The following is a 115343-nucleotide window of genomic DNA, read 5'->3' as shown; positions in this document are numbered from 1 at the left end:
CTGCATTCCTTGCTTTAAACCTTGAGAAATAGCATCAATTAACCTTAAATTTTTCTTTTTATCACTTGGCTTAATGTATTCTATTTCAGATTCTTTATAAACATCGTTTAGTTCTTTTTCAATCGTAGATTCCACGACGCTTTCATCAAAGGCAATTTTTAAATGATCATCAATCTCCTTCTTTATTTCGCTCTTGAACGCTTCATTAGTTTCTTCTGAAATAAGATTTTCTTTCAATAAAAAATTGAAATAATTATCTATTGGGTCTTTTTTAGCCCACTCCTCTTGCAATTCTTTTGGAACATATTTAGTACCGCTCGCCTCTTCGTGTCCTCTCATTCTAAAGGTTTTAAACTCTAAAAGAATTGGCCGTGGGTTTTCTCTTAGGTCTGAAATAAGATCATTCATCAAATTATAAACTTCTAAAACATTATTCCCATCAACGATATGGCTTTCCATTCCATATCCTATACCCTTATCTGCTACATCAGGATTCTTGAATTGTTCTATTGAAGGCGTTGAAAGTCCATATCCGTTATTTTCTACGCAAAAAAGAACAGGTAAATTCCAAACAGATGCAATATTCAATGCTTCATGAAAATCGCCTTCACTCGTTCCTCCCTCTCCAGAGAAAACAGCTGTGATTTTCTTATTGTTCTTTAAAAGATTTCCTAATGCTATTCCATCGGCAACTCCCAATTGTGGTCCCAAATGAGAAATCATACCAATTATATGATATTCTTGAGTGCCAAAATGAAAAGACCGATCTCTTCCTTTTGTAAAGCCACTCAATTTTCCCTGCCATTGTGCAAACAACTTCTTTAACGGAATTTTACGCGTTGTAAATACTCCCAAGTTTCGGTGCATTGGCAAAATATATTCGTCATCATTTAAGGCCGAAGTTACACCTACAGCAATCGCCTCTTGTCCAATACCAGAAAACCATTTAGAGATTTTTCCTTGACGAAGCAACAACAGCATTTTTTCTTCAATAAGACGGGGTTTTAAAAGTAATCGATACAGCTCTACTAGTTGAGCATCAGAAATTCCTTCTCTTTTATAATTCATTTAATGCAATTCTATTTGAATGCTTAAATATAGTACAATAAAAAAATCCTCATCAAATAAATGATGAGGATTTAATTTAAACTTTTGAATTTTAGTATTCTCTGAAAACAGAATGCATCAATCTCTTCTTGTCATTAATACTCTCTTCCAATGAAATCATAGTTTCTGTTCTCGCTACACCTTCTATGTCATCTACTTGAAAAATAATTTCCTTAGCATGATTTGTATCCTTTGCTCTAATTTTACAAAAAATATTGTACTTGCCTGCTGTAATATATGCAACAGTAATATTTGGTATTCTTCTCAAATCCTCAATAACTTGTTTAGATTTCGAGGTTTTTTCAAGAAATATTCCTGTATGAGCAATAAAGGAATAATTCATCTTTTCATAGTCAATTGTTAATGTAGATCCTTTGATTATGCCTTCCTCTTCCATTTTCTTTACGCGCACGTGAATTGTACCAGCGGAAACAACTAATTGCTTTGCAATATCTGTAAATGGTGTTCGAGCATTTTCAATTAAAACATCTAAAATTTGATGATCAATTTCATCTAAAACAAATTTTTTCATAATTGATAGTAGTTAGTAAACAATAAATATAATGCAATATTACTAAAAATATTTTAATAAAACCTTCATTTAATTATTATATACATAAATTACATTTGATTAAATGGTTTATTCTCTAAATCGATTTCGACATGGCCGTAGTGCACTTCTCCATGCCTAATTACCTCTGAAAAATTGTATTTAACCAACTTATTATCAATAACTTTGTATTTGAAAAGCACTCCGAAATCTACAATGGATTCCATGCGATTCTCTACTAATTTCGCGTTTCTATAGACTATGTCATAGAACTTTTTATCGTTATTAGGTATTTCGAAATAAGATTTATAGTGGTTATAATCATCATTGTTTGATAAGAATACAAGACCATCTATTAAAGCAAAGAAATTATACTTTCTCGTTATTTCACGTTCGTAATCCTCTTGGAAATGTCCTGCTTCTATTAAAATTGTATTATATCCTAATTTTTGGAAATTATCTCCTGTTGCAGTTGGGTAATATTCATCTGTATAACGTCCTATGTGATTTGGAATACAGGATTGAAGAAAATTATTCATCGATACAATTACACTCATAGTTTCTGTTCTGCCCTTAGTAATCTTTCTTGTAATTTCTTCAGATGGGGCTAAAAATGAAATAGTAGCCGGATTCTTTGTTCCTTTTACATTAAAAATAGTACGTTGATCGTGTAGGTTAAAGCAAAATTGAGGGTCAAAATCTTCCAATTCCTTCCTTAGTAACCTACTTTCAATTGCATTTAAATCAACCGCATCTCTATTTAAATCAATTTCATTTTCGTTTTCGCGAGTATACTTAATGGCGCCATCTGGATTAAGCATTGGAATAAAAACAATAGTGCACTCTTTAAGTATTGTACTTTTTAAATTATCAAATTCTTCTGGGTTTCCGAAAAAATTGAATAAATCAAAAACAGCCTTAGTTCCTGTACTTTCATTTCCGTGCATTTGAGACCAAATTAGAATTCTCTTTTTACCAGAACCAATCTTGATTTTATATATCGGAATTCCACGAACCGAATCACCCAGTTTTTCAACTTTAAAAGTATTTGACAAATCATTTATTAGAGGCTCAATATCCTTAAATAAAATTCGTAATCCCTTTAATTTATTCTGAAAATTTGAAGCATACCATTGCTCAATTTTCGATTTATCAAGTGCTTGCATGCGACAAAAATAATCATTCACAAGTTTACATTTGTAACAGAAAGAAAAAAATTATAAGATTGAAGATATAGGTTTGTAAAATTGAATTATTTATTAAATAACTATCTAAAAATAAGCGATAAGTGTTATTTATAATGAATTGTTAAAATGCTTTATTTTAGAGAGTTGTACATGTAATATAAACTAATTGTTTAATGAAAATTTAATCTAGTAAAATTATTGCTTTTAGTCAATTGAAATGCTAAATTTGCATTATATTACAATTGTAACACTGCTTGTGATCCATGGTTAACAACTTAGAATTTTCTGATAGACTTAAAATCGTAATGGAATATTACGATTTAACTTCTACAGCATTGGCAGATTCTATTTCGGTGCAACGATCTAGTATTTCACATCTACTTTCGGGCCGGAATAAACCAAGTTTAGATTTTGTTTTAAAAGTATTACAGAAATACCCAGAAGTAGAATTATATTGGTTAATGAACGGGAAAGGAGATTTTCCAAAAAAGGAAATTTTAAGATCTGAGCCTACTCCACTCCTTTCAAATGTAATTGAAAGTATTTCAAAACCAATCAAGTCAATAGAGAAGATTGAAGAGAAAAAAACGGAAGAAATTGAAAAAATAGTGATTTTTTACAAAAATGGCACTTTCAAAAGTTACCTTCCTTAATTAACCAATTTAGACATTCCTATTCTAATAATATTTTCTAATTCTTTTCTGTTAGAATGATTCTCTTCTTTTTGCAAATACTGCATTTGTCTTAAGAAGTTAATCGAGGCTTGGTCACCACCCTCTTCTTTGTATTGTCTACCTATTGCAACAAACCCATCAACGACATTGGTAATAGCCTCTAAATTATTACTTCTAGCAATCCATTCGAATGCTTCCTTATAGGTGTCTGCAATTTTCGCATCTTGAATGAAAAAGATTCCGCGCATTAAGTGTTTAGCAATAAAAGGCATGTGTTTTTCTTCCTTTTTTTCTAAATAATAACCTGTTAACAATGCTGACATATTATCTTTTACTTTTTCTGGCAACTCATCAGCCTTCTCTATTGCCAACTCTTTGTTTAAATGATAAACACCAACAATACCACTTTCAATAATTGCATAAGATTCGCTTTCCATCATTTCTAAAAAATAATTCAGATATGAAGGTTCCACTAATTTCGCCAACGTAGTAATTGCAGCCGCTTGTACAAGTGTATTAGAATCATTCTTCGCAATCTGTTGCACTTTCTCAATCTCTCCTCCCTTAAGATGTTTATTAATGAAATTTATATTTTCTAACGCCAATATTCTTAAATGATGAGAATCATCGTTTAAAGCCTTGGTCACAGTTTTAAATGCCACTTTCTCTTCTTGCTGCTTAATAACTATTTCTAAAGCCTCTTTTCTGGCTACATAATCCTTAGAGTTATTAAATTGAAAAACCGCTTCTTCCAAAGATTTAGCATGTGCAATTTCCGCCAGTAGTGCCCCCTTTGGATTCACCAAAACTAAACTAGGCTTATCACTAGTAGAAAATGAAAAACTACTGTATTTATTATTTACCCACACATCATATGAAGATTTTTGACCATTACTTTCATATACTTCTATAGTTAATGGAAATTCAAAAACTTTTCCAGCTTGACTAATATTAACAGTTACTTTATTATTAAATCCGCCAACCTCATGCATTACTAGCAATTCTGGGTGACCATTACCTAAAAACCATTGATTAAAAAACCAATTCAAATCTTTACCACTAATCTCTTCAAAAACCAATCTTAAATCATGTATTTCTGCTGTTCTAAATTTGAAATCAGATAAATATTTAGTTAGACCGGCAAAAAATTGATCATCGCCCAAATAGTTTCTTAGCATATGCAGTATCATTCCTCCCTTTTCATAACTTACAGCATCAAACATATCATCTCTGTCTGCGTATTGAAAACGAACTAAATCCTTATCCTTATGATTCTTTTCTTTATCAAAGTAAACCTCTCTATTTCTAAGCAACATTTCATTAGCATAATCCTTACCATAAGCATGCTCAAACCACAAATATTCTCCATAATTAGCAAAGGCCTCATTTAAGGCTAAATTACTCCAACTTTCCGCTGTAACTATGTTTCCAAACCAATGATGAAAAATCTCATGCGCAATTGTTGCTTCCCAAATATTCTCATCAATAAGTTCTCCTTTTTCTTGATAGGCACTCTTGTCGTGGGTCACTGCTGTAGTATTTTCCATTGCTCCACTAATATACTCCCTCACGACTATTTGGCTGTATTTATCCCATGGGTACTCAACGTCTAATAGTTCTTCATAGAAACTCAACATTTCCGGGGTTTGCCCAAAAATTTCCTTCGCCACATCTTCATATTCTTTTTCTACATAATACTCAATAGGTTTACCTTTCCATTTCTCTTTTACAATGGCAAACTCACCTATACCCATAAAAACTAAATATGGAGCATGTTTTTGATCTTGTTTCCAATAATCTGTTCTCGTACCATCACTGTTTTCAACTTGATTAATTAAAGTTCCATTTGATAATGAAACATACTTGTTAGGAATGGTTATATTAATCTCTTGTGACGTTTTTTGATTTGGAGCATCTATAGTTGGAAACCATACACTATTACTTTCAGTTTCTCCCTCAGTCCATATTTGCGTTGGAGTATTCGGATCTTGCCCTTTAGGATCTATAAAATAGATTCCTTTTCGAATGTCATTTTTATCTTTATCTTCATTTGCAAATTTTTCAGGTCTTGCAGTATAGTTAATATAAATTGTAAACTCCTCATCTTTTGCATATTCTCTGTCGAGTTCAACAATAAGTTCTCTACTCTCAAAATAATTATACTCAAGATCCTTCCCATTCATTTGCACACTATGAATATGCATACTTTTTGCATCTAAAGTTAATTTTGAAGTTGGATTAAAGTGCGGCTTAGCCGAAATCCAAGCCTCTCCCATAAGAAGGCTCTTCGGAATGTCAAAACTTATGTTTAATTTGGTATGAACAAGATTGTTTATTTTTTGCCTTTCCGCTCTATACCTGTTAGTTTGAGAATAAGAACATAATGAAAAACTTAAAAAAAGTAGAATTACGAGGTTTTTAATGCGCATAGTGTTGTGTTCTAAAAACAAAGAAACGCAAAAATATAAGAATTGACGATATCATGGGTTAATGTATCGTTAAAAAGAAAAGAGTACAAAACTTATGTTATGTACTCTTTTCTATAAAATTTGATTAATTCTAAATTTATTATTCACTCACATTTTTCATGAATGATGTTATTTGCTGAATAGATGCTGAATCATCATCAATATTTACCTGTTGTGCCAACTCCATCATTTTAGAAGGCTCCATACCATCACCCAAAACTCTAACCAAGGCAAATCCTAATTCCTTATCCGCTCCATAAAAAATCACTTCATCAATAGCATCTTCTTCTCCTAAAAATTTAACAACTAATGATTTGCCACCACTTCCAACTCTAATTAAATCCTGGTATTTTGGATTCTTCAAGATCTCCTTAACTTTTTGTTGCTCCGCTTTATATTCCTCTGTGTTATCCTCTGTAATTTGATATCCTAAGAAATTAATTTTCTTAATAGATTTTAGCGTCTCTCTGGTTTCTTCTGAAGCGTCTTCCTCTTTTAAACTTACTATACTAGCAGGAATGTCTAAGGCAATAAATTCAGTACTTGCCTGACTATCTACATAATATTTTTGTAATGAAGGATACTGATCACAAGAAACGAAAATTAAAGCCGTTAAAGCGATGCATATATATTTAAAACTTTTAGTCATAATCGTTTAATTTAAAAGAAACCCACTAATAAGTGGGTTTCGATATGTTGTTTTATTTGTTTTCTTTCTTCACATCTTTTAAATGCTCCGATCCAGAAATATTCATGCCTTCTGTTAATTCTGCAATTTTATTTAAGTCAATATCTCCTGTTAAAGATACGATCACTGCTTCTGCACTTCGACCATTCATTCCTTCGACATGTTTTTCTATTCCGTTAACGAACATTAATAATTCTTTTACGTGATCATCATCTCTTCCTTCTTTGATGTAAATTCTCACATTTGCATCTTTATCATTAATTCTCATTAATTCAGATAACTTAGAAGATTTCAAATATTTGTCTACAGTAGATTGCATATCGCTAGCGATGTCCGAATTTTCAGTAGTAAATACTTTCAATCCATCTAAACCACCAACCATATCTATATATTCTGCAGCCTCATCACTTCCGCCACCAAATTTGCCCATTAATTCGAACATTTTCTTGCTTACAACTACTGTTGTTACATCCTCTTCACCATCATACTTATCAAATACAGATGACTGTGCGTTACTAAATAATGGTGTTAATGCTATTGCTATTATTAAAATTACTTTTTTCATGATTCTCTAATTTTACTAAGGTTGTTTAAAAATTTTGTTTGCTGTTGTTTCGTACTCTCCCAAATAGGTTACTGCTGTTGTTCCTTTATTTATGTTTTTAGACAATAACTGGAACGCCATTTGAGTTTGTGCCAAGGCCTCATTAGCCTGATTTGCTTGATACTGATTGTATCCCGTGTAAACGCTGAATAATAATACTACAGATGCTGCCACCGATAACCATTTCCAATTCGTCTTTTCAGTTTTTAATTGAATAGTTTTAGTATAACGTTCTGATTTATTCTCAGCAAAATATCCGAACAATGCTTTGTAACCTTCTAGGTGTGCTGGTATTTTTCGATCACTTGTAAAGTAATCACTTAAAACCGTCTCTTCCTTTATTGTTGTCTCAGCATTTAGATACTTTTCTAACAATTGTTCAATTTTGTTTGATTCCATAATTGTGTTGTTTTATCAATTGTTCTCTTATTGTTTTTCTCGCCCTAGATAAAGCCACCCTAACCGCAGTTGGCTTTAACTCAAGCATTTTTCCTATTTCTTCAAATTCGTATTGTTCTACATCTCTAAGTTGAATAATCATTCGTTGTTGATCTGGCAAATTTTCTATTAGTTTATGTACAATAGAAACACTGTCTATCAATTCCGTTTTACGGTCTAGAGAAGTATCTTTTTCTCTATAATTGCTATGTACCAATGATAAATTTGTTGCTTGTTTCGATTTTAATCGATCAAAACAATAATTTTTTGTCATGGTCATGGCAAACGCTTCAACATTTTTATAAGAACCTATTTTTTCTTTATTCCTCCATAGCTTCAAAAACAACTCTTGTGTTGCGTCCTCAGCCTCTTCACTAGAAACAAGCAATCTTTTTGCTAGTCTAAAAACCTTATCTTTAAAAGGCATTACAGTGTTTAAAAACTCCGCTTGTTTCATTATTCGTTTAGTCTTGTTAGTAGTTTTATTTGCTTTCTTATTATTACGACGACCTATTATCTATTTTGTTACAAAGCAAATTAATTTTGTAATCTTTTTGCTTAACTTGCGACTCTAAAATATTAAAAACCCTAGCTATATGAAAAATATTCAATTTTACGCCTCTTTAATTATACTTTCAATCTTTCTTATAAACTGTAGTAGTGACGACGACGATGTTGTCACCCCTCTTGCTACTCCAGAACCGGATCCTGTAGCAACTGTTGATTTAGAAATTGAGAATTTTATTTGGAAAGGACTTAATTTATATTATTTATGGCAGCAAGATGTTCCCGATTTGTCGGACACAAAGTTTACTACACAAATTGAATTAGATGCTTACTTAGCACCGTATGATGGAAAGCATGAAGAATTATTTGAAAACTTATTGCACAATGAAGATGAGTTTTCTTGGATAGTAGATGACTATAACGTACTAGACCAACAACTTAGAGGTGGAGTAAGTTCTACAACTGGAATGGATATCCGATTATCATATATTGATTCGAATAGCCCAAATCTTGTGGCTTTTGTTCGATATATATTACCAAATTCGGCAGCCGATGATAAAAATATTAAAAGAGGAGACTTTTTTCAAAAAGTAGACGGTCAGCAGTTAACAATAAACAATTATTTTGCATTATTATTTGAATCTGAATCTTACACTATTGAATTGACAGATTACAATAATGGTGTTTTTACCAATACTGGAACAGAAATTCTCCTAATTAAAGAAGAATTAGCGGAAAACCCTGTGCATATAGTAAAAACTATTGATAATGGTAGCGATAAGGTAGGTTATATTATGTACAATCAATTTTTAAGTACATATGATAGTGATTTAAACACTGCATTTGGCACTTTAAAAGCCGAAGGCGTATCAGACTTAGTATTAGACTTAAGATACAACTCAGGAGGGCAAGTTTCTTCTGCAATTAATTTGTCAAGTATGATTACTGGACAATTTGAAAATGAAGTATTTTCAGTTCAGAGATGGAATGATAAAGTGAACGATTACTTCACAGCTGAGTACGGTTCTGATTATTTCACTTACTTTTTTAGCAACAGCATGGAGTCTGGTGAAGCTATTAATAATTTAAACATGAATAAAGTTATTATTCTTACTTCATCGAGCACCGCATCATCAAGTGAATTAGTTATTAATGGTTTAGACCCGTATATCGAAGTTATTCTTATCGGTGACACAACAGTTGGAAAAACTTGGGGGTCTTTAACACTTTATGATTCACCAGATTACACAAACAAGGACGATATTAATCCAAATCATACTTGGGCAATGCAACCTTTAGTAGTGGAGACTCAAAATAGTGTGGGATATAACAATAAAACTGGATTTATACCAGATTATGAATTATTAGAATATGCAAGTAACTTAGGAGTATTGGGTGATCCAAACGAACCTTTACTTTCAAAGGCATTAGAAATATTAGATCCAAGCACAAAATATGGATTAGATAAGCTTGATGAAGAATTAATCGGACATGAATATTTCACAGATTCGAAAAAAGAATCCGCTATTGGAAATAATATGTTTATCGAATTAAAAGACGGATTTATAAAATAGTTATTCTAAATCCATCTTTAACTCATTCATAATTTCATTATGTTGGTTTTTAGCATATTTGAATCCTTGAGACCACCACAAACTCATTAGTTTTTTATCAAAAACTAATGAGTTTGTGGTTAATACAGTAGGCGTATAATATAAATTCAATTTAACATCGTGTTGTTTGGCATATAATTTACCGATGGTAATATTATGTTTTTCTACATGATCCATCATAAAATCATGCGTATTCATTAGAACAGAAAAAGGGCTTTTAGCAGGTATTCTATTCACTTGAGTCAATTCTGTTTCTAAAATAATTACATCAACTTCTTTCGCTCCTCTTTTAATAGCTTCTCTTATCGGAACTAAACATCCAAAACCACCATCTGCGTAATGACATCCATTTTTACGCATTAAACTCATAAAAGGCACATAATTACAAGAAGCCCAAATCCAATCTCTAAAATCGTCATAAGTGCAATCATCTACCGATTTATATTCAATTGAGTTCGAGGAAATATTAGAAACCGTTACCACTGCGTCTTTAGTTGAAGTTTTTACTTCATTAAAATAGTTCTCCGTAATCTTTTGGCGAATTAACCTTCGTAAGTTCTTACTCTCTCCGAAAGTTTTTCTTCCCCGCAAAAAATTCCAAATAACATTCAAATGATTAATTCCAACAACAGTATTTCCATTCACTTTTTTTACAGTAATAGGACAATTACTAAAAATAGTGCGCTGAGAAACATTGGTATATATTTCTTTTAATTCATCTAATTTTCCTAAGGCCAAATGAATAACCATCAGGCTACCTGTAGATGTTCCTAAAAACAAATCGTATTTCTTTTTCTCGTTCTGGATTAAATACTGGGCTACACCGCCTGCAAAGGCGCCCTTACTTCCTCCGCCGGAAATAACCAATGCTTTTTTTTCTTTCATAAATACACGCTATATTTCTATCTTAAATTTATAAAACAAATTCATCATTAACAAAACTAAACGATTAAATTAGTGGCTTAATTTTGAACTATGCATAAACTAACTACTTTATTAATTTGTTTCACAATTCTTATTTCTTGTACAAAAGAATATACACCTCGTGAAATTAATAACATTTCTATTAATGAAATTAAAATGGACAGCACTAGCATACGAGCCATTCATGCCATAAGTAAACACGAAGTTGTTTTTGCTGGCTCTAAAGGCGATATAGGGTTCACAGAGGATGGCGGAGCAGCATGGAAATTCATAAATATACAATATCAAGACACCATAATTCCGCATTTCAGGAGCATTACAAAAACAAAAACAAGCCTTTTTGTACTTTCTGTTGCAAATCCTGCTTTACTTTATAAAATCGAAAATGGAGCAACTTCTTTAGTCTATAAGGAAAATCATCCAAAAGTGTTTTATGACGCTATGACTTTTGTAAATGACAATGTAGGAATTGCCATTGGGGACCCCATTGATGGTTGTACTTCTATCATCATGACCACAGACGGAGGTAATAATTGGAATAAAATTGACTGCTCTGACTTACCACAAGTTAACGAAGGCGAAGCCTCTTTTGCAGCAAGTAATACTAATATTTCTTTTTTTAAAAATTCGATATGGGTAGTAACAGGTGGTGAAAAAGCAAGAGTTCTAAAATCAGAGGATTTAGGAAAGACTTGGAGTATTTTTGACACACCAATAGTACAAGGCAGTGGACCTCAAGGAATCTATTCCGTTGATTTTTATGATGAAAATAATGGAATTGTTATAGGTGGAGACTATTCCAAACCAGAAGAGAACAAGGCAAATGTTGCCATAACAAAAGATGGTGGTAAAACATGGACGCTTGTCGCTGATGGCATAAATCCTAATTATAAAAGTTGTGTACAATATATACCTGGTACAAAAGGAAATGAAGTCATTGCTGTTGGAAAAACAGGAGTTTCTTTTTCTAATGATGGTGGCCAAACTTGGAAAGACGTAAGTTCTGATAGTTATTATGCCATTCAATTTGTAGATGAAAATACGGCTTGGTTATCTGGGCATGAAAAAATTGGTAAATTAGAATTGAAGTAATAGAAATGAAAAATTTCCTTTTACTTATTATTTTGGTTTCAGTTTTTTCAACAAGCTGCACAGAACGTCTTTCGTTGGCGAATGAATTGGCATGTAAAACAATTCCTAGCCTACAAGGTACAATTGAAAAGAAAGATTTCAAGAATAAATTTTCGATAGACATTCCTAAAACTTGGAAACACAAAGGATATTATGACGATTATCAATCTTCCATTTTTGCCGCAGACACGATTAGGGAATTGTCAAAATCATTTATTTTAGATATTGCATATAAGTACAGTGTTATTAACATTGATAAAGAATTTTCAAAAGAAATCAATAAGGAAAATTCTTTAAATGTTCTTAAATCTAATATGGAAATATTCAAAGAAAAACCAAGTTATTGGCAAGTATCCAAAGGAATTAAAAACGGCTACGTTTTACATGAATTTCAGCATTTTATTCAAGATAAAACTTTTGGATACATTGAAGTTAAAGTAGAATTTTACGGTGAAAAAATGGTTGACGAGCGTTTATGTGAAGCGTTGGAAATAATTAATTCCATTGAATTCAATTAAGAGACCTGCAATAACTACTTTTACAAACAAAATTTATCATTCCAATGCAACACATCATAGATCGTTTTATCAGTTATGTAACAATAGATACCCAATCTGATCCCAATAATCCAGCATTTCCTAGTACTGAAAAGCAATGGGATTTAGCACATTTGCTGGTAGATGAATTAAAACAGATTGGATTAAGTGATATAACCTTAGATGATAACTGTTATATCATGGCCACATTACCAAGTAATGTAAACCATCAAGTACCTACTATTGGTTTTGTTGCACATATAGATACGAGTCCAGATTATACTGGAACCAATGTAAAGCCACAAATCCATCCGAATTATGATGGAATGGATATTATTTTAAATACTGAAGAAAACATTGTGTTATCACCAAGTTATTTTGAGGACTTACTTTTATATAAGGGGCAGACTTTAATAACTACCGATGGTACTACCCTCTTGGGTGCAGATGACAAAGCAGGTGTTACTGAAATTGTTTCTGCTATGGAATATTTGATTCAGCATCCTGAAATAAGACATGGAGAAATTAGAATTTGTTTCACTCCTGATGAAGAAGTTGGAAAAGGAGCACATAAATTTGATGTCGCCAAATTTGGAGCTGAATGGGCGTATACTATGGATGGTAGCCAAGTTGGTGAATTGGAATATGAAAATTTCAATGCTGCTGGCGCTGTAGTGACCATAAACGGAAAAATTGTACACCCAGGTTATGCCAAGGGCAAAATGATCAATTCAATGCTTATAGCAAAAGATTTCATTGCTGCTTTGCCTCAGAATGAAATACCACAGGAGACAACAGGTTACGAAGGTTTTTTTCATTTATGTGATATGCAAGGTGAAGTTGAAAAAACCACTTTAGAATACATCATTCGAGACCATGATATGGAATTGTTTGAAAACAAAAAGAATCAATTTAAACAAGTTGCTAAAGATTTGAACAAACATTTAGGTCAAGAATTGGTTCAAATAGAAATCAAAGACCAATATTATAACATGCGAGAAAAGGTAGAGCCTGTTATACATATTGTAAATATTGCAGAAGAAGCAATGAAAGAACTAGACATTAAGCCATTGATTAAAGCAATTCGCGGAGGAACAGATGGTTCACAATTATCTTATATGGGATTACCATGCCCTAATATTTTTGCAGGCGGGCATAATTTTCATGGACGCTATGAATATGTGCCTGCAGAGTCTATTGTAAAAGCGATGAATGTTATCGTTAAAATTGCGGAGTTAACTGCAGAAAAGTATCGATAGTTAATTACTATTTTTTGGCCGAGACAAATATTTAAAAGTATTCCACTGTTACTTGCAGTCAGTTTTAATTATTGATTTTGTTAAATAATTAACAACTTGAATAAATTTGAATAATTTTTAAGATTCCTCTTGCCATCAACATAAATAATTGAATATTTGCCCTTTAAATTTTAGTACAGGAATGGAACAACAACATCTTTTAAATTTAGTCGAAGAACACGGCAGTCCTTTATATGTTTATGACGCCAATGTTATTGAAGCACAATACAAGCGTATGGCGAATGCTTTTTCGTCTGTTGACAATCTTAGAATCAACTACGCCGTAAAAGCAAACACCAATTTGGCTATTTTAAAAGTATTGAAATCATTAGGATCTGGAGTAGATGCCGTATCAATTCAAGAGGTGCAATTGTGTTTAAAAGCAGGTTTTACAACAGAGCAAATTTTCTATACACCCAGCGGAATATCATTTGAAGAGGTTGAAAAAGCCGTTGACTTAGGTGTACAAATCACATTAGATAATCTTTCTATTTTAGAACGATTTGGAAATACATACCCAGATATTCCAGTATGTCTACGTATCAATCCACACGTAATGGCGGGTGGGAATCATAAAATTTCTGTTGGCCATATAGATTCTAAATTTGGAATCTCTATTTATCAAATCAAAAATATAAAAGAGGTTATTGCCAAAACTGGAACTATTATCAATGGAATTCATATGCATACGGGTTCTGACATTTATAATATTGATGCTTTTGTACAAGCGACAGAGATTTTATTAGATGTTGTTAAAGAATTTGAGCATATAGAATTTGTTGACTTCGGAAGTGGATTCAAAGTACCATATAAAGAAGGTGACAACGAAACCAACATCGAACGTATGGGAGAACAAATCTCTGAAAGGTTTAATCAGTTCTGTGTTGAGTACGGAAAAGATTTAACACTCATCTTCGAACCTGGAAAATTCTTGGTAAGTGCTTCAGGAAATCTATTAACTCAGGTAAATGTAGTTAAGCCAACTCCAAACATTGTTTTTGTTGGGGTAGATAGTGGTCTTAATCATTTAATAAGACCGATGATGTATGACGCTTATCATCATATTACCAATGTAACAAATAGTAATGATAGCGAGCAAAAAGTTTATTCAGTTGTAGGTTATATTTGTGAAAATGACACCTTTGGTCACAACAGAAAAATGAACAAGGTATCGGAAGGTGATATTTTACGTATTCACAATGCTGGCGCTTATAGTTTTTCAATGTCTTCTAATTATAATTCGCGCTATAGAACGGCAGAAGTTATGACCTACAAAGGCAAAGACTATTTAATTAGAGAGCGAGAAACTTTTGAAGATTTATTGAAAAATCAAGTAGAAATCACCTTATAATTTCTACATGCATATAACACAGAAAGTTTATCTTTATGGTAAACTTTTTTGCTATGGCTTTTTATCAATTCATAAGAACGCAACAAATTAATGCATCTGTAGAAGACGTCTGGAATTTTATTTCAAATCCTGCGAACCTTAAAAAAATAACACCTGACTATATGGGCTTTGATATAACATCATCTGAGTTGCCTGAAAAAATGTATGAAGGCATGATTATAAGTTATAAAGTATCTCCACTTCTTGGAATAAAAACAACTTGGGTAACAGAGATTACTAAAGTAAAAGATAACGACTATTTTATAGATGAACAACGTGTTGGCCCTTATAAATTATGGCATCACCAACATAAAATCATTCAAAATTCAGATGGAGTGCTGATGGAGGATATTGTTAGTTATGCCCCTCCTTTTGGAGTTTTAGGCAAAATCGCAAATCATCTTATAATTCAGAAAAAACTACAAGAAATTTTTAATTATAGAGAAAAAGCAATGATTAAGGAGTTCGGATAATTCTTACAATTCCGTTTTATTAATTTAGCACTTGTTTTTAGTTTAAATCAACAATTGGAAAGCAACAAATTAACAATTCCACAAAAATTTTGTATTCCTATTAGATTACTAGAATTTATGCTACATTTGTTGCCGATGTCAAACAACAATACAAATACAACTTCTTTTATGACCCGTTCTATGGGGCGTATTGCTATGACAACTATCACAACGATGACCCTTTAGGGTTATATTCATTTACATATCATCGCATACCGATTTTCCGTTTTTAAGGATTAAAACGAAGCAATCAACAAAACATCATCGTTGAAAAACATTAAAAGAAACATCATGAAAATATTGAAATTTGGAGGTACTTCCGTAGCAACTGCAGAAAGCATACAACAAGTTATTGCGATCTCCAAGAACAGTGCACAAAACGAAAAAGTAGCAGTCGTAGTTTCTGCGCTTGGTGGTACCACTGATATTTTATTAAAAGCAGGAATAAAAGCAGAAAATAAAGATCAAAGTTATTTAGAAGACCTCAATGCTCTAGAACTTAGACATATTAATACTGTAAAGGAATTAATTGTAGACAGTCATCAAGAAGAAGTTATTGATGAAGTTCAATCTCAATTTAGTCAATTGGCAAGTATTTTAGAAGGAATTTATTTAATCAATGAATTCTCTAATAAAACAAAGGACAAGATAGCTTCATTTGGCGAATTGCTTTCATCTTACATCATTGCGGAAACTATGAAGAGTCAAGGTTTGGATGCTACAAGAAAGAACGCGCAAGAATTAATAACTACAGATGCAACATTTACAAATGCAAAAGTAAATTATAATATTACTGAGAAGAAAATTGCAGATTATTTCAATGCAAGCAGTACTGCTATAACTGTATTACCTGGATTCGTTGCGAATACATTGAATGGAGAAACGACTACGCTAGGTCGTGGTGGTTCTGATTTTACAGCATCCATTTTAGCGAAAGCATTAGAAGCAGAAGAATTAGAAATCTGGACAGATGTTAGTGGAATGTACACAGCTAATCCAAAGTTGGTAAAACATGCAAAACCGATTGAGCATATTTCATATCACGAAGCAATGGAATTATCTCATTTTGGCGCTAAAGTTCTCTTCTCTCCTACTATTCAACCAGTTTTAGAAAAACAAATTCCAATTAGAATTAAAAATACTTTTGAACCAGAAGCAAAAGGAACATTCATTACTCAAAACACCAATGGCGTTGCTGCTCCGGCAAAAGGAATAAGTCATGTTGAAAATGTCGCTTTAATTACTATTGAAGGCTCCGGTATGATTGGAATTCCTGGGTTTACTAAAAGGATTTTGGAAGTATTATCAAGCGCGGGAATTAATGTTTCATTAGTAACACAAGCCTCTTCTGAACACTTTCTTTGCATGGGAATTGATAGCAAAGATGTTACTGAGGCCAAAGAATTGTTTGAAGAAGCCTTTGCCTATGATTTAGCACAAGGTATTGTTGATCCGTTAATTATTGAAGACGGTTTAGCTATTATTGCCTTAGTTGGTGATAATATGAAATCGCATCAAGGTATTAGTGGAAAAATGTTCTCTACATTGGGTAGAAACAATGTAAATATTCGTGCCATTGCTCAAGGTGCTTCCGAAAAAAATATAACCGCTGTAATAGAGCAAAAAGATGTTAAAAAAGCATTGAACACTTTGCACAATGTATTTTTTGAAGGAGACACGAAACAATTAAATTTGTTTGTAGTTGGAGTTGGAAATGTCGGTGGAAAACTATTAGAACAAATTCAACAACAACAAAAATTCTTAGCAGAAGAGCAACACTTAGAAGTAAGAGTAATTGCAGTTGCAAATTCAAAGAAAATGCATTTTAACCCAGAAGGGATTGATTTAGATTCTTGGAAGGACACGCTTGTAAATACTGGTGAAGTCTTAGATATGGATGCTTTTTTAAATAAGGTAAACGAATTGAATTATCGAAACTCAATTTTTGTTGATAATACGGCAAATGAATCTGTATCATTGCGTTATGCGGATTATTTAAAGAATAGTATTGCAGTTGTTGCATGTAACAAAATTGCATGTTCTTCGGATTATAACAATTATCAGAACTTAAAGTTTTTAGCAAAAAAATATAGTGCCCCTTTCCTTTTTGAAACAAACGTAGGTGCAGGATTACCAATTATAGACACCTTGAAAAACTTGGTAATGTCTGGTGACAGAGTAACGAAGATTCAAGCCGTATTATCCGGTAGTTTAAACTTTATATTCAACAACTTTGTAGGTGATGCTAAATTTGAAGATATTGTTGATGAGGCTGGAAAGCAAGGTTACACCGAACCAGATCCAAGAATTGATTTAAGTGGAGTTGATGTAATGCGTAAAATTTTGATTTTAGCGAGAGAAAGTGGTAATGTTTTGGAATTAAAGGATATTAAAAACGATTCATTTTTACCTGCTTCTAGTTTGGCAGCGGATTCTGTTCAAGACTTTTTAGATACGTTACCAAAAGAATCTGCTCATTTTAATGCTATAAGAGATGCAGCAGCAGTTAAAGGTGCCCGTTTAAAATATGTAGCAGAATTTGACAATGGAAAAGGAAAAGTGGGATTACAGCACATTCCTTCTGATCATCCTTTTTATAATTTAGATGGTTCTGATAACATTGTGTTATTCTTTACAGAACGATACAGTGAGCAACCTTTAATTATTAAAGGAGCAGGTGCTGGAGCAGCGGTAACAGCTTCTGGCTTGTTTGCAGATATTATTAGAATTGGAAATAAATAGCATTCTAAAATAAGGTTATGAAAGAAATAAAAATATTCTCACCAGCAACCGTTGCTAATGTATCCTGTGGTTTTGATGTTTTAGGGTTTTGTTTAGATACAGTCGGTGATGTAATGACGGTGCGTAAAACAAAAGCCAAAGGAATTGCAATCACTAAGATTGAAGGTGCATCATTACCTTATGAGCCTGAAAATAACGTAGCCGGTGTTGCCGCTAAAGCAATACTAGATGCAGCCGATAATCCGTTTGGTGTAGAAATTGAAATATACAAAAACATAAAACCTGGAAGTGGTGTTGGTAGTTCATCGGCAAGCGCATCGGGTACCGTTTGGGCCATTAATGAATTACTTGGTAGACCATTTAACAAACAAGAATTAACTGCGTTTGGAATGAAAGGTGAAGCCCTAGCAAGTGGCGCTGAACACGCAGATAATGTAGCACCCGGTATTTTTGGAGGATTTACACTTGTAAAACAATTAAATCCTTTAAAAGTAGTGCAATTACCTACACCTTCAGAAATGTGGGCAACCATTATTCATCCCCAAATTGAAGTTAAAACGGCCGAGGCGCGCGCTATTTTACCCAAAGAGGTTTCTTTACAAAAAGCCATTAAACAATGGGCCAATGTTGGAAGTTTTATAAGTGGCTTGTATGATGAAGATTATGAATTAATATCAGATTCACTAATAGACAATATTGTTGAACCACATCGCTCGCAATTAATCCCATATTTTGATGAAGTCAAAAAAGCAATGTTAGATAATGGTGCACTTGGTGCAGGAATATCAGGGTCTGGCCCCTCTATTTTCTCTTTATGTAAAGGTGAAGCCACAGCAATGAAGGTTGCAGAGGTAATTAATAAAGTATACGAAAGCACTGAAATTGAGTTTGATATTTATGTTTCTAAAATAAATACAAGCGGAGTTAAAGTTTTGAATTTAAAATAAATAGATTCTTCGTTTCACTCAGAATGACATTTAAACTGTCATTCTGAACTGATATATTGAGCGCAGTCGAAATGAAAGTGAAGAATCTCAACATGCAAAAATGGATTCCCGTCTACACGGTAATAACAATAACAACATATTGCTTCTTCGTTAAAAACGAATCGCAATGACGAATAAAAAGAAAAATGAACTATTATAGTCTAAATAACAACGCACCAAAAACATCTTTTAAAGATGCTGTAATTAAAGGGTTGGCTCCAGATAAAGGATTGTATTTTCCTGATCAAATTTCAGCACTTCCAAAAAATTTCTTTGAGAATATTGAATCTTATACCAATAATGAAATTGCTTTTGAACTTATAAAACAATTTGTTGGGAACGAAATTCCTGAAGATGATTTAAAAGCAATTATTGCAGATGTATTACAATTTGACTTTCCTATTGTTGAGGTAGAAAAGGATGTATATTCACTTGAGTTATTTCATGGGCCTACCATGGCTTTTAAAGATGTTGGCGCTCGCTTTATGGCGCGGTGCTTATCTTATTTTAATAAAGAAAACATAAATCATGTAACTGTATTAGTTGCGACTTCTGGAGATACTGGAGGCGCGGTCGCTAGTGGATTTTTAGGTGTAAACGGTGTAGATGTTGTCATTTTATATCCGAGTGGAAAGGTAAGTGATATTCAAGAAAACCAATTAACCACATTAGGGCAAAATATAAGAGCCTTAGAAGTTCATGGTGTTTTTGATGATTGCCAAGCCATGGTAAAGAAAGCATTTTTAGATGAATCCATTACATCAAAAATGCAGTTGACTTCGGCTAACTCTATAAATATTGCGCGATGGTTACCACAAATGTTTTATTTCGGTTTTGCGTACAAACAATTAAAGTTAAAAAATAAAGATTGTCATTCTGAGCCTGTCGAAGAATCTCAAAATAAGAAATTAGTATTTTCCATCCCATCCGGAAACTATGGAAATATTTGTGCAGGAATGATGGCTCAAAAATTAGGACTCCCTATAGATTTATTTGTTGCAAGTACCAATGCCAATAAAGTGGTAACAGATTACTTAGAAACGGGTAACTATGAACCGAAACCATCTGTACAAACAATTTCTAACGCCATGGATGTTGGAGACCCTAGTAATTTTATCAGAATTGAAAAATTGCACAATAATGATTTTGAAGTATTAAAGAGGAACCTACACTCCTACTCGTATTCCGATGGTGAAACACACGCGGCAATGCTTCATTTATTTAACAATTGTAATTATGCCGCTGATCCACATGGGGCAGTTGGTTATTTAGGCTTAAAGAAAGAAATGGAGCAATTAGAAAATGCACAAGGAATATTTTTAGAAACTGCGCATCCAATTAAATTCTTACCTGTTTTAGATGAAGATATTGCAAACTCAATCGAAATACCTGAACAAATTAAATCTGTTTTAGGAAAAGAAAAAGTTGCAACTGAAATTTCTACTTATGATGAGTTGAAAAACTTTCTATTAGAAGAATAATTCTAAAATCTATCAAATACTTCAATTTTAGAAAATGACATTTTTTTTGATTATATTTATGCTAACCAATGCTTAAATACCAATCAACTAAATGATCAAACTCTTTAATAAACCCCGAAGAAAGGCGCTTGCCGAAAGTCGTTTGGGTAAATACCTTGTTTATGCCATTGGTGAAATTTTATTGGTAGTAGTAGGCATTCTAATTGCATTGCAAATAAATACATCAAGACAAGAATATAACCAAAATCAAAAAACACGAACATACTTAATCTCTTTAAATACTGAGATTCAGTTAAACATTTCAAGACTAAATAGTAAATTAGAGGCTATACAAGAAGACATTGAAAATTCTGCCAAAGATTTAGAAGCATTAAATTCACCTGAGGCCTTTAAATTTGACGAATTAAAAATTCGTTCAATTATGGATGGTACAAGACCCATTTATGGTGTAGTCTTATCAACGTCAACCTTTGAAGATTTAATTAATTCCGGAGTTTTAGAATATTTGCACGACGAAAAGTTAAAACACGATATTCTTAAAATTGGTTCACATGTTAATTTTATTGATGAAAACTCTATAGATGCCCAACATGTTTGGGATGAATACCAACAGCCCTATTTAATGAAATACTCAGCTGTTGCAACCAATTGGGATTCTTTAAATGGTGTTAAAATTTCAAAAACAAAATTTACACGAGATAAGGAGGCTTTTATTCAAAACAGGGACTATTCAAATATTTTGGCCCTAAGAATGCGCATGCAAACTAATTATTTTGAAACCTGTGATGACATAAAAAAGATTTTAGAGAAATATTCTGTAGCAATTAACGCTTACTTAAATCAATAATTATGGGAGGGTTAACGACATTTGCATCATTAATGAACAAAGTTAAGAATCATCAAGACAGAGTTTATTATAAAAGAAAATATAGAACCATTTCGACTTCTTCACAAAGAAAAATTAAATTCCCAAAAGTATCTGATGAAGAATTGGAGATTATTAAAACAAAAATAAGAGCAAGAGCAAAAAAACAACAAATGATAAATAACGTTGCCATTTTCATAATGTGTCTTATCGTTTTTTACTTACTATTTGAATTCTTATAAGTTATGGGCGAATCTTTGAAAATTGGTCTAACAGGAGCTACAGGTCATTTAGGGAATAATGTATTGCTTCATCTTATTGAACTAGGTTATACTGTAAAATCTTTATACCGATCCTCATTAAATGTAACGCAGCACCCTAATCTCACCTGGATAAAAGGAGATTTAAAAAATGAGGACTCGTTAGAACTTTTAATAGAAAACACTTCTGTTGTAATTCATTGTGCCGGCGTAATTTCTATTGGTAATATCGCTTCTGAAAAAGTTCTTGACATCAACGTAAATGGAACTAAAAACATCATTGAAAAATGCCTTAAACATAATGTCAAACTCATTTATATAAGTTCTACCAACGCCGTAGCCGAAAGTTCTGAGAATGAAGTTTTCAATGAAGAAAGACCCTATAAAACGAATGCAGATTTTGTTTACGGTCATTCAAAAGCATTGGCAGAAGAAGCAGTTGTAACGGCTATTAAAAAAGAAGGATTAGATGCTATAATCTTAAGACCTTCAGCCATTGTAGGGCCACCTGACCATATACCGTCTCACTTTGGAAATGCCATTTTAGATTTTGCAAACGGAAAGTTTCCCTTTCTAACCTCTGGAGGCTATAATGTTGTTGATGTTAGAGATGTTACCAGAACTATTATTAATAGCATTACACTTGGAAAATCTGGTGAGATATATCTAGTAACTGGAGCATACATGAGTATTTTTGATATTGCTCAACTAGCGAATCCAACTAAAAAATTTAAAAGAATCTCATTAGATTTATTAATTGTACTGTTACCAATAATAGCACTTATAAAAAGGGCTTTTAAATTTGATTGGCCTATTAGTAAAGAGAGTTTAATAACTTTAAATTATGGCCCAAAGGTAATGGACAACAGTAAAGCAGTCCGTCTTTTAAAACATGAAATTAGACCTACTCAAGAAACCATAAATGATTTGATCAATTGGTTTAAAACAACAAATAAATTATGACTTTAGAGCATTTTTACTTGGCCTGTATCTTATGGGGACTAACCGGAATAGGTTCATTTATAGTACTTCAATTTGTGGCTGCTCCTTACGGACGTCATATAAAAAAAGGCTGGGGTCCAGAACTATCTAATAAACTGGGTTGGGTTTTAATGGAGTTACCCTCTTTTGCCATTATTTTTTATTTTTTTATTGTTTCCAACCAGAGCCCTTATGCCACAATGTTAAGCATACTTTGGTTGATTCATTATTTCAATCGCACATTTATTTACCCATTTAGAATAAGAACTAAAGGAAAAAAGATGCCAGTTTTCATCGCGCTATCCGCTGTATTTTTCAATTTAGTAAATGCAGGAACTAATGGTTATTATCTCGCTGAATTGGAGCAGTACACGGCTGTTAATTTTTCTACTTGGAATTTCTACCTTGGTATGTTACTATTTATTTTTGGCTTTATATCGAACCAAATAAGTGACCATATATTAATTCATCTTAGAAAACCTGGAGAAACAGGATATAAAATTCCAAGGGGCTATTTATTCAGGTATATCTCCTGCCCTAACCATTTTACAGAGCTTATACAATGGGCTGGTTTTGCGTTAATGGCTTGGAATATTCCTGCTACTTGTTTTTTAATTTGGACGGCCGCAAATCTAATTCCGCGTGCATTAAGGCATCATAAATGGTATCAAGAACATTTTAAAGATTATCCAATGAACAGAAAAGCATTTATACCTATGATTTGGTAGAATTCCTTTTAAAACCTTATTTTCATCCTATAATTTTCAATTATTTTGAATCAATTTTCTAAAAATATTGTTCGCTTTCGATGGTTTGTTATCGCAATAGTTACTGGATTGACCCTATTTTTTGGCAGTCAACTATCCAATTTACAAATAGATGCTGATATTTTAAGGTCTTTGCCAAAAAATGACAAGGATGCTGTTTTATTAAAGGAAATAGGTGAGAAATTTGGAGGGAACAGAATGGGTGTTATCATTTTAGAAACTGATAATATATATCAGACTTCGGTAATAGAATACGTTAAAACACTAACTGATTCTTTGAGTAAGATAAATGGTATTGGCTCAGTATCAAGTCTTACAAATATCATCAATATAAAAGGTGAAGGTTTTGGAATTGAAATTGGGAATTTGGTTGATGAATACGATATGCCAAAAACTACAGAAGATTTAGAAATCTTACGACAAAATGTTCTTAACAACAAAATGTATAAAGGCAGTATTGTGTCGGAAGACGAAACTGCTACCCTAATAATATTTACACTTACAGATGATGCTGATGTTAATACTGTTGCCAAAGAAGTTATCGAGAAATCCGAATCATTAAACCTACCAGAACATATTTATTATATAGGTTCTCCAATGTTAGTGACATACATTTCTGAATTGATGCGAAATGATTTAACCACGCTCCTACCCATTGCGTTTTTAGTTATTGCTATTGTTCTTTTAATAAGTTTCAGATCGATAAAAGGTGTCTTACTTCCATTATTAACAGCAGTAATCGCTATTATTTGGAGTTTAGGATTGATGGCTGTTTTGGGGTATAACATGTCTATGATTTCCAATAACATGCCAATTATCTTATTGGCTGTAGGAAGCGCCTACGCTATTCACGTTATCAACAGAATAGAACAAACTACTGACACGAATCACGCTGTAAGTATAGGACTTTCTTTTGTGCTTATTCCTGTGTTGCTAGCAGCAATAACTACTTCAATAGGGTTTATATCCTTTGTGTTTGGAGCTTATTTGCAAATGATTATAGACTTTGGAATCTTTACTGCGGCCGGAACTATTTTTGCTTGTTTGTTAGCGGTTTTCTTTGTTCCATCAGTGTTAGAAATTTTTAACTCAAAAAAGCTCAAGACAAATACGCTAGTTAAGAAATCAGTATTAACACCTTTTTTAAAATGGATACAAGCGTTGGTTATAAAATATCCTAAAAGAATAATTGGGTTTTGGAGTTTGATAATTGGATTTTCTATCACTGGGATTTTCTTTATTGAGCGCAGTGTCGACATTCAAGAGTATTTTAAACCGGAAAACCCCACGCGACAAGCAGAAGCCATTATGGTTGATAAATTTGGTGGAACAAAGCCAGTGTTTGTTCGTTTTAAAGGCGATATGCAAAGTCCAGAAGTATTGCAAAAAATGTGGGAAACCGCTAGTTACATGGAACAAAACGAAAACATTTATACAACCATGTCCATTGCGCATTTAATCTCAGAATTGAATTACGTAATTTCCGGAGAGCGCGCAATACCAACCGATGCTGATCAAATTGCACAATTATGGTTTTTAATTGATGGGAATGAAACCTTAAATAGATTTGTAAATGAAGATTTATCTGAAGGTATTATCATATCTAAATTTAAATCGCCCGAAAATGATGAGAAAATTGCTTTTAAAAACAAAATGAATGCATATATAGATGCTAATGCTGCTGAAGGCGTAAAAATAGATATAACAGGTATGCCTTTTGTTGATACAACCATGGACCGAAGTTTAATTAATAGTCAATTAGGAAGTATCAGTATTGCAATTGTATTTGTAATTTTAATTGTGGGCCTTATGCTAAAGTCTATTAAAAGCGGTTTACTAGCCAGTATTCCAATTGTAGCTGCTATAGTATTGCTTTTCGGAATAATGGGCTTATTTGGCATCTCATTAAATATTGCCACGGTTTTGGTGGCTAGTGTTGCTTTAGGAATTGGTATTGATTATTCAATTCATATCATTTCGCATTTTAACCACGAAATAAAAGCGAATAGCAATTCAATAATGGCTATAGAAAAATCTATTCTTATAAGTGGTAATGCTATTATTATCAATGTTATATCCGTATCTGCAGGTTTCTTAGTGCTAATTTTTTCTGACATGGTTCCGCTGCAATACTTCGGTATATTAATTGCAACCAGTATGGTAAGTTCTAGTTTAGGAGCCTTAACTTTATTACCAGCAATTTTAGTCGTTTTACATAAAAAATAATCTATGCGTTTTAACAACATTTCAACTCTATTGGTTTTATTAATTCTATTTTGCCCTCTTGAAGGTATCGCTCAAAATGGAGTGCAGTTATTAAAAGAAATGGATGCTATTATTGGAGCGGGTAAAGATAGAACAGCAACTGTTGAAATTGTTACAACAGATAAATCTGGAAAGCAAAAAATTAGAGAAGCCTCAATGAAACAATTAGGGCGTTATAAAAAATTATTTCGCTATACCAAACCAGAAAAACAAGCAGGTATTGCTACCCTTACCCTACCAGATGATATTATTTGGATGTATATGCCCGCTTTTGGAAAACCTATTAAAATCACCTTACTTAGTAAAAGTCAAGCCTTTACTGGTACTGATTTTTCTCATGAAGACATGAGCGGAACTCCTTTTGGCGATCGTTACAACCCACAACTTTTAGATAGTGAAGATGTAAATACCTACCTTATTTCCTTGAGGCCAAAAACGGATAAATCAAAATACACTAAAATTATAGTGACACTCGACAAGACGAATAAGTTCCCTCTAGAAATGAAATATTTCAATAAAAATGATGATTATTTTAAGACGGCAACGTACAATTATAAAAAATTTGGTAAGTATTGGTATGCAGAAAACGTATTGATGACAGATCATAAGAAACAACACAGTACAGCAATAACTTTAAAAGATCTTAAGTTTGATACAGGATTAAAGGATGATGAATTTTTGGTTGAAAAACTGAAAAATTAAAGACTCAACCAAGTCAGGTTTAATTTAAGAAATTGAAGTGCAGGTCCTTTTCAATTGGTTTTTCAACTAACTTCTTTAAATTAATCAACGTACTATACGGCGAATCTGTTATGAAAATATTTGATAGCCAAGCCGGAATTCCTCCACCAGGATCAATGCTCATTTGAAAAATAACTTGTAATTTGTTTTCTGCTAATTTCGTAACCTCCCAGTAACCTATTCCTTTAACTCTAACATTATTTTCCTTTTCTGGTAAGTACTCATGTAGAACAGCTATTGGAATTGATAATATTTCTAATTCAGAATTCCATCTAAAGGTGTTTTTGTAAATCCCATCTCTATTTTTAAACGGAAATGGCGCTTTTGATTCTGCATAATAAATCTGAACGGTATCGCCTTGGCGTTCTAGCAAATTAACCTCCTTTATTTTGTACCCCCAATCTTTAAAACCTTCTAGATTCTGAATTTCATATACAAACCGATGTATGGAAGTATTCATTTCTAACTGCGCTTTAAAAGCCTTAAAAGAAGTGTTCTCTTCATTTCTTGTATAAATAAATATTTCATCCTTATCCTGTATTAATTCCCAATTTTCTTGAGAATACCCAAAGGAATTAATCGCAATAAATACAAACAATAAATATTTCTGAAAACTAAGCATTATTCAAAATTTCAATATGAGCAGGAACGGAATAATTATATGTACTTGTCATAAACGCCCATTGTTCTGAAACAAGATCCAATTCCTTCTGATCTACGGACAATTTATTTTTTTTATAACTTTTCATTGCATCTATATATTTCTCAAATTTAATAGAAGCTTCATCAAACCCATTTATTTGCAATTTCTTGTAAATTTCTTTCAAGCAGTTCATCGAAGAAGATTCTAAATCATCAAAAGATAATTCGTATAAATTATCCTTTGGAATTAAGTCTTTATTTTTGAAATAATCCTGCATTAGTCTGTTATAACCTTCTATTACCAATTCATTTACCTCCTCTTTATTGATGTTTTCTAATTGTAAATGAGGCATCATTTTTCTAAAAAAATTCTGTGTAGATAAATATACATCAAACGGATTTCTATGAATATGAATAAATTTAGCATTTGGAAACATTTCTAGTAGCACATCAATCCTTGCGGTATTAGGTGGGTTTTTTGATAAAAAAATATCTCCGTTCGTGTTTTTTAGCGCTTTGCTAATTATTAATTTGTACTCTTCTATCCATTTGTTTTTATTCTCTTTATGTATTCCGTTTAATTTTATACACCTTTTAAAAATGATTGCACTTTTCTTCGGGAAAAACCAAAAAAGATAATAACTCAATGGGACACGATGTCCTATGGTAAACTCTTCCTCTTGCGGCAACTTAGGATTTAAAACAACATTGTCGCCTTCACGTTTTTCAGGAATAAGAAACTTCATAAAACCTCTAAAAAGTAAGCGACCTAACTTATTAAACAAAGTATCCGGAAATACACTTTGGTAGGTAGTTACATATCCCATTTGAGCATCTTGACTTAATAAATTATGCAAATGGGTTGTTCCACTCCTCCAATGCCCTATTATAAAAATTGGAGCGTTTTTAATAGGCTTGCCTCTAAACCTTGGATTGACAAAAACTTGTTCGTACAATCTAAAAGGGAGGTTTATTAAGTTTATGAGTAAAATAAATAAAACCTTTAAATAGTATTGTGGTGAAATATGATGAACCCTTAATACTCTGATTAAAGAAGGAAAAGAATATCCAACCAATGGAGGGAACAAAACGCCTTTATTTCTTTCTTTTTTTTTCATGAAATTTTATGCTAGCTAAATACACGCATGGCCTTATTATATGCACTTTCAAATGCTAATGGGTTCAAATTGGTGTTTGCTTTTTGCTGTGTAAAATAGGACACCAATTTCTCAGTAGGCATATTACCGGTTAAATCATCTTTTGCCATGGGACAACCACCATACCCTTTAATTGCTCCATCAAACCGCAAACAGCCGCCTTTGTAAGCCGCATCTACCTTTTCATGCCAAGAATCTGGAGTTGTATGTAAATGAGCTCCAAATTCTATTTTCGAATACTTTGGAATTAAATTAGTAAAAAGATATTCAATTGTTTCACCATCAGCAACTCCAATGGTATCAGACAATGAAAGCGTTTTAACTCCCATTTCGGACAATTTCTCTGTCCATTCAGATACAATATCAACATTCCAAGGGTCTCCATATGGATTTCCGAAACCCATAGAAAGATAAGCAACTACCTCTTTTTTAGTTTTGCTTGCCAAGTTTAACAACTCATCTAAAATAATTAAGGATTCTGCAATCGTTTTACCAGTATTCCGCATTTGAAATATTTCTGATATAGAAAATGGATACCCCAAATAATCAATTTCTTCAAAAGCACATGCGTCATTCGCCCCTCGTACATTTGCAACAATTGCCAAAAGTTTACTTGAAGTTTTGGATAGATCTAAACGCCTTAACACGTCGGCTGTATCTCTCATTTGAGGAATTGCCTTAGGAGACACAAAACTGCCAAAATCTATGGTATCAAAGCCAACATTCAACAGCATATTAATATATTGTGACTTTAATTCAGTAGAAATAAAATGAGATTTAATGCCTTGCATGGCATCTCTAGGACATTCTATAATTTTTACCTTTTCCATACGTTCAAATATACGAAAGTAATACAGCTATTACTTACTAATGAAATAACAATTCTTATATTTATACTTTTTAATTTTTACTTATGAAAAAACAGTTTTTCCTTATATCCGCTCTTGTATTGCTTTGTATTGTTTCATGTAAAAAAGAAAATAAAGTAGGCGGGCCATGTACTTATGTAGATTTAGAAATGGAAGTTAAAATAACTTTATTAGATGGAGATTTGAATGAAGATTTTATGATTTCTATGCAACCCAACGTTGAAGACCCAGGAAACGAAGTCTATAGATTGTCTAAAAAACAATTAAATAACATGGAAATTAATTTTGAATTTGAAGCTTTGAAAAGCAAGGAGAATGTTTATGTTTTAACAGAGAAGAAAATTACGGAAGGAACATGTACTCCAATAATTATATCAAAAATGCATCTTAAAAAATGAAAAAGGTTCTAATAGTATTAGCGACAGTCATTCTTCTATTTATTTGTTATTTATTTTTTAATCTTTTCACTACAAACTCAAAGCAAATAGTTGTTGCTCCTATTGATAAAATCAAAATTGATGAAGATGTTATTAAACATCTCGCCCAGGCTATTCAAATTAAAACGATCTCAACCGAAAATACAGAAGCAATTGATTTTTCGGAATTCGATAAATTCAATATCTTTTTAAAAGAAACCTATCCACTTACAGATTCTTTGTTAGATAAAAAATTATTCAATTCTTATAGTCATTTATATTTATGGAAAGGAAGTAACACTTCTTTAAAACCAATTGTTTTAATGGGACATATAGATGTTGTTCCTGTAATTGAAAAAAATAGAAAAGAATGGAAAGAGGCGCCATTTAAAGGAATTATAAAAGATGATGTTATTTGGGGCCGAGGCACTATGGACGATAAGGTAAATGTTATCGGTATTTTGGAAGCTACCGAGGCCTTGCTAAAATCAGGTTTTCAACCAGAACGAAGCATTTATTATGCATTCGGTCATGATGAAGAAATTGGTGGTAATAATGGAGCCGCTGTAATGGCAAAATATTTAGAAGACAACGATATTGAAGCGGAATTTATTTTAGACGAAGGAAGTGTAATTACACAAGGGTTAATTCCTGGTATTGACAAAGACGTGGCTTTAATTGGAATCGCAGAAAAAGGCTCTGTATCTATTCAATTATCGACAAAAATTGAAGGCGGGCACTCTTCTATGCCATCTAAAGAAACAGCCATTGATGTTTTATCTAGTGCTATTTCAAAACTCAAAACAAATCCATTCCCAGCAAAATTATCTCAACCTTTGGATGGTTTTATAGCATATCTTGGCCCAGAAATGGGTTTTCCAAATAATTTAGTTTTTGCCAATGCCGGAATATTTGAAAGTGTTATTACAGGTATTTACGAAAAAACGGCTTCTGGTAATGCCATGGTAAGAACCACTACCTCACCTACAATTTTTAATGCGGGTGTTAAAGATAATGTCATTCCACAGTCTGCTTCTGCTATGCTGAATTTTAGAATTTTACCAGGTGAAACAGTGGCATTGGTAAAAGAACGAATTGAAACTTTGATTAATGACGATAGAATTACTATCTCTGAAGGTGGCTTTAACTCAGATCCTTCTGTGGTTTCAGAAACGGAGACGGAATCTTTTAGAACTATTCATAAAACCATTAAAGAAATTTATGGTAATGATGTTTTAGTGGCTCCTACGCTGGTAGTTGCTGCTACCGATTCAAAGCATTATAAAAATGTTTCAGATAACATATACCGCTTTATTCCAGTACATATAAATCAAGATAACATTAAGGCCATTCACGGAATTAATGAACGAATTTCGGTGGATGATTTTAAAGATGTGATTCGATTTTATACCAGAATAATTGAAAATTTGGAAAAATAATGCTTATTGTTTTTTTCCATTCACATAATTTTCTTCTTTAAGTAATTTACCTTCATCATCAAAATATTTCCAGATTCCTATTTCCTTTAAACTGGAATTCTTTCTCCCTTGCATAATACGAATGTCTTTATCATTGTACCAAGTATGAAGGGAACCCGAGTCTGCTATCCTTGCAACTTGATAACCATGTCTTATAGCTTTACTATCATATTCTATAACATATTTTTGCCATTTACCCTTTACCTTGTTAAAATATATTGAACTAGAATATCCTGGCATTTGAATTTTCTTAACTCTTCCGTCTTCAAAATATTCTTTACTTTCTAATATGTACTTGTAATCATCAAAACGCTTGTTTTTATATCTTTTCAGATCTCTTCTTTCTGACCTCAATTTTCCACTTTGATAATAAGTCTTAATCATTTTTACATCGCCATCTAAAACTGACTCATATGATAACTTGCCATTAGGAAAATAGGTCTTTCTTTTAACTTCCCATCCATTTTCAAAAGTGGCTTGTCCAGAATTTATATTTTCAGAATTATAGCGCTTCCAAACTCCCGAACCTCTGTTTACTTTTATCTCATCAAAACTAGGTATAATATCATAATTACCGTCTTCAAGAACTTTATATCCTTCTATTTTAACATTTCCTTTCCAGTAATACATAACATGAGTTTCATCATCATCATAGGAATCTGGTTCATATATTATAAATATCGCATTTGTCTCATCTTCATTTACAATTAACTCAAATTCTACCTTTTTTCTTAAGTCAACATCTTCAAACCAACCTTCCCAGTCAAAATTTTGCTTATGTACAATAAGTTTTCCATTTTTATATTGCTCTCGACTAAATAATTTACCATCATCAAAATAAATGGTTTGACCATGATAAAGGCCATCTTTAAAGTTCTTAATTCTAAAAATTAAACCTGAATGTTCATATATTTTTTCTTCCCCGTCTTTTAATCCATTTTTATAAAAACGTGTTTCAGCAATTACACCATCATCAAAATATTTCTTTGAAACACCTTCAAGCTTCCCCAATTCATAATTTGAAACTTGAAAAAGAGTACCATTTTCCCAATAGACGCTATGTGTGCCATGAAATTTTCCATTAAGATAATTTACTTCTGCAAATAAGGATTTATCGTTTCTATAATATGACCATTCACCAGTCTTTTGCTTTTCTTTATTGTAAAGTCCAGCAGTTTTACTTTTGTCAAGATTCGTACTAGGAATTTTGCTTAATAACTGAGCATTAGAAAAAGAGATAAAACTAATACTTATTACAAGGTTTAATAAAAAATATTTTTGTTTGGATTTCATACGATAATTTTAATATTTATTAATTTAACTATTCTTTAGAGCCATATACATAATTTTCTTCTCTCAGAAAATTACCTTTACTATCATAAACCTTAAAAACACCATTTTTCTCACCATACTCATATGTTCCTTCTAATCTAATCTTTCCATTTTCATAAAACTCACGAACATAACCATGCATACTTCCATTGATGTCTTCATATTTTGCTTTTAAAACACCATTTGAATGATACATTGATATCATATTCTCACGAATTCCTTCATTATAGTTTACTTCCGTAAATAGTACTCCATTTTTATAGCATTTTGTTAGTCCATGTCTTATACCATCATTGTTATGAGAATATTCAAAAGTCATATTTTTTTTGTATTCATAACTTTTCATGGTATCTCCTGAAGTGCCATATTCAAAATTTGCCTTTTTTATTATTCTCCCTTCTTTATCAAACTCTTCGTACAAACTGTCTGGACTCTCTTTTATACCATGTTTATAAGTGGCTTTTAACCTTAGTTTACCATTTGGATGAAAGTACTCCCAGTAGCCGTAATCTCTACCACTGAATCTAAATCCAATTCCCGTTAAAATTCCATCCTTGTTATAATGTTTCATCCTTCCGTCATTCTTAACAGTGGCATAATCTATTTCAGTCAATAGCATCAAGTTCGACATTAATCTCTGAGCAAAACCTTCTTTACCTTTAGAGTCAAAATATTGCTCAGTTGGCTTAAGCTTTAATATCTTATTATATGAATGTGCCAACATTTCTTCTCTAAAATCAAAATTTCTATCCAAATTTTCTAGCATTTTAAACTCTGTCATTTCAGCAACCAAAAACTCCTTAGAATAAGAATCATAAGGAATTGAAGATAACATTAAGACTTCATCTCCATGAGTTTTTTTATAGAATCCTGCCTCGAAATCATATTCATCTCCTCCTTCTTTAAAATTAATATTTATTGAATTTACATATTTGTATTCATTCATACTTGCAGCTACTCCCATAGTACGCTTAAGAACTTTTAACTTAACTTTTAATCCTATATCACTTATCTCCTCAGAAGGAATTGCTTTAAGTTTATCATAATATTCTTTTAATTCTTTATTTTCTACAAAATCAATATCATAAGTATAATCATAAGTTCCTATTTCAATTCTTGGATTCCAAAAATAATTCTCATTGCCACTTATTCTGCCAGAATCTTTTATTAGTTGCTCACCCAATAGCAATGAATAAACTTTGTTTGATATTGTGGGTTCATTCATTCGTGCTAATAATAAATCTTCATTATTTTCACCTCCAATAAAATCTAAATCTCCTTCTAAATTTCTTCTAAATAAATGTGAACCATCATCATAATTTAAAATAACTTCAGGCTCACTTTTTATTCTATTTGAAATAGTTCGCCCTTCTTCATTAAGCATCATGTTAAATAATTCTCGTTTTGGGAAAGAATAAATCATATATTTCTTTTGCCTGAGTAGAAATAGTAGATTCACCTCATTTGGATTAGAACTCTTAAAAGATTTATCGTTTAATACATAAACTTTTGCTTTATTAAAAAAACTCCTATTATATTCATATTGACTTTTTGTTTCTTCCAATAATTTCTTAAGAAAGACATGGTTACTGGCCAAATTTTTATTTTTCTCTTTTATTAACCCAATCCTTAACTCTTCTAAATTGATATTTAATAATTGATTCAAATTTGGTTGCAGTCCACTAAATTTACCATTTTTATAGGTTATTTTCGTTGGCTGAATCAACCTTATATCATTTATGTAGTCTAATTGTTTATTAAAACTCGCATTATCCATAAAACCAGAAACTGGTAATGCCGTATTATTATTCCATGAGCTTTTTCTTTCAATTATTGCCTCCTTCTTTAAAACATCAACTCTGAGAAAAGTTCTAGTTGTATATTTATAAGGTAAAAAGGGTCCGGTTTTGCTATATCTAGAAACCGTGTTCTGATCCGCGGAAGTCTCCTTTAACGATTCAGTTATATCCATATATAAGATGTTATTCTTAAAATAAACATCATTAATTTTAAGATGTGTATATCCCGAATAACTTACCCTATAGTTTGGGGAAGAATTAGTTAATCCTGCAGCAACACTAGTTGCATTTAATCTGTTATTTAGTTCTCCTTTAAACTTTCTAGAATAAATAAAGTCTTGATATCCAGAAATCGATGCTAAAACTCTTTTTTTCAATTTATCCGGATTCGAGTCAGACGGATATACAGCGTCAATTTTTTTTCTTAAATCAATTGAAAACTTGCTATTTGCCGAGTTTATTTGCTTTATAGATTCAGAAAATGCAATTTTGTAAGCCTTTAACTCACGTCTTCTTTCCGTTTCTTCTGCTTGTTTACGAAGACTTCTATTTTCGAAACCAGAAACTATCAACATCCCTAGATCGGTCATCGACTTTTCCATTTGCTGCCCAAAGGCCTCCCATTGCCAATCATTTTGAACCATTTGGAATGCCTGTTGATCGCTAAATCCACCTGTTCTGTATGAATAAAAATCACTGTTTTTTAGAGCTTCACCAACAGCCATTTGGTACTCAATATCAGTTAGAACTAATTTTTCGGACTCTTCCCTAGCCTTTTCATCTTCAATTTCTAATCTTCTTTTTGTATCTGCGGCCTTTCTCTTCTGCTCTGCCTCCCATTTCTCAAATTCAGAATTATACTTAGAATTGCTTGATGAGGAATTAATTTTCTTATTAATAGATGATTTAAATTCGGCTAATCTTTCAAAATAAGTATTCTTTAATTCATCAATTTCAAATCTAAAATTCAATTTATAAAAATCTGAACTTGTTTTAAGGTCAAATCTATTGACCATTGATTTTACTTCATCGTCATCTAGATATACAATATCTAGAGATCCTTGACCTACACCCCTAATGGTTTTATTAAAATATTCAGAAAAATGAATATCATATGTAAAAATAAACGTAGCTTTTAAATCACTACTTACTTTATCTATTACGATTGGAAAACCTTCTTCTGATCTAGAATATGTTTCACCATTAATTTCGAACATTGTAATTTCATAACTCGTAATACTACATTGCACACGAACATCTCCCAATCCAGGTGCATCTGCTCTACATTTCACTGTTGCTTTATACCAATAGACACCCCCATTAGCTTCTCCTTTTCCTTCAATTTCTGAAGTACTAGTAATATAATCTTGCTGGGCAATTAATTGAATAGGTAAAAGAAATAAAAAAGAACAGTATAAGAATTGTCTGAAAAACTTTAAATGCATATGTGAGGACAAAAGAAGGTTTCGTTATTGAATATTTCAATTATATAAACGGCAAGATACCTAATTTTCTCATTTCAAAAAATACTCAAATTGAGTATTTTGAACTTAGGCAAAAAAGGGGTTCGGTAAATATTAAGATATAAACTAACGAATTAATGCTTTGTTAATTTTCTTTACCAAACCAGGCCCTTCATAAATAAACCCGGTATAAACCTGAACTAAATCGGCCCCTGCTTCAATCTTTTCAAGAGCATCTTTAGAAGAATGTATACCTCCAATTCCTATAATTGGAAATGCTTTGTTCGATTTATCTGCTAAGAATTTAATCGTTTTGGTACTTCTATCTTTCACTGGTTGGCCAGAAAGTCCTCCATTTCCAATTTCCTCCAATCGTTCATTACTCACTTTTAAACCTTCTCTATTGGTTGAAGTATTTGAAGCAATTACCCCGTCAATCCTAGTTTCAGCAACCAAATCAATTATTTCTTGTAATTGTACATCGTTCAAATCTGGAGCAATTTTTAATAATATTGGTCTTTGCAATTCAAATTTAGAATTGGCATTTTGAACGGCAGTAATCAATTCTACCAAATAATCTTTGTCTTGTAATTTTGCCATAGACCCAACATTTGGACAACTTACGTTTAAAACAAAATAATCAACATTTGGATGCAATTCATTAAAACACTCCAAGTAATCTTGGGTGTATTGATCTGATGAACTACTTGTCATCTTTCCAATATTTCCACCTATAATAACATTTGTCTTTAACTCCTTCAAACGCTTTGAAATCTCCTCAACTCCTGCATTATTAAATCCCATTCGGTTAATGATTCCTTTATCGGCTTTTAAACGAAATAATCGCTTTTTAGGATTACCCTCTTGTGCACGTGGTGTAACTGTTCCAATTTCTATAAAACCAAATCCAAAATTCTCTAACTCATTAATGAGCACAGCATTCTTATCGAAACCTGCACCTAACCCCACAGGGTTCTTAAATTTAAGTCCAAACAATTCACGTTCTAAACTGACATGATTCACTGTATACATACTTTTTACAATTCCTTTTACAAATGGAATCTTAAAACTAGATTTCAAAAAAGAAAATGTGAAATGGTGCACCTTTTCAGGGTCAAATAGGAATAGAATTGGTCTAATTAATAATTTATACATATTCAATTACAATAATCTATTTATAAAAATTCCCGCCAATAGGCAGGAATTTATTTATCTTAAAACAGCATTTAAATTCTTTTCTAAAGACTGCTGCATTTTTTGCATTACCTTTTCAATTTGCTTATCGTTTAAGGTCTTTTGTTCGTCTTGCAATACAAAACTTACCGCATAAGACTTTTTACCTTCTGGCAATTTATCTCCTTCATAAACATCGAATAAATCAACTTCTTTCAAAAGCTTTCTTTCAGATTGGAACGCCGCATTATATATTTCTGAGAACTTAACACCCTTATCAATTAACAAAGCTAAATCCCTTTTAACTGAAGGAAATTTTGGTAAATCTGTGACCTTAAATCCTTTTCTGTTGGCTACTTTTAAAATATTCTCCCAGTTAAAATCAGCAAATAAAACCTCTTGCTTTATTCCAAAAGATTTTAAAATTGAAGGCTTCACAACCCCAAAGTCAACCAATTTAATTTTTCCAAAACCTAAATTGATGCCTTCAGAAAACAAATCACTTTTTGTTGGACTTGTTTTCATTTTCTGAATTCCTAAACGGTTCAATAAGGTTTCAACTACTCCTTTAAAATAAAAGTAATCGGATTTTCGAGCATCTACAGCCCAACTATCTTTAGATCTATTTCCTGTTACAAATAACGTCAAATGTTTTTGCTCGCTATAACCACTTTCATATTTGTGGTACGTTTTTCCAAATTCGAAAAACTTTAAAGAGCTATTCTTTCTGTTAATATTATAAATAACGGACTCTAAGCCACTAAATAGCATCGATTGTCTCAACACACCTAAATCGCTACTTAATGGGTTTAACATAGCCACATCTTGCTCACTATTAAGGTTTTCTGTTTGCTCTAGATAAGAAGCTTTTGTTAAAGAATTGGCCATCGTTTCATTAAAACCTATACCTGTAAGTAAATTTCCGGCAATGTTTTCAATCTTAACCCCATCAAAATCATCTGTAGAAATAGAAGTATTTAACTTATGTGAAAATTGAATATTGTTATATCCATAAACTCTTAAAATCTCTTCAATAACATCTGCTTCACGTTGTACATCAACTCTATATGATGGAATAGTTAATCCAAGACCACCGTCTGTTTCGCTATTTAATTTTATATCTAAAGAAGCTAAAATATTTTTGATGCGTTCTTTTGGGATTTCATCACCAATTAAACGATTCATTCTTTCATAAGAAATAAAAACCTCAAAGTCTTCAATTTTCTCCGGATAAAAATCCGAAGGGTCGGATGCTTTCTTACCTCCAGCAATTTCCACTATTAACAAAGCTGCACGCTTCATAGCATACATTACAAAGTTTGGATCAATTCCTCTTTCAAACCTAAACGATGCATCGGTATTTAATGCATGACGTTTTGCTGTTTTTCTAACAGAAACCGCATTAAAGTAAGCACTTTCTAAAAAGATACTTGTCGTACTTTCTGTAACTCCAGAATCTATTCCACCAAAAACACCTGCAATACATAATGGGTTAGAATCTGCATCACAAATCATAATATCATCTTGATGTAAAGATCTCTCAACACCATCTAGCGTTGTAAACTTTGTTCCTGCTTCTAATGTTTTAACTAAGATCTTATTCCCTTTTACTTTTGACGCATCAAAAGCGTGTAAGGGTTGTCCTAGTTCATGTAAAACATAATTTGTAGCATCTACAATATTGTTAATTGGACTTAAACCAATGGCTTTTAATTTATTCTGCAACCATTTGGGAGATTCTCCAACATTAACATCTGTAATCGTAATTCCACAATATCTAGGTGCTAATTCTTTATCTTCAACTTCTACGTCAATACGTAACTTTCTTTCATCAACATGAAAATCCATAACAGATGGAGAAATTAACTCTAACATCATATCATTCTGAATTAAACCAGCACGCAAATCACGGGCCACACCATAATGACTCATGGCATCTGCCCTATTAGGTGTTAAACCTATTTCAAAAACTTCATCACTCTCAATTTCGAACACTTCAGCACAAGGAGTTCCAACTTTTAAGCCTGCATCTAAAACCATAATACCATCATGGCTTTCTCCAAGACCTAATTCATCCTCTGCGCAAATCATACCATGACTCTCTTCCCCTCTAATCTTTCCTTTTTTAATTTTGAAAGATTCTCCTTTGTCATCATACAAAAACGTTCCTATAGTTGCTACAGGAACTTTTTGTCCAGCAGCCACATTCGGTGCTCCACAAACAATTTTTAACGCTTCTTTTCCGCCAACATCGACGGTTGTAACCTTTAATCTATCTGCATTTGGGTGTTGCTCACAGGTAAGCACTTCACCTACAACAATTCCTTTCAAACTTCCTTTTACAGATTCTACGGTTTCAATTCCTTCAACTTCAAGTCCTAAATCGGTTAATAATTCTCCAGTTTTCTCAGCGTTCCAATCAACTTTAATAAACTGCTTTAACCAATTGTATGATATTTTCATCTAGTAGTACATTTTTTCAAGATGCAAAGATACTCTAAATTAAGCCATTTTAAAAATTGTCATAATTGAAATAACAGTACTTTTCAACATCAAATTAAAAGGTTGATTTTAATCTGTATTTTAGTACCGAAAAATTCAAGCATTAATGTATAAAAAACACATAATTCTAGTATTTACATTACTACTTTTTATAAATTGTAATGTTGATAAAGATCAAGATTTCAAAAATAAAATTCAAAACGATTTAAAGAACATTAAAGGAAATACGGCTCTGGTTCTCTTTGATTTAAATCAAAACAAAACACTACTTAACATAAATAGCAAAGCCGAGTATCATGCTGCAAGTACTATGAAAGTACCGGTAATGATCGAGGCTTTTAAACAAGCGAGAGAAGGTAAGTTCAGTATCAAAGATTCAATTTTAGTAAAGAATGAATTTAAGAGTATAGTAGATGGTAGTGCTTACCAAATGGATATTACAGATGACGGTGGAGATGAACTATACAAAATGGTCGGTAAAAAAGTTACCATAGAAAAGTTAATTTACGATATGATAACAGTAAGTAGCAATTTGGCAACAAATATTTTGATTGATATGGTAGATGCTAAAAAAGTTACAGAGACAATGAGAAGCCTAGGTGCAGAAAAGATTGAGGTTTTACGTGGCGTTGAAGATCAGAAAGCCTATGACAAGGGGTTAAGCAATTCAACTACCGCTAATGATTTAGTTCAAATATTTAAAGGAATTGCTTCGAACGCTGCAGGATCTGAAGGTGATTGTAACAATATGCTATCCATTTTAAAAGATCAAAAATTCAATGATTTAATACCGAAATATTATCCTAAAAATGTGACTGTTGCACATAAGACTGGCTCAATAACTGGGGTTCATCATGATGCTGGAATTATATATTTGCCCAATGGAAATTCATATGTTTTGGTAATTCTATCTAAAAATTTGGAAGATTTTGAAAAAGGTACAGATGCATTGGCAAAAATCTCAAAAAAAATTCTAGACCAATTAATGAAACCATAATAAATTACCATTGAAAAAAAGCACACACATAAAAGAAGTTTTTTTCCTTTTTCTAAAATTAGGAACGGTGGCATTTGGCGGACCTGCTGCGCATATTTCCATGATGGAAAGTGAAGTGGTTACCAAACGTAAATGGATGACACGTGAACATTTTTTAGATATGGTAGGTGCTACAAATTTGGTGCCCGGTCCAAACTCCACACAAATGACCATGCATTGCGGTCATGTCAGAGCGGGGTGGCTTGGCTTATGGGTCGCCGGCCTTTCATTTATTTTTCCTGCAGTAGTTTTCACTTTAATTCTGGCCATGTTTTATGGTAAATATGGTGAAGTTCCGGGAATTGCTCCAATTTTTTATGGTATAAAACCTGCAGTTATCGGAATCATTTTTACTGCAACTCAAAAACTAGGAAAAAAAGCCTTTAAAAATTGGCAATTAATAGCCATTGGAATATTGGTTACAGCACTTTCTTTATTTGGAATCGATGAGTTTTTATTAATTATTGGAAGTGGAGTTATTGGAATGATTTGGCTTAATTTTGGTCAGCAAAATTCTCTTAAAACTGTTATTGCCCCGTTACTTTTAATCGCAAAACCTGTTGGAATTAATATAAGCAATACTGCAATTTTCACATCTTTTTTAAAAATAGCAATTTTACTATTCGGTAGTGGATATGTATTAATTGCATATGTTGATGCGGAATTAGTTGAAAAATTAGGTTGGCTTACAAAAGAACAGTTGCTAGATGCCATTGCTTTTGGACAGTTTACACCTGGACCTGTTTTAACGACAGCAACATTTATTGGGTATCAATTAAATGGTATTTCAGGAGCACTATGGGCTTCATTAGGTATGTTTTTACCTTCATTTTTCTTGGTAGGTTTATTGGTTAAATTAATTCCAATTCTTAGAAAGTCTAAACTACTTTCAAAATTCTTAGATGCTGTAAATGCTGGTGCCGTAGGTATTATGATTGCAATTTCTTTAAAATTGGGATATGAACTTGCCTTTGAATGGCAATCCTTATTAATTATGGTTGTAAGTATACTTGTTGCTTTTCGATTTAAAAAAGTGAGTTCTTTTTACATTATTATAGGTGGAGCCACGCTCGGTTTTTTACTTTCCTTTTTGTAAAAATTTATTTTTTCAACAATTCACTTATATTCGTGCCTTATAAAAAAATCCTAATTAAACATTTTTTACAATGCATTTAAGAAAAATCACCATATTAATCATCTCTCTATTTATTTGTGCAAGCGTTTATTCTCAAGAAGATAAACTATTAGCAGATATGGATAAAGATTTTAAATCGATTCAGAAAGCACTAGTTGAGGCGTTTGGTTATTTCTTTAAAGTTTCAGACATCGCTATTGCAGAATCAAAATTAAAAGAAGGAGAAGTTTTAATAACTGAAAAACTAAATCATTATAAAAACAACAAATCAGCATACGGAGAAATTAACGATTATGATTATTATACCGATCTTTTTGAAAAGGAAACTTCTGCTGCAATAGAACCCTACAAAAAAAGCCTTACACTTTCAGTTGAAATATGTTCAAATACTGGGACAGGAAAAACATTTCAGAATGAGGAAGAAATGAGACTTGCCATTGGTTTATATTATAAATATGAAGAGTTTTCTAATCGCCATTTTGAATTAAGAGAAAATATTGACGGCATAAATGAATTGCTTGTAAATTTTTCTACTATTGAAGCCACTCTAGATTGCAATGACATTAAAACCTATGAAGGTTTTTTGAATAACGTAAAGGAACTTAGACCCCAATACAAAGAATTTAATATAGAACTTGGATCACTGGTAAATGAATTACCAGAAAAACAAAGGACTTTACATTTGGAATCGATAAACGATACTTTATTTGGTAGTTTTAACACTATTATGAATCAATATGACAGAACAGGATTTGATAGTGGCCTGGATACCGAAAACACTTTTTTCTTTTTAAATAGCGCAAAGCAAAAGTTAAATTGTAATTAGAAAAAAATACTACAAAAACAAGAACATTAACTAATGTTACTCCAAACAGCCGTATTTTTTTGAATGCCAACATAGGTTTTTCTAATAGGCAGGTTATCGGCTAATTCCAAACTTGGATCTACCTGCAATACATTAAATGCTGTGGCTCTGGCTTTTGACAATAACAAGGAATCTTTAGTAATATCAGCAATTTTAAGATTTAGCACACCGCTTTGTTGCTTGCCCATTATGTTTCCAGGCCCACGCAATTTTAAATCAACGTCGGCAACTTCAAATCCATCTGTAGTTTTTACCATGGTTTCTAAACGAGTTTTTGCTTCTGAAGATAGTTTATGGCTTGTCATTAAAATACAATAACTCTGTTCCGCACCGCGTCCTACTCGGCCTCGCAATTGATGCAATTGCGAAAGTCCAAAACGCTCAGCACTTTCTATAATCATAACACTTGCATTGGGTACATTTACGCCAACTTCTATTACCGTCGTAGCCACCATAATCTGTGTTTCTCCCTTTATAAAACGTTGCATTTCATATTCCTTGTCTTCAGGTTTCATTTTACCGTGTACAATAGAAATTTGAAATTTGGGTAATGGAAACTCTCTTGCAATACTTTCATACCCATCCATTAAGTCTTTGTAATCCATTTTTTCAGATTCCTGAATTAGAGGATACACCACATAAACCTGACGCCCTTTAGCAATTTCATCTTTCATAAATTTAAATACTGAAAGACGATTGGAATCGAATCGATGTGCTGTAGCAATTTCTTTTCTTCCAGGCGGTAACTCATCAATTACAGAAATATCTAAATCGCCGTACACACTCATAGCCAAAGTTCTAGGTATAGGTGTCGCAGTCATTACCAATACATGTGGAGGCAACTCGTTTTTCTGCCATAATTTGGAACGCTGCTCAACACCAAATCTATGTTGCTCATCAATTATTGCAATACCTAAATTTTGAAACTTAACCTTATCCTCTATCAATGCATGTGTGCCAATCAAAATTTTCAACTCTCCAGATTCTAATGCGGCATGAATCTCTCTTCGTTTTTTTGCCTTTACAGAACCTGTCAACAATTCAACATGCACGTCCATTTCTTCTAGTAATGAATTTATGGCATTGTAATGTTGTGTGGCTAAAATTTCGGTTGGCGCCATAATAGCGGCTTGATACCCATTATCTAAGCCTATTAACATTGTTAACAAGGCTACAATTGTTTTTCCCGAGCCTACATCTCCTTGAAGCAATCGATTCATCTGAGCATTAGATGCAACATCTGCACGAATTTCTTTTAAAACGCGTTTCTGAGCATTGGTTAAATCAAAAGGTAAATAATCGTTATAAAATGTATTAAAATACTTTCCAATCTGTTCAAATGGATACCCTTTAATCTTTGATTTATGAATCATTTTTTTTCGAATCAATTGCAATTGAATATAAAACAACTCTTCAAACTTTAAGCGCTGCTCTGCCTTTGTCAATAATTCTTGACTCTTTGGAAAATGTATATTAAAATAGGCTTCACTTTTAGATATAAATCCTTCGTCTTTTAAAATGGAACTCGAAAGTGTTTCTTGAAATTTTCCTTTATATTCTTCAAACAAACTTTGCATCATTTTTTGGATCACGCGATTTGTTACCCCTTTATTTGTTAAAAGTTCAGTTGAAGGATAAACAGGTTGCATTACAGATCTTAAATTCCGTTTATACTCGCTCACCAACTCCATTTCTGGATGCGCAATATTAAATGCTCTATTAAAAGAAGTTGCCTTTCCAAATACAACATAAGGCACATTTACCTTTAAATTTTCTTTTATCCATTTTACCCCTCTAAACCATACTAATTCCATTGTTCCAGTACCGTCAACAAATGTCGCTACTAACCTACTTCCTCTTTTCTGCTTTACTGTTTTGATATTGCTAATTTTTCCAACTACTTGAATTTCTGAGGTGTTGGGCTGCAATTCATTAATCTTATAGAATTGCGTTCTATCAATATATCTATTCGGAAAAAAGTTAATTAAATCTCCAAAAGTTCTAATTCCTAATTCTTTCTTTAGCAAATCGGCTCTAGAAGGTCCAACGCCTTTTAAATAAGAAATAGATGTGTTAGAGTTGTACGGAGGCATTAAATGAATTTAGCAGTGCTAAAATAAGAAATAGTCAGTATTCATTCGTACATTTGCAAACCAAAATTTTAAGGCAAATGAGATTACATAGAAACTTGTGTTTTACGGTTATAGATTCACTTAATGCTATCTTTAATGATGAAGAATATGCAGGCAAAGTAGTTGAAAAAGCCTTAAAGAGAGATAAGCGATGGGGAGCGAGAGATCGTAAGTTCGTAGCTGAAACGATTTATGACATTGTTCGTTGGAAACGTTTGTATAATGAAATTGCTGGAACCAAGGACCACTTTACAAGAGATAACTTATGGAAATTATTCGCTGTTTGGGCGGTACTTAAAGGAATTGAATTACCAGATTGGAAATATTTCGAAGGTACGCCAGTAAGACGAATTAAAGGGAAGTTTGATGAAGCACAATCTACGCGCGCCATTAAGGAATCGATTCCTGATTGGATGGATGAAGTTGGTGTGAAAGAATTGGGTGAAGCAGTGTGGTCTAGAGAATTAACGGCATTAAACCTGAAAGCGGAAGTTATTTTAAGGGTTAATACTTTAAAAATTGATATTGCAACGCTTCAAAAATTCTTGCGCAAAGAAGAAATTGAAACTGAAAAAGTGAGAGATAATCCAACTGCATTAAGGTTAACCGAACGTAAAAATGTGTTTCTTACAGACGCCTTTAAACGCGGATATTTTGAAGTGCAAGATGCTTCCTCTCAATTGGTTGCTCCATTTTTACAAGTACAACCAGGAATGCGTGTTGTAGACACTTGTGCTGGTGCTGGAGGTAAAACATTACACCTAGCCTCTATTATGCAAAATAAAGGGCAAATAATTGCAATGGATATTTATGCCGGTAAATTGGCGCAATTAAAGAAAAGAGCAAAAAGAGCTGGAGTTCATAATGTTGATATGCGTGTTATAGAAAACACCAAGGTTATTAAAAAATTGAAAGATTCGGCAGATGCAGTTTTAATAGACGCTCCTTGTAGTGGAATTGGGGTTTTAAAACGTAACCCAGACTCTAAATGGAAATTACAACCTGAATTTTTAGATACAATTAGGGCTACGCAAGCGGAAATTTTGTCAAGTTATTCTAGGATGGTGAAGAAAGGTGGAAAACTAGTATATGCAACTTGCTCTATTTTACCTTCTGAAAATCAAGATCAAGTAACATCATTTTTAAAATCTCATCCAGAATTTAAATTTGTAGAAGATCGAAAAATATTGCCTTCAAAATCTGGTTTCGACGGATTTTACATGGCTTTGCTTGAACGAGAAAATTAGAACAAATATGAGAATAGAAGCGGTCAAGAATTTGGTCGCTTTTTTTATTCAATATTATTAACAAAATTTATAAAAATGGGTGCAGAATAGGTACTTTTGCACTTTGTTAAACAATACAAACACACAATCAATGATTCTTTTCTTCGGAAACCCATCTAAGAAAGTATTTGCAGTGCAAGTTGCAAATGAACTTTCGGCTGAAAACACGAAAAAATTAAACTGGTTATTTGGAAATCAACCTCAAATACAACAGACGTCTATTGACGTCTTTTTTGTTGGTCCACGTGCTGCTATGATTACTCCTTGGAGTACCAATGCTGTAGAGATTACTCAAAATATGGCTATTGAAGGCATTATCAGAATTGAAGAATTCTATGCAGTTTCTGAATCGAGTACCGATTTTGATCCAATGATTTCTGAAAAATACAATGGACTTAATCAGGATATTTATACTATAAATGTTCAACCAGAACCTGTTTTAGAAATAGATGATATTGCGGCTTACAATCAGCAAGAAGGTTTGGCATTAAATGATGAAGAAATTGAATATTTGAATAATCTTTCTGTAAAACTAGAAAGAAAACTCACAGATTCTGAAGTGTTTGGGTTTTCTCAGGTAAATTCAGAACACTGTCGTCATAAAATATTTAATGGAACTTTTATTATTGATGGAGAAGAAAAACCAACTTCTTTGTTCAAAATGATTAAAGAAACTTCAAAGCAATTTCCAAACGGAATTGTATCTGCGTATAAAGATAATGTTGCTTTTGTAAAGGGACCAAAAGTTGAGCAATACGCCCCTAAAACTGGTGACAAACCAGATTACTACGTAAAAAAAGAAATTGATTCTGTAATATCTTTAAAAGCAGAAACACATAACTTTCCAACTACTGTAGAGCCATTTAATGGTGCTGCAACAGGATCTGGAGGAGAAATTAGAGATAGACTTGCAGGAGGAATTGGATCATTGCCATTGGCAGGGACTGCTGTGTATATGACCTCGTATTCTAGATTAAAAAAGAATAGACCTTGGGAACAAGCCATGGAAGAGCGCGATTGGTTATACCAAACACCAATGGATATTTTAATAAAAGCGTCTAATGGAGCATCTGATTTCGGTAACAAATTTGGACAACCGTTAATTTCAGGTTCTGTATTAACTTTTGAACACGAAGAACACGCACGTAAACTAGGTTTTGATAAAGTAATTATGCAAGCCGGAGGAATTGGATTCGGTAAAGCAGAACAAAGTATAAAGAAGGAACCTAAGGAAGGAGATAAAATTGTAATCCTTGGTGGAGACAATTATAGAATTGGAATGGGTGGCGCTGCAGTATCATCCGCAGATACTGGAGAATTTAGTTCAGGTATTGAATTAAACGCGGTACAACGTTCTAATCCAGAAATGCAAAAACGTGCTGCCAATGCTATTAGAGCGATGGTTGAATTAGATGAAAATCCAATTGTTTCTATTCACGATCACGGGGCTGGAGGTCATTTAAATTGTCTTTCAGAATTGGTAGAAGAAACTGGAGGGAAAATAGACTTGGACAAGTTACCAGTTGGAGATCCTACTCTATCTGCTAAAGAACTATGTGGAAATGAATCTCAAGAAAGAATGGGATTGGTAATTAATGAAAAAGATATTGATTACTTAAATAGAATTGCAGATCGTGAGCGTTCGCCAATGTATACTGTTGGAGATGTAACAGGTGATGATAGATTTACATTCGAATCTAAAACTACGGGTGAAAAGCCGATGGATTTGGCCTTGGAAGATATGTTTGGGAGTTCTCCTAAGACCATCATGACAGACAAAACTATAGATCGAAAATTTACGGATTTAGAATACTCTGAAGATAAAATACACGATTATATTGCTCAAGTATTGCAATTAGAAGCGGTGGCATGTAAAGATTGGTTAACTAATAAAGTTGATAGATGTGTAACGGGCCGCGTTGCAAAACAACAAACTTGTGGGCCTTTACAACTGCCATTGAACAACGTTGGAGTTATGGCCTTAGACTACAATGGTAAAGAAGGTGTAGCCACTTCAATTGGACATGCACCTATAAGTGCTTTAATTGATGAAAAAGCAGGTTCTAGAAATGCAATTGCAGAATCTTTAACAAATCTTATTTGGGCACCTCTTGAAGATAATTTAGAATCCGTTTCATTATCTGCAAACTGGATGTGGCCTTGTAAAAATGAAGGTGAAGATGCACGTTTATACAATGCTGTAGAAGCAGTTTCTCATTTTGCTATTGAATTAGGCATCAACATACCAACAGGAAAGGATTCTCTTTCTATGAAACAGAAATACCCAAATGAAGAAGTGATTTCTCCAGGTACGGTAATTATTTCTGCCGCTGGACATTGTAATGAAATTTCAAAAGTTGTAGAGCCTGTTTTACAGAAAAATGCTAAAGGAATTTATTACATAAATTTATCAGAAGATACTTATAAATTAGGCGGTAGTTCTTTTGCTCAGATAAAGAATAAAATAGGTATTGAAACACCTAACATTCAAAATGCTGCTAATTTTAAAACAGCATTTAATACAATTCAAAATGCTATTAAAGCAGGACTAATTGTAGCCGGTCATGATATTTCTGCTGGTGGAATGCTAACTACTTTATTAGAATTATGCTTTTCTGATGTAAATTTAGGAGCAACAATTGATTTATCCTCTATTGGCGAATCTGACATTGTGAAATTATTATTTGCTGAAAATAGCGGAATTATAATTCAGACTAATGATAACAAAGCATTAGAAGCATTACTTTCAGAAAGTAACGTGAATTTCCATGTTATTGGAACTTCTTCACAAGATGGTACTCTAAATATTCAAATAGAAGATAGAAACCTTTCCTTTGATGTGGCAAAACATAGAGATATTTGGTACAAGACCTCTCACCTATTAGACCAAAAACAGTCGGGCAAAAAATTGGCAACGGAGCGTTTTAACAATTACAAAGAACAAGCATTAGATTTTGTCTTTCCAAAAAACTTCACGGGTAATCTACCAGAATTGAAAGAAGGGCAGAAAAAACTAAAGGCGGCTGTAATTCGTGAAAAAGGTTCTAATTCCGAACGAGAAATGGCCTATATGATGGAAATGGCTGGGTTCCAAGTGAAAGATGTTCACATGACAGATTTAATCTCTGGTCGTGAAAATTTAGAAGATATTCAGTTAATTGTTGCAGTTGGAGGATTCTCTAATTCAGATGTATTAGGTTCAGCTAAAGGTTGGGCTGGTGCATTTTTATATAATGAAAAAGCAAGAACAGCATTAGATAACTTCTTTGCAAGAGAAGACACCTTATCATTAGGTGTTTGTAACGGCTGCCAATTGTTTATCGAACTTGGTTTAATCAATGTAAATCATGAAGAAAAACCAAAAATGCTACACAATGAATCTGGAAAATTCGAATGTAACTTTACATCCATTGAAATTCAAGATAACAAAAGTGTATTACTAGATTCATTGGCGGGGTCGAAACTTGGTGTATGGGCTGCACATGGCGAAGGAAAATTCTCTTTCCCATATGAAGAAAGTCAGTATAATATTGTTGGTAAATATGGGTATAAAGGCTATCCTGCAAATCCTAATGGGTCTGATTTTAACACTGCTATTTTAACTTCTGATTGCGGTAGACATACGGTAATGATGCCACACTTAGAACGTTCTATTTTCCCATGGAATTGGGGGCATTATACTAAAGATCGAAATGATGAAGTTTCTCCATGGATACTAGCATTCGAAAATGCTCACAACTGGTTAAATAAATAATTTATAATCAAAACCCCTAACAACTATGTTAGGGGTTTTTTATGCTTTCAACTATGCGAAAACTATTCATACTTTCAGTATTCCTTCCTTTTTTCTCAATTGCTCAAGAATATGCAGATATATTAAAAGTTGGTTACAGTTATGCACCAAATGTGAAATTTAAAAACTATGATGAACAAACAGATGTAAACAGTTTTGAAGCAAATTTAACTTTACCGATTGTATTAAATGATAAACATGCTTTAATTACTGGAATTGATTTTAATAGCAGTCGTTTATTACTTTCGCCGGAATACAACCAATCAACAACTTTATACAACACCTTATTAAAAATAGGATTGGCGACTACACATTCTGAAAAATGGAGTACAACATTTGTCTTACTTCCAAAAATTGCCTCAGATTATAAGCGTATTTCTAGTGATGATTTTTACTTTGGTGGTTATGCTACAGCAAAATTCAAAAAGAGTGAGAACTTAAGTTATCGTTTTGGATTTTATACATCAACAGAAGCTTTTGGGTTATTTGCGACACCAATATTCGGTGCGTATTACAAGAGCCCTAATACCAAGTTTGAAGTAGATGCTTCCCTCCCAATTAAGGCGGACGTAAATTATAGTATAGGTAAAACAAAAATTGGGTTCGACTATTTTGGAATAGGAAGAAGTTATAACATCAGTCAAGAAACAAGCGCTCCAGTTTATATTGAACAAAGTCCTTTAGAATTCTCTACATATTTTGAATATGGCATACTTGACAACAGTATTCTTTTACGTACAAAATTAGGATATTCGAATAACAATTACGAGGTTTACGAACAGGGTGATGAACTAGATTTTAGATTGTCAGCTTTCAGTTTTGGAGACGATAGAGCCCAATTAAATCCAGATATACTAGGAAGCGTATTCTTTAAATTACAAGTTGTATATAGGGTTTATTTTAAAATAAATAACTAAGAAATTACTAAAGTATTTTCTCTTACTTTTTCAACTTCGGTCATAATTTCATCTCTCAATAAAATGAGTTCTACTTTCTTTTCTCCTTTCACAAAAAAGTAATAGTGAATCACCTTAAGGAAACGTTTAAATTCTAAATAAAAATACATTGCTATATAACCGGAAACAATAAACAATAGAGGTAATGCAAAATACATCCATGTCTTTATTTCAAACAAACTTCCTAATAGCCATATTTCTAAAACATAAAATAAAGGAAAAGTGAATAACCCTGTGACCATTTGAACTGAAGTTTTGTATTCTAAATCAATTTTAAGAGATTTAAATATGCGGTATGGTAACATATAGGGAATGTAGTTTGCAACTAGACCTAAAAAATAAAACGGAAAAAGTAAACTAAATTGGAGTACATAGCTAAAAAGTACTAAACCCTTATTCAATTCTAGAAAACCATCGGATAAAAATCCAGTAGACAATTTCTCTTCTTTAAGTTTATCAAAAAAAGTAAATATTTTATCCTTTGTACAGTTATATTGCCCTTTGTCAACCATTTTAACCTCATTAAGAATCTTCGACATGTTATTTCTGATCCATAATGATTCACCAGAATTTTTTGAAATATGTTTTATGGGATTAAAATAGGAAGCATAAAACTTATGGAGTTTAATTAAGAATTCTTCGTGGTTTTTATCCTCAGTATGTGGGATATTCTTAGCCATTTCAACTCGTATTCTTTCAGTTAAAGTTTTTACTCCTTTGAAATTATCTTCATAATATATATCCTTAAAATCGGAAACATCGATTGGAGGATTTACCGTTATAGACACCGTACTTCTAAATTGTATTGAGTCAGAATAATCTAGCGTTATAGGAACAATTTTTAAATTACCATTAAATTCCTTTACTTCTTCATAACTCAATGCAATTCTGGCAGTGCCTGTTTTAATGTCTCTTAATTTTAATTCATAATAACTGCTTCCCTCAGGAAAAATTAAGAAAGTTCCATCTTCCTCTAAATATTGATGGCATCGTATAAATGTACTTGCATTGTCCGGTTTTTCTCCTTTAGAAACATCCTTTTTCCTGTAAATTGGAATAATATGCAGATAGGTTAAAATCTTTGCTAGTAGTTTATTTTTAAAAATTCCAGCGTTTGCAATAAATCCAATTCTTTGTTTGACAATTGACGCTACAAGTAAAGGATCTGTCATTGTACTAGGGTGATTCGAAACAATAATCAAAGGCCCGTTTTTTGGAATATTCGATTTTCCAAAAACTTCAGTTTTCTTATAAAAAAAGAAAAGCGTAATTTTTACAATAACCCTTAAAAAATTATATATCATTTCATGTTTTTCTTAAGGTTTGCTAATTGAAGAAATACAAATCCTCCAATAAAGAAAACGGACATAAACACCATGCTATAGCGCATACTTCCAGTAACCTGATCTATATAGCCATAACATAAAGAACCTATTACAATAGCTAGTTTTTCGGTAATATCATAAAAACTAAAGTAAGAAGCCGTATCTCTTGTTTCGGAAGGAATTAATTTAGAATACGTAGACCTCGATATAGATTGAATACCACCCATAACAAATCCTAATGCGGCAGACAATATATAAAATGACATTTTTCCATCAGAAAAATAACCTCCAAAACAAATTAAAACCCAAACAATAAGTGTAACACTAATTGCAAATCCATTTCCTTTTAATTTTGAAAGCCATGCGAAAAAATACGCTCCACCTATCGCCAAAACTTGTAATATCAAAACGATATAGATCATTTCATCTGCGGCCATCCCAATTACCTTATCTGCGAACAATGGCGCTAATAGCATTACAGTTTGTACACCCATACTAAAAAGAAAGAAAGATGTTAAAAAACGCTTCATAACTAGTTTAGCTTGAACTGAAACAAACACTTTCTTCAGTTCGTTTAATCCATTTCCTAGTATTTTTAGACTAATTGGTTTTCCGGTGCTTTTATCCTTTAAGTAGTAGAAGGCAATTTGAGAAAAACCTAACCACCATATTCCGACCAAAATAAATCCAAATCTGGTAGCCTCTCCTCCACTTGAAAAACCAAATACCTCAAACTTTTGATACAACACTAAATTGAATATCAATAATATTACACTTCCTATATATCCAAGAGAAAACCCTTTAGCGCTAACTTTATCCATTATATCATTAGATGCTACTTCAGGCAAAAAACCATTATAAAAAACCAATGATCCTGCATAGCCAATACTTGCCAAAACCGAACAAGCAATTCCATACTCTATATTTTCTCCAGTAAAAAAATAGAGTCCAATACAAGATATAGAACCTAAATAGGTAAATATTTGCATAAACCTTTTTTTCTTTCCACTATAATCTGCAATACCTGAAAGAATGGGTGAAATAAACACAATAACTAAGAATGAAAACGATATTGCATAAGAAAACAATACAGAGTTTTTTATTGTCATTCCAAAAAATTCAACCATTTCGCCTCCAAACGCTTCTTCTGTCTTGCTTAAATAATAGATTGGGAAAATTGCGGTTGTAACAATTAAATTATAGACCGAGTTGGACCAATCGAATGACGCCCAAGCGTTAATTAGTCTTTTATTGTTTTTTTCTAACATGTTGGTTGAACTTTGGTTAGTTTATGATTTTAAAGATGCAACTTATAATTAAACTAAGCTGCATCTCATAATTAATTTATTTGCTGTCAATAAAATTTTTATCTCTCGTATTTTTTTGAACAGCTATGGAAGCATAAATACTTAGCAGGTATGACAAAGCGTAAAATCCTTTTTCGCTGTACAATAATTCTGCATTCCAAAGACCTATGATCAGTAATAAAATTGCGCATATAACAGAAAACCAACTAATTCCATAATACATATCAGATACAGGTAAACCTTCTAGTTTATCTCTAACGCTTTTTTGAATTGAAACTGCAGCGAACAAACCGAACAAAAGAATCGTAAAATAATATCCTTTTTCATTTAATTGCATCGTTGCATTCCACAGTCCAATACAATAACTTGTGACACCAGTCAAAAGAGCAATCCAGGAAGCACCAATAAAGGCGGGAGTTGGTTTTTGATTAAAAAGACCATTAGAATCTTTTAAATCTTCTTTTGTTTTCTGTTTACTTTCTTCAATTTTCACATTTAAATCCATCATAAAATATTTAAGTTAATAATTTAATAGCACAAACTTGAGGAATTCAGTTTCTGTTTAATAATCTAATATTTAAAAATACTTACGATATATATTTATTTTAATTGTTGATTTTTACTTAATTTAAAGTAAATTTACCCATATATAATTACTAATGAATTCTATCTCTTCATTAATTTCTATTTTGTCAGAAACTGATAAACGAAATTATTTACACTCTCTTAGTTTTAAAAATAAAAGGTCAGATGTTAAGAATATTCAGTTATTCAAAATTTTAGATCGTGATAAAAATGCAACCAACATAGATGTAATTATTTATGGAAAACCATCAAAGGGAGCATATCATGCTTTATGCAAACGGCTGCATGATAGTTTAATCGACTTTATTGCCTCGAGAAGTTTTGAGAACGAATCATCTATAGAAATGAATTCGTTAAAATTAGTTTTAGCAAGTAGAATTCTTTGCAAACACCAACAATATAAGGCTGCCTACAAAACATTAAATAAAGCGGAAATAATTTCGAAAAAACATTCGTTATTCAATATTTTAAACGAAGTATATCAAACTAAAATAATGCATTCGCATAACCTTGAACAAGTGGATCTTGTTCAGGTAATAGATAATTTCAAGTCTAACAAACAATATCTATATGAAGAAGAAAATTTAAATCTGTTCTACGCTTCATTATTAAAAGAATTACAAGAGGATAAAGTCATTTTTAATGATATTCTTGACAAAAACCTGACAAAATTTAATATTTCCATAACAAGTAATCTAAGTTATCAATCATTATTTAAAATCATTGAAATCAGCAATAAAGTTGCTAATTTGACGAGAGATTATCATACCATCTTAGAATTTGTAGAAGAGGCATGTCTAAAAATTGAAACTTCAGAAAGAATAGTTGACAAATACCTTAATGAGCATATTCAAATACTATATTATTTAGGAAACACCTATTTCAGAATTAAAAATTTTAAAAAATCTAAAGAATATTTTCACCAAATGCATCGGTTCATGCTATTGAACAACAGTAAGCATTTTGATGCCTTTTATCCACAATACTATTTAGTAGTGAATCTCATACAACTTTTTGAAGGCGACGTTTCAAAAGTATCTGATGCTTTAAGCAAGTTTGATTATCATAAATATAAGAAAAATGACGAGTATTGTCACGATTTGAAATTAACCTGGGCCACTTCTCTATTTTTAGAAGATAAATTTAAAGAGTCTCTGAGTATTTACAGAAATTTTTACAGAAACGATAAATGGTATGCTGAGCAATTTGGAAATATTTGGGTAATTAAGAAAAACGTTCTAGAGTTATTATTACTCGTTGAATTAAATCATCTTGATTTATTTGAATCTCGATTTACAAGTTTTAGAAAAAAACACACAAAACATTTAATTAACAGAAATGAAAAAAGAGTATTGGATTTTATAAAATTTATATCAGATTATTATTACAAAACTAAAAACCATAAATCTGAAGAATATATTTCAAAAGTTCAGGAATCACTTCAAGTTAAAGATGAATCTGAAGATATTTTTATTCTTTGTTTTTATGCTTGGTTAATGTCTAAAATAAACAATACATCTACATACCAAACATGCTTAAATTATATTCATAGTAACTAATAAAATTTTTGTACTTTGCCTCAATACATTTAATGAATTATTTATGCAAGTAACACGTCTGTTCGACTTTCCATATTATCAATTAGAAAACAACCCTTTACCAGATGCTTTAGTTTCTAAAGTTGATGGAGAGTGGACTCCCACTTCTACTATAGAATATATTAATCAGGCAAATGCTATAAGTAGAGCATTATTAAAAATGGGGGTTAAACCAGGTGATAAAATTGCGATTATATCTTCTTCAAATAGAACTGAATGGAATATTATGGATATTGGTGTGTTACAAATAGGGGCGCAAACTATTCCTATTTACCCAACGAGTTCAAAAGAAAATTACGAATATATATTTAATCATTCTGAGTCGACTTATTGTTTTTTATCGGATCAAGAATTGTATGATAAAGCAAATGCTGTTATTGGAAATTGCGATACTTTAAAGGAGATTTATTCTTTTGAAGAAATAGAAGGATGTAAAAACTGGAAAGAGGTTTTAGAAGATGGTGCCGATGAATCGAACCAAAACGAAGTTGAAAAAAGAAAAGAAGCCGTAAAAGAAACAGATTTAGCAACAATTATATATACTTCAGGAACTACAGGAACTCCAAAAGGCGTAATGCTTTCTCATAAAAATATTGTTAGCAACACTTTAGACAGCACGCCTCGCCTACCTTTAAAAGGAGACGATACTAAAGTACTAAGTTTCTTACCGCTATGCCATGTTTTTGAACGTGTACTAATCTATATATACCAATACAATAGTCTATCTATTTATTATGCTGAGAGTATTGAAAAGATGCCTGAAAACATTAAAGAGGTAAAACCTAACTTTATGAGTGTTGTTCCAAGGTTATTGGAAAAAATATATGATAAAATTATAGCGAAAGGAGCCGACTTAACAGGAATTAAAAAAATGCTGTTTTTTTGGGCGGTTAATGTTGGTGAACAATACAAGCCATACAATGCAAATGGCTGGTGGTATGAAAAGAAATTAGCAATAGCCAAGAAGTTGATTTTCGTAAAATGGCGCGAAGCTCTTGGTGGTGAAATAAATACAATGGTATCAGGTAGTGCAGCTTTACAGCCGCGCTTAACTAGGATTTTTACTGCAGCAGGTATGCATATTATGGAAGGCTATGGATTAACAGAAACATCTCCTGTAATTTCTGTAAACCAATATGAAGGAGGCCTTTTTAAAATTGGAACCGTTGGTAAGGCTATTGATAATGTTGAAGTTAAAATTGCCGAGGATGGAGAAATTTTAATAAAAGGCCCTAACGTAATGATGGGCTATTATAAAAATGATGAAATGACAGCCAGTGTTATGACTGGAGATTATTTTCATACCGGAGATAAGGGAGAACTTTGCGAAGATGGTTTCTTAAAAATTACAGGCCGTAAAAAGGAAATCTTTAAAACTTCTGGTGGTAAATACATTTCACCAGTACTTATAGAAAATGTTGTAAAACAATCTCGTTTTATAGAGCAAATAATGGTTGTTGGCGAAGGAGAGAAAATGGCGGCTGCAATTGTACAACCAAACTTTGAATTTTGTCAAGAATGGGCAAAACGACATGAGATTGAAATAGGTGAAACTACAGAAGAAATTTCTGTTCATGTAAAAGTGATAGAACGAATTAACGAAGAAATTGAAGAAGCCAACAAAGGCTTTGGAAAATGGGAAACTATTAAGAAGTTTGAATTAACACCAGATGTTTGGACAATTGATAATAACTGCCTCACTCCTACGCTAAAACCGAAGCGTGCAGTTATCAAAGAAAAATACATGGATTTATACAACAAAATCTATTCTAATTCTTAAATTTGTTTTACTGTTTTTATTAGGATAATTCATGGAACATTTTATTGTATCGGCTCGAAAATATAGACCTCAAACTTTCAAAGAAGTGGTTGGGCAACAAGCCATTACGAATACGCTAGAAAATGCTATTAAAAACAATCATTTAGCACAAGCATTATTATTTACGGGGCCAAGAGGAGTCGGTAAAACTACGTGTGCGAGAATTTTGGCTAAAAGAATCAATCAAGATGGGTTAGACAAAGTTAACCCTGATGAAGACTTTGCTTTTAATATTTTTGAATTGGATGCCGCTTCTAACAACTCGGTAGATGATATTAGAAATTTAACTGATCAAGTTCGGATTCCTCCGCAAGTTGGAAAATATAAAGTCTATATTATTGATGAGGTTCATATGCTATCACAAGCGGCTTTTAATGCTTTCTTAAAAACACTAGAAGAACCACCTGCACATGCCATTTTCATATTAGCAACTACTGAAAAGCATAAAATAATTCCTACCATTCTTTCGAGATGTCAAATTTTCGACTTTAAAAGAATAACTGTATTTGACGCGAAAAACTATTTAAAGGAAATTGCAACGCAAGAAAATGTGAATGCAGAAGATGATGCACTTCACATAATTGCTCAAAAAGCAGATGGTGCCATGCGTGATGCGCTTTCAATTTTTGACAGAGTTGTAAGTTTTTCCGGAGCTGAATTAACTAGACAAGCAGTTACCGAAAACCTTAATGTCTTAGATTATGAGGTGTATTTCGATATGACACAATTACTATTGGAAAATAAAATTCCAGAAGTATTGCTTCAATTCAATACGATCTTAACTAAAGGTTTTGATGCACACCATTTCATTGCTGGATTGGCTTCACATTTTAGAGATTTATTAGTAGCAAAAGATAAAGTCACTATAGAATTGCTAGAAGTTGGAGACAACGCCAAAAAAAGATATTTAGAACAATCCCAAGCAGCGACAATGCAGTTTCTGTTAAAGGCAATTGACAAAGCAAATGATTGCGACTTTAAGTATAAGACTAGTAAAAATCAACGCTTACTAGTTGAATTGACTCTTATGCAATTAGCCTCTATCACTTTTGATGGAGAAAAAAAAAATGACAAAAACTTCATAATACCTTCCAATTTCTTCAAGGCAACCATTATTAAAGAAAGAATTGATGTTGCTCAAGAAACAATTGCTAAAAGTGATACAATCACTAAAAATTATGAGCAGCCTTCAAAACCAAAAATACAACCAGTAGTATTAGAAGCTGCAGCGAAAATAAAAACCAAAAGAAAAACCAGTTCTACCCTTTCTTTAAAAAGTATTGCTCGAAAAAAAATTGAAGACACTGAAGTAGTGTTTGAAGATTTTACAAACATGCCAAGGGGAGAGTTTACTGAGATAGAATTCATTAAACTTTGGAAACGACATTACAACGACTTATTAAAGGATGGAAAGAAAATAATTGCATCCATCATTAATGCAGACAAACCAGTTTTATCAGGAACAATAATTAAACTGACCCTGCCTAATGAAAACATGAAGTCTCAGTTAATGACGCATAAACCAAAACTACTCAAGTTTTTGCGTCAAGGGCTGAATAATTATGGTCTTGAACTTGAAATTGAAGTGAATGAAGTTGCAGATAAAAAATATGCCTATACTCCTCAGGAAAAATATGCGAAACTCGCTGAAAAGAATCCGTTTTTAAGTGAATTTAGAAAAAAACTAGATTTAGACGTTTAATTATATTAATGCTACCATGTTAGGTCTACAGTTCGAAACAGAAACTTCTTGGGCAGAAATTGCGAAAGATGATTTGCAACAAATACTAACTGATCATGCATTTGCCGAGCAAAAGGCTTCTGCAAATGCTATTTCCATAACGATTAATTATTCCGAAGAAACTGAATTGGTTAAATCTATGTTGGAGATTGCAATTGAAGAATTGGAACATTTTCAGATGGTGCATGAAATTATGATTAAGCGCGGATTGATTTTAGGACAGGCTCAACAAAATGATTATGCAATTCGTTTGCAAAAATTCTTTCCAAAAACCAACGATAGAACAGATGCCTTAATTCAGCGTTTACTTGTTGCTGCTTTAATTGAAGCACGGAGTTGTGAACGATTTAAGGTTTTTTCAGAAAACTTGGAAGATCCTGAATTGAAAAAGTTCTACAATGATTTAATGATTTCTGAAGCGAATCATTACACTATTTTTTTAAGATTTGCACGTAAGTATCAAGACAGAAACATTGTGGATACCAAATGGAATGAATTGTTAAAATATGAAGCCGATTTTATGAAGACAAGAGGTGGAATAGCTAGAGTTCACGGCTAATGTTTAGTAAAGAAGAAGCGGCACATTTAAGAAAAGAATTTTGGACTTCGTTTGGGAAGTCTTTCCCTAGAAAATGGTTATTGTACAACACTACAATAAAAGGATATTCATTTAAATTTCAAGCGGATAGAAAAGAAGCAATGGTTTGCCTAGATATTGACCACCCTGATGAGATTGCAAATGAATTATTATACGATCAAATGTTATCCTTAAAATCTTTATTAACTAATGAATTGCCTTCCGTAATCTATAGTGATAATTATACATTAGACAACGGAAAAACAATTCATAGAATTTATATTCCTTTAGAAAAAAAGTTTAGTATCTACAATAAAAACACCTGGCGTTCTTGCTACGAATTCTATTTTGCTACCATGTCAAAACTAGAACTATTTTACTACGAGTATGAAGACATTATTAGACAAGCTATTTAACAATTCAAACTTTCAAATTTATATGCGCCTAGTCCGTATATTTGCACCATGATTCAAACCGATACCATTATTGCATTGGCAACTCCATCTGGAATGGGTGCTATTTCTGTGATTCGACTTTCTGGGCCTAAGGCTATTGACCTTGTTAATGCTCATTTTAAATCAAGAATTAAAGAGAAAGATTTAACAAAAGTAAAGTCGCATACCATACATTTAGGTAATATAATAGACGGAAACAGAATTATTGATGAAGTATTGGTTTCCGTATTTAAGAACCCACATTCATACACGGGGGAAAACGTGGTTGAAATAAATTGCCATGGCTCTATTTATATTCAACAAGAAATAATTCAATTGTTTCTCCAAAATGGGTGTAGAACTGCTGATAATGGTGAATTTACTTTAAGAGCCTTTACCAATGGCAAAATGGATTTAACGCAAGCAGAAGCTGTTGCAGACTTAATTGCTTCAGATTCAAAGGCATCACATCAAATTGCATTGCAACAAATGCGAGGTGGGTTTTCCTCTGAAATCGCAAACCTTCGAGAGCAATTACTCAATTTTGCATCTTTAATTGAATTAGAACTTGATTTTTCTGAGGAAGATGTGGAGTTTGCCGATAGAACACAATTTAGGGAGTTGGTAAATAAATTATCAAATATTTTAAAACGATTAATTGATTCCTTCGCTCTTGGGAATGTGTTTAAAAACGGGATTCCGGTTGCCATTGTTGGTGAACCAAATGTAGGTAAGTCTACCCTACTCAATTCCTTATTAAACGAAGAGCGCGCCATTGTATCTGACATTGCTGGTACTACAAGAGATGCCATTGAAGACGAAATTGCTATAAATGGTGTTAGTTTTAGATTTATAGATACAGCAGGTATTAGAGAAACAGAAGATGTTGTAGAAAGTATTGGTATTCAAAAAACATTTGAAAAAATTGAACAGGCTCAATTGGTCATTCAGTTGTTAAATGCATCTAACCTTGTCGATAATGATAAGATGTTGAAACAAGTTCAGCACGACGTTAAGGAGTTACAGGAGAAGTATCCGAATAAAAGAATTCTAACCTTACTGAATAAGTACGATACTATATCTGATGATGAGAAGAAACAATTAAATGTTATTCTGAGTGAAGGCGAAGAATCTTTTATCCCAATCTCAGCAAAAACTAGAGTAGGTATTGACACATTAATTGATGAACTAACTAAATTGGTAAACATCGGTGCTCTTAGTAATAACCAAACCATTGTCAGTAACAATCGACATTTCGAAGCGTTGACTAATGCTTTAAAGGCTATTAAAGAAGTAGAAAACGGGATGGAAATGGACATCAGTTCTGACTTGTTAGCAATTGACATTCGTCAAGCCTTATTCCATTTAGGTGAAATAACAGGGAGTGTTACAACAGATGATTTGTTGGGTAACATCTTTGCTAACTTCTGTATTGGAAAGTAACTTTACCAAAAACTAAGTACCACATTTTTTCTAAAAATTGCTTTATGGTAATTTATGTTTTAAAATTGTTAACTATTAATATTTAGACTTTATGCGCATCAATTAAATTTGATGCTATATTTTTAAAGCATGAATGCAGAATATTTTATCAGTGTAGATTGGGGAACTACAAATTTGCGTATTAGAGCCATAGAAACGGCTACATTGAAAATTATAGATGCAGTTCATTCTAATAATGGCGTAAAACAAATATTTATGCTATGGAAAAAATCTGAACAATCTAGGACAGATTTTTTTTTCAATATTTTAAGAACAGAAATTGATAAACTTAAAGGGAATGAAGTAAACTCCTTCCCTATTTTGATTTCGGGTATGGCTTCTTCAAGCATTGGATTAAAGGAATTATCTTACGCTCCGATTCCATTTAACACTAACGGTCAATCTTTACATATAGAAAAAATTGAAGATCAAATCTTCTTAATATCTGGTGTACAGTCAGAAACTGATGTAATTAGAGGTGAAGAAGTTCAACTTTTAGGCTTATCACATTTATGCGTTCCTAATAAAACCAACATTTTTATTTTACCTGGAACGCATAGTAAACATTTGACCATACAAAATAACCATGTAACTCAATTTAAAACTTACATTACAGGAGAACTCTTTGATGTTTTATCGAAACATAGTATCCTAAGTAGTTCTATTAATCAAGGGAATTTCGATAGGCAAACAATAAATGGGTTTACAAAAGGAATTCAGGATTCTCAAAATGGAAATTCAATTTTAAATTCTATTTTTAAAACTAGAACAAACTCTTTGTTTGAAACTTTAAACCCTCAAGAAAATTATTATTATTTAAGTGGCTTGCTAATTGGTGAGGAATTAAAAGAACTTATTAATCTTAAGGATGCTAGTTCTATACATTTATGTGCAAGTGGAACCCTTTTTGAATTGTATAAAATGGCAATTGATATTCTAAAATTAAATACAATAACTTCAATTGTATCAAAACAAACAGTTGATACAGCAGTGGTAAAAGGTCACTCCAAATTATTAAAAACCTTATAAAAATTATGACGGCTGTATTTAATCAAAACTTATTTGACCAGATGCCTGTAATAGGGATTCTAAGAAATGCATCACTAGAATCAATCGAAAAAATTCTACCATATTATAAAAAAGCAGGGTTTACAAATTTAGAAATTACAATGAATTCTAAAAATGTAGAAACGATCATTCAAAAACTGAGTAGTGAAAATTCAGATATGAACATTGGCGCTGGTACTGTTTGCAGTTTGGATGATTTAAAGCGTGCTTTAAATGCGGGTGCCACTTTTATCGTTACTCCTATTTTAAATACTGAAGTTATTAACTATTGTAGAACGCATCAAATTCCAGTTTTTCCAGGAGCCTTTTCTCCTACCGAAATTTATAACGCCACTAATTTAGGAGCAACCGCAGTTAAAGTATTCCCTGCAACACAGTTAGGCGTTTCTTATATTAAAGACATTCTTGCACCACTAAACAATGCAAAATTACTACCAACAGGAGGTGTTTCAAAACAGAATATAGCCGCTTTTTTAAATGCTGGTGCCATTGGTGTTGGCATGGGTGGATCACTATTCGATAAAAAATTAATTGAATCAGAGAATTTTGATCAATTGTTTCAACATTTTAAAGAAATTGCAACCATTGTATTAAAAAATATTAAATGAGATCTTTCTTTGTCAGATTTATAACGCTTTTTATTGGACTAACCATTTATAGTCAACAAACCGAAAAATCATCTACAAAACCAAATATTTTAATGATAATGGTAGATGATTTAAACGATTATCAAGGTGCTTTCGGAGGCCATACTCAAGCCAAAACCCCCAACATTGATAAATTAGCAGAATCGGGTACGAAATTTACGAATGCACATACCAATGTTCCTGTCTGTTCACCTTCTAGAAATAGTTTGTTTACTGGGATTTACCCTCATAACTCAAGAGATTTTGGATGGACTCCACACTTTAAGCAAGCTGTATTAAAGAATCATAAAACCTTTATCGAATATTTTAAAGAAAATGGATATCAAACTTTAGGAACAGGAAAGTTACTTCATAAAAACGTTAAGTCTTATTGGGATGATTGGGGTGTGCCTGAAGGGATAAACTATGGTCCTCATGCATACAGTGGTATTGATAAAAAAGGAAAACGGATTATGGGGCACTCTTCGGTGCCCGAACCATTTAGAAGCATAAACGTGGTCGATGGTTCTTTTGCTTCTTTAGCAGATACTCCTATAACTAAAAATGAAAATGGCACCATTATAGAAACCGGTTGGACCTATGGCCAAAAACGTTTCAGATATGAAAATGATAATGATCGAGATTTAATGCCTGATGAACAGCACGCGCTCTGGGTAAAACATAAAATTAAAGAACTCGAATTAAACGTTTCGAACAAACCGTTTTTTATGGGCGTAGGTTTCGTGAATCCTCATACACCTTTATATGCTCCGCAAAAATACTTTGACATGTTTCCTTTAAATGAGATTCAATTACCTCTTATAAAAGAAAATGATAATGAAGATATTCATTATTCAAGTGTTTATGATGATACAGAAATGGGTCTTGCTTATTACAAAAAGTTAAGAAAATCTTATCCCAATGAAGATGAAGGCTTACGGAAGTTTTTACAAGCATATTTAGCCTGCATTGCATTTATGGATGATCAAGTCGGTATTGTAATGGATGCGATTGACAACAGTAAATTTAAGGACAACACCATTGTAGTTTTTGTTAGCGATCATGGTTGGCAAATGGGCGAAAAAGAGTATTTATATAAAAATTCACCATGGGATGAAAGCACACGAATTCCTTTTATTATAAGGGCTCCTAAATTTTCAAAGCCCAAAAGCGAGGTACATCATGCCGTTTCATTAATTGATATTTTTCCTACCCTAAAAGATTTATGTAATTTAAAGGGTCGTACTTTAAATTCATCTGATAGTGAAAAACTAGATGGATATAGTTTGAAACCTTTCTTAGAAAACCAGAATTCCAAAAACTGGAAAGGTCCTAATGGTGCTTTAACCGTTTTAGGCGCAGCTATTAACAAACCAATTGAAGGCATAGGTTTTAGCAGCAACCCTGGCGCACTTTGGCACATCCAAATTACCAAGGATTTGAAAGAATCTTATGTTAAACAGCAAAACTATAGTTATAGAACTGAGCATTGGCGGTATATCCTCTATCACAATGGAAAAGAAGAACTTTACAACATTAAAAAAGATGCTAAAGAATGGAACAATTTAGCAGATGATACTTCACTAAAACAAATTAAAACTCAGTTAAAATCTGAGATGATGGAACTCATAAATTAAACCTTTTTCGGGTTCAAAAATCTAAACAGATAATTTTTGATAGAGCAAGGGTAAGTTTAATTAACCATTCACTTTTTTCAATTCCTATTTTTGATAACGTAAAATAATCTTTGCATTAAATCAAAAAAAATAACCAATGGTAATAAGTAAGGTAGAATCCTTTATTCTCAAGGATCAATTATCAAAAAGTTTTTACTTTTCTCAATGGGAATACTCAGAACGTTGTATTTGTGTGGTAAAAATAACAACTAGATCCGGAGAAGTTGGTTGGGGAGAGGGATATGGCCCAGCCCATGTTTTAAATGAAGGAATTAATCTTTTAAGACCTATCGTAATTGGTGAAAACCCTCTAGAAAACGAACTTGTTTGGAGTAAAATGTATCGTAAAACACTGGATTACGCGAGAAGAGGTGTTTTAGTTGCTTCAATAAGTGCAATAGATATTGCACTATGGGATTTAAAGGGTAAAATTCTCGGACTTCCTGTATCTACCCTACTCGGTGGAAAACAAAGAGATCATGTACGTCCCTACGCAACAGGGCTGTATTTTTCAGACATCAACAATCCTTCAAGAGATTATGAGGAAGAAATTGAAGACTATATAGCTCGTGGATTCAAGTCTATTAAAATGAAAGTTGGACTAGGTGTTGAAACAGACTATCAAAATGTAAAAAAAGTACGAGAACTTATTGGTGATAAAATACAACTGATGGTTGACTCCAACCACGCTTATAATCTCAGGGAAGCCGTTTCATTAGCTAAAAAATTAGAGCCTCTCAATATTCATTGGTTCGAAGAACCTTTATCTCCAGAGTATTATGAACAATATAATGAACTCAGAAATAGAACTACAATACCAATTGCAGCTGGTGAATGTGAGTATTTGCGATTTGGATTTCATCAATTACTAAAGAACAAATCCATAGATATTTTACAGCCAGACATTTGTTCGAGCGGTGGAATAACCGAAGGCAAAAGAATTGCTGCTTTGGCAAGCACTTATGGAATTGAAATAGTTCCTCATACTTGGGGCACAGGAATTGGAATTCATGTTGCACTCAATTTTATTGCCAATTTAGAATGCATACCAGGTAGAATGATGCAACCTGATTTTCTGATGGAATATGACCAGACGGAGAATGGCATAAGAGAACGCTTAACATACCCTAAAATTGAATTGAAAGATGGATTAATTGCCATACCAAAGGCACCAGGATTGGGTATAGAAGTTGACGAAGCCGTTTTAATGGAGTATGCCATTCCGAATGAAACTATTAAAAATATTACTATTTAATTAAACTGAAATAAATTGAATACGGAAAAATTTGGTTATAAAAAATTATACATCAACGGTGCATTGGTTGACGCCAAAAGCGGAAAAAGGACAGTTGTTGAGTGTCCCGCTACCGGAGAAATAATAGCAGAAGTAGCCCAAGCAGGTAAAGAAGATGCCGATTATGCTCTAAAAGCGGCTCAAAAAGGATTTAAATATTGGTCTAAACTTTCCTTAACGGAACGTACAGAATGGATGTCTAAACTAAGATTGGCTGTACTCGAAAAAGAACATGAGCTAAGAACTGCAATGGTTCATGAAATGGGTAAAAATTACGAAGGTGCTTATGAAGATATAGAAGCTGTTGTAAATGCTTTGGAATGGTACCCAAATGCAATGAAGAATTTAAAGGAAGAACAACTACCAGATTATGAAAACACGCATACACATAAAATGATTTCAAGACCTGCAGGTGTTGCAGTAGCCTACTTGGCCTGGAATTTTCCATTATTAAATGTTGGTTTTAAATTGGGTCCAGCTTTGGCGGCGGGTTGTTCCATTATTATAAAGCCTTCTACCCTTTCTCCATTGTCTACTTATATGCTCGGTGAAATTTTGCATGAAATTGATTTTCCAGCAGGTGTTGTGAACATTATATCTGGTCCAAGCAGTGAAGTTGCGACCACATTAACCACAAGTAAAATACCGGCAGTACTTACCATGATTGGATCAACTGAAACTGGAAAAAAAGTGATTTCTGACAGTACCACTTCAATTAAAAAGTTAGGAATGGAACTAGGGGGCAATGCACCTTTCATTGTCTTTGACGATGCCGATATTGACAAGGCACTAGACCTAGCAGTAGTATTAAGTTTTTGGAATTCAGGGCAAATATGTGTTGCAGCCAATAGAATTTTTGTTCATAAAAACATTTATGACAAGTTCTTAAAAGCATTTGTGAAAAGAACGTCTGAATTAAAACTTGGTTTTGGAATAAAAGAAACCCCGGATGTTTTTATGGGACCCGTTGTTAACAGAAGTGATAGAGATCGGATGTTCGATTTAATTAATGATGCGGTTAGCAAAGGAGCTAAACTTGAATACGGTGGAAGAATCCCTAGTAACTTACCCGAGGCTGGAAATTGGATTGAACCAACCGTATTATCAGGAGTTACATCAGAAATGCGTGTATTTAATGAAGAAATTTTTGGTCCTGTTGCTCCTATCCTAAGTTTTGATTTGGACGATGAAGTATTGGAATTAGCCAATCAAACCGAATACGGTTTAGCCTCCTATATTTTTACAAACGATCATAACAGAATTCACCGATTTTCCGAAGAACTAGAATTTGGTGAAATACAAGTAAACGGTGTTAAATATGCCATCTACTTACCTCACGGTGGTATTAAGAACAGTGGTATTGGTCACGATTGTTCTCATTTAGCACTAGATGATTATCTCGTAAAGAAACGTATATCAATCGCAATAAAATTATAATTTAATAATAATAACAACGCATATGGAATTTTCATTTTTCCCTTTTTTACTAATCATAATTGCTAGTGTTTTTCAAGGCTCATTTGGACTTGGAATGAAATATATGGCTCCACTTAAATGGGAGTCTTGGTGGTTGATACATGTTACCATAGCCATGATTATTTTACCAATGGCATGGGCATTTATAGCGGTTCCAAATTTAACTGAAGTTTTAAGTCAAACTTTTTCAGACCCCGTAATTCAAAAAGTTGCATACATCGCTATGCTGTTTGGTTTCCTTTGGGGAATTGGAGGAATTTTATTTGGTGTTAGTGTACCCTATATCGGACTTTCTTTGACAATGGGTATTGTTATGGGTCTGGCAGGTTCTGTTGGCGCATTGATTCCTTTACTAAGGATGGAAAATGCAACTTCTACTCCTCAATTTCCTTATGTAATTGCAGGTCTTTTTATTACACTTATAGGGGTAGCAATTACTGCAAAGGCTGGAATAAACAAGGATAAATTAAGTGCTAAAAACACCGGTGAAAAATCTAATATTGTCAAGGGAATTTTAATCGCTGTTGCATGCGGTCTTTTATCTGCATTGTTAAATGTCGGATTTGTTGAAGCTGCTCCAATTGCAAAATTGGCCGAAAGTATGGGGGCACTCGATAGAAATGCAAGTTTAGCCGCTTGGGTTGTTGTTTTAATTGGTGCATTTATTATGAATGCTGGATATGCAATTTATCTATTATTTAAAAACAAAACATGGGGTTCATTCAAGGTTATAAACTCAGCAAAGGCTTACAGATGGGCTATATTAGCCAGCATATTTTGGTTTGGAGCGCTCGGTATATACGGTCAGGGCGCTGCATTAATTGGGCCTATTGGTGGTGTTATTGGCTGGCCAATGCTGCTTGGACTCTCTTTAATAATAAGTAACTTTTGGGCTTATAGAGCCGGAGAATGGAATGGAGCTAAAAAACCGTTTAATCTATTGCTTATAGGATTGATCGTTCTAATTGGAGCGAGTGTTATACTTGGGTACTCAAATAGTGTGGTGTAAATTATTTAAATAATTGGGCTGTCAAAAAGGTGAAAAAATATTGAATTGTCATTCTGAATGGAATGAAGAATCTCCGTTCAATTTGAGATATTTCGACTTCGCTCAATATGACAATTTAAAACCCTTTTTAGAAAGCCTCTTTTATGCGTTCAAATTCATATACTTCCCTTTATATTCACTTGCAGATATTTTTTTCAAATTTTTAAAAATTCTATTAAAGCTAGAAAGAGAATTAAATCCTGTGTCATAGCAAATTTCAGCAATGCTTTTATTACCATTGATAAGTAATTGACACGCCTTATTTACCCGATACTCTCGTATAAATTGAAATGCTGTTTTACCTGTTCTGCTTTTAAAATAGCGACAAAAAGAATTGGTTGTCATAAAGGCTACACCTGCTAAATCTTCTAGAGAGATATCTTTTACATAGTTAGAACTTATATAATTTATAACATTTTGGATCCTATCTTCTCCTTTAGAATTATTCTTTAAATGAAACCCTTCTGTTGCTAAAAACTGATACTCCTTTTCTTCAGATAAGGTGTGCAATACATTAATGAAGTTTACAATTCTATTCACTCCGCTGCTTTCAGACAATTTCATCAAAGGATTTCGGATTTTATCAATAGTGCTTTTAGAAAATACGAGTCCTCTTTTTGAGATATCAATTAGCTTTTTTATTTCTGAAAGCTCTGGCAATGCGAAAATTGAAGACTCCTCTAATAAATCCTTAAATTTTAAAACTATAAAATCTGCTGAGGAATTGACATCCTTTTCTTCATTTTTAAATAAATGAGGTAAGCCTCCTCCAATTAAGACTAACTCTTCTCCAGAAAAATGATCTATATTATCACCAACAATTCTCACTCCTTCCCCCCTTATAGAAAACATTAATTCATGAGATTCATGATAATGCCAGTTATTTCCATAGTAAGGAATCTTCTTTCGTTCTACGTAGAAAGATTCATTTTCAGAGATCTCAGAAGGCTTATATTTCAATTCCATATCAGTTAAATTTATGATCCTTGGATGGGCATTCTACATTACAATTCAATTTTAATTATTCAAAAAATTGATTCCAATAACCTCGTCAATCTAAATACCCACGTTAATTTTAGATCTGTTGTTTTTCCTGATGTAATTTTATTGATTATAGCAACCATATCCTATTGAACAATTTAATTTCAATAGCACATAATAAACATTTACTAACATAAATATTACCATTGTTTTGTCACTAATAGGCTAATCTTCAACAATCGATTGTTCCTTATGAGGTAATTATACAGTTCACAATCAACAAACTAAATCATCTAAAACAATGGCCAGAACATTTGGTTTGACCATAGAAAAAATTAAACTACAAATAATAAGCAGGCAAGCAAAAAAGTTCTTCTCAGTTCTATTTTGAAATACGTGTTAAATATTCAAATCTATTAACCAAAGGAACAGCAGTTTTAATTTCTTCAGAAACTTGATCAAAATTCATAGTTGCTCTATACTTGTTTGGACCATCTGTCATTAGAACCATTGTGTTTGTAATAAGTAAAGATTCTGCAACACTTTCAGATTCCACTAAAATACTTGCCATTTCCTCTAACGGATTTTGAGCACCTGTTAAACCAATAAATTCTAAAGCTCTAATTTTATTGATTCGTTCCGAATCATTATTAGCTATATCTTTAATTATTTGATTAAACTTCTTGGCTTGTTTGCCAAATGTACTGCATACAATAAGTGCCCAATAACGCTCCCAAGGATCATTCGAATTTAAAGCCTTTTCCAGTTTCTTTTTAGAATTTTCAAAAGAGCCTAAACTCAAATCGGCAATTTTAATGTATTTCAAAATGTCCTTTTTATGTTTTTGTCCAAATAGTTCTGGGTTCTGAAATGCATTTTTTATTAAATAATGTTCCGGATAAAAAGAAAGATCTGGCATTGACATTTCATATGCATTTAATCCCTTCCTCATCTTCTGTAAAATAGATTTATACTCTGGATTCTTGGCTAAATTATTAGTTTCATAAGGATCGTTTTCCACATCAAATAACATTTCTGGAGATCTCGACTCATAAAAACTTGCCTGAACTTCATTCAGTTCACCTTTTGCATATAAATCTGCCCATTCTTGAAAAGCCAATTGCTTATAGCGATATTGGTTTAACAATCCATCAAAATTAAATGGCTGGTAATTTCTAATGTATTTGTATTTGCCTTTTCTAAGGGCTCGTACCATATCATATTTTTCATCAAAGCGATCTGCATAACTAAAAGTTTCATCTCTACTATTCACCTCTTTTTCAGAAACATTCATTCCTAAAAATGGTTCACCATCCATATTTTCTGGAATTTCTACACCAGCCAAACTCAAGACTGTTGCCCCAAAATCAACAAAACTCACAAATCCACCTACTTTACCTCCTAGTTTATGAGGAGCCAAATGTTTATACATTTCTGGAATATGCACAACTAAAGGCACATGCAAACCAGTCTCATATAAGTATCCCTTACTTCCTGGAAGTACTCCTCCATGATCCCCGTAATAAAAAATAATGGTATTATCATATAATCCATCATCCTTTAATTGTTGAATTATCGTACCCATTTGGGTATCCATTTGCACTATTTTATCTCTATAGTAAGCGTTGGTATATTTAAACAATTCTGTATCTGGATGATTCGGTTGAACGGTAAATGATTCTAAACTTGTTTGAGTTTTTTTGTTTTTTACGATACCTTTTTTAAAATGAAGTTTACCTTCATGTGTTATACCTGTATTGTATACATGAAAAAAGGGCTGCCCTTTTTTTCTGTTTTTATAAGAAGCCTTGTTTGAAGATTCATCCCAAACATTTTCCTTCTTTTTAAAATTGTAATCTTCCTTATTATTGTTGGTCGTGTAATAACCTGCTTTTCTCAAATATGCTGGAAACATTTCCAAATCTGTAGGCATTGGTACCTTTTGTAATTTTCTATGATAATGTGACGCCAATCTTGGACCATATGTTCCGGAAATAAGCGTTGATCTTGCAGAACTACAAACCGCTGCATTAGAGAATGCTCTTGTATAGGTTAAACCTTGTTCAGCCAAACCCTCAATATTCGGTGTAGCGACTCCGTTATCATTAAACATTTTTAAATAGTGCATAGAATTATCTTCAGACACCAACCAAACTATATTTGGAGGAGGCAATTCCTTCTCTTGTGAATTAACCACAACACTTAATAGTATTCCAATTCCAACAAAAACTCTTCTTAACGCTATACTTTTAACCATCTAAATATTTACTTTAAATTTCTTATTTTTTCCCTTTCTTACTCCACCAATTATCGCTTCCCAAGGTTGGAAAAACTCGATCTTTTAATTCCGAATTCCATTGTTCCCATTCCTTTTGCAACTCTTTCGAGGTTTGCTTAACCTTCACTTTTGAATTGTTCGATTCCGAAACGTCTAAAGACAAATCAAACAATTCCAAATCCTTATGATTATCTTTAATATTCTTTACCAATTTTAGGTTTCCTTTTCGAATAGCCATTGCATTCTGTTCCCATTTTCTCCAAAACAATACATCATGCGGATTACCCTTTTTATTTCCAGTTAAAAAAGGAACTAAATCCACTCCATCTAAAGGACGCTCCTTATTTATCTTAATGTTATTTCGCGCTACTATTGTTGCCATTATATCTAATGAAGACACAGCATTCTTGTACGTTTTTCCCTCAGGAATGTTACCTTTCCATCGCATTGCAAAAGGTACGCGTACACCACCTTCAAATAAATCTCCTTTTAAGCCACGAAGCGGACCATTGTCTGAAGCATTATTATGTGCCCCACCATTATCCGATAAAAAAACAATAATAGTTTCTTCATCTAAACCTTGTTCTTTTAATGCATTTAAAACTCGTCCAACACCATCATCTACAGCGCTTACCATAGCGGCATAAGTTTTTCTTTTTTTGTCCTTAATATTTGGAAATCGAGCTAAATATTTTTCTGTTGCTTGCAGTGGTGTATGTGGTGCATTGTATGCCAGGTACAACATAAAGTGCTGATCGTTTCTTGCTTGCTTGTTAATATAGCTAACCGCGGCATCACTCAATTCATCTGTTAAATAATCATCCGTTTCAACAACAGAATGATTCTCTTTAATTTTGGTTTTATACCAGCCCCATTTGGATGTTACATCTGATAAATCATTGTAAATTAATTGATCGTGGTAGTAATTATGACCTCCTGAAAGAAAGCCGTAGAAATAATCAAAGCCTCTTTCTAAAGGATGAAAAACTGCATTGGTACCCATATGCCATTTACCTACAATTGCACTATTATATTCGGCTTTTCGTAAAACTTGGGCTATAGTCTCTTCTTCAACCGGTAAACCCGCAATCGGGTTGTTTGGATCTATAGATGGATTGGTGGTAAAACCAAATCGATCTTGATAGCGCCCGGTTAACAAACCAGCTCTACTAGGTCCACATACTGGAAACGAGACATATCCTTCATCGAATCTCACTCCTTCGTTAGCGATGATATCAATATTAGGTGTTGGAATATCTTTACAACCATTAAATCCAACATCTGCCCAACCCATATCATCTGTCATAATTATGATTAAGTTTGGTTTTTTTTGAGCAATTCCTAGATAGGATATTAACAGAATTACGTATAGACTTTTTTTCATTTCATATGTGTTTTTTTCATATTCAAAGTAATTTCATTCTTAAATTACTATTTACCGAAAAACTCTAATTAATTTCGTTAAGCACTTCGTCAAGATTTAGTTCTTGATTCGGTTTTAATCTAAATGATTTTATATTGTTTCCATATTTAATCGAAACATCACTTTCATTAACAGTATGAACTTTTGCTGAGACTAACTTTCCATCTCTCCATTCAACACTTACTTCAAAACCGCCTCTGGCTTTTAATCCTTTTACACTTCCATTTTTCCATGCTGCTGGTAAAGCAGGAAGCAATTCAATACTTCCAGTATGTGACTGCAATAACATTTCTGCCATTCCTGCTGCTCCTCCCATATTTCCATCTAACTGAAATGGCGGGTGTCCGCATAGTAAATTGGTATACGTTCCACCTATCATTCCACCTTTTTTAGTATCTATGGGTTGCAATAATCTACGGTATAATTTATAGGCGCGCTCTCCATCTTTAAGTCTCGACCAAAAATTAACTTTCCAAGCCAATGACCATCCAGTTCCGTCATCGCCACGAGCATTCAAACTAACTTTTGCTGCCTCAGCGAAATCAGGAGTCTTTTCTACCGATATTTGTTTACCAGGGTGAAATGCATATAAATGAGAAACGTGGCGGTGCTTGCTTTTCGGATCATCTACATCTTCTTTCCATTCTTGTAATTGTCCCCAACTTCCAATGGTTGGTGGTGCAATTTTTTCTTGAATTGATTTTGCTTCTTTTCTAAACTCCTCATCAACACCCAAAATCTCGCTTGCAGCGATGCTATTATTTAATAAATCCCACGCAATTTGGTGATCCATAGAAGCTCCTCTTGAAATGCCACCATGTTCTGGAGAATACGAAGGCGAAGAAACTAAATAGCCGTTTTCATCTTCTATTAAATAATCAATCCAAAATAACGCCGCCTCTTTCATCATAGGATATGCTGTTTCCTTTAAGAATTTTTTGTCTTGGGTAAATTCGTATTGCTCCCAAAGGTGTTGACATAACCATCCTGCGCCACCTGGATAGAATCCCCATGGAAAATTCCACCCCGGAGAGGTATACCCAAAAGGATTATTCATGGTGTTAACAATCCACCCACGTGTATTAAAGAATTCCTTTGCAGATATCCTTCCTGGCTCGACTAAAGTTTCCATATAATCGAACAATGGTACATGGCACTCACTCAAGTTTGCAACTTCGGCTGGCCAGTATAGCATTTGCTGATTGATATTCATATGATAGTCATTAGCCCAAGCCGGATTTGTACTATTATTCCACTTTCCTTGTAAATTCAATGGCATACTTCCTGGACGAGATGCAGAGATCATTAAATAACGACTGTATTGAAAATACAATTCTTCCAATCCGGCATCTGTTAACCCTTTTGAATATTCAAATAAACGTTTGCCCGTTGTAATGCTATCTCTTTTGTTATCACCCAAATCAAGTTCAACACGATCAAAAAGGTTACTAAAATCATGTTGATGCTCCGTTCGTAAGGCATCAAATGATTTTCCTTCAATATTCTCTAATGTTTTTATATTCGCAGCCACATAATCATTACCCTTATAAGTTGGGTAATTTGTTGTATAGTCCGTTGCTGCTGCGTGATACATATTCACATACTTTGCGCTAGAAACTATTAGTTCCCCGTCTTTAAATTCAATAGTACCGTCGGTTTCAAATTTTATACGTGTTTCAAACTCCATTCCATTGTCTTCAACATGACCTTGAAATGAATAGGTTGCATTTGAGAATGATTCAGTATTCTTAATATGCGGAGTTTTGTATGTCAAAGAATAGTCAGTAGCAGTATTACTTTCGAATCTGTATATCATGGTTTTAGACGGGTAACTTGCGAAATAAGTCCGCGAATATTGAGTATCTCCAATAGTGTAACTCACACGACCTTCTGCATTTTCAATATCCAGTTCACGAATGTAATCAGAAACCTCTCCTTCATGTTTTACTTCTATAAATAGATCGCCCATGGTTTGCTGAGCGCCATAATTACCAAAAGATGATTTTGAATCTGGATCTTTATACATAGAACCCGTTAATTCTCGGTTTGCCAATTCATGGGCTTCGTCCATTTTACCTTCATCGAGCAAACGGCGAACTTCTGCTAGGTGTTTCCAAGCATCTTTCTTTATACCATAGTTATATTCATCGCCACTTCCTGGTCCACCGCTCCAAAGCGTTCCTTCAGCAAACTGAATTTGCTCTTTTTCAATACCACCAAAAAACATGGTTCCCATAAAACCATTACCAATAGGCAAGGCTTCAGACTGCCAATCTGTAGCTGGTTGGTTATACCATAACTTTAGGTGATCGGTTTGATCTTGAGTTCCTTTTTGACTGCAAGATGTCAAACTTAAAATAAATAATATGGCAACTAATTTGATAGTATAATTCATGTTTTTGACTTTGTATTATTGTTTGTTATTTTTTTTGAAACTCTAATTAATTTTTAATTTAAATATTGGGTGTTTCTAAAATACCAGATTGATAAGAAAACCATCCGTTTTTTATATCACCGTTACATGCTTTTATTAGTTCTATTTTTAATCGTTCAAGTTTTTCTGGGTGATTTTCAGACAACTCCATATCTTCTCTATAATCATCTGGTAAGTAATAAAGTTGATAGATGTCTTTTGGACCATAGTATCGTAGTTTCCATCCATCCTGTGTAACCAATGCTGGTCCTTGAAATGAAGAATACACAATAAAATCATGAACTTTCCCTGATTTTTCTCCTAATAATTCGGGTAAATACGAAAGTCCATCTTTTTCGTTTGATAAATCAACGTTTAATAAATCTGCAAAAGTGTTCATCATATCATAATTGGCTACTTTGGTATGTATTGTTTTCCCTTCTTCAAGTTTACCCGGCCAATTATAGATAAGAGGTACTCTAACAGCGCCCTCCCAATTATCTCGTTTCATACCGGCCATACCATCGTTTCCATTAAACACATCACCAACTAACTCACTATAATATTTAGTGTGTACATTGTCGAAATTTTTACCGGTTTGCATGTTTAACATCGGTTTGTTGATTTTATCTTCTGACGGATAATAAATTTCATGCCCATTATCACCAGAGAAAACAATGATGGTGTTCTCATATAAGCCAAGTGTTTTTAATTCTTCAACAAGTATACCTACATGATCATCTAGCATTTTAACCATGGATGCGTAGGTTTTTTCTATTTCAGTCAGTTCGTTATTAGATTTAAAGTCAGGATGAATTTCTGGTATTGATGAAGGCCCATGTGGTAATTGGGTAGGATGGTACAAGAAAAAACTGCTGTCTTTATTTTTTCTGAGGAAGCCAATCATTTTATCCAAAAACAAATTCTGAGAATATTGTTTCTTTCCTTCCATATTCCATCGATCTTCATAACCTCCGTTTTTGTCCCATTCAGCAGTTTTTCCACAATCCGCTCTTGTGTTTCCTTCAATCATGACCATTTCACCATTTTCGAATAAAAACGGAGGATAGAAACCATGGCAACGTTGATGGTCGTAATAACCATAATAGTAATCCCAGCCATGCCTTTTCAACTGTTTGTGTGTTGTGGCAAAACCCCAATCCAATTTTCCCACTTGAGCAGTTACATACCCTGCCTGTTTAAATACTTCAGGAAGGAAAACTTCATTTTCTGGAACAGGAGTTGCCTGTTTATCGTATGCATTCTCTACCTGTTCTCGCGTGTATTTATCTCGCGTAATATCTGAATATAAACCTGCTCTGGAAATTTCCCATTTGTCAGTGTGCAAATCGTGATAACCCGTTAATAAACTAGCACGTGCTGGCGAACAAAACATACCTCCATAAGCACTTTCAAAACGAACACCTGTTTCTGCCAATTTATCTATGTTGGGTGTTTGTATTATTTTTTGACCTTCGTGAGATAGCAATCCTCGTCCTAAATCATCCGCATAAATTAGGATAACATTTGGCGAACTTTTCTCATCACCTAACTTTTTCTTACATCCTGAAACGATCAAGGTGAATACAATAAAAAGGAATATGCTATCGAACTTTACCATTGGAAATCTATTTATTAACCAAGTTATATTGCTTCTCTAAAGGCACCCCATAGTTTTCTTCCAACTCCTGCTTTATTTTTTTATAAAATGCTGTATCTGGAGGTAAACTCAAATTTTTCCAAAAAATAGGGTGATACGGCAGTACAACTTCGTTCATGTCCTTATTATGTTCTTCATAGCTTTGAGCCGTGAATTTTTTTTTATCCGTCTCTACACTTAAAACGATTGCTTCGTGTTTAATTGCAGAATGTATAAATGGTTTCTTTAGTTTCAGTCCTTTTTGATAGAACTCTGAAATTTTCTTTTGACCTCCGTACTCACGTTTATGATAACTGAGGTATAATTTTCCATCAGCATTTTTCACATATTGATACACGGAATTTCCAACGGAGTTTTCAATTCTATAAATATTGTTAGTATCAAATCCGATATATAAAATAGTTTTATTCTTTTTACCCTTTCCGGACGTCTTTTTTGTTCCTTCCAAAATCATAACATCTTCACCATCATAGGTAGTGTCATCAACTTTTACCCAATCCATACTTTTCAAAGAGCCATGATATCCGGTTAAGGGGTTTAGGCTTACCATATATACCGCGGCATGGTCCCATTGCTTTTCAGGAGCGATTCGATAATCAGCAGATACACGTGCCTCATTTACTTGCAATCTTGAAATAGCACTTTTTGGCCCTTTATAAACAAAGGACATATAATGCTCAACAAAAAACTTTGATACATTTTGCTCAACTGAAGCCCTACGATAAATAAGTTTCAATTCATGATTATCGCTAATAAATGTATTTTTTGATTCCTTTAGCGCTTCAGCAACATAATCCTTCGATTTTGAAGCACTCATAACTTCTACCGTTTCTAAACTAGTTACGGCATCCTGTAAGGTGATTGTAGCAATATCCTGCTGCATAAAATCTTCAATTTTTACCGTAAATGTTTTAAAACCCATACTTGAAACTACCAAAGTTTCCTGTAAATTGGAATTATCAAGTGCTAAATAGAACTTCCCTTCTTCCGTACTTGTGGTTCCTATTTGCTTGGTTGGAATATGAACTGAAACATACGGAATTGGATTTCCTTGGCTATCGTTAATAACGCCCTCTATTTCTAATTTATTCTGAGATAAACCCTCATAAAATGACAGGGTTAAAATCAAAAAAACAACTCTAGTTACAATCTTCATTATTTATTATTTAATTCGTATTTCCAAACACTTCAAATTCTCCTATTACAAGAGGATCATTAACATTCTTTGGATTTAAATTAATTCTTAAAAAACGCACTTTAGAAGTATCTTCTATTTTACGAATGGTTTCTTTTAAATGTTGATATGTATTCTCATCTATAAGAATCCAGTCTTTTTTATTAAGTGATGTTGCAATAGAAATTTCACCACTAAAGGCATTCACAAAATTAAGTTCAACCCGATCTACATCATAAAAGTTTTCCATATCTAATTCCCACCAAACACTACCATTTTCTATACTTGGCTTCCACTTGGTCCACTTATGACCATCGTTTGCTAAAGAAGGCAGACTATTACTTGTAGAATTTGTTCGCGTGGGTCTTGTATCAGAAACCTTAACAGGCTCTCCTTTCTCAATAGCCTTTAACAATCTGTAATCGGTATAAATTCTATCCTTAACTAAAGGTGTTTTTCCTTCAACAAATGTAGGCTCTCCAGTTATTATAATTTCAATTTGTGCAGATGCCAAGCCTTCCGAAGTTGCTTCAATTACGGTTTTACCACCTTCATAACTACGGAACTCTATAGCTGCATGACCATCTAAAATCTGAATATCATTATAGGTGGTTTCCTTAAAAGTAATGCTTCTTCCGGTTGGGAATTCACCTGGTCCTGAAATAATCGTCAGCGTAACATCTGGACTATTTGAAATATGCTTTCCGTTTTCTCCAATTACCTTCACGTTAATATGTGTATCGTCCGTAGCATCCGTTCCATGAATTGTTGTTTTATCTGCAAAAAGTTTTAAACTTTTAGGAGTTCCTTCCACAGGCCATTCTGGCGGAGCAATTCCGTTAAAATAGTTTCTGTACCAATACCAAGATCGTTTTGGGATTCTAAAGAAATCTACAATTCCCATTTCACCCATATTTACTGCAATACTACCATGGTCGAAACCACACCATATTGCATGACCACTGCGCCATTCTGGTTTTTCGCCATCGGCTATATGACTCGTCCAACACGGGGTGTAGTCACCCGGACGATCCGTTACACAAGAACCATATTCACTTACCATATTTGGCATTCCAGGATTTTTATATAAGGTGGCTCCATCTCCATTATACCCTGCAATATCTCCTAAAACATCTACATCTCTTCGCTGCGCGCCACCAATCATAGCGAGTCGAGATGGGTCCAACTCATGTGACAATTCTACTAATTCTGATAAAAGTTCCTTCATTGGCTCCATGACTTCATTAGCCGTGAAAAATGGCTCATTACTCATGCTCCAAGCAATAACAGAAGGACTGTTTCTGTTAATTTGAATCAACTCTTCAAGAGTCATCGCTGCACTTTTATTATAGGCCTCCATATCTTCTTCATGAATTGGGTAGGTACTTGAATTCCAATAACCATCATCTACAAAACCACCAATTCCCCAAACACAGTTTTCAGGCAAGAACATGAGTCCAAGTTCGTCGCAAACTTGTGTAAAGTAAGGATGATGTGGATAATGAGAACCACGAATTAAATTGAATCCGGCATCTTTCATCAGTTTTAAATCACGATAAATTCCGGCTTTGGTTACGGCATCTCCCCAACCAGCATGATCTTGATGTACGTTTACACCTTCCAAATAAACATGTTCGCCGTTTAAGAAAAACCCCTTATCAGCCGTCCATTCTGTCCATCTAAAACCAAAAGTAGATTCGTAGTTATCTACCAACACATCATTTTCATAGATGTAAGTAAGTGCCTTGTATAAGTTGGGTGCATCTGGTGACCATAATTTAGGATCATTAATTTCTTTACTCAATTGATCAACGTCAACCATAGCACCCGCATCAATCGTTTGCTCAGAAAGCATTTCGGTTATTACTTGATCAGAATCATCAACAATAACAGTTTTTAAAGTGAACTTTTTTAATGACTTGCTTTTATTTTCTATGGTTGTTTTAACATTAACTACCGCTTTTTCTTTATTCACCACAGGAGTAGAAACGAAAGTACCGTTCCATACAACATGCAAAGGAGTGGTTATATTAAGATAAACATCTCTGTAAATACCACCACTAAAAACATGCTCTCCTGCTCTAGGTGCTAATTGCGCATCCCATAGATTATTGACACGTACTGCTAAAAGATTTTCACCTTTTTTTACGGCTTTTGAGATATCAATCGTAAATCCAGTATATCCACCTCTATGCTCACCAACTTTGTCTCCATTCAGGAAAATCTCTGCAACTTGGAAAACACCGTCAAATTCTAGGCTTATATTTTGACCGATCCAATTCTCATCTATTTGTAATGATTTCTGGTACCAACCATAACCTTCGTAAAAACTTTCGGAGCGGAAATAAGGAATACTAAAACTATGAGGTAATCCTACTCTTTCCCATTTCGAACCTTCAGATACTTCTGCAGAGAAATCATCTGTTTCAGAACTAAAGGTAAATTTCCATTCGCGGTTGATATTATTTTTGAGCCTTACTTTCGCTTCCTTTTCAAGATTTGTACATGAAAATAAACTGATCAAAAGGATTGCTATTGGAATAAATAAAAGGTTTTTCATTCTATGCTAATTGTGTGATTTTAGTTTGTTCAATTTTGACTATCTAATTGAGCCGAAAATTAACCAAAGCATAGCGATTTTTATGACACAAATAGAACTGATTAATGGCATAAAAAAGACTAACTGAACAAATAATAGAAAACCCACTTATTTCTAATAAACTCTTACTCAAGACTCCACTCACTATGCCATTTAATTTATCTAATCAAAGTTCTCCAGGTTTAAATTTTTCAATTGATTTACCGCAATAGGTAAATAAAATTACGCTTAGAATTATGATGATATTTCGAAAATGCATTTTTTTATTTCTGTTGTTCTAATTGGTAATCCCTGTCATACAAGTCCACCTGATTTCTTCGCCAAGGGTTTCCTTCCAAATACAATACTTGAGGAGCAGAAACATCCCAATCTCCTAATTCCTTTAATAATTCTGAAACCATATCCCAATTCTCGCTTGCCACGTTATGTTGTTCTGACGGATCTTTATCTATATTAAACAAGAGTGGTAAACGATCTGGTAAACGAACTAATTTCCAGTTTCCTTTCCGGATTCCTGCACTAATTGTAAACCTCCACATTAAAGTTTCATGTGGATTCCCGTTAATTTTTTGTGTGATATATGGATAAATATTAATACCGTCTAACTTATCTTCCTCATCAATTGACCCGCCTGCTAAAGCGACAAAAGTTGGTGTTAAATCTAGCGCTGTGATGGTTTTATTATAAACACCTCTTTTCAGTTTTTCTGGATGAGAAATAATGAATGGAACTCTAATCCCTCCTTCTAATAAGATTCCTTTCTGTCCGTTAAAAGGAGCGTTAATAGAAGCATTATTTGTGCATGGCCCACCATTATCACTTAAAAATACAACAACTGTGTTTTCATAAATTCCTTGCTTTTTTAATTCAGCCATAATTCGTCCAACATTTACATCCAAACGATGCACCATTCCCGCATAAGTTCGACGTTTTTCATCTTTGATATGTTCGTATAACTTTAAATCTTCTTTGGTTGCTTGCATAGGGGCATGTGGCGCATTAAATGAGGCATAAAGGAAAAATGGTTCATCTTTATGGCGTTTAATAAAATCTACACACTCGTCTCCCTTATCATCGGTGATGTATGTTATCGGTTGTGGTATTTTGTAATTAGAAATGATCGGCCTACTGTATCTTGAGTTATTTGTGGGTTCAGGAAAATAATTATGCCCTCCTGCTAAATACCCCCAAAACTCTTGAAAACCTCTATTGGTTGGATGAAATTTTTCTACTTCACCCAAATGCCATTTCCCTATTAATCCGTTTACATAACCTAATTCCGTCAAACGTTCCGAGAGCATTTTTTCTTCTACAGGTACCCCCACATAATTTTCATCAAATTGAGGTAAATCCACTATTGGGTTGTTGTCAAAACCAAAATTCACTTGGTTTTTACCAGTCATCAATCCCGCCCTTGAAGGACCACAAACTGGAGCAGATACATAGCCTTCTGTAAAAATCACACCATCTTTAGCCAAGGCATCAATATGAGGTGTCTTAATTTGTTTACTTCCGGTATAACCCAGATCACCATAACCCAAATCATCAGCTAAAATGATGATAAAATTTGGTTTCTCCGATTTTGATTGTGCTTGCAAGTTAACCGTTAAGATTAAGCAAAGCGCACTTAAAATTAGTATAACATGTTTCATATCTTCTATTTCTTATTATTAAAATTCATTCTTAAACGATAACTTTTATCGCAGATATCATTAAAATATTTCTCCATCGGTATTGGACCACAACTGCCATTACCCAGAGCACCATGATCAAAATCTATATTTAAAATATTAAAATCATTCGCTTTTAGCTGATGAGGATGTGTTGCCTTATTTAATTGACTAGTTGTATATTTTCTAAATGAGAAGTTTAATGGAGTACTACCTTTAAATCTCAATCCGTTTCCTGTTTTATCAGAAACATGTGCCCAACGAATGTCCGATTTATTTCCATTTTCTTGAGGCCGTGCATAATTCACGAAATGCTCATTTATAGCTGCCGAGTACATTCCCATTTGCATTCCCGTGTTTCTATCTTTATAAGAACTACCTGGGCCTTTTCCATACCAAGTACTTTCTGAAATAGATTTGTTTAATTTTATTTCGTAACCAATTCTCGGAAACGTAAATGGCTTTCTTTCTCCCAAATAATCTACATTCAAATCTATATCTATCACTCCGTTCCCATGTATGGTATATTTTTCAAGGGTTGTAAATCCATTGGTATGTCCAATTGTTTGATGTTTTTTATTTACATAAATTACTATTCTGTCATCCAAAATAGCAGATTTCACATCTCCAGTTGTCGTTTGTAAATTATGTAAATCAATAGCATCCCATGTTTTTCTGGTTTCAGGTCTTTTGTCATTATCAATATAGGCTCTTGTAAATGCCAAATCAAAACTGCCATCGACCACTATTTCACCATTTTTAATAAGTTTTGTGATGGCACCTAAGGATTTATCAAAATCTAAATATCCATTATTAAATTCAATGGTAATCATATTATCTTTTTCTTGAACTAATACTTTCTCTTTACTATTTATTTCTTCGAATTCTAAATTTGCTTCTTCAATCATAAACTCTTCCCAAGCAGCGACATGACCTGCATCAGCCCAAGCTGTTTTACTTTTGGTTTTTGCTTGAATTTGAAGTACAACTTCTTTGTTTCTCGAAAATTCAAAAGATTTCAACTGAAAAATATTTTTTTCTCCAGCTTTTAAGGCAACGGTTATATTACCCTTCTTCACTTCTTTACCATTTTCTAATAATTGCCATTCAAAGTTGAATGCATTCAAATTAGTCTCAAAATACTTGTTTGTAATTTCAACCAACCCTTTTTGGCTATCTACCCATTTAAATGCAATATTCTGATAGGCTTTTTTAACTTCTATAGTTTTCGGAGTTACCGTTAAATCAGCCATCATAATCCCGTTCATACAAAAATTTCCATCGTTTGGTGTATCACCAAAATCTCCACCATACGCCCAATAATAATCGCTTTCAGGTTTTAGACATTCGGCGTGTGCCTGCGCTACATCTTGTATTTGGCTTCCGTACTTCCCATCAACACTTTTGGTGATTCCTTGATCAGACCAATCCCAAATGCAACCACCAATAAGCCCAGGGTACTTCTCAAAAACATTAATATATTCCTGTAAATTCCCAACACTGTTACCCATTGCATGTGCATACTCGTTCAATAAAAATGGTTTATCCAAATTCATTTTACCAATATGCTCCATATCCTCTACAGATTGATACCTTCCAAATTTGTGCTTTTTACCACCTTTCCAAATTCCACCACCATATGTATCAAATGAGATTGGTGCTTCTGAAGAATGATAATGTGTAGGCCTTGTGGTATCAATTTCTTTAGTTCGTTTTTGCATTGCTGTCATGTTAATCCCATTGCCTGCTTCATTTCCAAAAGACCACATAATAACACTTGGATGATTCTTATCTCTTTGCACCATTGCCTCCATCCGCTCTACATGTGCTTTTTGCCAAGTTGGTTGCTTGGCTAGTGATTCTGGGCCATATTTCATGCCATGAGATTCTACATTGGCTTCATCAATTATAAGCATTCCGTATTCATCGCAAAGCTTATAAAAGTATGGAGACGCAGGATAGTGCGCTGTTCTAACAGTATTAATGTTGTTTTGCTTTAAGAGTTTTAATGTTTTTTCCATTCGCTCTCTAGGAATGTGCTTTCCATGAATAGGATCGTGCTCTATAACATTAACACCTTTAATTAGAATTGGCTCTCCATTTAATAGCAATTCGTGATTTTTAGATATTGAAACTTCTCTAAAACCAATATCCGTTTGAATCTGATCAACAATATTATTGTTCTTCAATAAATCTAGTTTCAATAACGAAAGGTTAGGTGATTCATGCGACCACAATCTTATGTTTTCAAGCTCTTTGTTAAATTCAATAACGGCTTCACTTATATTAAGTTTTTTATTAATTCTTTCTGCCCCAGCGCTATCAAATAATTCAATTGACAATGTATAATCATCAAGAGGTAATTCTATACTATTATTCAAAAATAATGAAAGGTTAAACTTTGCCCCATTTTCAGTTAGAGGCGTTGTTACGAAATAATCTTTAAAGTGAACTTCATTCTTTTGAACTAAAAACACATCTCTAAATATACCACTCATTCTCCATCCATCTTGGTCTTCTAAATAACTACCATCACTCCATTTAAACACTTGCATTTTTAATGTATTTTGGCCTTTTTTTACATATTTAGAAATAATAAATTGGGCTGGAGACCAACTGTCTTGGCTGTAGCCCACCTTTTCACCATTTATCCATAAATAAAAGGCAGAAGCTACACTTTCAAATCTTACAAAAGTTTCTTTTAAACTTGTTTCATTAATGGTAAAAGTAGTTTGATAAAGTCCAACCGGATTACCATTTTGACCAGCGATAAAAGGTGGATTCTTATCGAATGGATACACAATATTTGTATAAATAGGTTGCCCATACCCTTGCATTTCCCATGCTGCTGGTACTGAAATTTTATCCCATTTTTTTGGAGTGATATTTTTCGGCACTTCACTAACATCGTTATAAAAAGCAAAATCCCAAATTCCGTTTAATAAAGTTACATCGTCAGAATCGTCATCATAAAACAATGTAGCACTTGGCTCTTCTTTATTTATTTGAGTAACCTTTTCGTTTTCCCAATCCTTATTTAAGGATTGACTATAAACTAATTGAATGCTTATTACTCCTAATAGTAAAAGCGCTTTTTTTAATTTCATTTTTTAATGTGTTCATTTCAATTATGAGATGCATTAATGCGCTCAATATTCATTTGTAAAATTCTTGAATATATTTTCAATTTCGGTGGTCATAGGGTTCATTATCTAGGAAATTGAGGTCAAATGAGTATTTCTTTTATGCTTCAATATGAATAGTTTGGAAATGATTAGAATTAATTAGGGTTCATTCGATGAAGCCTTTTCTAAAAGTTGTCTCATGTTATTTTCTGCTTCTGCATTCCAATAACCGCATTCCAATTGAAAAAACACTGAAGTATAAGGGATGGCTAAATCCGTTTTAATAATTAAAATATCAAATAATTTTGCTGAAGCATCTAATTCGCGAATAATCACTTCATGCAACATGGTTTCGGTATGCTTTCCTTTTAACACATCTAAAAGATTTGATCTATACTTTTCAATTCCTGGAGCATCATTTTCTTGAACATATCCCATTTCTTTATCAATAAAAATATTTGCATGTACATGAGGTGCTTTATCAATTAATTTACTGACAAACTCCACAGTTTCAATTTGACTTTCATTTATTGTAATTGTCTTAATTGCAGGATTACTTTGAACTGGATAGGCACTATCTGCTATTACAATCCAATTTCTATGACCGTATTGTTTTATTGTATTTTCAACATCTGTTTTCCAATTAAATTCTTCCTTTACCACTTCACTGCTTTCCTTCTCTGTTGTTTGGCATGAGATAATAAATATCATTATCAAAAATGTTGCTAGTCTATTCATCTTTTAAGTTATTTTTCCATTTATAAAATTCTTCTATTCTAATATCTTTAGGTCCTAAATCATAAAAACGAGCGCCTTCACCAATGCTATCATGATCACCTAACTCTTTACGTCCTTCCTCTATCAATAACATCAATTCTTTTACTTTCTCTGGATGTTGTTCTGCAATGTTGTTCTGTTCTTCTCTGTCGTTTTTCAGGTTGAAAAGTTGTACTTCTTTAACGGCGTCTATTTTTCTTCCTCTCCATTTCATATACCCAGGTTTTTTAGAACGAGGTAATACCAATTTCCATTGACTGTCTCTAACGGCCTGCAAATGGGTGTATGCGTAATAATAAAAACGATCATGCTGGCTTTGTTCATTATTCAAAAGCACACCGCTAAAATCTTTTCCATCAATAGTTACTTCTTTTGAAAGTTTTGCTCCAGAAATTTCTGAAAAAGTTGGTAGAAAATCCATTGTTGTCAGCAATTCATTATTTACTATTCCTTCTTGAACTTTCCCTTTCCATTGCATAATGCAAGGCACCCGAACGCCTCCATCCCAAGTTTGTGCTTTACTTCCTTTAAGTGGATATGCACTGCCTCCATGGTCTCCAATTTTTTCTTCAATCCAAGGGCCATTATCCGAAACGAAAATCACCAAGGTGTTTTCTTCAAGGCCTTCTTCCTTCAAGGTCTTTAGAATTGCTCCCATGCTCCAATCCAATTCTTCGATAACATCTCCATATAGTCCTCCTTCAGATTTCCCTCTGAACTCTTCGGAAGCACTTATCGGAACGTGGGGCATATTGTGAGATAGATATAGAAAAAATGGATTTGATTTATTTTGCTTGATAAAATTTTTAGCCTCTTTCGTGTATTTACTTGTAAGCTGGCCCATTTCTTCAACAGTATTTATCACCATCAACGTATCATTATTTCTCAATATGGGGCTTCGATGAGGCGATTGCTCTATTAATTTTGAATTTCCGTTGTATTCGGGCGTTCCGTAATAATAATCAAATCCTTGTTTTAAGGGTATTTGTTCTGGCGTTTCACCTGCATGCCATTTTCCTATGCATGCTGTTTTATAACCTTGGGTTTTTAATACTTCTGCAATGGTTAGTTCTTTTGGATGCAGTTTTGTGTGAAAGTTTTTGACATTATTCGGCTCCGCTATTCTTATTGGATAGCTCCCCGTAAGCAATGCCGCCCTGGATGGACCACAAAGAGGTTGTGCATAAAAATTGGTAAATCGCATTCCTTTTTTAGCCATTTCATCTAGATTGGGCGTCTTTATGTTAGGCGAACCAAACACCCCAACATCATTATAACCTTGATCATCCGTTAAGAAAATAATGAAGTTTGGTTTATTTGATTGCGAAAGCATCGGGTTTTCAAAACCCAATAAACATAAAACAAATGATGATATAAAGAATAAATTTCTTCTCATTTTATTAAAATACAATTTCAATTACTTCATGTAAACCGTCAGGTCCTGCATCTGGGTTTGGAATTGTTAAAACCCCATTATTATGAGTGTACTCAACTGTTTGACCAGTTCGCAACAATTAAAAATATTTTTTTCATTCGTATTCTTAATAGTTTAGTGCTGTTTTTTGACCTTCATTAATAGACCTTGTTCCTTTAAACTTGTGAAGTTTGTGGTTCCCTAACTGAATTGTTTCTAATTCTAATTTTCCATGAAGAACCTCTAAACTAATTTCATAATCGTTACCGTTTTTCACTATATCACACATTCCCCAAGCGGTTCCAGTTGACCAAAAATATTTTCCCGGTTTGTCTGTAAATTTGATGGATTTGTCAATGGCTGAAAATTGAAATCCACTTTCGGCAATAACACCTGCCCATGAAGCCATAGCACGTGCATAATGATGTCCACATTCGGCTTCATCAAACGGATTTCTTTTTAAGCCATCATAACGATCTCTAATGTTTTTGATGTTATCTAATCCTTCTTCTTCCATTCCTTCATACAACATTCCAATAGCAGCGGTATATTCAAATCCGGTCATTACTTCCGACCAATAAGGAAATGGAATTGTTGGTCTACCTCCATTAGGCCAACTTGCCATAAGCAAAGCCTTTTCATCTCCCATTGCATAGGAACGCATATTGTTAAAGTGCTCATACATACCATCTCTCTTATTGTATTTTTGAATACTCTGTAAAGCCGTTTTTACATTTTCTTCTTTTACCAAATACCCAAGACCTAAGACATGTGCCATATATTGACCTACCAATTGATCCACCAAACATCCAGTTTTTAATTGATAATAAGGGTCGTTTAAATCCAACCCTTTTAAACGATGTTCTCCTACCAATCCTTTAGCAATTGCTTCTTTACTTTCCGGAACTTGTGTTTTATGCACGTAATATTCTCCATTAAATAAATTGGCATCTGTCCATTCGGATCCATATTCAAATAAACTCTTGCATTTTTTAGCAAAGGGTTTATCATCCATGAATTTGGCCATTTCTTCTGCCGCTCTCAGTGCACCTAAATACCAAATTTGCATTTGTGGATTAGGACCATAATACTCTACATCCATGGTGTTGTGTTGCACACCTTCCATAACGCCATCAACATCACCATCCCATCCATTTTCTATCCAGGCATACGCCAAAACGGTTTTTATTTTTGGCCAATGTTTTTTTAAGAACTCTGAATCTCCAGATAATTGCCAATCGCGGTAAAATTTCATAATGGTTCCCATTTGTCCATCTGCAGCGGCTAAGTCAATTCCCGATGCTTCTTTTTGCAATGGAAGTTTGGTTCTAAAGCCCATATGCCCATCTTCTCCTGATGCATATTCAAATTCTACTTCACGCATTGTTAAAGCCAACTTATTAAAAAGAAACGGAGTGGCTTGTTCATAATTCCAAACATGCGTACACGATCCAAAGCATGAACCTTCTCGATCCATAACACCTTCCCAACCAAACATTTTTCCATCTTCAGTTCTAAAAACAGTTTGCGAACGTAAGGTACTCAGGTTAAAAAGTGCCGACTCTTTAATTTCTTCAGGATAAGTACTTGCTATTAAACTGTTTGTGAATTGTAGTGTTTTCTCTGTTAAGGCAGGCAAACGATCTATTTCCTTTTCAACCACATCCCATGCATTATCATATTGGGTCGAATAGTAGTTTTTAAGTTTATCTGAAGACCATGCATACCTATTAGGGAAATTCCAAGTTAAATAAAATGTAAACGTTTTCGTTTCTCCGGCTTTTAAGGATTTTTTTACAGCCAAGGAAGCCAAAGGATCTATATCGTATTGTTTGTCTTTTTCGGTAAGCAAGCCATCAGCACCAAAATCGTCCCAAAAATTCAACGTACTATTATACCAATCATTCTTAGTGGAACTTGTACGATAGGTAATTTGTGCTTGTTTGTTGTTAGGAGTTGAAATCGCAAACGTACCCCAAGCGGCATCATTTTTATCTACACCATTTGAGAACATGTAAATACCCTGAAACTTTTCTGTTTTTCTATATTCATTCTTGTTGTCTTTTGCACCAATAGGGATAAAATCACCTTTCCAATCAGAAGTGTGTTTACTACCATCTTTACCAATAAAATTTCTAATATTTCCAGAAATAGCAACTTCTAAATCCTCAGATGTTGTATTCTCTACTTCATATTTTAAAATTGCCATCGGAATCCCTGAAGCATCGGCATCTGCGGGAATAAATGGATTATAACCCACAATTTTCACCTTTACGGGCATTGTTTTATCAGATAGGCTTACAATTCCGAAAGGGTATGTTGCCTCAAAAGACGCGTTTCTAAAACGCGGAAAACCATGATGATCTACCGACCTTCCCTCATAGTGTTGATAATCTGCTGGGTTGATAGGTCCCAATAACGCCTTCGTGTTTGGTCTAGCGTTTTTCTTTCTGGTATAAATGGCAAAAAAAGGAGCATCGTTTCCTGTGGTCACCGTGCTGTATCCTTTGGCTGGTACATTCATTACCTCCCAATCTCTTAATTCACCAGAACCACCTAATGAGACTGTTCCGGTTCCAATACCTCCAATAGGTAATGCTACTCTGTGAAGATGGTCTTGATCATACTCTTTTAGAATACTTATTTTCTCACTTAGTAATTCTTCTTGTGCCATCAAACTAAATGACATACAGAAACTAAGTATATATATATACTTTTTCATGGCTTAATTCATTTCTATGGCGCCCATATCCGGCAAATCCTTAATATTATTTCCTAAAATGTCTTTTTCTACTTTAACTCCTATGTACAACCCTTTTTTATCGCCTGGAATTAGCGGGATTTCAATTCCTTTATTTTTAATCAATTCAACATTAGTAGGAGTATAGTCTATAATTTCTTTTCCTCCGGTATTCACAAATTCAGGATTTCCAAATACAGAAGTTTCAGGTTGAATGAGTACATCTTTTGGCCAGTTCGAGTTTTTTAAAAACAAATTATTCTTGAAAATCACATTTGGTATATCGGCCTCTCCAGATTCTTGTGGTTGATATTGATCTCCTAATACAGCCTTACTATTTCCTTTTATATGAAATATGTTATTAGCTACTAAAACACCTTGTGCCACCTTGGCTACGGCCATTTTAGCCGTTATTTCATCTTTTACATAAATCGTATTATTATAGAAATAAGAATTATAAGGACCGTTTCTTTCCCTGTTTTTCCCAACAAAACCACTTAACCAATAAATCTTACCTTCTTGAAAAGCCACGCCTTTCTTTTTAACCCGATGACCGTCATTAATACTTACATTATAACGATAAGCGCAATTCCAATTATTACCAAGTATTTCAGCAAATCCACCAGCATTATTTTCACTTACATTGTATTGCACAATAATATTCTTACAATTAAAATCGATATGACAACCCGCTGAATCTGCAGGACCATTAGCATTTCTAAAACTATTATGTTCAATCAACATGGTATCAACTCCCCAAGTCCACATGCCACTTCCGCGACCCCATTTTCTACTGTCATCATTAGAGCCTGAGTAATTTACTTTATTTCCTTTCACAAGTCCGTTGGTAATACCACTAAATTGCATACCGGGACCACCAGTTTTAAGTACTTCGTTATTCAGAATATTGAGGTTATCAATATTACCATTGATTTTGATTCCCGTATGTGCAACATTTTGCACCTCATTAGACTGAATAAATACATTTTTTAAAGTTGATTTGTTCTTCATTAAAAATCGAATTCCCCATCCATAACTCTGCGTTCCGTTAGCGCTTTTCACTTCATCTTTGCCTCTTTGAAAACCTGTACTTTCAAAAAACACATTTTTTATAGTACAATTTTCTATGGTTATATTCGAGTAATTTCCAACCTTACTAGAGGTGTAGAAAATACCACAACGCATCCCTTTTTTAGGTTTTTTTCCTCCATCAGCTATAATAGAAATTCCATTAATTTTGATATGACTGCAGTCGGTTAGTTTAATCCCGTTTAAAAATCCTTTGGCGTTAATTATTGGTTTTATATCGCTACCCGAAACGACATAACTTGAAATTTCAATTGGTTTTGATTTTGTTCCGCTTAGCTTAGTCCATTCAATACTACCTTTAAATTCTTGTCCATTAGCCAATAAAATAACATCACCAGGTTTTAAGTTTGTCGTGCTAACTTTAAAAAGTGATTTCCATGCGGTGCTTTCACTTTTACCATTGTTTTGATCGTTTCCAGTTTCTGCATTTACGTAATATTCTGTTGCAAAGGATGAAGTACTTATAAATACTACTATTAGGATACTGCTTATGTCTTTTAATATTTTCATTTAATAAAATTGTTGAATTAATTTAATTCATGGTTTTAAATCGTGGATCTGGATTTTCTATTCTAAACCGAATAAAATCATATAAAGTTTTAAAATCATTACTTTCCTTAATGGACCCATCATTTTTTAGGGTCTCTAAAATTTTTAACGGATTCTTTTCTTTATAGTTAAAGCCTGTTTTAATATCATTTCCCTTTTGAACAAATCCGGTTGTTTTGTCAATATTCAAGTTGGAAGCCTTTTGCTGATTCCTCACAATATTATTTGAAAAGACTGTTTGATTTGGATAGGTGTTACCCCAATCTTTAAACTCAAGTAGTGTGTTTTCAATTTCTGAAACAGGTTTCTTTGGGATAATAATTATATTGTTCTTTATACTTGTATTTTCGACCGGACCCGTAATATGAAATGTTGGAGAAAAGAAACGTTTGTTATGCGCCTTATACGGTCTTAAACCATCATTTACACTTAAGTTATACTGTATTTTGGTGTCTTTAGTTCCAATATTCATTGGTTCACCTAATTTAAATCCGTTGTTGCAAATGAGCATAAAACCACCCCAATTATCAAAACTGTAATTGTATCGAAATGTACTCCCAATACAGTTAAAATCGGCATCATAACTCTGACCATCCCATTTGGCTCTATGATCACTTACTTCATTAAATTGAACTAAGGTATTGTCTGAACTCCAAGGCCATATTCCGGCAGCAGCATCTCCAACAGGCATAATATCCAAGCCTTTTCTTATAACGTTATATTCAATCAATGCACCATCACAACCTATGGGAACAATACCATCTCCAGGAACATTTTCTATTAAATTACCACGAATAACCACGCCCAAACTCGGATGCCATTCCGAACGATTTGCATACCCTCTAGAATTCATTGCATTTCGATCGCAATGATGGATATAATTATTCAGAATTTGTAAATCAATAAAGCGAGTTTTGATTTTCTTTCCTTTGTTTTCCCATAAAATAGCGGATCCACCACCCTCTTTCTTTTCTAAGACACCATTTACATTATGAATCTCTAAACCTTCTAAAACAATATGATGGCTGTCTCCAAAATCTTCCGCACGAACAATAATACCTCTTCTTCTTGCTTTTCGTTCTTTTCCTTGATTGGTTATTTCTAAATTACGGACTTCCCAATATTCAACATTATAGAGTAACAGTGTATACTCGTTATATCCATTTCCGTGAATTGCTGGATTGGCACCTTTTCCATACCTGTCAATTTGAATTATCTTACCTGCTTTGCCCGAACCCTTTGGCACTAATTTGCCTTCATAAGAAGTTCCAGCAGCAAAAAGTATTTTATCTCCGGGTTTAAAATTTTGCTTATTAACTTTCCATAATGTTTTCCATGGACTAGATTTACTTGTACCGGAATAGGAGTCATTGCCTGTTTTGGAATTTACATAATAAGTGTTAGCAAATAAATATGGACAAAATAACAGGGTTAATATTGCTATTGTTTTTCTCATTTTTTATTCTTCCCTCTGTATTTTGCTTTATCTGCTCCTTCAACGCTCCATGGTGAAACAAAATCAGAAATCATAGGATGTTCATTTTTTGGAAGATGAGATTTTAGTTCCTTGATTAATTCCGCTTGATTTTCATCTTTTGCTAAATTGTTCCATTCATTTGGATCGGCGGTATGGTCGTATAATTCTTCACCACCATTATAATACCTTATATATCTGTGTGTTTTAGTTCTAACAGCATAATTTCCTCTTCCCCAAGAAGTAATTGTGGGAATAGTTAACTGTTCTGTCTGATCTTTAATAATCGGAATTAAACTTTCACCATCTACATATTCAGGGACTTCTACACCGGTATATTCTGCAATAGTTTTATAAACATTAATAAGTGAAACCGGCTCTACGTAGTTTCTTCCTTGTGGTTGATTTTTAATTCTACCATCATAAATAATAAATGGTACTCTTGTTGCTTCTTCCCAAAGCGTAAATTTTTTGAACGTGTTCTTTTCACCTAAATGATAACCGTGATCGGACCAAATAACAATAACCGTATTATCTGCGTAATCACTTGCCTCTAGAGCATCAAGAACTCGACCAATATTATAATCAGCCCATGAGATTGAGGCTAAATAAGCTCTTCTAATCTTACCCCAAGCCTCGTCTTTTTTATATTGATTAAACTCACCTTGTTTAACTAATTTTTTTCCTGCTTGTGGTATATCGCTTAAATCATCTTCTTTAAAGTTTTCTAAATCAACTTCTTTAGGGTACTTGTCAAAGAATCGAATTGGAGCATCAAATGGTAAATGCGGTTTTACAATACCTACCGCTAAAAAGAATGGCTTGTCATGCTTTTCTTGTAATTTTTCAATCCCGTAATTTGCAAATTGGTGATCTCTATGTTCCTCATCAGGATGTAATGTTGGTCTAAATGAATGTTTGGCGTTTCTTTTATAGCCTTCACTGTCTTTAAATTTCTTATTAGCATTCTTTGGCTCGTAATAGTCCGTCCATTCATTAGGGTCATCAGAACTGCCATGATGAATTTTACCTGATCCAAATGTATTGTAACCATTAGCCTTGAGCAGCGTTGGCAAAGTGGTGTATTTTTTTCTTAATTGTTTGTGAATATCATGCTCATAAAAAGGATACAAACCAGAATTAAATGGTTCAACCCCGTATAACAATGAATTTCTACTTGGTGAACATCCAGGTGCTGACACATGCGCATTCGCAAAGTTAATTCCTTTATCTGCAATCTTATCTAAGTTTGGAGTAATGGCTTCTGAATGACCTCCCAAAAAACCAGTCCAATCATTCATATCATCTATAGCAATAAAAAGGATATTTGGTTGTTTTTCTTGAGCGCTAATTGATAATGTTCCCAAAAATAAGACGCAAACGATATATTTAATGTTTTTACACATAATTGGTAATTGTTTATAATTCTGTTTTATTTCAAACCAACATTTTAAGTTTGGTTTTTATTTCTTCAATTTAGAAATATCTAGTGGTTCCTTATACATTTCCATTTGAGCATAAAGTTCTTTCTCTAATTTAATAGCAATTTCTTTGTATTCTAGGTTATTGTATTGATTTGTCATTTCATTAGGGTCTTTTTCTAAATCAAATAACCAAGGCATATCACTAGGGGACAGTACCAGTTTGTACTTGCTGTTAACTGCAGCGACCCAACGTCCTCCAGCATTGGTTAGATACACAATTCTCGTATTATCTTTAACCTCTTTTTGAGTATTAGAAAAATCTTTAGATGCATCAATTCCATGGAATTCGTTGTCAGACTGATCGATGTTCATTAATCCTAAAATAGTTGGGGCGAAGTCCACCATAGTTAGTGCTTTTTCAACAGATTTTCCTGCTTTTACCGCACCAGGGTATCTCAACATAAATGCTACTCTAGCCGACATTTCATAAGGAAGTCCTTTATTTAATTTTCCGTGCTCACCATACAAATCTCCATGATCTGAGGTAAAGACAACAATAGTATTATCTTCAAGGTTGTTTTCCTTCAAATAAGACAAAATCCTACCTACATTGTCATCAATATTCTTAACCATTCCAAAATAATTGGTTAACCCTCTTTGAAGTTTGGCCTCCTTTACAATATTCTTTTTCCCATTTAAATTGACCCAACCAGGAATTTGTTCTTTTGATTTTGTTGCAGATAAAGGAACTTCAAATTTCATATCCTTGTACATCGTATCATAAGGTGCTCTAACTTGATCTGGTCCATGTGGGTCAGGTAAAGAAAGCATTAAGCAAAATGGTTTGTTTTTATCTCTCTCAATAATTTCAAGTGATTTATCAACTAAAAAATCTGTTGTAAAGTTGTCTCTGTCAACTTTATCATGATCCCAAACTCCTCCTCCATTCTTATTGATTTCTTGATCGACAAATGGTCCATTATCGTTTTCTCCTAGTATTTTCCAATGTCCACGATTGAACATGTATCTGTTATCTGTAAAACCAAACTTACGTTCCGGCGCAAATCCTGGTTTCCCTTCTCCATCCAAATGCCATTTTCCTACATATGCCGTTGCATAGCCATTATCTTTTAAAATCTGAGCAAAGGTCACTACTTCATCCTTTAAAGGCATATCATTTACAGGTGATCCTGTTGCGACCGGGTACAACCCTGAAACCATAGATGCTCGTGAAGGCGTACAAACAGGAGAAGGTGCATACCAATTTAAAGCGATAGCTCCTTCATTGGCGATTCTGTCAATATTTGGTGTTTCAACTATATTGCCTTCACCCCATATTTGTCCTTGTTCTTTTGACATCGTTGCTCTGTATGCCCCAAGTGTTCTTAGATTGTGTTCATCTGTATGGATGATTACAAGGTTCGGTTTGTTCTGTGCTTGAAAATTTATTCCCGAAACTAGGAGTAGAATTAAAATGATATTATTTTTCATTAATGCTTTCTCTAAATTTATTAACGATTGGTTTCCCTTTTAAATAGCCTAAAGATGTTAAAAAAACATCGGCATCCTCCATTGTTTTAAAATGCAATTCTTTGTTCATATCAATATTAAAAAATGCATGGTCTTGATCATCATATAAAATTAAATCACAGCGTAATCCAAGCACTTCCATTTTTTGCTTGTATTCCTGAGCTTGACTAACCGTAAAAAGTTTGTCCTTTGTACCTAACATAATTAAGGTTGGCGGTGCATTTTTAATTAAATTATGAGCAGGAGAGAAACCTTCCCAATATTCATGTACCCTTTCGAATCCATAACCATTAGGTCCATTATTCGCCACTGGGTTAAATAACACTAGGGCTTTAGGAACACAACTCACAGAAGTATCTTCACCTTCTTCATTAAATCCTTCTAGTGTTGCCATTGCCGCCGCAACATGACCTCCTGCCGAGCCACCACCAGCTACAATTCTATTTGGGTCAATTCCATATTCTGAAGCATGCGTTTTAATCCATCGCATCGCAGACTTCCCATCTTTTACACATTCTATTGGAGTGGTTCCATGTGGTTTTTCGGTTCTGTACTGAACACTTATTGCCACCATCCCTCTAGATGCTAAGTATGCAGCTTGATTATAGAAATGGGCAACACCACCACCTTTCCATCCGCCACCATGAAAAAATAAAATTGCAGGAGATTGATTGTTCATTTTATGGTTTTCTGGAAAAAAGATATCCATGGATAACTTAATTCCATCCACCTCTTTATATACTACTTTTAGATTTGGCTCAACAGAGGCAAACGACCTTATTAAAGCAGCAAATACAAGAAATAAAACCAATGAATTTTTCATATTTAAATTAACTAGAGCTTATAAATTGTTACTAATTAATTCAATTTTTTCATTTCCTTTTTCACTTTATCATAAAAAGGTTGTAGTTCTTGGTAGTTTTTACCGTGATATTTTTTAAATTCTTGACCAAATTTTCTATTTGGTGCTTTCTTTTCTTCTTCGGTAATTTCACCTTTTTTATACTTTTTATTTGCTGCACTTTGCTCTTCAAAATGAGCTACTTTAAGTTCATATACTTCTTTTTCTTGCTTTTCCGTCAAATCAAACTCTTCCGCTGCTACTTTTGCAAATACTTTTGCACGCTCAAATCTACCTTCATAATAATTATTTTTAGATTGCGCTGTTCCGGAAATTGCGAATGCAAAGAATACTAATACAAGTGTTATTTTCTTCATGATATTATTTATTTAATTATTAATATTATTTTTTTTTTAATTTATAATCAACGAATTATTATTTCGACAAAACAGATAATACTGACTCTTGTAAACCTTGCGAAGAAGCTTTTACTTCTATTTCTCCTCCTTCATCTGTCGATTGAATCAATAACAAACATTTTCCTTTAAATGCCTTTCTGCTCATTACTTTGTGAGGTGCTAAATCTAGTATATCACCATTTTCTACACCAAGTAATTTTGCAGGTCCAGAAATTTCAAATTCAACGAAGTTATCGCCTTCTGGAACAATAACATTCTTACTATCTACAATAGCAACTTCAATTTGAATAACATCTGTTTTATTTGGTTTAACAGTTACCTTGTCTGCCTTTAATTGAACTTTGGTGCCTATTTCTGCACTGTTATATATTTGTTCAACTACCGGTTTACTATTATTCTTAGCAACAACTTTTAACTCTCCGGATTTGTACGGCACCTGCCAAACAATTTGTCTTTCAGAGGTGATATTCTTTTCACCCAAAGATTTTCCATTTAAAAATAATTCTGCACTTTCACAGTTGGTGTACACAACCACAGGTATTTCAACACCTTCGTAGCCAGGATGCGTCCAATGTGGAAGCATATGTACCATCGGTTTATCACTCCAAAGACTTTGATATAAATAATAGTGGTCTTTTGGGAATCCGGCTAAATCTATAATACCAAAATTTGCAGTTCTTGCAGGCCAACCAAAAGATTCTCCTAAATAGTCAAAACCAGTCCATCTAAAGTTTCCAACATAATAGTCTAATGCTTCAACACGATTCCAATCGTCTCTAACTCCAATTCTAACAATTGAATTATCGTACGATGACTGGTATTTTTTTGTGATTCCAGGAAAAACTTCTTTTTCGGTTAAATCCGGTATTTTATATACTTTAGACTCAAACCTTTTAAAATCTGCTGGTTTTTCCCATGGTGCTGGATTGTCTTTGGTTCTATACCAAGTTTTAGTTCTGTAAACACCTCTAGTTTGCAAGGTGTGTGTCATTTCTGTTCCAATAATTAATTTATCTGGATTTTCTTTATGAAACTTCTCTAAAACTCCTTTTTGTTCTCCATGGCCATTAAATCCTGTTATATCAACATAAGGCGCAAAATGACCTCGACCTTGTGTTACTGGCCTTGAACTATCAATTGTTTTTAGGTAACTCACAATTTCTTTTTGATCTTCAGCCTTAAAGCCTCGAACTTCATTACCAACACTCCACATAACTACCGATGGATGATTGCGATCTCTTTTTACAAAATCTTTTAAATCTCGTTTCCACCATTCCTTAAAATAAATTCCGTAATCATATTCCGCCTTTTTGGTGAACCATCCATCAAACGCTTCATCCATTACCATTATTCCTAGTGTATCGCACAAAGCGTAAAACTCTGGAGAAAATGGATTGTGAGTTGTACGAAGTGCGTTACATCCCATGTCTTTTAGCAACTTTAATCGGCTATATAAAAGATCATCCGGTACCGCAGCACCCACAGGGCCAGCATCGTGGTGATTACTTAAGCCTTTAAATTTTATTGGCTCGCCATTTAGTAAAAAACCTTTATCTATATTTAACTCAATAGATCTTATTCCAAACGGTGTAGTGTAGGTGTCTATTAGTATTCCATTAACCAGTAACTTAGTTTTTAAGTTGTACATGTTTGGACTATCAGGAGACCAAAGTTTTGGATTATTAACTGTAATGCTTTGCTCAAAAGAACCATCTTTATTAATTTGAACTGTACTTTTTGTTGAATCGATAGCAATATTAGTAGCATCGTAAATAATACTAATTACATCTACAACTTGATCTTTTTTAGCATCATTCTTTATATCACCATTAATTTTTATGTCGGCACTTGAATCTGAAATGTTTGATGTCGTTATCGCCGTTCCCCACTGAGGTATATAAATAGTAGAAGTTTTTGTTAACCATACATGACGATAAATTCCTGATCCTGTGTACCATCTTCCGCTAGGTGATTTTGAATTATCTACTCTTACAGCAAGCTTATTTGTACCTTCTTTTAAATATGGGGTTAAATCATAAGAAAAACTGATATATCCATAAGGTCTTTTTCCTAAATGATTTCCGTTTATATAAACATCAGAATTCATGTAAACGCCATCGAACTCTACAAAATACTTATCGTCCTTTTCGAGATTCTCAATCTCAATATTTTTTCGATACCAACCAATACCAGTAGGTAAATATGCCCCTGCAATTCCAGCAGGGTTATTTTCGTTGTATTCTCCTTCAATACTCCAATCATGTGGTACATCTAGGTGTCTCCAATCAGCATCGTTAAACTGTTCTTGAGAAGCGTTTTCAATATCTCCCAAAGAAAATTTCCAATCGAAATCTATTGATACTCGCTCTCTAGGATTTTGCTGAGCGCTACTTTTGTTACTTCCGACACAGGCTCCTAAAAGAACCAATATTATTAAAACGAGTATTTTTTTCATTACTTTTTACGTTCTTTTTCCTTATTAAAGTTTTGGTTTTTAGTTGGGTATTGCGCCCCAACTTCATCTCTCCATTTCGATAGTCTCATCTTCAAATCCTCTGCAATGGCAGGATGATTTTCAATTATATTCATCGATTCTCCTACATCGTTCTTCAAATTATACAATTCATACGAATCACTTTCGAAATTCTCAATCAATTTGAAATCTCCTAAACGAATTGCAGAATATGGAACTCCGCCTTCTTGATGATAATGAGGGTAATGCCAAAAAATAGCTTCTCTTTCTGAATTTGATTTTTTAATAAATGGTAAAACACTTTTCCCATCAACCGTCTGTCTTGTAATCTTCCTTGACTTAATACCTGTCAACTCCATTAGGGTTGGATAATAATCCATTGAAATAATTGGCGTTTCAACTTCTTGACCTCCAACAATTCTATTTGGCGCATAAATTATAGTTGGAATTTTAACTCCTCCTTCGTATATATCGCCTTTACCAGTTCTCAAAGGTGTATTATTTGTAACAGGGTTTTTAGGATTTTTTCCAATTAACCCACCATTATCCGAAGAGAAAAGGATAATTGTGTTCTCTAACAAGCTCTTTTCTTTTAATTTAGTTATAATCTTACCAACAGCTTCGTCTGTATGTTCAACCATGGCTGCATAAGTGGCATTTCTGTGATTTGCGTTCGGATTAACAAGTGATTTGAATTTATCTATTTTATCCTGTGTGGCTTGAAGTGGCGTATGAACATTATATAACCAAAGATTGATAAAAAACGGTGAATCACCGTTCTTGTCAATATATGATACAACATCATTGCTTAACCTTTCTGTTAAATACTCTCCTTCTGGTCCATCCTCTAATCTCGGGTTTCCGTATGGAGAGAAATAGCCGGTATATCCTTTTGCTTTATCTCGTCTAGGTGCTCCTCTAGACCAGCCCCCAACATTTATATCGAATCCATGATTTTCTGGCCAATTTTCTTCTTTTTCACCTAAGTGCCATTTTCCAAAATGAGCCGTTTGATATCCCGCATCTTTAAAAGCCTCTGCCATGGTATATTCCTCATCGGGTAAATACATAGTCCAATCCGGAACATTTAATTTTGCCCATGGGTATTTATGTCCTTCTATCCAATCTGTAACATTTAATCTAGCCGGGTATTTTCCTGTAACTATAGATGCCCTAGTAGGCGAACATACCGTACATGAACTATATGAATTTGTAAATCGTACCCCTTCATCAGCGAGTTTATCAATGTTAGGACTTTGATACAAGTCACTTCCAAAACTACCAAGATCGGTCCAGCCCATGTCATCAACCAGAATTAATACGACATTCGGTTTGTTATTCTGAGCAGAAATGCACCCGAATAACATTAAACCAATTATTATAATATAGACTTTATTAAACATCATTAAATTAATCTACATTTAAAAAAGTCGGTGCTTCAAACTTAAAAATATCTGAAGGCGTTCTGGCTTCTCGCATTAATTTTGTCAACTCCTTAACTAATTTTGGATGCTTAGACGCCAAATTATTTTCTTCTCCTGGATCTAGTTCCAAATTATACAATTCTATTATTCCGTTTGGATCTTTCAATACGTTATACTTAACCCCTTTCCATTTTCCTTTTCTAATGGCAGTTCTTCCTCCTTTTTCGTGAAATTCCCAATACAAATATTCATGTTGTTCTTGGACTCCAACTTCGGTTAGTGTAGGTGAAAAAGAAATTCCATCTATTGAATCATCTAATTTCTGCCCTGTTATGTCTGCAAGTGTAGGCATGATATCCCAAAAAGCAGAAATATGATCTGATGTTGATCCGGCCTTTATCTTTCCGGGCCATTTCGCAATCATTGGCACATGCACTCCACCTTCGTACAAATCTCTTTTATAGCCCTTATAAATTCCGTTACTATTAAAATAGTCGGGGTCGGCTCCTCCTTCTCGATGGGGTCCGTTGTCCGATGTAAAAACTACAATTGTATTGTCTGCAATTCCTAACTCTTCTAATTTTTTTACTATTTCTCCTACCTGAGTATCTAAATGATTAATCATCCCAGCAAAGGCTGCATGAGGATAATCTTGCGAACCATAGCCTCCTAATTTGTACGTTGGTCCATCATCTACACCGACATGTTTCGTTTCAGGATTTAATTTCCCTTTATATTTTTCCATGTAAGAATTTGGTAATAACAACTCGGCATGTGGCAAAGGAGACGCGTAAAACATAAAGAATGATTCGTCTTTATTTTCTTCGATAAATGCTAATGCTTTATCATGAATTAAATCTGGGGCATAGACTTCTTGTCCTTTTCCTTCGTTACCTTTTAATATGATTTTTTCTTGATTGTGCCATAAGTGATACGGATAATAGTTGTGAGCAACTCGCTGACAATTATAACCGAAAAACTCATCAAATCCCTGGTTGTTTGCGTCTCCTTCCGAGCCCGGGAATCCTAATCCCCATTTACCATAAACGGATGTTTTGTATCCAGCCTCTTGAAGCATTTCGGCCATTGTATATGTATTTGCTGGCATTGGGTGCTGGCCTTCAGGTCTTACCTCTTTATTTCCTCTTATTACGGTATGTCCTGTATGCATCCCTGTTAACAAGGTAGAACGGGACGGCGCACAAACTGTAGCTCCTGAATAATGCTGTGTAAATACCATACCATCTACAGCTAATTTGTCAATATTAGGCGTGTCAAATTTATCTTGACCCGTTAAACTCAAATCTCCATAACCCAAATCATCAGCCAAAATATAGATCACATTTGGTTTACTATTCTCCGTTTTTTCTTTTTTATTATCAGTATTCAATGATGTAAAAAAATAAAACCCAACCGACAAGACAATCATTAAAATTAAAACATATCCTCTTTTCATTATTTCTACTTTTTTATTTTGTGAATACTTTTACATTTCCGTTCGTCATTCCATTAGAGGAAGCCTCAATACTAACTTCTCCGGATACTCCTTTTTTACTTTTAATAATTAGCATACATAATCCATTAAAGGCTTTTCTATAATTTGCCTGAAACGGTTCAGTTGTTGCCGCATTACCATTACCCACTGCCGCAATACTAGCAGGTCCATCAATTTTGAAATTGATTAAATTATCTGCAAGCGGGCAAAAGTTACCATCCTTATCTACAACTTTCACAGTTACAAATGATAAGTCCGAACCGTCTGCATCTATTTCTGTTCTATCCGGAATTAATTCAATATGATCTGGTTCACCAGCAGTTACAATTATTTTCTCTGCTACCGCCTTTCCATCATTGTAAGCAACTACTTTAAGTTCTCCCGGCTCATAAGCTACATTCCAGTTTAATCTATATGGTGACTCCCAAGTAGTTTGAGGCTTTTTCCACCATGAAAACTCAGCAGGAATTGTTGTTTTATCTACACCCATCACTTTCTTACCAAGTGATTTACCATTTAAAAATAATTCGGCCTCCTCTGCATTTGTATAGCAATAAACAGGTATTTCTCTGTGCTCTGAATTTTCCCAATTCCAATGCGGCAAAATGTGAACCATAGGTTTTTCTGTCCACCTACTTTGATAATAATAATACCTATCCTTTGGAAAACCAGCTAAATCTACTATTCCAAAATAAGAACTACGCGACGGCCAGTCTCCACCCCATTTACCATGTGTCTCATTATCTCTACCATTATATGGAGTTGGTTCTCCTAAATAGTCAAAACCTGTCCATACAAACTCACCTAATGAATGCGGCATAGTTTCTTGCGCATAGGTTTCAAAATCTGGTGGATATGCCCAAGGCGGACTAATAATATCGTAACTCGAAACTTGCAAAGATTCATGTCTATCATAATTCTTAACCGGCAAATGATACACTCCTCTTGAACTTACGGTTGATGCCGTTTCTGCACCATAAACAATAAAGTTTGGATTGTTTTTAACAACTTTATCGTACTGGGTAGCTTTGTAATTAAATCCAACTAAATCTACAGCTTCGGCCAATCCATTTTTAATAGATTGCGGATAACTGTTAAATCCTGCAGTTACTGGCCTTGTAGGGTCTTCATCATGGCAAATAGCGACTAAGTGTTTTGCTACTTCGGCGCCCTTTTTATTTCTTTGCTCTCTAATTTCATTTCCTATACTCCACATGACAACAGAAGGGTGGTTACGATCTCTTTTAATCATGTCGCGTAAATCACGCTCATGCCATTCATCCCAAATTTTGTTATATCCGTTTTCTACTTTTGCTATTGCCCATTCGTCAAATGCTTCTAATTGCACTAGAATTCCCATTTTATCACATAATTCCAATTGCTCTTTTGATGGAGGATTATGACTTGTTCTTATCGCATTTACACCGATACTTTTCATTATTTCTAATTGACGCTCCGTAGCGCGATAATTAACTGCACTTCCTAAAGGTCCAAGATCGTGATGTAAACAGACACCTTTAAACTTAACTTGATTTCCGTTTAATTCGAACCCTTTTTCTTTTGAATACTTGATAGTTCGGATTCCAAATGTAGTTTCATAATTATCGATTTGACTTCCGTTTTTCAATAATACAGATTCTGCTGTATACAAATGTGGATTATCTAAATCCCATAAAACAGGGTTGCTAACTTTAATTTTATCTACTACAATTAGTTCTTTTTCCAAATTAACAACTATTGAACTTTTAGCCATCACTTTTCCGTTAGCATTTAGAATAGAAGTTTGTAAACTATACTTTCCCCTTAAGTTTTGCTTATTTTCAATGGTAGTTTCAATTACAACTTCTGACTCCGTTTCTGATACCATCGGTGTTGTAATATACGTCCCATTGTAAGTTATATTAACTGGGCTTTTAATATTTAAATATGTATTTCTATAAATTCCCGCTCCAGGATACCAACGCGCAGAAAGTTCTTTTGGATCGACACGTACTGCAATTATATTTTCTTGTCCAAATTTTATATATGGAGTAAGGTCTACTTCGAAACTTATATACCCAAATGGTCTTTCTCCTGCTTTCTCTCCATTAATAAAGATTTCGGCATTATTCATAACGCCATCAAATTCTACGGTTACTTGTTTTCCTTTATGTTTGGCATCAATTGTAAAATTTTTGCGATACCAGGATGTACCGTAAATTGGTAAACCTCCTGTGCGTGTATCGTGTTTTTTATCAAATGGACCTTCAATAGCCCAATCGTGTGGTAAGTCCAATTTTCTCCAAGAAGAATCATCGAAATCAATTTCAGACTCAGATCCAATTTCTCCCTTTCCAAAGGTCCAATCCTGATTAAAAGATTGTGATACTCTTTGAGTATTTATTCTTGATTGTGAGCATGACAACTGAACAAACACACATAAACAAAGTACTAGATTAAACGTACTTGTGAGTGTTATTTTATTATTTATTTTTTTCATTGATTAATCTACTATTGGGTAGTCATTTAATTTGTGTATCTTCTTAAATTAAGAAGTTACTAATGTTAGTTGTTAAGATGTACCCTTTGTACAAAAATCGAATTAATTGACATCAAAAATAGGGTGTTTGAGAGCAATAAATAGGGTTAAATAGGTCAAGGCAACTTGTTTTCTAACTCCAATTAATTTATTGAGTTAATCACTCATTTCTTTTGTTTGAAAATCCATTTAAATACTTAGCACTATTGAATTCATAATATTTCAAATAATGGCTAAAAGGGAATTAATACGATAGCGTAATTTCATATAAATATGTTTTAAAACACCACTATTTAAATAAATCAAATAGTGGTGCTGTTTTTGGCTTTATCCTAAAGCTTAACTCATACTCTCAAACAGATAAAGCTATTTAAAAAAAACTAACTATTTATTTTTACCATCCTGTTTTCTGCTCTAACAAATTATTTATCAATACTTCTTGCTCTGGATAAGGCAGCGATAAGTGTATAGATGGATTGAAATTATCATAATCACGATGCCTAAACGCATGAGAAGCATTATATCCAGGTTCATAAATTATGGCCTCATACCCTTCTTTAAGTTTTTCTTCTAATAATCCCCAACGAATTAAATCATGCTTTCTATGCCCCTCGAAACACAACTCTCTAAATCGCTCATCTACAATTTCATCAAAGAAAGCATCGGCTCCTGCAATGGCCTCTGGCTTAACAGTTGCCAATCCTTCTAACCCTGCTCTTGCTCTAACTAAATCAATGGCCGAAACAGCTTCCCCCGTAGGACCATTTATTTGGTTCTCTGCTTCTGCAAACATCAATAACACATCAGAAAATCTTAAAAGCGGGAAGTTTATCCCAGTGAAATGTTGATTTACAGGCTCAGGCGCTTCTATGGTTACAACTGGTTTCAAAGCTGCATTTGTTGCATCAAGATCCCATGGATGGGCAGCATCCCAACGTCTAAATTTTCCAATAGTATATCCCCAATCCAATGGGTTTTTTTCCGCAACAACACCATTTGGGTTCCATCTATTTTTATTAGCACCATAGGCTGGAACATTCCAATGCTTTCTTAAACTATCATTATCTTCATACAAAAGTTCATGTAAAGGAGATGGTGTGATTTCTGGACTAGAAACAGGTTCGTTAACTCTAGACCCATTAATACCATAGAATAAACCATTATATGATCCAATTCTTCCAGCAATATTTAACCCTAAATCAGTGGCATTTCTATAAACCATTTCAAATAATGTTTCGCTCAAATCAAATCTATTTTGAATATAATTTAAGAATACATCTTTATAACTAGGGTTTAGCATATGGTCTCCACTTTCCATGATAATGCTACAATGCTCTTTTGCCGCTAAGTATGGATCTTTTCCATTTATCTCAGAAGCCTGCAATGGATATCCTGCTGCTTTTAAATATGTCTTTGCCAACATTGCATGCGCTGCTCCACTGTTAGCATGCCCAGGTACATATTCCCCCTCAGAAACGCTATATAAATTTTCTGCTGCAAATGTTAAATCTGCTAAAATTTGCTCATAGATTTCTTTAACTGGCGAAGGCGCAACATGATTTGAACTTTGATCTTCCGATGGCTCTAGTCTCAGTGGAACTTCATTAAACCAAATAGTAAGGTGGTAATACATTAGACCTCTCAAAAATCTGGCTTCGGCTAAATAATTATTATACACAGCCTCGTCTTCGAATTTAGTTGGATCTATATATTTAATCATATTATTGGCATTGTTAATACCTCCGTATAAGGTACCATACAAATTTCTAACTTCTACCGAAGCAGCATTATGCTTATAGATACCAGTTGGATAATTTTCATTCCAACTTTTTAATTTGTATTGTTCATCGGTACCACTATTCATTTGTTGTATTACACCACCAAACACATTACCACTTGATAAATGTGAATGAATACCAGCTAATGCAGCATTAATATCATTCTCTGTTTGGTAAAAACTATCTCCTGTCCAATTATTTTTTGGCTCTAAATCTAATTCATCCGAACAACCAGTCGTAACCACTAATAATCCTATTATTAGCAATCCTTTATTGTAAATTGATTTTATCTTATTTAAATTCATAATTATTAAAATTTAGCTTGAACTGATAAACTATATGTTCTACTTTTTGGATATGCCGAAAAATCCATATTTGGCATTGTATTTCCTCTTGTATTCACTTCTGGGTCAAATCCAGAGTAATTTGTCCAAGTAAGTAAGTTCTGCCCAGCTAAGGCCAGTCTTAAACTACTAAAGCCAGATTTTTTTGGAATAGGTACATTATACCCTAAAGTAATTGTTTGCAGTCTTAAGTAACTTCCGTCTTCTACATATCTATCGTCAAAAGCATAACCTGGTCTTGGAAACGTTGCATTACCGTTTGAAACATGTGCAACAACATTAGTATCTGTATTCCAAGGAGTCCATGCATTAGCAACATGTGCCAAACCATTTTGTGCATTTTGTGCACTTGGGAAGCCCCATAATGAATTATTGGCATTAAACACGTCTTGTCCATAAGACCATCTTAACAAGATGCCTAAATCAAAATTTTTGTATTTAAAATTGTTACTAAATCCTCCGAAGTGATCTGGGTATGGATCTCCAATAACTACACGGTCTTCTTGATCTATTATACCATCTCCATTCTGATCTACATGCTTCGCAGTTCCAGGTCCTGTAAGTGTTGGGTTAGAAACTATACCGTCTTTAAGAATATAAGGAGCTGCAGGGTTAGATACTGGATCATAAATAAAATCTTCAGCTTGATATAAACCATCAAACTCAAATCCATACATCATTCCTACTGGTTGACCTACCGCAGAAATATAATAGAACTCATTATTCCATTGAATTCTAGGGTCTGATTTGATAAACTCTTGCCCATCATTTAAAGCCAACACTTCATTCTTGTTTGTAGAAATGTTAATACTAGAGTTCCAACTGAAATCATTTTTATCTACAATTAATCCAGACAGCGTAATTTCAAATCCTTTATTACTAACTGATCCTACATTTTGAGGCACTGCGCTAAACCCTGTACTTAAGGCCATATCACCCCACAATAATAAATCTTCTGTTTTCTTATCGTAGTAATCTACAGTACCAGATAATCTAGAATTTAACATAGAAAAGTCTAGACCTAAGTTGGTTTGTGCCGTTTTCTCCCATCTTAAATCAGGCACCGCAAATGTTGTTTGAACTGCACCTGGCTGGTATTCTTCTCCTGCACCAAATGCATATGGATTCCAAATTGCAATACCAAATTGATTTTGAGAACTATAAGCACCAACACCATTATTACCTGTTAGACCCCATCCTGCTCTTAACTTAAGACTATTCACAAAATTTACATTGTTCATGAAATTTTCTTTTGCTATTTGCCAAGCTCCAGAAAACGCTGGAAAGTGTCCCCATCTATTGTCTCCTTGGAATTTAGAAGACCCATCTGCTCTATACGTAGCAGTAAATAGATACTTATTATTGCTTAAGTTATAATTTACACGGCCAAAAAATGAAAACAAGGCATCTTCTTGAAAATCTGTTCTTGCCATTGTAGGTCTTGTAGCCACATCAATATTATTTATTCCAAATGCATCTGTAGGCAAGGCTAAGTTCCCAAATCTATCTGCCCATCTTGTATTGTGTACATATTCTGTACCTATCAAGGCCCATAAATATTTACGATTCTTTCTTCTACTATACTGTAATGTATTTGATGTAGAGAATGTTGATCTTTCATACCCATTAATTTGAGCACTGATACCATCTTCTGTTTTCTGCGCTCTTGCAGTATTTTCCGACCAAAAATTTTCTTGTTTTCCAACCGTAGTACTAAAACCATTGGTTGTTTTAAATTTAAAAGCATCATTTATATCCCAAGTAAGCGTTGTGTTTACACGAATATTATGTGCCTTATCTTCACGTTTTGTTCCTCTAATATTTTCAATTGGATCGAATAAATTGGCATACTCATTATCATTAACACCCGGAATATATCCTCCATTACCTGGTTCCTCTCCTGGCCCAAGAATTAAAGGGTCAACCGGTGCAAATTTCACCACACTTTTCAAAAACTGCCTTGCAGGTCCATCTGTTAAAGCAGGTCCTATCCTATTTGTTTTAGAATAGTTCATAGAACCCCATAATTTTACTTTACTACTTAACTCATGGTTAATGGTAAAGTTTGTATTAAACCTTTTAAACCCTGTAGTAATTAAGACCCCTTCTTGATCTACAAAACCAGTTGTAAATGATAAGTTGGTTTTATTATCGCCACCTCTAATAGAAATATTTCCTTGGGTCATTGGCGCTACATCAAAAGCTTCGTCTTGAAAATCTCTACCTTCTACATCTCTATACAATTCTGGATCTACCCAACGCCCTCTAAAGTTATTTAAGTTACTTCCATCTTGATTTGGTAAAAATTGATATCCATCTCGTGCAATTGCTGCAGTTTCTAAATTTTTAACATATTGATACGGACTCATCACATCTAATGTATTCGTAACTTCTTGTAATGAAGTAGAAAGGTTTATGGTAACTTCTGATTTAGAATTAGATCTTCCAGACCTAGTCGTAATTACAATAACTCCATTGGCTCCTCTTGAACCATAAATAGCCGTAGCAGAAGCATCTTTTAATACCGTAAACGTCTCAATATCTGAAGTTTCTATCGATGCAGGATCAAAGTCAGTTAATGGCAAACCATTTACTACATATAACGGATCGTTTGAACCTGTTATAGAATTTCCACCACGTATCACAATTTTTTGCGCTGCCCCAGGTGTACCTTCATTAGAAGTAACATTAACACCGGCAATTCTACCAGCCAACGCCTCATCAAATTTAGCAACAACAGGTGTTTCTAATTCTTTGGTCTTTACTGTTGAAATAGAACCTGTTAAGTCCTTTTTTGCAACAGATCCGTACCCAATTACCACAACCTCATCTAGTTGTGCAACATCAGCGGATAATGAAACATTAATTACTGATTGATTACCAACGGTAATATTCTGTGTTACCATTCCTATCATTGAAATGACCAATACATCTGCACTTTGGGCAGAAATTGTGTAATTTCCATCAAAGTCTGTCATGGCTCCAGTAGTAGAACCCTTAATTTGAACTCCGGCTCCTGGAAGTGGTTGCCCATCGGCATCGGTTACTACTCCTGTAATTGAATTTTGAGCAAACCCTATACAGGAAAACAGAATTGCTACTAGATATATATATTTTTTTAAAATCATAATTCGTTTATTTTTCTGAGGCTACAAAGTGTACATTTGATAATTCTGCGGTTCCAACTAGAGGTTTATTTGGTGTTGTATCGAAATACGTTTTAAGTCTAAACGCAACTGTAAATGACGTTTCTGTTTTATAATCCTCTAAATCTAATTCTCCTCTAACCCATAATTTATTCGCATTTTTTGCAGGGTCTTTAAGTCCATCTGGATCTGCACCCGTTTGATCACCCGGATACGGCGTACCTGTAAAAATGGTTCCGTTATCATTTATTTCACATTCTAGAATGTCATTTACTTGTGTCCACGTTGTAGTAGTTGGATCACCTGTATAATTCGTAGAAATCAAAACCTCAAAATCTATTGGTGCACTACCATCAGCCTCGTAACCCATTTTCTTTGTGTTGTAATTTAATTTGGTCCAATACACCATTTTAGAAGTAAAGCAACCTTCATACAAAGCTAGGTTTACTGCATCCATTACTAAATATGAATCAGAAGGTGCATTGATTCCCCAAAATGGCAATTCCAATGAATTTGTTCCAGAAACACCAGCTTCTGCTCTTGCATCAACGGCATCTTGTGTTGGTGGAGGTGGTATTGCTTTATTATTTTTATCACCTCTCCAATAAGCAAACTCATTATACCAATCATCGTCAGGTTTATGAAATTCAACAACCATATTCGAATATCCATCTCCTCCAAGCTGCACATTTTGTCTAGCAGTTGGTTTTAACGTTGGAAAGAAGAAGAAATCTTTTTCTTTATCTAATACTATTGGAGTTGTTGACAATACTGCTGTAAAAGTCTCTTCAAAACTTACTACTTCTTCACTAATATTACTAATTACATTAATTATTGGCATAATGGTTTCCTCAGCCGAAATTGAATACGAAGGATTCAAAGAAATTTCACCAGTAACTGGGTCTATATTTAATTTATCGGCCTCTGTTGCTAATTCATAACGAACATCATCATTTCCTCCAAATTTTTCAACTGGATTTGACTTCGTTGATTCACCGCTCACAAAATTCATTTTAAATGGGCAATAACTAATACCTTCAGTTAAAGCAGGACCTACAACCAATCTTAATGCATCTTCATACATACGAGATTCCATAGTTCCGTTAATTTCTGCTGAAATATTAAATGAGAATAAATATTCACCATTGGCAAAAGGATTGCCTTCCTCAATTACCACCTTACCCATTTGTGATAAATCATTCGTAATAACGATCCAAGAATTATCAGGGTCGTTAGGATCTTCAATCTCTGATTCTTTTTCAGAGTAATTCAAAACGGTAACCGCATTTAAATAAGAATCATCTAAGAATTGATCGTCTTTTTTAATGCTAGCCAATTCAAAAGTAACTGGCTTACCATTTGTATTCATAAAAGGAGCCGCGCTTTCAATATGGCTGAACTCTCTTATGTCTAAAATGTCTGGGTAGGAAATATCTGAAGGCAGCATTGCTACCTCAAGGTCTTCCCCAAAAGAATTGTCCTCTGTACAGCTCTGTGCTATTAGCAACACAAAAACTGACAAGAACAGTAACTTAAAAATAGTTTTTAATCTCATAAGTATAGTAATTAATTATTGTTTAGTTTCAGTTAATCTTGTCATTAGGTACTATTCTATTTTCAATAAAATAGACCTATAAATAGGTTCTATTCACACCTTATAACTATTCATAAAATTTTAAGAGTACACTTTAATTAATTCAAAGTTTAACAGGATATAGCTAACTGCAAGTATTACTACTATAAGTGCTTCTATCCAATATTCCTTAATGACTCTTTTAATTTTCATAAATAAGTTTGCAATGTGATTATCCAAAATTAAGAGTGAACAAATCCTTTTAAGTAGTACAGATTTGATTCATACTAGCACAAATACTAATTGCTTGATTTGTGTTAAAATTCATTTTATTTGTGCTAATTCAATTTTTGCGTGAAAAATTAAATTCAACCTGAAACTATATTTAAGGATAAACAGAAAGGCCGCTGTTTTTAATATTATCGAAGTAGTTAAAAGGCGCTTCAATTGAAGCGCCTTATAAATTTTCTAGATAATTAACGTGTTTTAATTATTTGCTAAAGGCTTTTGGAGACACACCATACATCTCTTTGAAACATTTTGTAAAGTAAGATGGATGTGTAAAGCCAACCATATACATTACTTCAGAAACATTTAAGTTTTTATTTTTAAGCAATTGGCCCGCTCTCTTTAAACGTATATTTCTAATAAATTCCGTAGCAGTTTGCCCTGTAAGGGCCTTTATTTTACGATATAAGTTTGTTGAACTTACACCCATTATTTCACTTAAGAGTTTTACTGTTAAAGCCGAATTATCAATTTCCTTTTCAATAGTAAGCAATAATTCATCTAGAAACTTTTCATCCAATGAATTTACAGTAACCTCAGAAGGTTCAAATTTCTGCTGGTTGGCAAACATTTTCTTTAAATCACTCCGCTGCTTTATTAAACTTTTCATTTTAGCCAATAAATGATCTAGATTAAACGGTTTTTGAATATAATCATCCACCCCTACTTCAATTCCTTCAATCTTCGAATCTACTCCTCCTTTTGCCGTAAGTAAAATAAAAGGAATGTGGCTTGTTCTAATATCTTCTCTCAACTTTTTACAAAACCGAAGTCCATCTACGTTTGGCATCATTAAATCTGATACTATAATATCTGGTAAATGCTTAATAGAACTTTGAAATCCGTACTTTCCATCTTCGGCCGTTAAAACATCGTATTTTTCATTTAATCCTAGATTTAAAAATTCGCGCATGTCCTCATCATCTTCAACTATCAACACTTTTAACTTTCCAGTTTTATTTTTAGCTTCTATAGATTCAATCTCAACTTCAATATTATCAACAGAATCCGTTTGCTGAATTTTATTATCCAACAAGTCTTCTTCCTGTACAATATCATATAATTCAAAAGCCTCTTTATTTAATGGTATTGAAAAAGTAAATTTACTGCCAACATTCTCTACACTTTCAAATTCTACTAAGCCGTTGTGTAAAGCAGCGTATTCATACACTAAAGATAATCCAATACCTGTTCCTTTTTGATTGGAATAATTTGAAGCGGAAAGACTGTTAAACCTGTCAAATATAGTTTCTTGGGCTTCTTTACTAATTCCTTTACCATTATCTGAAACCGTTACTAAAACAAATTTTTCAGCATCGTCTATTTTCACATGTACCCTAATTGTTCCTTTGTTCTGAGTAAATTTAAATGCATTTGAAAGTAAATTAAACAACATCTTTTCAACTTTCTCTGAATCAAACCAAATTATAATAGATTCAGACTCTTTATTAAATTCTAATAAAATCTCCCTTTTTGTTGCTTCTACCTTGAATTGATTTACAATTTGATTACAAAATTTAGTTATATCGTATTTTTGAATAAGTAATTGTTCGCCTCCAGCTTCAATCTTTCTAATATCTAAAATTTGATTTACTAACTTCTTTAATCTATCGGTATTCTTTTTTACCAAGCCCAATCTTTGTAGAGTATTGCTGTCTAAATCTTTTGTTAACAAGTCGTCTATTGGACTACTAATTAATGTTAATGGTGTTTTTAATTCGTGTGTAATATTTGTAAAAAAACGTGTTTTTAAGGAAATTAATTCTTCACTTTTCTGATACTCTAACTTTTCAAGTTTAAGTTCATTTCTATAGCGCTCTCTTTTTAATAAGGTTCTTCTATAGATTAAAATAAGTGCAATAAAAGTGATCAAGTAAAAGAATGACGCCCCGATAGATAGATAAAATGGTGGCTTAATT

At 33.4% G+C, this 115343-nt stretch carries 82 protein-coding genes (2 of these 82 running past the window's edge); 36 read left to right on the top strand and 46 right to left on the bottom strand.

Translation table 11 applies throughout. The features are described 5' to 3' along the window. The 3 genes from RM519_RS01525 to RM519_RS01515 all read right to left on the bottom strand — a co-directional run. Window positions 1-1068 carry the 5' portion of an alpha-ketoacid dehydrogenase subunit alpha/beta gene (locus RM519_RS01525; protein ID WP_311591726.1) on the bottom strand. Its footprint begins 906 nt before the window's first position, so 1068 of the gene's 1974 nt are visible here — the first part of the coding sequence; the start codon lies at window positions 1066-1068; the stop codon falls past the left edge of the window. Between the two features lie 91 nt (window positions 1069-1159). Further along, a complete protein-coding gene (locus RM519_RS01520) occupies window positions 1160-1639 on the bottom strand; it encodes an Lrp/AsnC family transcriptional regulator (RefSeq protein ID WP_311591725.1) in 480 nt (159 codons plus the stop codon). An 89-nt stretch (window positions 1640-1728) separates the two neighbouring features. Next, window positions 1729-2823 (bottom strand): M14 family zinc carboxypeptidase, encoded by a 1095-nt coding sequence (locus tag RM519_RS01515; RefSeq protein ID WP_311591724.1) that lies wholly within the window; start codon window positions 2821-2823, stop codon window positions 1729-1731. 284 nt (window positions 2824-3107) lie between these two features. Between RM519_RS01515 and RM519_RS01510 the strand changes: the two genes are divergently transcribed. Further along, on the top strand, window positions 3108-3497 hold the full coding sequence (locus RM519_RS01510; protein WP_311591723.1) for a helix-turn-helix transcriptional regulator: 390 nt from the start codon (window positions 3108-3110) through the stop codon (window positions 3495-3497). On the opposite strand, the gene RM519_RS01505 is transcribed toward RM519_RS01510, so the two are convergent. The 5 genes from RM519_RS01505 to RM519_RS01485 form a co-directional block, all read right to left on the bottom strand. Then, a complete protein-coding gene (locus RM519_RS01505; RefSeq protein ID WP_311591722.1) occupies window positions 3494-5947 on the bottom strand; it encodes a M1 family metallopeptidase in 2454 nt (817 codons plus the stop codon). The two genes, RM519_RS01510 and RM519_RS01505, sit on opposite strands and share 4 nt — an antisense overlap. Window positions 5948-6086: 139 nt before the next feature. Beyond that, the gene (locus RM519_RS01500; RefSeq protein ID WP_311591721.1) at window positions 6087-6635 is read right to left on the bottom strand and encodes a GFO_1091 family lipoprotein; all 549 of its coding nucleotides are present in this window, start codon (window positions 6633-6635) and stop codon (window positions 6087-6089) included. Window positions 6636-6687: 52 nt separating this feature from the next. Continuing rightward, window positions 6688-7239: a DUF4252 domain-containing protein gene (locus tag RM519_RS01495; protein ID WP_311591720.1), complete on the bottom strand. Its 552-nt coding sequence runs from the start codon at window positions 7237-7239 to the stop codon at window positions 6688-6690. A gap of 15 nt (window positions 7240-7254) precedes the next feature. Continuing rightward, complete coding sequence (locus tag RM519_RS01490) at window positions 7255-7677, bottom strand: PG0215 family putative anti-sigma factor (protein ID WP_311591718.1); 423 nt, start codon at window positions 7675-7677, stop codon at window positions 7255-7257. Beyond that, window positions 7658-8173, bottom strand: coding sequence for an RNA polymerase sigma factor (locus RM519_RS01485; RefSeq protein ID WP_311591717.1), 516 nt, complete (start codon window positions 8171-8173; stop codon window positions 7658-7660). The genes RM519_RS01490 and RM519_RS01485 overlap by 20 nt, the downstream gene beginning before the upstream one ends. Before the next feature lie 139 nt (window positions 8174-8312). Here RM519_RS01485 and RM519_RS01480 point away from each other — a divergent pair, with 139 nt between their 5' ends. Beyond that, window positions 8313-9797: a GFO_1087 family putative carboxy terminal peptidase gene (locus RM519_RS01480; RefSeq protein WP_311591716.1), complete on the top strand. Its 1485-nt coding sequence runs from the start codon at window positions 8313-8315 to the stop codon at window positions 9795-9797. On the opposite strand, the gene RM519_RS01475 is transcribed toward RM519_RS01480, so the two are convergent. Beyond that, window positions 9798-10721: a patatin-like phospholipase family protein gene (locus tag RM519_RS01475; RefSeq protein WP_311591715.1), complete on the bottom strand. Its 924-nt coding sequence runs from the start codon at window positions 10719-10721 to the stop codon at window positions 9798-9800. A gap of 90 nt (window positions 10722-10811) precedes the next feature. On the opposite strand from RM519_RS01475, the gene RM519_RS01470 reads away from it, so the two are divergent. The 14 genes from RM519_RS01470 to RM519_RS01405 all read left to right on the top strand — a co-directional run bounded on the left by RM519_RS01470 (window position 10812) and on the right by RM519_RS01405 (window position 26676). Next, window positions 10812-11852 carry a WD40/YVTN/BNR-like repeat-containing protein gene (locus RM519_RS01470; RefSeq protein WP_311591714.1) on the top strand — a complete coding sequence of 347 codons (1041 nt, stop codon included), beginning with the start codon at window positions 10812-10814 and terminating at the stop codon, window positions 11850-11852. 5 nt (window positions 11853-11857) lie between these two features. Beyond that, the gene (locus tag RM519_RS01465) at window positions 11858-12409 is read left to right on the top strand and encodes a hypothetical protein (protein ID WP_311591713.1); all 552 of its coding nucleotides are present in this window, start codon (window positions 11858-11860) and stop codon (window positions 12407-12409) included. Window positions 12410-12453: 44 nt separating this feature from the next. Then, the gene (gene pepT, locus RM519_RS01460) at window positions 12454-13686 is read left to right on the top strand and encodes a peptidase T (protein WP_311591712.1); all 1233 of its coding nucleotides are present in this window, start codon (window positions 12454-12456) and stop codon (window positions 13684-13686) included. Window positions 13687-13867: 181 nt separating this feature from the next. Then, on the top strand, window positions 13868-15076 hold the full coding sequence (gene lysA, locus RM519_RS01455; protein WP_311591711.1) for a diaminopimelate decarboxylase: 1209 nt from the start codon (window positions 13868-13870) through the stop codon (window positions 15074-15076). A gap of 53 nt (window positions 15077-15129) precedes the next feature. Continuing rightward, on the top strand, window positions 15130-15588 hold the full coding sequence (locus RM519_RS01450) for an SRPBCC family protein (protein WP_311591710.1): 459 nt from the start codon (window positions 15130-15132) through the stop codon (window positions 15586-15588). 330 nt (window positions 15589-15918) lie between these two features. Beyond that, window positions 15919-18369 (top strand): bifunctional aspartate kinase/homoserine dehydrogenase I, encoded by a 2451-nt coding sequence (gene thrA, locus RM519_RS01445; RefSeq protein ID WP_311591709.1) that lies wholly within the window; start codon window positions 15919-15921, stop codon window positions 18367-18369. A gap of 17 nt (window positions 18370-18386) precedes the next feature. Further along, a complete protein-coding gene (locus tag RM519_RS01440; protein ID WP_311591708.1) occupies window positions 18387-19316 on the top strand; it encodes a homoserine kinase in 930 nt (309 codons plus the stop codon). 185 nt (window positions 19317-19501) lie between these two features. Next, window positions 19502-20836, top strand: a complete 1335-nt coding sequence (thrC, locus tag RM519_RS01435) for a threonine synthase (protein ID WP_311591707.1) — start codon at window positions 19502-19504, stop codon at window positions 20834-20836. Window positions 20837-20927: 91 nt separating this feature from the next. Continuing rightward, window positions 20928-21683 carry a coiled-coil domain-containing protein gene (locus RM519_RS01430; RefSeq protein ID WP_311591706.1) on the top strand — a complete coding sequence of 252 codons (756 nt, stop codon included), beginning with the start codon at window positions 20928-20930 and terminating at the stop codon, window positions 21681-21683. Window positions 21684-21685: 2 nt separating this feature from the next. Continuing rightward, window positions 21686-21943, top strand: a complete 258-nt coding sequence (locus tag RM519_RS01425; RefSeq protein WP_311591705.1) for a hypothetical protein — start codon at window positions 21686-21688, stop codon at window positions 21941-21943. 3 nt (window positions 21944-21946) lie between these two features. Then, entirely contained in the window at window positions 21947-22924 is a 978-nt protein-coding gene (locus RM519_RS01420; protein WP_311591704.1) for an NAD-dependent epimerase/dehydratase family protein, read from the top strand. Then, window positions 22921-23670 (top strand): DUF1295 domain-containing protein, encoded by a 750-nt coding sequence (locus RM519_RS01415; RefSeq protein WP_311591703.1) that lies wholly within the window; start codon window positions 22921-22923, stop codon window positions 23668-23670. Before RM519_RS01420 ends, RM519_RS01415 begins: the two co-directional genes overlap by 4 nt. 45 nt (window positions 23671-23715) lie before the next feature. After that, window positions 23716-25935 (top strand): efflux RND transporter permease subunit, encoded by a 2220-nt coding sequence (locus tag RM519_RS01410; RefSeq protein WP_311591702.1) that lies wholly within the window; start codon window positions 23716-23718, stop codon window positions 25933-25935. A gap of 3 nt (window positions 25936-25938) precedes the next feature. Continuing rightward, complete coding sequence (locus RM519_RS01405; RefSeq protein ID WP_311591701.1) at window positions 25939-26676, top strand: outer membrane lipoprotein-sorting protein; 738 nt, start codon at window positions 25939-25941, stop codon at window positions 26674-26676. 19 nt (window positions 26677-26695) lie between these two features. Here RM519_RS01405 and RM519_RS01400 read toward each other — a convergent pair whose 3' ends face one another. The 3 genes from RM519_RS01400 to RM519_RS01390 are packed head-to-tail and all read right to left on the bottom strand — an operon-like array spanning window position 26696 to window position 29344. Beyond that, window positions 26696-27337, bottom strand: a complete 642-nt coding sequence (locus tag RM519_RS01400; protein WP_311591700.1) for an SRPBCC family protein — start codon at window positions 27335-27337, stop codon at window positions 26696-26698. Further along, window positions 27330-28475, bottom strand: coding sequence for a sulfotransferase family protein (locus RM519_RS01395; protein ID WP_311591699.1), 1146 nt, complete (start codon window positions 28473-28475; stop codon window positions 27330-27332). The genes RM519_RS01400 and RM519_RS01395 overlap by 8 nt, the downstream gene beginning before the upstream one ends. A gap of 11 nt (window positions 28476-28486) precedes the next feature. Next, a complete protein-coding gene (locus RM519_RS01390; RefSeq protein WP_311591698.1) occupies window positions 28487-29344 on the bottom strand; it encodes a hydroxymethylglutaryl-CoA lyase in 858 nt (285 codons plus the stop codon). A gap of 83 nt (window positions 29345-29427) precedes the next feature. Here RM519_RS01390 and RM519_RS01385 point away from each other — a divergent pair, with 83 nt between their 5' ends. Both RM519_RS01385 and RM519_RS01380 read left to right on the top strand, forming a co-directional pair. Next, complete coding sequence (locus RM519_RS01385; protein WP_311591697.1) at window positions 29428-29781, top strand: hypothetical protein; 354 nt, start codon at window positions 29428-29430, stop codon at window positions 29779-29781. After that, window positions 29778-31238, top strand: a complete 1461-nt coding sequence (locus RM519_RS01380; protein ID WP_311591696.1) for a M20 family peptidase — start codon at window positions 29778-29780, stop codon at window positions 31236-31238. The genes RM519_RS01385 and RM519_RS01380 overlap by 4 nt, the downstream gene beginning before the upstream one ends. 3 nt (window positions 31239-31241) lie before the next feature. Here the strand turns inward: RM519_RS01380 and RM519_RS01375 are convergent, their stop codons facing one another. The 4 genes from RM519_RS01375 to pheT all read right to left on the bottom strand — a co-directional run bounded on the left by RM519_RS01375 (window position 31242) and on the right by pheT (window position 39507). Further along, window positions 31242-32570, bottom strand: a complete 1329-nt coding sequence (locus tag RM519_RS01375) for a toxin-antitoxin system YwqK family antitoxin (protein ID WP_311591695.1) — start codon at window positions 32568-32570, stop codon at window positions 31242-31244. Window positions 32571-32598: 28 nt separating this feature from the next. Further along, window positions 32599-35853, bottom strand: coding sequence for a toxin-antitoxin system YwqK family antitoxin (locus RM519_RS01370; RefSeq protein WP_311591694.1), 3255 nt, complete (start codon window positions 35851-35853; stop codon window positions 32599-32601). Window positions 35854-35997: 144 nt separating this feature from the next. Beyond that, a complete protein-coding gene (locus RM519_RS01365) occupies window positions 35998-37026 on the bottom strand; it encodes a quinone-dependent dihydroorotate dehydrogenase (protein ID WP_311591692.1) in 1029 nt (342 codons plus the stop codon). A gap of 54 nt (window positions 37027-37080) precedes the next feature. Next, entirely contained in the window at window positions 37081-39507 is a 2427-nt protein-coding gene (gene pheT, locus RM519_RS01360) for a phenylalanine--tRNA ligase subunit beta (protein ID WP_311591691.1), read from the bottom strand. A 145-nt stretch (window positions 39508-39652) separates the two neighbouring features. Here pheT and RM519_RS01355 point away from each other — a divergent pair, with 145 nt between their 5' ends. The 3 genes from RM519_RS01355 to RM519_RS01345 all read left to right on the top strand — a co-directional run bounded on the left by RM519_RS01355 (window position 39653) and on the right by RM519_RS01345 (window position 42543). Further along, window positions 39653-40543 carry a serine hydrolase gene (locus RM519_RS01355; RefSeq protein ID WP_311591690.1) on the top strand — a complete coding sequence of 297 codons (891 nt, stop codon included), beginning with the start codon at window positions 39653-39655 and terminating at the stop codon, window positions 40541-40543. Between the two features lie 10 nt (window positions 40544-40553). After that, window positions 40554-41678, top strand: a complete 1125-nt coding sequence (gene chrA, locus RM519_RS01350) for a chromate efflux transporter (protein WP_311591689.1) — start codon at window positions 40554-40556, stop codon at window positions 41676-41678. Window positions 41679-41748: 70 nt separating this feature from the next. Beyond that, a complete protein-coding gene (locus RM519_RS01345) occupies window positions 41749-42543 on the top strand; it encodes a hypothetical protein (RefSeq protein WP_311591688.1) in 795 nt (264 codons plus the stop codon). A 26-nt stretch (window positions 42544-42569) separates the two neighbouring features. On the opposite strand, the gene recG is transcribed toward RM519_RS01345, so the two are convergent. After that, window positions 42570-44675, bottom strand: a complete 2106-nt coding sequence (gene recG, locus RM519_RS01340; RefSeq protein ID WP_311591687.1) for an ATP-dependent DNA helicase RecG — start codon at window positions 44673-44675, stop codon at window positions 42570-42572. A gap of 77 nt (window positions 44676-44752) precedes the next feature. Between recG and RM519_RS01335 the strand changes: the two genes are divergently transcribed. From RM519_RS01335 to RM519_RS01325, 3 genes are all read left to right on the top strand, one after another. Then, a complete protein-coding gene (locus RM519_RS01335; RefSeq protein WP_311591686.1) occupies window positions 44753-45961 on the top strand; it encodes an RsmB/NOP family class I SAM-dependent RNA methyltransferase in 1209 nt (402 codons plus the stop codon). A 130-nt stretch (window positions 45962-46091) separates the two neighbouring features. Next, window positions 46092-49754: a phosphoribosylformylglycinamidine synthase gene (gene purL, locus RM519_RS01330; RefSeq protein WP_311591685.1), complete on the top strand. Its 3663-nt coding sequence runs from the start codon at window positions 46092-46094 to the stop codon at window positions 49752-49754. A 53-nt stretch (window positions 49755-49807) separates the two neighbouring features. Continuing rightward, window positions 49808-50710, top strand: coding sequence for a DUF6268 family outer membrane beta-barrel protein (locus tag RM519_RS01325; protein WP_311591684.1), 903 nt, complete (start codon window positions 49808-49810; stop codon window positions 50708-50710). Here the strand turns inward: RM519_RS01325 and RM519_RS01320 are convergent. The 3 genes from RM519_RS01320 to yiaA all read right to left on the bottom strand — a co-directional run bounded on the left by RM519_RS01320 (window position 50707) and on the right by yiaA (window position 53889). Further along, window positions 50707-52053, bottom strand: coding sequence for a 1-acyl-sn-glycerol-3-phosphate acyltransferase (locus RM519_RS01320; RefSeq protein ID WP_311591683.1), 1347 nt, complete (start codon window positions 52051-52053; stop codon window positions 50707-50709). The two genes, RM519_RS01325 and RM519_RS01320, sit on opposite strands and share 4 nt — an antisense overlap. After that, window positions 52050-53342: an MFS transporter gene (locus tag RM519_RS01315; RefSeq protein WP_311591682.1), complete on the bottom strand. Its 1293-nt coding sequence runs from the start codon at window positions 53340-53342 to the stop codon at window positions 52050-52052. Before RM519_RS01315 ends, RM519_RS01320 begins: the two co-directional genes overlap by 4 nt. A 76-nt stretch (window positions 53343-53418) precedes the next feature. Further along, window positions 53419-53889 (bottom strand): inner membrane protein YiaA, encoded by a 471-nt coding sequence (gene yiaA, locus RM519_RS01310; RefSeq protein ID WP_432280172.1) that lies wholly within the window; start codon window positions 53887-53889, stop codon window positions 53419-53421. 151 nt (window positions 53890-54040) lie between these two features. Between yiaA and RM519_RS01305 the strand changes: the two genes are divergently transcribed. From RM519_RS01305 to RM519_RS01250, 12 genes are all read left to right on the top strand, one after another. After that, window positions 54041-55525, top strand: a complete 1485-nt coding sequence (locus RM519_RS01305; RefSeq protein ID WP_311591681.1) for a hypothetical protein — start codon at window positions 54041-54043, stop codon at window positions 55523-55525. A gap of 43 nt (window positions 55526-55568) precedes the next feature. Next, on the top strand, window positions 55569-57344 hold the full coding sequence (locus RM519_RS01300) for an AMP-dependent synthetase/ligase (protein WP_311591680.1): 1776 nt from the start codon (window positions 55569-55571) through the stop codon (window positions 57342-57344). 31 nt (window positions 57345-57375) lie between these two features. Next, window positions 57376-59085, top strand: coding sequence for a DNA polymerase III subunit gamma/tau (dnaX, locus tag RM519_RS01295; protein ID WP_311591678.1), 1710 nt, complete (start codon window positions 57376-57378; stop codon window positions 59083-59085). 16 nt (window positions 59086-59101) lie between these two features. Further along, the gene (locus RM519_RS01290; RefSeq protein ID WP_311591677.1) at window positions 59102-59683 is read left to right on the top strand and encodes a MiaE family protein; all 582 of its coding nucleotides are present in this window, start codon (window positions 59102-59104) and stop codon (window positions 59681-59683) included. Further along, complete coding sequence (locus RM519_RS01285; RefSeq protein ID WP_311591676.1) at window positions 59683-60117, top strand: DUF4268 domain-containing protein; 435 nt, start codon at window positions 59683-59685, stop codon at window positions 60115-60117. The genes RM519_RS01290 and RM519_RS01285 overlap by 1 nt, the downstream gene beginning before the upstream one ends. A 48-nt stretch (window positions 60118-60165) precedes the next feature. Beyond that, the gene (gene mnmE / locus RM519_RS01280) at window positions 60166-61578 is read left to right on the top strand and encodes a tRNA uridine-5-carboxymethylaminomethyl(34) synthesis GTPase MnmE (protein WP_311591675.1); all 1413 of its coding nucleotides are present in this window, start codon (window positions 60166-60168) and stop codon (window positions 61576-61578) included. A 129-nt stretch (window positions 61579-61707) separates the two neighbouring features. After that, complete coding sequence (locus tag RM519_RS01275) at window positions 61708-62646, top strand: 2-dehydro-3-deoxygalactonokinase (protein ID WP_311591674.1); 939 nt, start codon at window positions 61708-61710, stop codon at window positions 62644-62646. A 5-nt stretch (window positions 62647-62651) separates the two neighbouring features. Beyond that, complete coding sequence (locus tag RM519_RS01270) at window positions 62652-63293, top strand: bifunctional 4-hydroxy-2-oxoglutarate aldolase/2-dehydro-3-deoxy-phosphogluconate aldolase (RefSeq protein WP_311591673.1); 642 nt, start codon at window positions 62652-62654, stop codon at window positions 63291-63293. Beyond that, window positions 63290-64948: a sulfatase gene (locus tag RM519_RS01265; protein WP_311591672.1), complete on the top strand. Its 1659-nt coding sequence runs from the start codon at window positions 63290-63292 to the stop codon at window positions 64946-64948. Before RM519_RS01270 ends, RM519_RS01265 begins: the two co-directional genes overlap by 4 nt. 136 nt (window positions 64949-65084) lie before the next feature. Further along, complete coding sequence (locus tag RM519_RS01260) at window positions 65085-66242, top strand: mandelate racemase/muconate lactonizing enzyme family protein (RefSeq protein WP_311591670.1); 1158 nt, start codon at window positions 65085-65087, stop codon at window positions 66240-66242. Between the two features lie 15 nt (window positions 66243-66257). Beyond that, window positions 66258-67718 carry an NAD-dependent succinate-semialdehyde dehydrogenase gene (locus RM519_RS01255; protein WP_311591669.1) on the top strand — a complete coding sequence of 487 codons (1461 nt, stop codon included), beginning with the start codon at window positions 66258-66260 and terminating at the stop codon, window positions 67716-67718. A 22-nt stretch (window positions 67719-67740) separates the two neighbouring features. Beyond that, window positions 67741-68766 (top strand): L-rhamnose/proton symporter RhaT, encoded by a 1026-nt coding sequence (locus RM519_RS01250; protein ID WP_311591668.1) that lies wholly within the window; start codon window positions 67741-67743, stop codon window positions 68764-68766. Between the two features lie 141 nt (window positions 68767-68907). On the opposite strand, the gene RM519_RS01245 is transcribed toward RM519_RS01250, so the two are convergent. From RM519_RS01245 to RM519_RS01120, 26 genes are all read right to left on the bottom strand, one after another. Beyond that, window positions 68908-69771, bottom strand: coding sequence for an AraC family transcriptional regulator (locus RM519_RS01245; protein WP_311591666.1), 864 nt, complete (start codon window positions 69769-69771; stop codon window positions 68908-68910). A 397-nt stretch (window positions 69772-70168) separates the two neighbouring features. Further along, on the bottom strand, window positions 70169-72043 hold the full coding sequence (locus RM519_RS01240; protein WP_311591665.1) for a sulfatase family protein: 1875 nt from the start codon (window positions 72041-72043) through the stop codon (window positions 70169-70171). A 22-nt stretch (window positions 72044-72065) separates the two neighbouring features. Then, window positions 72066-73448, bottom strand: a complete 1383-nt coding sequence (locus tag RM519_RS01235; RefSeq protein WP_311591664.1) for a sulfatase-like hydrolase/transferase — start codon at window positions 73446-73448, stop codon at window positions 72066-72068. Between the two features lie 64 nt (window positions 73449-73512). Continuing rightward, window positions 73513-75882 (bottom strand): glycoside hydrolase family 95 protein, encoded by a 2370-nt coding sequence (locus tag RM519_RS01230; protein ID WP_311591663.1) that lies wholly within the window; start codon window positions 75880-75882, stop codon window positions 73513-73515. Window positions 75883-75940: 58 nt separating this feature from the next. After that, window positions 75941-77521 carry a sulfatase-like hydrolase/transferase gene (locus tag RM519_RS01225; protein ID WP_311591662.1) on the bottom strand — a complete coding sequence of 527 codons (1581 nt, stop codon included), beginning with the start codon at window positions 77519-77521 and terminating at the stop codon, window positions 75941-75943. 7 nt (window positions 77522-77528) lie between these two features. Continuing rightward, complete coding sequence (locus RM519_RS01220; protein WP_311591661.1) at window positions 77529-78716, bottom strand: carboxypeptidase-like regulatory domain-containing protein; 1188 nt, start codon at window positions 78714-78716, stop codon at window positions 77529-77531. 10 nt (window positions 78717-78726) lie between these two features. Next, complete coding sequence (locus tag RM519_RS01215; protein WP_311591660.1) at window positions 78727-81294, bottom strand: glycoside hydrolase family 2 protein; 2568 nt, start codon at window positions 81292-81294, stop codon at window positions 78727-78729. 302 nt (window positions 81295-81596) lie between these two features. Then, window positions 81597-82985 (bottom strand): sulfatase-like hydrolase/transferase, encoded by a 1389-nt coding sequence (locus RM519_RS01210; RefSeq protein ID WP_311591659.1) that lies wholly within the window; start codon window positions 82983-82985, stop codon window positions 81597-81599. 5 nt (window positions 82986-82990) lie between these two features. Continuing rightward, entirely contained in the window at window positions 82991-86110 is a 3120-nt protein-coding gene (locus RM519_RS01205) for a glycoside hydrolase family 2 TIM barrel-domain containing protein (protein WP_311591658.1), read from the bottom strand. A 177-nt stretch (window positions 86111-86287) separates the two neighbouring features. Beyond that, window positions 86288-86866: an RbsD/FucU domain-containing protein gene (locus RM519_RS01200; protein WP_311591657.1), complete on the bottom strand. Its 579-nt coding sequence runs from the start codon at window positions 86864-86866 to the stop codon at window positions 86288-86290. Beyond that, on the bottom strand, window positions 86859-88301 hold the full coding sequence (locus tag RM519_RS01195; RefSeq protein ID WP_311591656.1) for a sulfatase family protein: 1443 nt from the start codon (window positions 88299-88301) through the stop codon (window positions 86859-86861). The genes RM519_RS01200 and RM519_RS01195 overlap by 8 nt, the downstream gene beginning before the upstream one ends. A gap of 145 nt (window positions 88302-88446) precedes the next feature. Further along, window positions 88447-91041, bottom strand: coding sequence for a GH116 family glycosyl-hydrolase (locus RM519_RS01190; RefSeq protein WP_311591654.1), 2595 nt, complete (start codon window positions 91039-91041; stop codon window positions 88447-88449). Between the two features lie 3 nt (window positions 91042-91044). Then, a complete protein-coding gene (locus tag RM519_RS01185; protein ID WP_311591653.1) occupies window positions 91045-92658 on the bottom strand; it encodes a right-handed parallel beta-helix repeat-containing protein in 1614 nt (537 codons plus the stop codon). Window positions 92659-92680: 22 nt separating this feature from the next. Further along, window positions 92681-94153 carry a right-handed parallel beta-helix repeat-containing protein gene (locus tag RM519_RS01180; RefSeq protein WP_311591652.1) on the bottom strand — a complete coding sequence of 491 codons (1473 nt, stop codon included), beginning with the start codon at window positions 94151-94153 and terminating at the stop codon, window positions 92681-92683. Beyond that, on the bottom strand, window positions 94150-95577 hold the full coding sequence (locus RM519_RS01175) for a sulfatase (RefSeq protein ID WP_311591651.1): 1428 nt from the start codon (window positions 95575-95577) through the stop codon (window positions 94150-94152). Before RM519_RS01175 ends, RM519_RS01180 begins: the two co-directional genes overlap by 4 nt. A 57-nt stretch (window positions 95578-95634) precedes the next feature. After that, window positions 95635-97086 (bottom strand): sulfatase-like hydrolase/transferase, encoded by a 1452-nt coding sequence (locus RM519_RS01170; RefSeq protein ID WP_311591650.1) that lies wholly within the window; start codon window positions 97084-97086, stop codon window positions 95635-95637. Beyond that, window positions 97076-97948, bottom strand: a complete 873-nt coding sequence (locus tag RM519_RS01165; RefSeq protein ID WP_311591649.1) for an alpha/beta hydrolase — start codon at window positions 97946-97948, stop codon at window positions 97076-97078. Before RM519_RS01165 ends, RM519_RS01170 begins: the two co-directional genes overlap by 11 nt. A gap of 35 nt (window positions 97949-97983) precedes the next feature. Continuing rightward, window positions 97984-98343, bottom strand: coding sequence for a hypothetical protein (locus RM519_RS01160; RefSeq protein WP_311591648.1), 360 nt, complete (start codon window positions 98341-98343; stop codon window positions 97984-97986). Between the two features lie 58 nt (window positions 98344-98401). Then, window positions 98402-100840 (bottom strand): glycoside hydrolase family 2 TIM barrel-domain containing protein, encoded by a 2439-nt coding sequence (locus RM519_RS01155; RefSeq protein WP_311591647.1) that lies wholly within the window; start codon window positions 100838-100840, stop codon window positions 98402-98404. Next, entirely contained in the window at window positions 100840-102225 is a 1386-nt protein-coding gene (locus RM519_RS01150; RefSeq protein WP_311591646.1) for a sulfatase, read from the bottom strand. The genes RM519_RS01155 and RM519_RS01150 overlap by 1 nt, the downstream gene beginning before the upstream one ends. Before the next feature lie 43 nt (window positions 102226-102268). Beyond that, window positions 102269-103738, bottom strand: a complete 1470-nt coding sequence (locus tag RM519_RS01145) for an arylsulfatase (RefSeq protein WP_311591645.1) — start codon at window positions 103736-103738, stop codon at window positions 102269-102271. Window positions 103739-103751: 13 nt separating this feature from the next. Continuing rightward, window positions 103752-106256, bottom strand: coding sequence for a beta-galactosidase GalB (galB, locus tag RM519_RS01140; RefSeq protein WP_311591644.1), 2505 nt, complete (start codon window positions 106254-106256; stop codon window positions 103752-103754). Window positions 106257-106689: 433 nt separating this feature from the next. Further along, complete coding sequence (locus tag RM519_RS01135; protein ID WP_311591643.1) at window positions 106690-108378, bottom strand: RagB/SusD family nutrient uptake outer membrane protein; 1689 nt, start codon at window positions 108376-108378, stop codon at window positions 106690-106692. 5 nt (window positions 108379-108383) lie between these two features. After that, window positions 108384-111545 carry a SusC/RagA family TonB-linked outer membrane protein gene (locus RM519_RS01130; RefSeq protein ID WP_311591642.1) on the bottom strand — a complete coding sequence of 1054 codons (3162 nt, stop codon included), beginning with the start codon at window positions 111543-111545 and terminating at the stop codon, window positions 108384-108386. Between the two features lie 7 nt (window positions 111546-111552). Then, entirely contained in the window at window positions 111553-113118 is a 1566-nt protein-coding gene (locus RM519_RS01125) for a hypothetical protein (protein ID WP_311591641.1), read from the bottom strand. A 508-nt stretch (window positions 113119-113626) separates the two neighbouring features. Beyond that, a protein-coding gene (locus RM519_RS01120) for a hybrid sensor histidine kinase/response regulator transcription factor (RefSeq protein ID WP_311591639.1) crosses the window boundary here: on the bottom strand, window positions 113627-115343 show its 3' portion. The gene runs 2291 nt beyond the window's last position; only the last 1717 of its 4008 coding nucleotides appear in the window; the start codon falls outside the window, past its right edge; the stop codon is at window positions 113627-113629.

The sequence above is a fragment of the Urechidicola vernalis genome, from assembly GCF_031846385.1.
Lineage (GTDB): Bacteria > Bacteroidota > Bacteroidia > Flavobacteriales > Flavobacteriaceae > Urechidicola > Urechidicola vernalis.
The sequence above is the reverse complement of the archived record's forward strand: the minus strand, read 5'-3'. Positions and strand labels throughout refer to the sequence as shown.

Excerpts from the sequence above, each read along its gene's own strand:
- RM519_RS01520 (WP_311591725.1), bottom strand. The coding sequence starts at position 1,639 with ATGAAAAAATTTGTTTTAGATGAAATTGATCATCAAATTTTAGATGTT.
- RM519_RS01515 (WP_311591724.1), bottom strand. The coding sequence starts at position 2,823 with ATGCAAGCACTTGATAAATCGAAAATTGAGCAATGGTATGCTTCAAAT.
- RM519_RS01510 (WP_311591723.1), top strand. The coding sequence starts at position 3,108 with ATGGTTAACAACTTAGAATTTTCTGATAGACTTAAAATCGTAATGGAA.
- RM519_RS01505 (WP_311591722.1), bottom strand. The coding sequence starts at position 5,947 with ATGCGCATTAAAAACCTCGTAATTCTACTTTTTTTAAGTTTTTCATTA.
- RM519_RS01500 (WP_311591721.1), bottom strand. The coding sequence starts at position 6,635 with ATGACTAAAAGTTTTAAATATATATGCATCGCTTTAACGGCTTTAATT.
- RM519_RS01495 (WP_311591720.1), bottom strand. The coding sequence starts at position 7,239 with ATGAAAAAAGTAATTTTAATAATAGCAATAGCATTAACACCATTATTT.
- RM519_RS01490 (WP_311591718.1), bottom strand. The coding sequence starts at position 7,677 with ATGGAATCAAACAAAATTGAACAATTGTTAGAAAAGTATCTAAATGCT.
- RM519_RS01485 (WP_311591717.1), bottom strand. The coding sequence starts at position 8,173 with ATGAAACAAGCGGAGTTTTTAAACACTGTAATGCCTTTTAAAGATAAG.
- RM519_RS01480 (WP_311591716.1), top strand. The coding sequence starts at position 8,313 with ATGAAAAATATTCAATTTTACGCCTCTTTAATTATACTTTCAATCTTT.
- RM519_RS01475 (WP_311591715.1), bottom strand. The coding sequence starts at position 10,721 with ATGAAAGAAAAAAAAGCATTGGTTATTTCCGGCGGAGGAAGTAAGGGC.
- RM519_RS01470 (WP_311591714.1), top strand. The coding sequence starts at position 10,812 with ATGCATAAACTAACTACTTTATTAATTTGTTTCACAATTCTTATTTCT.
- RM519_RS01465 (WP_311591713.1), top strand. The coding sequence starts at position 11,858 with ATGAAAAATTTCCTTTTACTTATTATTTTGGTTTCAGTTTTTTCAACA.
- pepT (WP_311591712.1), top strand. The coding sequence starts at position 12,454 with ATGCAACACATCATAGATCGTTTTATCAGTTATGTAACAATAGATACC.
- lysA (WP_311591711.1), top strand. The coding sequence starts at position 13,868 with ATGGAACAACAACATCTTTTAAATTTAGTCGAAGAACACGGCAGTCCT.
- RM519_RS01450 (WP_311591710.1), top strand. The coding sequence starts at position 15,130 with ATGGCTTTTTATCAATTCATAAGAACGCAACAAATTAATGCATCTGTA.
- thrA (WP_311591709.1), top strand. The coding sequence starts at position 15,919 with ATGAAAATATTGAAATTTGGAGGTACTTCCGTAGCAACTGCAGAAAGC.
- RM519_RS01440 (WP_311591708.1), top strand. The coding sequence starts at position 18,387 with ATGAAAGAAATAAAAATATTCTCACCAGCAACCGTTGCTAATGTATCC.
- thrC (WP_311591707.1), top strand. The coding sequence starts at position 19,502 with ATGAACTATTATAGTCTAAATAACAACGCACCAAAAACATCTTTTAAA.
- RM519_RS01430 (WP_311591706.1), top strand. The coding sequence starts at position 20,928 with ATGATCAAACTCTTTAATAAACCCCGAAGAAAGGCGCTTGCCGAAAGT.
- RM519_RS01425 (WP_311591705.1), top strand. The coding sequence starts at position 21,686 with ATGGGAGGGTTAACGACATTTGCATCATTAATGAACAAAGTTAAGAAT.
- RM519_RS01420 (WP_311591704.1), top strand. The coding sequence starts at position 21,947 with ATGGGCGAATCTTTGAAAATTGGTCTAACAGGAGCTACAGGTCATTTA.
- RM519_RS01415 (WP_311591703.1), top strand. The coding sequence starts at position 22,921 with ATGACTTTAGAGCATTTTTACTTGGCCTGTATCTTATGGGGACTAACC.
- RM519_RS01405 (WP_311591701.1), top strand. The coding sequence starts at position 25,939 with ATGCGTTTTAACAACATTTCAACTCTATTGGTTTTATTAATTCTATTT.
- RM519_RS01400 (WP_311591700.1), bottom strand. The coding sequence starts at position 27,337 with ATGCTTAGTTTTCAGAAATATTTATTGTTTGTATTTATTGCGATTAAT.
- RM519_RS01395 (WP_311591699.1), bottom strand. The coding sequence starts at position 28,475 with ATGAAAAAAAAAGAAAGAAATAAAGGCGTTTTGTTCCCTCCATTGGTT.
- RM519_RS01390 (WP_311591698.1), bottom strand. The coding sequence starts at position 29,344 with ATGGAAAAGGTAAAAATTATAGAATGTCCTAGAGATGCCATGCAAGGC.
- RM519_RS01385 (WP_311591697.1), top strand. The coding sequence starts at position 29,428 with ATGAAAAAACAGTTTTTCCTTATATCCGCTCTTGTATTGCTTTGTATT.
- RM519_RS01380 (WP_311591696.1), top strand. The coding sequence starts at position 29,778 with ATGAAAAAGGTTCTAATAGTATTAGCGACAGTCATTCTTCTATTTATT.
- RM519_RS01375 (WP_311591695.1), bottom strand. The coding sequence starts at position 32,570 with ATGAAATCCAAACAAAAATATTTTTTATTAAACCTTGTAATAAGTATT.
- RM519_RS01370 (WP_311591694.1), bottom strand. The coding sequence starts at position 35,853 with ATGCATTTAAAGTTTTTCAGACAATTCTTATACTGTTCTTTTTTATTT.
- RM519_RS01365 (WP_311591692.1), bottom strand. The coding sequence starts at position 37,026 with ATGTATAAATTATTAATTAGACCAATTCTATTCCTATTTGACCCTGAA.
- pheT (WP_311591691.1), bottom strand. The coding sequence starts at position 39,507 with ATGAAAATATCATACAATTGGTTAAAGCAGTTTATTAAAGTTGATTGG.
- RM519_RS01355 (WP_311591690.1), top strand. The coding sequence starts at position 39,653 with ATGTATAAAAAACACATAATTCTAGTATTTACATTACTACTTTTTATA.
- RM519_RS01345 (WP_311591688.1), top strand. The coding sequence starts at position 41,749 with ATGCATTTAAGAAAAATCACCATATTAATCATCTCTCTATTTATTTGT.
- recG (WP_311591687.1), bottom strand. The coding sequence starts at position 44,675 with ATGCCTCCGTACAACTCTAACACATCTATTTCTTATTTAAAAGGCGTT.
- RM519_RS01335 (WP_311591686.1), top strand. The coding sequence starts at position 44,753 with ATGAGATTACATAGAAACTTGTGTTTTACGGTTATAGATTCACTTAAT.
- purL (WP_311591685.1), top strand. The coding sequence starts at position 46,092 with ATGATTCTTTTCTTCGGAAACCCATCTAAGAAAGTATTTGCAGTGCAA.
- RM519_RS01325 (WP_311591684.1), top strand. The coding sequence starts at position 49,808 with ATGCGAAAACTATTCATACTTTCAGTATTCCTTCCTTTTTTCTCAATT.
- RM519_RS01320 (WP_311591683.1), bottom strand. The coding sequence starts at position 52,053 with ATGATATATAATTTTTTAAGGGTTATTGTAAAAATTACGCTTTTCTTT.
- RM519_RS01315 (WP_311591682.1), bottom strand. The coding sequence starts at position 53,342 with ATGTTAGAAAAAAACAATAAAAGACTAATTAACGCTTGGGCGTCATTC.
- yiaA (WP_432280172.1), bottom strand. The coding sequence starts at position 53,889 with ATGATGGATTTAAATGTGAAAATTGAAGAAAGTAAACAGAAAACAAAA.
- RM519_RS01305 (WP_311591681.1), top strand. The coding sequence starts at position 54,041 with ATGAATTCTATCTCTTCATTAATTTCTATTTTGTCAGAAACTGATAAA.
- RM519_RS01300 (WP_311591680.1), top strand. The coding sequence starts at position 55,569 with ATGCAAGTAACACGTCTGTTCGACTTTCCATATTATCAATTAGAAAAC.
- dnaX (WP_311591678.1), top strand. The coding sequence starts at position 57,376 with ATGGAACATTTTATTGTATCGGCTCGAAAATATAGACCTCAAACTTTC.
- RM519_RS01290 (WP_311591677.1), top strand. The coding sequence starts at position 59,102 with ATGTTAGGTCTACAGTTCGAAACAGAAACTTCTTGGGCAGAAATTGCG.
- RM519_RS01285 (WP_311591676.1), top strand. The coding sequence starts at position 59,683 with ATGTTTAGTAAAGAAGAAGCGGCACATTTAAGAAAAGAATTTTGGACT.
- mnmE (WP_311591675.1), top strand. The coding sequence starts at position 60,166 with ATGATTCAAACCGATACCATTATTGCATTGGCAACTCCATCTGGAATG.
- RM519_RS01275 (WP_311591674.1), top strand. The coding sequence starts at position 61,708 with ATGAATGCAGAATATTTTATCAGTGTAGATTGGGGAACTACAAATTTG.
- RM519_RS01270 (WP_311591673.1), top strand. The coding sequence starts at position 62,652 with ATGACGGCTGTATTTAATCAAAACTTATTTGACCAGATGCCTGTAATA.
- RM519_RS01265 (WP_311591672.1), top strand. The coding sequence starts at position 63,290 with ATGAGATCTTTCTTTGTCAGATTTATAACGCTTTTTATTGGACTAACC.
- RM519_RS01260 (WP_311591670.1), top strand. The coding sequence starts at position 65,085 with ATGGTAATAAGTAAGGTAGAATCCTTTATTCTCAAGGATCAATTATCA.
- RM519_RS01250 (WP_311591668.1), top strand. The coding sequence starts at position 67,741 with ATGGAATTTTCATTTTTCCCTTTTTTACTAATCATAATTGCTAGTGTT.
- RM519_RS01245 (WP_311591666.1), bottom strand. The coding sequence starts at position 69,771 with ATGGAATTGAAATATAAGCCTTCTGAGATCTCTGAAAATGAATCTTTC.
- RM519_RS01240 (WP_311591665.1), bottom strand. The coding sequence starts at position 72,043 with ATGGTTAAAAGTATAGCGTTAAGAAGAGTTTTTGTTGGAATTGGAATA.
- RM519_RS01235 (WP_311591664.1), bottom strand. The coding sequence starts at position 73,448 with ATGAAAAAAAGTCTATACGTAATTCTGTTAATATCCTATCTAGGAATT.
- RM519_RS01230 (WP_311591663.1), bottom strand. The coding sequence starts at position 75,882 with ATGAATTATACTATCAAATTAGTTGCCATATTATTTATTTTAAGTTTG.
- RM519_RS01225 (WP_311591662.1), bottom strand. The coding sequence starts at position 77,521 with ATGGTAAAGTTCGATAGCATATTCCTTTTTATTGTATTCACCTTGATC.
- RM519_RS01220 (WP_311591661.1), bottom strand. The coding sequence starts at position 78,716 with ATGAAGATTGTAACTAGAGTTGTTTTTTTGATTTTAACCCTGTCATTT.
- RM519_RS01215 (WP_311591660.1), bottom strand. The coding sequence starts at position 81,294 with ATGAAAAACCTTTTATTTATTCCAATAGCAATCCTTTTGATCAGTTTA.
- RM519_RS01210 (WP_311591659.1), bottom strand. The coding sequence starts at position 82,985 with ATGAAACATGTTATACTAATTTTAAGTGCGCTTTGCTTAATCTTAACG.
- RM519_RS01205 (WP_311591658.1), bottom strand. The coding sequence starts at position 86,110 with ATGAAATTAAAAAAAGCGCTTTTACTATTAGGAGTAATAAGCATTCAA.
- RM519_RS01200 (WP_311591657.1), bottom strand. The coding sequence starts at position 86,866 with ATGAATAGACTAGCAACATTTTTGATAATGATATTTATTATCTCATGC.
- RM519_RS01195 (WP_311591656.1), bottom strand. The coding sequence starts at position 88,301 with ATGAGAAGAAATTTATTCTTTATATCATCATTTGTTTTATGTTTATTG.
- RM519_RS01190 (WP_311591654.1), bottom strand. The coding sequence starts at position 91,041 with ATGAAAAAGTATATATATATACTTAGTTTCTGTATGTCATTTAGTTTG.
- RM519_RS01185 (WP_311591653.1), bottom strand. The coding sequence starts at position 92,658 with ATGAAAATATTAAAAGACATAAGCAGTATCCTAATAGTAGTATTTATA.
- RM519_RS01180 (WP_311591652.1), bottom strand. The coding sequence starts at position 94,153 with ATGAGAAAAACAATAGCAATATTAACCCTGTTATTTTGTCCATATTTA.
- RM519_RS01175 (WP_311591651.1), bottom strand. The coding sequence starts at position 95,577 with ATGTGTAAAAACATTAAATATATCGTTTGCGTCTTATTTTTGGGAACA.
- RM519_RS01170 (WP_311591650.1), bottom strand. The coding sequence starts at position 97,086 with ATGAAAAATAATATCATTTTAATTCTACTCCTAGTTTCGGGAATAAAT.
- RM519_RS01165 (WP_311591649.1), bottom strand. The coding sequence starts at position 97,948 with ATGAAAAATTCATTGGTTTTATTTCTTGTATTTGCTGCTTTAATAAGG.
- RM519_RS01160 (WP_311591648.1), bottom strand. The coding sequence starts at position 98,343 with ATGAAGAAAATAACACTTGTATTAGTATTCTTTGCATTCGCAATTTCC.
- RM519_RS01155 (WP_311591647.1), bottom strand. The coding sequence starts at position 100,840 with ATGAAAAAAATACTCGTTTTAATAATATTGGTTCTTTTAGGAGCCTGT.
- RM519_RS01150 (WP_311591646.1), bottom strand. The coding sequence starts at position 102,225 with ATGTTATTCGGGTGCATTTCTGCTCAGAATAACAAACCGAATGTCGTA.
- RM519_RS01145 (WP_311591645.1), bottom strand. The coding sequence starts at position 103,738 with ATGAAAAGAGGATATGTTTTAATTTTAATGATTGTCTTGTCGGTTGGG.
- galB (WP_311591644.1), bottom strand. The coding sequence starts at position 106,256 with ATGAAAAAAATAAATAATAAAATAACACTCACAAGTACGTTTAATCTA.
- RM519_RS01135 (WP_311591643.1), bottom strand. The coding sequence starts at position 108,378 with ATGAATTTAAATAAGATAAAATCAATTTACAATAAAGGATTGCTAATA.
- RM519_RS01130 (WP_311591642.1), bottom strand. The coding sequence starts at position 111,545 with ATGATTTTAAAAAAATATATATATCTAGTAGCAATTCTGTTTTCCTGT.
- RM519_RS01125 (WP_311591641.1), bottom strand. The coding sequence starts at position 113,118 with ATGAGATTAAAAACTATTTTTAAGTTACTGTTCTTGTCAGTTTTTGTG.